Raw genomic sequence first — 112,925 nt, 5'->3', positions numbered from 1 at the left:
CCACATGAACATCCCTTTGAAGATTCTTCCCATTAGCGCTCCTTGCATTGGATCAATATGTATATATCTGAAACGCAAGTCCCCCCTTTCTTAAACAAAAGAGGCCCCCATTTTCACCATGTGGTGAACGTAGGGGCCTCCGGTTAACCAGTAAGCCAATTCATTTAATTCCAATAAAGTTTATAGGTTTAATATATTTACTTTTTCAAAAAATGTCAATCATTTTCTGAAAGTTCTTTCTTTTTACCCATATTTTATGTAAAGATAATTCGCTATTTAATTTAGATTAGACAGGATACAGAATGGTGCAGCATTCATTCACCAACAGGAATCACTGTGGGCAGGTCACTTCTTCAACAATCGATTCCCCCTCACTCTGATCACGATCTGACCACTTCCACTTTTCCTGCAATCGGATTCTCCCATCAGATAGGAACTCAGGTGTGGAAAAGCATTGCCCGCCTCTGATCTCCTGCTGAACATTTACATGGTTATACCTAAACTGGATGCAGCCATTTTCCTGTACAATCCCGATCATGGTCCCTTTTAGGATGTCCCCTCCGCTATAGGTGGCGAAAAGAATATTCCCTTCTTGATGATAGTCAAAAATGGTTTTTGAAGAAACCTCTCCGTTTGCTGTATTATCAGTCGATACAAAAGTACGTCCATCGTAATTAATCATAAATAAAGGCTCCTTTTTGTTTGTCCTCTTGACCTGTGTACTGCCAGACCCAAATAATTTTTGCTCTCCTAATCAATCAATATTTATATCGATATAAAATTGTTTAATCAACGTTCATTTCCTTACAAGCCCATCTATCCCCTCTAGCATTGTGTTAAAATTTGGTTATATAAACTAGAAAGAGGTTTGTACATGAATAAAATGATGTTTTACTTTTGGATAGTGGGTATCGCCATTATTGCTTTTTTTACAGGGGAAATTGCTACGGTCATGATGCTCTACCTAATCTTGATTGCCCTACATGCCATCCATTCAACACTTAAAGATTTTTATGATGATTGGAAAAGTAAGCAGTAAATGATGTTCGAATGTTTGATTTCTTTTCTCTTATTTGTTGCTCATGTGAATTTAATTCCTCAATTTTTCACTATGAAGTTAGCAAATACATATAAGAATAAAGCTTAACTAGTTGGATGGGTAACTTTTTTAAAGTTACTCATTTCTTGAAAATATCAAACTATCTCATACATAGCCAAGATTAATATATTGGTAAATTGGTAAGCGACCCCGATGGTTCACTCACTCTTCACCTTCAAAGTTCAAATAGGTTACGTCTTCTTTTTTAACCACCGTAAATACTTCGTTATCCTTTGCATATAACACGGTATCGCCATAACTATACTCTCCGTGATTAAAGGAAATGCCGAATTTATTATTGCTTGGGTAGCCATATATGTAACAAACGACTTCCCCTTCTTTCATGAACACGATTTGATTCATGCCCTCGTTGACCGTTTCCTTAATTCTATCCCACTTATATCCGACCGTATCATACACATCTTCTTTTGTATAATACGCGGGAAATGAATAGACTTTATCCCATTCAAATGGAGTAAACTCCGTCAAATTCACAGGTTCGTCCGGTATCTCCATCGTCAGGATCTTATCTTCGAGCAGCTTTGCATTCGTATCCCAAATCTCCTTTTTAAAGGGATTCGCCCATATGAAGACAATGAGAATCGTCAAGAACACCGAAGCTATCATATACCTTTTCTTATTATTCATATAACCTCCTCCTTAAATTGTTTTTTAAAAGTAATCCGGGATTTCAAAAGGATCTCTATCATTTTCTTTTGAGTAGTACATACATATGCTATCCTTATATTTTTGCTTAGCAGGTGGCAACTCAATAAATTTCAACTTGTTATAGAATTCCATTCCGATATCGCTATACAGGAAAAAATCCGTACACTTTTCATTTCGCTCTAACTCCTGTATGACTTGTTGAATCAGGGCAGACGCATAGCCTCTTTTCCTTAGGGTAAAGGGGGTGGCAATTGATCCAATTCCTCTACTGGTGCTACCTTCTAATGAAGGTAGTTCGTATACGATAAGAGAACTTATTACCTCTTTTGTTTCTGGATTTTCTAAAATGTACCATGTGCCCTTCTTATACTTACTAGATTGGTTACACATCGTTATATATTCGTCAGAAGGCATGTTTTCTCCCCAAACATCGTACCCCATCAGATACACTGACTCCATATCCTCACTTGTTGCTTTTCTGATCTTCAGCATATACCGACTCCCTGTTTTTACTTGGTCCCTACCGGATTTTCATGTAAAATGACTCAAAGGAGGTTACGGATATGGAACTACATTTGCCTAAACGCATCCATAAGTTTTATTGGTCTTTGTTCCCTATAATACTTGCTATAATTGGCTATCATAATATCTTTAAGAATTGGGAACTTCCACTCTATGGCTTCAATGATCTTGAAGATTTTGAAAGACTCTTATTTGTATGTGGTTTAAGCATGTGTGAAAGTGCTTTATTGACAGTATTTCTTTGGTGGGGCATAAAAATTTTGAAGAAGATTTTCCTATCCTAGAGTCATAGATTCCCCGTCATTATTTCTTCCTTTTCTTCAAAATATTGTGCTTTGGAAGGGGTGAATATGGTCAGACAAAGGGCCCCGGCCAGTACAATTCCTAATAGGCAAAAGCCGATACAAACCATTTGCAACGAAAACCAGTCGGCCATTAACCCGAGTAACAACGTCAAAACAATTTGTACGATGCCTTGAACCATTTCTGCCATGCTGCCAAATCTCCCCATAATCGCAACCGGTACATTGTTTTGGAAAAAGGTGGCGTATCCCGCGTTCGCAAATGACATCACAAAGCCTAAAAACACGAAAGCTGACGTCGCCGTTATAAAGTCCACGGATGCATAAAATAACAGGTATCCGATTGTTGATAGGAACAATCCCCCTCCTACAAAGTATCGAAGCGACAGTTTCTTGGAAACCGCAGCCGCAACGGCCGCACCTCCCAATGCCCCAGCACCCGTGAGACTTGTAATGAAGCCATATTCCTTATCCGTCAATTCCAAGTGCTGTTTAATGAAGGTGACTTCTTGTGAATCCAAGGCATAACCGATGAGCACGGCCCCTTGAAACAAGATGTATACTGTTATGAAGAACTTGGCTCCCTTCGTGAATTCCATGACTGCTTTCCAATCGTACAGGAGCGTTTTCAAGGAAACGGGGGCCCTTCCTACATCACCTAAATCTTCGTCCACATCCGGAAGAAAATAGATGAAACCTGCACAAACGAAAAATGTAATCGCATTGATCACAATACATAAATCGGTCCCTACCGACATAATGAGGATTCCTGAAATGGCGGGTCCCAATAAGAACGCACCTGAACTGGTCAAACTCATGATGGAGTTAAAACGTTTTCGCTGTTCAAGAGGAACGAGCTTCGTTATGTAGACCGATGAACTTGGGCCAAAAAAGGCGCCCACAATATTGATTAATAGTAGCACCGCATAGATAGACCATAATGACCCGATAAAAGGTATCAAGAATATCAAGATCCCTCTTACGACATCAATGGACATCATCAACCGGCGTTTATTGACCCGATCAATGACACTCCCCGACCAGGTATTCGTGATCAATGTCGCTAATGGCCTGATCATATACAGTCCAGCCACCGCTGCCGCTGAACCGGTCAAGTTCAAGATGGAAACATTAAGGGCAATTAAGTAAATCCAGTTTCCTAGATACGAAACCCCTATTCCTGATAGTAATAGTATGGGGTTCTTCCAACTCTTCATTCACTCACCCCTTTACTATCGAAGAATTGTTATCCAGTGACTCTATAAAAGTATGTAGCGTTCGTGAATATAATTCAGGTTGGTCTCTATGTACCAAATGTCCCGCGAATGGAATGATGGAAACGTGGATATCCGAATTCAATTGCTTATAGGTTACGGCCACTGAAATTTCGTTTTTCTCTGCTTCGCCGACCATACACAAAGCCGGCACAGGAAGATGGGAAACATCACCCGTTTCGGCGAACGGATAAAAATCGTCTCCTTGAAAAGAGCGGAGTAACGCTTTCCAGTCATTGTTTCCATGCATTCCATCCAAAATCGAAACCACTTCTTCATTTTCAAATAGTTGTTCGTGGTGCTCTGCTTCCTGTTTCGAAAGCTCCTTCCAATTATCCGGCTCAATGGGGAAAATTCCGGAGAAGGTTAAGGATGACACTTGCTCGGGATATTTCTTAGCAAACAATAAAGCGGCTATGCCGCCAAGGGAAACTCCGGCAATATGGCACTTTTCAATCCGCAATGCCTTCAATGTGTCATGGATGTCGTCTGCGCAATGACTAAAATAATGATCAATCGGACCCTCCGATTGACCATGCCCCCTTAAATCAGGACGAATCACTTTGAAATTCCTCTCTGAAAAATAATCGCTTTGTTCCTCATACTCCGTTAATCCCGTCATACCGCCTGAATGAATCAATACAAGCGGGAACCCTTCTCCTGAAATACTTGTATGTAAAATCATCCCCATCTCTCCAATCATTCTATAAGTTTTCATTTATTATACTATTAATCATACATATTTTTACATAATATTCAGATAAAAGGGGTTGTGCAGCAACCCACTATAATCACGCCTCCCAAAGCCCTTAATCAATAAAGCCAAGAGTTTTGCACTATGTTTTTTGTATTTAATCTTTTGTTGTTCCTTTCTTCTTTTTACGGTTTCGATAAATGGCTAGAGTAGAAATGGTAACTATATAGATAATAAAAAGAAAGAAAAGAACCACTTCCTCTACCTCCATGACAAGAAAAGGATTAAACGTGTCTATAATGGAAGTGGGCACATCAAAGCCTATGAGCATATCTATTCCTAACGAAAACAAAATCAAGCATACAAATATCAAAATAGAGATTCCTAATACTTTCAAGCCTTAACACGCTCCCCATAGATTTTGGTCCCACCGATTTATCAGTTCACTTTCAATCCTTCATCCTTCCCTTTCCTATTCTTGATAAAAGCAATGAGCAGAAGGAAAAGAGGAATAACCAACTGAAAGGGAAGATGGATATACAAAGGAGCAACCTCTAGTCCTTTATATACATGTTCTGAAAAGTTGCTGGCAATTAATATCGATAGTAGTAAGACGATGAACCCCATTGGATAAACCAATACAGAAGATTCTTTGATCTGGAACAAATTAGTGGTACCTTCCACAGATGCATAGAAAAAAACACCTAGCTTAAAGAAGCCTGCAAAAACAGAGGATAGCATAAAAGTAACATCCAATCTTTCTAAAAACCCAGCTAGCTCTATGGTCTGGATAGTAGAAAGAAGGGGAAACTGCGTGCGTGAAAGTAGACTCACACCGAGTACACTGATATTTATTGTCATGATCAGTGCCAGAATCACGCCACTTAACCCTAGTCCGTATAATCCTGTTTTCATCACCTTTTCGGGCTTGTTCAAAAAGGGAAAAATCATGGTGAATACAATAATTTCACCGAATGGAAAGTATAGAGTAGTAAAAGCGGTTTTTAGGACTGGCCTTAATCCTTCTTCCAATACAGGTTGCAAGTTAGAAATATGCATACTTCCAGAAATACTAATTAGTATGAAGCCGCTGATGCCGAGAAAAGCGATAATAATAAAAATCAATTCTCCAGTTCGGGCCAGGACCTCGATCCCTTTTCTAATTGTATACACGACGACTATGATCATCAGTGCATTCATAATAAATAATGGACTTTCTGGAAAGAAGACCGTGATCAAAAGTTCCCCAAAATCCCTCAGGACTCTAGCCGAAATATAAATAAAGTAAAGGATGTAAAGGAAAGCCAATATTTTCCCTACAAAGCTACCTAGTATTTTTTGCAGATATTCGGTCAAATGAATATCTGGATAGTACGAAAAAAGAGCATAATATATCAAAAATAAGCATAACCCGCCTGACAGTCCAATTAGTATAGCCAGCCAAGCATTCTGTTTCGCTTCAACCGCGAGGGGGACCAATATCGCACTGCCAAGTTCAAACAAGACAATAAGCACGAACAGCTGATGTGTACTGATCTTTGCCTTTTCCAATAAAATTCACATCCCATTTTAGACTTTACATATCTGAAAGATATGAATTTTTTCTTAACCCACTCCGCCTGATAAAAGCTTCTACCTCAACCTTTACGGTCAATTTCGGGAAGTAAGCTTCATTCCACTCACTTTTCATACCTTCCCATTGCTTTGGGTCGGACCGATGAACCACTTCGCCAAATCCGAAAATATCCGTTTTATTTAGTTGAGTCTTCTTAACTGTCTTTTCTAGCTCCTTTTTGATTTCTTTTCTCACTACTTTTTCCAATTCCAAAATTATAGAAGGATCATTTAGATTGATGGGTGTCCTTAATTCGCGAATATCTCCTTCCGCCCGGATTCGTACCGTAATGACAGGGAGGTCCTTCTTCGTGTCAGCAGTGACTTTAACTTTTTGACGGATAACATTATAGACAAGGCTATTTTTATTCCCTCTCCAATCCAGTTCAACATCGGTTTCTTTAATTCTGTCCAGTATCCAAACAACACCTCGGGAGGTTTCACCCTGATACCAATCAATTAACTTCCCGTCTCTAAAAATGGCTAGCCCGTGCGCTTCCAGTGTTGTATCGAGCTCCGACTTTTGAACATTCGTCATATCTTTGCCCTGTTTGACCTTCCCTTTCATTCGAAAGCCGCTGAGGACCGGTTCCCTTCCATCGGCAGTAAGTACAGAAATGAATTCCTGAATGGAAACCTCCAAATGCTCTCCTTTTGTTAATTCAGTAATTTTTAATGTGCCGTTCACTTTCTCTGCAGGAATTTTATCTATGGCCGTCAACGTTTTAAGCAAATCCCCCGCTTTTGTATCATGGGCAATCACAAGTTTTAATGTGGCTCTGATTTCTGGATCCCTTTCAAAAGCATCTAAAATGGTTGAAATTCCTTCTTCCTTTGCCAGTTCTTCACTGATGACTAGTAGATTTGCATGAGCATGATAGAGCCTACGAGAGACTTTCGATGTTGCGTTGAAATGAGCCTCCAGCGTACTATGCCCCTTAGCACTGTATACGGAAACAGCAGGACTTTGTCCGCCCCCACCGCCCTGGAGCCCTCCTGCTACGTTACCTGGATTGATTATTTGTATCGTCTTGGTATAGGTTCCATCATCATTCTTATCAATCGCCATAGCAGAAATGATGGCTAGGTCGTTTAACTCCTTCTGGTTCCAACACCCTGATAGGAAAATGGGGATTATCATCATCATATAAAGAAAAATCGATTTATGGTTCATTGCGACCACCTTTTCTTACGGTAGAATTCACCATGTTGCGAGGTCCTGGGGGCTTAGGTTTCTGAGTTTCACCTTGTCCAGTATTAGTAGATTCGCTCATTAATCTTGGTTTCTTTTTGTAAGCCCAAAGTGGCCTACGGAAAATCGTATCTCCGACTTCATCCTTTATGAATGGGGCCAACGGAGACATATAAGGGACACCGAATGAGCGCAGGCTGCATAAGTGAACAATTAGGACGATAAAGGCAAGGGTGATTCCATAGAAACCGAATACCGCGGCACTTAACATGTATACAAATCTGATCATACGTGCAGATATAGCCACTTCATACGAAGGTGTTGCGAAGCTGGCAATGGCTGTTATTGAAACGACAATGACCATTGCCGGTGAGACTATGCCTGCCTGTACAGCTGCCTGCCCAATGACAAGCGCCCCTACGATAGAGATAGTCGAACCTATCGCTTTAGGCATGCGTAGGCCTGCTTCTCTTAAAATTTCAAAGGTTATTTCCATGATGAGCGCTTCGAGAAATGCCGGAAATGGGACCGATTCACGTTGTGCCGCAATGATTATGACCAACTTTGTTGGAAGCATCTCCTGATGGGAGGTGGTAGCAGCGATATAGACTGCTGGTCCTACAAGAGAAATAAAGAAGATGGCGATACGTAAAAAGCGAATCGCCGTAGAAATGTCAAACCGTTCATAATAATCTTCAACAGATTGAAAAAAATCATTAAATAAGGCGGGAACAAGCAATACGAAGGGCGTCCCATTAACAAATATGGCAATTTTCCCTTCAAGTAGATTACCTGCAATCTTATCTGGCCGGTCTGTATGGTTGATGGTCGGAAACGTCGTTTTTGTCTCATCTTCAATTAACTGTTCGATATATCCAGATTCAAGAATGCCATCGATGTTAATCCTTTTTAATCGGGTACGCACTTCTTCAATGATTTCCTTTTTTGCAATACCATTTATGTACAATAACGATACATCCGTTTTCGTTGTTTTACCTATCTTCATGGACTCACTCCACAAATCTGGAGTATTAATTATTCTACGAACCATTGCTATATTAGTCTCAATGGATTCCGTAAAGGACTCTTTTGAACCACGAATAGCAATACTTGTAGTCGATTCCTGAATGGAACGTCTCTCTCCACCCTGCGTGCTGGCACTGAGAGCTTCCCTTACCCCATCTATAAAAATGATGGTGTTGCCTGACATCAAGTCCGTGAATAAAGAATCCCAATCAACAACTTCTTTAATCTCTCCAAGAGCAATAACCTCTTCGCCAATAAACTGTAAAGCCTCTTTAGGAATGGACTTTTCGTGTAACACAGGATTATTAAGAATGGACTCTATTAAGAAATCATGTAAAGTTTGAGTGTCAATTAAACCTTTAATATATACAATGGCAATTTTCACCTTGAAGTTTTTTTCAGATAATGATCGAATCACGATATCCGAACTGTTCCCCGTTTTCTTCTTCAAAACTTCAAGATTCGCTTTCAATGTCATCTCCAAATAGTCTTTTAATTTAGCACTAGAAGGATCTTGACCGTTATTCTTTTCATCATTTCCCGAATCAGGCTTTCCTTTTATAAATGAAAACATGGCACCGACCTTCCTTTTCTTTTCCTATTCTGTTCGTGAATGTACCCATTTATGCAAGGCTCTCCCCGGTAAGAAGGACAAACTTTTGTCTCCCGCTACCCATGGAAATTCAACCCTATTTACTATTTATGAAATAAAAAAGCACCTCAAAACCGCTAGGTTTTGAGGTGCTTTTAGGTATACCGTATCAAATTAAAATCTTCAATATAAGGTTTGGATTAATAAGTTGTCCAACCGCCATCAGCTGTAACGACTTGTCCATTGATGAAGCTAGCATCTTCGGATCCTAAGAAGATAGCCAATTTAGCAATTTCTTCTGCTTGGCCGACACGCGGGTTAAGGGCCATTCCCAACCCTTGACGAGCTACACCCACTTCAGAAACGCTAGTCATCGATGAAGTGATGTTCGTCAAGACAGCACCTGGTGCGATGCCATTGCAACGAATGTTTTTGTCAGCGAACATGAATGCCGTGTTTTTAGTTAAACCGACCACCGCATGTTTAGAAGCTGTGTAAGCTGCACCTGCACGTCCGCCATGAAGGCCGCCCGCAGAAATGTTATTCACGATGACACCATGTCCTTGCTCTAGGAATAGTTTCGTCGCGATGCGCATGGATTTCATGACAGCTGTCGTGTTTACAGCAAAGATCATATCCCAACGGTCATCTGAAATTTCGTTGACAGGCTCCATGCCGTCCATGATGCCAGCATTATTCACTAAAATATCCAGTTTACCGTATGTTTTTACCGTTTCATCGAATAAGCGCTCTAAATCTTCAGCCTTCGTTACATTCGTATCGATAGCGAATGCCGTTCCGCCTTCAGCCACGATCGCTTCAGCAACAGCTTTAGCACCTTCTAAGTTCATATCCGAAACCACTACTTTCGCCCCTTCAGTTGCATAACCTTCCGCAATGGCTTTCCCCATACCTGATGCTGCACCCGTGACGATTGCTACTTTATCTTTTAATTTCATTATATACTCCCCCTTACACACCATTTTATTGAACACTTGTTCAATAAAAATTATAATGAAAAGAATGAATATGTACAATCGACAAAAATGGTAGAATGTGTTCATAAATAGACAGATTTAGGATGATGTGTCCGTTAAAGGAGAAATACAATGAAAAAAGATTTACGGGTGATCAAAACAAAGAAGAATTTGCAAACGGCCTTATTGACCTTGCTTGAGGAAAAACCACTGGAAAAAATCTCGATTGCGGAACTTTGCCGGGTAGCAAACGTGAACCGGGGCACGTTTTACTTACATTTTCAAGATGTACCGGAGTTATTTGAAATATACTTTGAAGAAATCACGATTGATTTGAAGAAAGCCTATTATGAGCCCTTTCATTTAACAAACAATCATATTGCGAATTTAGAACCACATATGGTCCGTATCTTTCATCATGTAAAGACGTTCGATACCTTTTATTCCATTGTTTTCAACAGAAAGGCGCCACTGATGTATTACTATACGTTATTTGACATCATCCGCGTTTATTTAAAGGATTCCATCGAGGAAAACATCCTCCATCCAGATGACTTTCATTCGGATTATACGGCAAGTTATCAGGCCAACGCCATCTTGGGGATGGTCATCGAATGGGTATCCAGGGGATTCAAGGAAACGCCTGAATATTTAAGCGAACAATTACTTCGTATGAACAAGAATAATCGATAAATGGACGAATTACCTGTAACTTTACGAGATGATTTCACACAATAGAAAACCCAGTAACCATGAATTCAGTTACTGGGTTTCTTTTGCTAAAAACAAGATTTGCCGTTGCTGAAATTATCCTATTCGAACTGGATTTGAATCGAAACGACTTCGGAGCGTGTACCAATCCGGATAGGCGGACCCCAAAAACCAAAACCGGACGTTACAATCGAATGCATCTGTCCCTTTTGCAAGTAGCCCCGATCATTTTCATAAATGGCATCAGTAATGAGGTTGCCTGGGAAGACCTGCCCGCCATGGGTATGACCTGACAGCATCAAGTCAACGCCTGCCTGCTGTGCTTTATCAAGTTCATATGGTTGATGGTCCAGTAATATAGTAGGTCTTGTAAGGTTCACACCATTCATCAGTGAGTCTAATGGTCGCCTGTCGTGATCGATTCGGTCTTTGCGCCCGACGAGCGTGAATTGCCCTTGAACGTCTACGATCTCATCATAGAGGATAGTGATTCCGCCCTGTTCCAAAGCTTCGATTAGTTCCTTTATCGTACCATCATGCCTATCGTGATTTCCAAGCGATGCATAGACTCCGTACGGGGCATGGAGCTTGGATAATGTCTGATCGATTTTTTGATCAAGGAAAGGCTGAATATCATCATCGAAGAGATCGCCTGGCAACAGGATGATATCTGGTTGGAGCGCGTTCATTTCCTTAACCAAACGCTCCGCGTGATTTTTACCTGACAGCAGACCAAAGTGTGTATCTGCCGCCATCGCAATATGAAGGCTATCAAGAGTAGAGGAGCCTTTTTCCATCTTGATATCATAGTTGCGAACAACGGGGCTGTATGCGTTATATGTCCCGTATACTAGAAAAAAAACAACCAAGCCTATCGTGACGATGCCCGCCCATTTATGTGTTATGTGCCTTGGTAGCCGAGTTAGGCGCAAGAGGATTACCGTAATATGGGCAAGGGGAACGAGCAGTAACAGCAAATAAAAGCATGCCATCCAATAAGCACCCACAATATTTATGAAGGTGAGCCCAGACATGCGGCCGACAATAAGCGAACTGGCTGCCAGCACGAGGACGAGGCTATAAAGTATCTTGAAACGCCGGCTTGATGATTCCGGGCGGAGCCAGCGATATCCCCGCCATCCGATATAATAGACAAGACCGCCATAAAGCAGCAAGGCGATGATCAGAATGAGGATGAGCATATGTATTCTCCTAACGTTTTATTTTTCAATCTCCTTTTTATACTTTTTTACCTCTGCAAATGAGCTACCGCTTACATTATAATTGTAAGAATCATACACCAAATGGCTATAAAATTCCTTTTAAATGTTTTTAACTAGATTGCGAGAAGCGTACGCTTGGTGAGATGAAATCTCATTATTAAAGATTTAAAGTAGAAAACCCATACCAATTGTCATGGGTTTTCTATAGTACTTATTTAGATGACCCTCAAGTTATAGTCAATCTTTGACTTCTTCAAGGTGTTTAAGATGATTAACTCCCCATTCATTAACGGGCTCAAGCGTTTTACCATATTCAGTGAGTGAATACTCTACTTTCGGTGGGACTTGTGGGTACACAACCCTTTTGATTATATCTTGGTCCTCAAGCTTTAATATGGACAGCTTTAAAAGAAGCAGGATTAGGGGCATCTTTACAACATTATAATCCACTAATTCATGACGAAGTGAAAGGAGAATGGAATATACCAACCAACTGGAAATTAATTACCCAAATGCCGTTTGGTAATCCGATTTCTCTACCGGGTGAAAAGGTATTTAGGCTAGTGACTTACCCCTATGTCATAAATTATAAACAGGAAACAACAAATGATTATGAGTTTTTCAAAATCAACCAAGAACTTTAACACAGCCTATATTATTTATAAAATTTGAAGCGATCTTCAACTGGTTTAATTTTAAGCTAAAGCTGTGGTAGATACATAAAGGGTACCTCGCTTAAAGTAACGGGTTCTCTTTTTTGATAATCATTGATAAGTTTCGGTGGGAAATTTTGGATATTTAATGTATGGTATTAGTATTCACCAAGCGAATGATAATTTAAAGTGGGAATGAAAGGGGATTAAAAGTATGTTACTAAAAAACATTTTGAATTTTTACAATTTATTGTTGTCTTTAGGAGCTTTTTATATGGGTGTGTCAATGCTTTTAGGAAGAGGAGTTTTCGAAACATTCCCACCTGAGTGGATAGGTAAATTGCCATTTAATAGTTGGGCGAGCCTAGCTTCATTTGGAATGATTATTTTTGGAATGGGAAATGCCTTTGCTTCCATTTGGGGATTTATAAAGAAAGAAAAAATAATATTTATAATGACCTTAACTATGGGTGCTTTGCTTTTCTTCTGTACGATTATATCAACTAGGTTGGTGGGAGAATGGTACTTACCAACAGGACAATTTCTGATATTAAGCATCATCCAAACATTACTTGGATTAGTTGGCTTCGTTATTTCTTACTTCACTAACAGAGCTTTGGTCGAAGAATAAATCAATGTCTTTATTAAAGGTTTTTATGTGCTTTTTTAAATCAAACAATAACTTTAACATAGCCATAATATAAAAGGGAAATCTGTAAATATAAAAGTCTGATACGATTTGACAGCGTATCAGACTTTCACTTGCGACTTCACTCCAACGGAATCTCAATCACTTGGTCGTAAAAGGTCGTGATGGAATATCCCTCAATTTCTATCCCGATGGGGACAAAAGGTTCCTTTTCATCATCCGTTGATAGCTCAATCTGATGATCGGTCGAGAAGAATCTCGGTTGCTCCCATTCATTTATCCGGTGGAAATTCTCACTCGCTTTATATGTTTGCCCCTCTTTATCTCTGTAGTAGCCATCCCTGATATCGCCTGATGACCCTTGCCCATCTTTATCATAGAAATGATAATGGAGCGTTTCGTATTTCCGCTTGGGTTGAAGTTCTTCGGTCATCACGACTTCAGTAGGCTTTCCGACCTTTATTGAATCGATGGAAATGTCATTCCCTAGATATTCAATTGTTTGTGGAAGTTCTTTTGAAGGGTCAATTGCGAACCGGGCTGAATCTTCAACAAAAAAAGAAGCGGGACCCATATGAACGCGGATTTCCTTTGGATGATCGAAATAGAGGGATTCAAAAGTAGCATCCGTTGATTCCCAGCCATCTATGCTCCCACCCCCACCACCGCTACCCATTACTGGATAAACAAACGCTCCGTTACTTTCAATACTGGCCATTTGAAGGTACTCCATGTTTTTCTCATCATTATCGTTCCGATAGCGATAGGATAAGATTGTCGCCGTCGGGGCGATCGTCACTTTATCAACTATAACCGGATTTTCTTCGATCTTCGTTCCCTTTTTAATCTTATACACAAGGGCCGGGTGTTTCTTCACAGGAATGTCAAACTGCCATTTTCCTTCAAAGAAGTCCCCACTTCCATTAGGAATGCCTTGAGAAACTTCTCCGTCTGGTGAATTTATCATCTTCTCCAGCTTAGTAAGCTCCACTTGAATCGTTCCTTCGTCAGCGGACATCGGTAACGCGCCAAGCTCGCCTTTATACACATAATCCTTTTCCGAATAGAGGGCCAAACTACTATTGATGGGTGAAAACGTAGAATCATCTTCCTTGTCCCAATCTCGATCTTGATTAGCGATTTTCATCCCTTCAGTGAAATTGATGCCATATTTGTTCTCCTTCTTTCTATCTTCCACTTCATAATAAATCAGCGTCTGGATGTCATCGGCCACCACATTCGTAATGGTCACCTTCACCCCATTACTTTCAGCCACAAGGTTCAACTTCTCTCCAAGCCCCTGCTCGATATAGCTTTCCACCTGCTCAGTTTGCTTGTTGGTTGAATCCTTCCACCAATCCATCACACTTCCAAAGCCATTCGTTGCTACCGCCGTCCCCATGAATATTAGTAAGAATAACGCGGCGGCCATCCCCATCATCACCCGAAGTCGATGGTTGGGTATAAACGTGCGCCTGCCTTTTTGCGTGGTGGAAACCCTAGTGCGAACCCTAGTCATGAAATCCTCCGGAACTATTATGCTATCATTTCCTGACTCAAGGCTCGCAATCACCTGTTTCAACCCGTTCATTTCCTTTCGGCAGCCTTCACATTCCTGTATGTGTTCTTCCATCTCTTTTGTTCTCATCTCATCTAGAACGCCTTCCAGATAATCCAGTAAATCGGCTTGTACATCTTTACACTTCATCTGCGTCACCGCCTTCGATTATTTTTCTCAGCATCAAAAGTCCTCTATATATTCTGGATTTAACGGTCCCGACCGGCAGTTTAAAAATGGCTGCTATTTCCTTTTGTGAATAGCCTTGAAGGTACCGTAACATGATCATTTCCCGATACTTTTCATCCAGGCAGTCCAGGTCATCCAACATTTCCAACTCATCCTGAAAGTGAGAAGCCGCCCCCATATCTTGTGAGAATTCCATTTCACTAGGCTTCCTTTTCCGATAAATGGCCCGGCACTCATTGATGAATATCGAAGTGACCCATGATTCAAACGATCGGTCTTCCTTCAACTGACCGATTTTGGCATGCACCTTCATGATCGTATTGTGAAAAACATCCTCTACATCCTGATGGTTCTTCAGATACGACCACCCCAGTTTATAAAACTTCGATTGTCTAGTAGTAAACCAATCTATCACAGCGTTCATATCTTGCTTCTTTATTTTCGCCAATACCTTATTCTCCGAAATCGATGTGATCACAAATGCTAGTCTCTCCTTTCCAATTTCCCCTTTTATAAGTAGAGCATCTAAATATGGATAAAGTTCCCTCGTTCATAAATTCTTTTCAACCTTACCTCCATTTTATAGTAAAATAGTTCAATAATAAGGAAATAAGTAGGAGGTAAAGAGATGTTTATACATAAGATTGATGAAGAAGTTTCTTTGAGGATGCTAGAAATGAAGGATGCGAAGAAAATTCTCCAGCTAACGGACCTATCAAGAAATTATTTACGAGAATGGCTGCCATGGTTGGATAGGACAACCAAGATTGAGGATACACAAGCCTATATTCAACACTGCTTGAACGGGTTTGCTCATAATGCGAGCATGACAACGGTCATTTTATATCAGGGGGAAATTGCCGGTGTAGCCGGATACAACCAGATCAATTGGGCAAACAAAACAGCCTATATCGGATATTGGCTGGGAGAAGAATTTCAAGGGAATGGAGTGATGACCAAAGTGGCCAAGGCATTGACCGACTATGCTTTCAACGAGTTGCACCTGAACAAAGTGGAAATCAGGGCGGCGGCCGCGAATAAAAAGAGCAGAAGCATTCCCGAACGATTGGGGTACGTGAATGAAGGCTGTATCAGACAAGCCGAATGGTTATATGACCATTATGTGGACCATATCGTGTATGGGATGTTGGCTGAAGAGTGGGAGAAGAAGAGGGTGTAAATCACGTTATATCAGGAGGGGAAAATGGTGAATAGTACGAGTGAGAAACGACACATGAAGAAAATCAGGACTTTTATTTACCTGTCGGTGGCCTTGCTTTTTTCGATGATTTTTATTTTGGTTAGTATGTTCCTTTTATATTTTCCTATGGTAAGTCTATTAGATTTTGCCTATTTCCCACCAAAACTCGCTCTTGGATCTTTCTTGGCAGCGCTTGTATTTTCTATTTTGGCCATAAAAAATCCCTTTGGTAAGATTTTGATAGCCGTGAACGTAGTTTTCGTGCTCTTCATGATTTTTCAGGGAGTATAGTGGAGAAAAGCCTTCAATCGGCTTTCTTCCACTTTCTTTAATGACCTGGAAAAACAGCTGGAAATGGGAGAAAGGAGTGTATTCTCGTTCTCAATAACGCATCACCCTTTAAACCCTTGTCATATAACAGGGGCAGACAGGGAATCGAAGCATTTTTTTGTTTGTCGTCCCCTATATAGAAGGAAAAAACAGCGATGATATTTGTAACCGTTTTCCTGTTAATCCGTTGGGAATTATATGTTTAACCGCCCTCCACGATGGCTAAAGTATTAGTAGATTACTATTTTGGAGGAGGAGATTTTTTTGAATATCTATGAACAGCAAAAAAACGGACAACCGGGACAAACACAGTCCAAACAGCCTGGAATTGAATCAGAGATGAATCCACTTCCGATTCAACCAACGGACTATGTAGGAAGCGGTAAATTAAAAGATCAAGTCGCCTTGATTACAGGTGGAGATAGCGGGATCGGACGTGCGGTCGCCATCGCGTATGCAAAAGAAGGTGCCCATGTGGTCGTAAACTATTTGAACGAACATAGCGATGCAGAGGAAACGAAGAAACTGATTGAAGCGGAAGGCGTGCGATGCCTACTACTTCCTGCTGATGTTTCCGTGGAATCGAATTGTAAGGAATTAGTTCAAAAAACATTGGACGAATTCGGTAAACTAGATATCCTGGTCAATAACGCAGCCGTACAATATCCGACCGAGAAAATCGAAGATATTACGGGCGAGCAATGGGACAAAACGTTCCGCACCAATATCTATTCCGTATTTTACATGAGCAAATATGCGGTTCCACATATGAAACAAGGCAATTCGGTCATCAACACGACATCCATCAACCCTTATAGAGGACACGCGACATTGATGGATTACACTGCGACAAAAGGTGCAATCGTCGGATTCACTCGAAGCCTCGCACAGAATGTGGCAAGTAAAGGAATCCGTGTCAACATGGTAGCGCCAGGCCCAATCTGGACTCCACTTATTCCAGCGACATTCGATGAAAAATCCGTAGCTGAATTCGGCACCGAGGCACCACTCGGCCGCCCAGGTCAACCAGCCGACCACGCCGGAGCCTACGTTTTACTCGCATCGAATGAAGGTGCCTACATTACAGGACAATGCATTCATATCAACGGTGGAATTACGATGTCATCTTAATCCACCAAGATTTAAAAACGACCGGGGCACAAAGCCTTCGGTCGTTTTTTCAAGGAGCACTTTTAATTAACTATTTTTTTCTCGATTTCATGAATATAAGCATTCAAAATACCAATTTGCTCCTCTAATTTTTTCTTATGCTGAAACAAAATTTCTTTAGTGTTTATATCTTCATGTTCTAATTGTATGGATGACATGCTGACTCGTATCTCTTCAATCGACATGCCTAGATTTCGGAAACATCTTATTAAATTAAGGATTTCTATGTCTTTATCATCGAATGTACGATGGCCTTGTTTATTTCTTTTAATAGGAGGAAGTACGTTTATCTTTTCATAATATCGAATAGTGCTTGAAGGAACCTGAGCTAACCGGCTAGCTTCTTGAATGGAATACAAAATGCTTCCTCCTTGACTTAAAGTATGGTTTAACCTTTAAGGTAAATACTATCAAACAAAAAGGAGAATGTATAATGAAAAATATCTTAGTAGTAGTCACTAATGTTTCTAAATATCCAAATCAGGAACGTGCAACAGGATTATGGTTGGGAGAAGCCGTTCACTTCGTGGACGAGGTGGAAAAAGAAGGCTATAAAATCGATTACGTTAGTCCTAAAGGTGGGTTTACACCGATTGATCCACACAGCTTGGAAGCCGATCAAATGACTGAATTGGATTGGAACTATTATTCAAACAATGAATTCTTAACGAAACTAGGCACTACTTTATCGGCAGATGAGATTAATCCTAAAGATTATGATGCCATTTATTATACAGGTGGGCACGGGGTAATGTGGGATTTCCCTGAAGATGAAAAGTTACAAAGTATCGCTAGTGCAATCCATGAGAATGGCGGAATCGTCTCAGCTGTATGCCATGGTTCTGTAGGCTTATTAAATATTAAAAATGCAGAAGGTAACTATTTAATTGCTGAGAAAAAGGTTGCAGGCTTTGCAAATACGGAAGAAATCGCACTTGGACTAGACAAAGCGGTTCCATTCTTAACAGAAGATGAGCTTGTCAATAGAGGAGCCAATTACGTGAAGGGCGATGACTGGGCAGCATTTGCTGTAGCTGATAATCGCGTTGTCACTGGACAAAATCCAGCATCAGGCGCGGCCGTTGCGAAAAAGGTCATAGAACTATTAAAATCCGCACAATAATAGTAGGGTATTCGAATCCAACTGCATCACATCCCTGTGTCAGCCACTATTCTGACAACTGACATAGATGTATTCGCATTTTCTATAAAAGAAGAAGTAACCAGATGGAACATGGTTGCTTCTTCTTTTTTTATTAGATAAAGAGATTGCTTGTTCAAGGTTGTTTGTCCGAATCAAATTACATTTACCTTCTAAATAAATCCTTCGTTTTTAAGAGCTTGAACGCCTTTTAAGTAGTTCTCCTTCGGGCGGGATACATGCTATTTTGTTTGATCTCAACTCAGCCCTACTATTAAAGCACACACACTACTCTGCATTTTAACAAACATGACTTTTTTCGAAAATCTCCGAGATATAATGGTTGTGTTTATAGTATGATAAATATGGTTATTTTTGTATGTTTAGTTAAATTATATAAAATACGACCAAAATGAAGGCTAATGCTCGCCTTTGGTATTTACACAAGAAATGGACAAGTAGTACCTTATTTACCTAATTCGGTATTCACCTACACACTGTACTAGTCGAAAAACTGAAACAAAGAAAACAGCTCGGCTGATTTTATGCATGTTTATGCATCTATACTTTTTATTTTTGTTCTTAATAACGACCATAAATTTAATACGTTCGTTATTTTTACTATATTAATATAATAAAAGGTGCATTTTCAGTGATTATTACGCATTATGAGGGGTTTTCGGCGATATCGGACTCATCAACAAAGTTTAGGTCTCTTTTGTTGATGAGTTTTTTGCTATTTTTCGATAAACCTTCTTCATATCGGCCCATTTCGATGGTTTATCGGTCAAGTTGCAGCATTTATCGGTCAATATCCGTGGTTTATCGGTCAAATCCCACTATTTATCGGTCAAACGCCGCCACTACCAAAGCTCCATCAACACAGAAAAACCCCCGGATGCAGGTGCACCCGGGGGTAGGTCGTCATTTAGTTTTAACAATTTGCGACATGATTTCGTACGAACGAACACGTGCTTCGTGATCGTAAATATGTGAGCAGACCATGATCTCGTCCACTTGCGTTTCATCAAGAAATGCTTGTAGTTCATGGCTGATTTTAGTGGAATCACCAACGAATGTGTACTCCAACATCTGATTGACGGCGGCTTTTTCGTATGGACTCCAGTACGTATCCAGGTTCTCGACAGGCGGTTTCAACAGTTCCTGCCCTCCCCTGATCACGTTTAGGAAGAACAATTTCAGGGAAGTCGCCAAGCGTTCGGCTTCCTCATTCGTATCGGCTGCCACTACATTCACGCAGGCGATTGCATAGGGTTCCTTTAACTGTTCAGATGGTTGGAAGGAATCTTTATAGAGCTTTAGCGCGTCCTTTAAATACGATGGAGCAAAGTGGCTCGCAAACGCATATGGCAAGCCCATCATGCCGGCAAGTCTTGCACTGAATAGACTCGATCCGAGTATCCATAGAGGGACATTCGTGCCTTCTCCAGGAAACGCCCGGACTGGACCGGATTTATTCGTGCTTAAATAGTTTTGCAACTCGACTATATTGGAAGGAAAGTCTTCCCCGGAGCCACCGACATTCCGTCGTAGGGCCCGTGCTGTTATTTGATCCGTTCCTGGTGCTCGTCCCAAGCCTAAATCAATTCTGCCCGGGTAGAGCGATTCCAGCGTCCCGAATTGTTCAGCGACCACTAGCGGTACATGGTTCGGTAGCATGATTCCTCCAGAACCGACTCTGATTTTGGTTGTACCGCCGGCGATATAACCGATTAATAGCGAAGTGGCCGAACTTGCGACACCTGGGCTATTATGGTGCTCTGCCAACCAATATCGTTCGTAGCCAAAGTCCTCTACTTTTCTAGCCAGAGCGAGTCCATTGTGAAAGGAATCCGCAGGCACTTTTCCTTGTAAAACCGTCACTAAATCCAAAACGGATAAAGAAAGGTCTTGAAGTTGTTTATTCGTGTTTTTCATGTGTGTTATCCCTTCTTCCAACAATTTCATTTCAACATATCTAAATATGTAGATATGATATGGTAAAAAAATAGGCAGAGTTTCCGCGAAATTCTACCTATAACTCTTTTTTGATGAACTCCCCTAATTCCTTGATGACTTGCTCATTACGGCGATAATAGGTCCACTTACCAATCCGTTTGGATTCCAAGAGCCCTGCCTTTTGCATCATATCAAGGTAACTGGAGATGACCGATTGTGCGAGACCCGATTTTTCCTGGATACTCCCGACGCACACGCCATCATTGAACTGTCCATCATGTTGTTGATGAATAAAGTTTTCTTCAGGATTTTTTAACCACTGTAAGATTAACTGTCTTTTTTCATTAGATAATGCTTTAAAAATGAGTAAATGATCCATGGGTTCATTATATCTATTTAAGTAGATATGTCAATCAGGCGGATTGGCCCACTTTTTTGCCCGCTTATCGATCTCTTGTATATACTTGTTCTTTCCTTCTATGTATTCAGCCATCTCATTCGGGAACACCTTCGCTAACCTTTTCTTGAGTTGGCTGTACTTATGCGCTTCTTCTGGATGGGCAATCATATAATCCCTGAATCGTACGTGACGGATAATTTCTTCATTGCCGCGTTGAAAGACATGAACATGATGAGTCCTCTTGTCCCCACCTTTCACGAAAAAACGTCGATGGGCGATTCCATACTCACCCATGGCTTCATACCCGATCCTATCCATATCCGCATTATACTCATCCACTCGATTCAACCACTTCACTTCAACCACCATATCGATGACCGGTTTGGCATGAATTGTAGGGATGGCTGTACTCCCAATATGATGGATGTTCAAAATATCGTTCACAAAGATCTTTAGTAACTTTTCGCATTCATCCTGAAACATGTGCGGCCACTTCTCCTGATGAGAGACAACCTCCACTTTCCTCATACGAACCACCTTCTTCTTACACGATTTCTCTTAAACGATTTATTACCGCACTCACCTCTTTCGCTCCGCTTCATTCATTCACACTAGCACTATACTCTTATGTTATATATTCTTGACCGACCGATAAAAACCCTTTCTATTATCCAATATAAGGAATTAGCCGAGTACCATCCTCCCCACTTCTTGATCATACACACAAACTGATGTGGTTCTTTTTACCATTTTCGTGATATAGTTTAGTAATCATAATCGATCGACTGGGGGAGTCATTGTGGCAAAAAATACATCCGAGAAAGTAGTGTGGTGGCGCTTTTCCTTACTGTTCATCCTATTTTCTTCACTGTGGTTCTTTCTTTTCTATTGGATCAACAGGCAGATACATGATACGGGAGATGTCCTGTTTTACGGAACGCCCGCTAGTTCCTATTGGGTATATTTCATATGTGCAGTCGTATATGGCCTCACCACGTGGGGAATCTATTTTACGATTAAACAAGGGATCCATGAAAAATCCTTTCAGTCATTCAAAAAGGGCGCTCAATTTATGATGACATTAGCAGGATTGCCCCTCCTCATTTCTTTGCCCTTTCTTTATTTAGGCGTGACACATGCCCTCGTAGTAAGTGACGAAAAGATTCAGTTTTCATCGTTCTGGAGTTTGAAAGAAACCGAGTATTCCTGGGAAAAAGATGTACAAGGCGTTGCCATCGACTATTCCATTACCACCACCACGAAGATTCCCCACAAACGTCATTTTAATGGTAGGTATATCCTCCATTTTAAAGATGGGAAGAAAATCGATATGTGGGAAGGCATTTTGGAAGGAAATCTTCCTACGATCAAGAAGATAGATGAAATGATTCAAAAGAAGCAAATCCCTTTTGCGGTTCAACGAAAGCCATCTGCAGAAGAAATAGACGAATTCTTTAACAATAAAGACACTGAATTCATCAATGACCTTTATTCAAGGTGAAATTTTACATATTTTAAAAAGCCCGAATTGATTAATGGGAGTCAATTCGGGCTCACACTAGGTAAGTTTCCGCGTCAGTAGCCACCTTCATGCAAATCTTTAACAGAAGCTTAAATAAACGATTCCTCTAAAAAGGAATCGTCCGGCCTTCTCTTATTGACAAATGATCGTCACTTATAATCACGTGACCAATTAATAACGGGATCCTGAATACTCGGTTCATAATAAATTCCTGTGTACTCCTTCTCCTTGCCCGTGATTCTATTGGTCCGTGTCACAGTGTATTCTCCTTTATCGTAATTCTTCGTCCGATAAAATTTACGCACCTTAAATCCTTTATCTGGACCAATCAGTGTACTTTCCCCTCCGTACTCCCTCGGCTCATTTAAGCTTTCGGCCACAACACTTTCAATATCTAGAGGTGCTCCCTCAATCTTTACATCCGTATGATACACCCCATTCATTTTCTTCTTCACTTCTCCTGACGGCACGGATGCCACTTCAACCGTCTTATCCGTATGTTCCGAAAAGGATTTCGTGACGTTATATGTATACAAAACATGCATGGGACTGCTCTTCACCTTTTTTGCTAGCGGAGGAGTCACGGATATCATAATAACAATGGCTACAAGCAGGGTCAGTACAATAATAATTTTTCTTTTCCTTTTCATAATTTCTCCTTCTTTAAACGCTCTGATTTATTAGGACCCACTACCAAAGTAGCAACCACTAAAACCACAAGAAAAAGTATACACCCCAAGCTCGTGTTATTTTCTGTAAAAAACGCATTCGGGACAAGCTGTGCACCTATCAGGATATTCAAGATATAGGTCGATAAAAACCCGGCGTAAGCGATGCAACGCAAATAGGATCCATATAACACCCTTTTTTGTATCGTTTCGTTATGTTTTCTAAGCAGTAATAACTGTTGAAGCTGCATGGCAAATCCGCATGTGAATGCGATGACCAAAATCCCGGTGATAAGATAATCCATCCCCTCACTCATGATGTACCTCCCCCTACTTCGTTTTCTTTGCTCCCTTTCTTATCACTATTATCTGCCCATAGCCACATCATAAAGGTATAAAATGTAACGTAAAACAATGAATCAAATAAGTTTTCCATCCAATGGAATTCATGCTCCTCTTTAAAATCCCAATATACCTTCATAGCAAAAATGCCAATAAAGAACAGGGTGAATTTCAAGTAAGCATGTTTTCTTATATAAGCCATCCAATTCTCCTATCCATCACAATCTGTGACCCCATTATATACGATTCGAACATGAAAAAGTTTCTAAATAAGGATTAAAATTGAATGATAACACAAAAAAAAGACCGCCTAACCGGCAGTCCCTTCATCATTTTACATCCGTAAATCCGTATTCTTCAAAAATCTTCATGGCCTCTTCCGTTTGGAGATAATCATAGAATAACTGGGCTTCTTTTGGATGTGAACTATCCTTGATCACACCTGCTGGATAGATGATCGGGTCATGTAAATCTTCCCCAGCCGTTGTGACGATATCCACTTTCGATGAAGTCAGCGCATCCGTTTTATACACCATGCCTGCATCGACATTCTCCGTTTCCACATATGTAAGCACTTGGCGAACATCTTTGGCATAGATTACGTTCTTTTCAACCTCTTCCCAAAGGCCACTGTTTTTCAGCGTTTGCAACGCATACTGACCTGCGGGAACGGATTCAGGAGTACCAATTGATAGTTTCGTAGCTTTCGTAACATCTTCCAACGTCTTGATCCCTTTATCCGATTCCTTTGAAACCACCAACACAAGCTCATTGCCGACTAGGTCGGTGCCTTGTTTTTCATCGATAAGCCCCTCATCGACTAACGCATCGAATTTATCTTCTGCCGCTGAGAAAAACAGGTCGACAGGCGCTCCTTTGGAAATTTGTTGTTGTAGTGCTCCTGACGCTCCGAAATTATAGTTCACATTCACTTCCGGCGTTTCTTTTTCAAAACTTGCTTTAATGTCGTTCAAGGCATCCTGCAAACTTGCAGCTGCCGAAATGGTCAAATCGACTTGCTTCGTTGCTTCCTTTTTTTTCGTTTCGGAGTTTTCATCCGATGAACATCCAGCCCCGATTACCATGACAAATAAAATCGAGATGATAAGATATAATTTCTTCAAAACCGATCTCCCTTTCTATCTAGTTATAATTAGATATATCTAGTTATAACTTATTATAATAAGAAAAAGGATGAAATGTAATACTTACTTTTCCCCTCTTGGAATTTATTTATGTAAGCCACTAGGATACAATAAAGTTGGAGGGATGCACATCATGTCGAAAGAGCTATCCTATACGATTGAAGAAGTATCACAATTATTAAAGGTATCCAAACTAACGATCTATGATTTGGTTAAAAAAGGCGAGCTCCCTGTCTTCCGGGTCGGCAGGCAGATGAGAATGGATGCAAAAGATTTGGACGACTACATTCAGGGTCATAAGTCCCCATCCACCCCAATTCCGGTTACCGAAAATCCAAAAGCGCAATCGAAGGAATCGCATAACCTTGTCATAAGCGGACAGGATATGGTGCTAGATATTCTTGGTCAATATATCGAAAAGGATTCACCTTATAAAACGCTACGGTCCTACACCGGCAGTTTGAACGGTCTGATCTCGATGTACAACGGCGAAGCGGATATCGCCAGCATGCATATGTTTGACGGAGATACAGGAGAATATAACCTGCCTTACATAAAGAAAATTTTGGTTGGATATCCCTATATGTTAATCAACCTTGTTTCAAGGAAAGCAGGTTTTTACGTCCAAAAGGGCAACCCGCTCCATCTCCACACATGGTCTGACTTGAATCAGGACTTGACGATCATCAATCGGGAAAGAGGGTCCGGCGCCCGTATCCTGCTTGATGAGCAGCTTAGACTCCATCAGATATCCGCTCAAAGCCTTAAGGGCTATGAACACGAAGAAACCAATCATCTGAGTGTAGCCTCGGCTGTCTCGGCAGGGTTGGCGGATGTTGGGATTGGTATCGAAAAGGCGGCCAAAATCGTCGGGGTGGACTTCGTTCCAATAATAACCGAACGGTACGATTTGGTCATTCTAAAGACGCCGAAAAATGACCAGCTCTTAACGGTTGTTAAGGAGATATTAACATCGAAACCCTTTCAGTCCGAAATCAACGCATTGGGTGATTACGACATATCCAGGACGGGTTCGGTCATTTGTGAAACATTTTAAACGGGGAGGACTCTTTGAGGAGCCTTCCCGTTTGGCATGCCTTCAAATCATTAATAATTTTTCCTCTGTAAAAGCAGGCTTGATGACGAAGGATAGTGAATATAGTAGGAAACACTATTTCTTTTATAGGAGGCTTTGAACGTGAATGTTCTAGGAAAATACAAAGAATTCCCCGATGCTCTTCAGGCATTGACTAAATTAGATCAAGATTTACAAAAGGAGGGATACAGCTTATTCGATCAGTTATCCCTATTCTTACAAGATGATGATTATTCCTACGATGTCACGCCCTATGATGTCATCCCATTCGCAAGCATTGGGGCTGATGGGATTCACTATGGATTCCTCACCGATTTTGGCAGGGTGCAACAATTAGACGAGGCCTTCATCGTTTGCGTGAGCCCCATGAATTTCGGAAATCACGTAAAAATCATAGCTAGAAATCTTGCAGAATTCATAGATGTAATTCTGACCTTGAATGATGCCTCGGTGATCGAAAACCTATTAGGTTATTCAAACATAGAAGAATATCAGGAATTTTTGGATTGGATCACTAAAGAAGCAACCGCGGATCCGGAGTTTTCAGCGCAAAGTGCCTACGTTTGCAACAGGATCCAACAAGAACTCAACCGTAAACCCCTTGATGATTTATACGAATATGTCGAAGTCACTGTACGTGAGCAAAGAAAAAAAGTGGCCTCCCTCCCTACTTTTGATACATTAGGGGTTGTAAGCGATGACCGTCCTAATCAGGAGACGTTTTCCATGAACAGAGATTCAACGATCAATCTAAAAGACTTGGGGAAATTTTTTGATAGAAGTGATGAGGCAACCAAATTAGCAACCATCCGAAACTTGCAATACTTCTACCTCATACAAGAAGACGATGAATTGAAAGAATGTGTGAAAACCGAAATGCTGAAGATGGGTTTGACGGATGAAGTGAACAGGATGGACATGACATGATAAGTGAGGCGTTCCCCAGGTGTTAATAACGGATGAACTATATGGAATCTGCTTCTACCTTATCAGAAACTATTAAAACGATGAACGAAAGCGCTAAACGAAAAGCCAAAAAAGGAATGTACGTGAAGATCATTTCAAACTGACCATCGTCTCCCCCTCTGATTCAAATCAATAGAAAAAGCATGTTTTGAAACCGATCAAAACATGCCCTTCTATCATTTATTGTTCTTTCAAAATAGGCTGCCTACCTGTTAGCCCATGAAAAAACTCTGGATGGAAACCAAGAAAACAAAGAAAGCAATCCCGATGCTCAGGTGTCCCTTAAAGCCTTTTTTGTCTTTTTGAAGTTCGGCTATCCCTGTCACCAATATCAGAGCGCCTAAGAAAAACATATAATATGGCATTAAATCGGTTTCAGTTTTTAGACTATAAGTGGCTAGACTAATAACCATGGCTGCTAAGATGATTTTTACTACTTTCAAGGAATTAATTCCTCCTATTTATGTATGATTTCTTAATCATACCATTTATCATCTTTTCATTTATGAGGACATTGAACGTTTCTTTAGTTTACTGACGTGCTGGGGCCAAATAAAAAAGGCTGCCGCAGCAACCTTCTCCAAAATACTAGCCTCTATTTACATTCAGCCATTCTTCATTATTCCATTCAGCAGGCATGCCGCCTAAACGCGGGAATTTGATTGTCGCGTCATTCGATTGGACAAAAGCTAGTAATTTAATGTCCTCCAGTAAAAATCGCCAAGCGTTTGTTTGAACGATATCCAACAATCGATAAGCAACTTCCGGTTCCTTATTTGCGAATAAGTCGTAATTCTTAAACACCAAGACCATCCCTCTTCCTTCTGGGGCCATATCTGATAAACAGTCATGAAAGGCATCCAAATTCTTTCCGTAATAATCCGGAAAGTGGAGTATCGATGCCAAGTCATTATGGTAACTTTCCAAATCCCACTTTGAACAATCCATTACATGGATTTCGAATCCTTCACGAGAAATATCTGAAATACATGCATCCAATAATTCTGTCCTCTGAAATAGCTTAACAGCACCATTTAAAAGGAGACTTTTCCAAAGTTCCACGGTCATCACCTCGCTAAAGAATCAATAAAATTAAAAGAACAAACGAATGGGTGGTGGATAGCCTGCTTCGGGTAAAAAATAAGCAACGAACGTGAAAAAAGTGATCAATACAGAAAAGAATAGGATGCATAGCGAGATGGCACCATATGATTTTTTCGCTAGTAAATAGGCGCTGATCAATAAACTGACAAACCCAATCACCAAGCCAGTAGCAGCACCTATATAGACATGCAGGTTAGAAAGAACTCCGGTGAAAAAGCCGATGAAAAATATGGATTCAAGTATGATGGCTAGCGCCAGTATAACTCTTAATTTCCGCTCTGGTATTTCCGTAGTTTTTATTTTAACCGCTCCCTTCCCTTGGCCATTCCGCCTATTCCCTCCGAAGGAATAACCAATCATTTCAAAACCACTTCCTAAATGTAACCACAATTGTATAATATAGAGAAGACATAAAATTCCACTTGAGGGGAGGGCACATTATGGTTGGCACAATAACCGTTGTCATGATATTCTCTATTCCTATTATCGCGATCGTGACAAACCATTTTCAGGAACAAGCGAAAATTAAGCATAAAATGCTTAAAGACGAAATAGAACTCGAAAAACTCAAACACGAAAACTATCTGATAGAAACAGAGAAGTTGAGGATTGAACTCGATCAAATGAAGCTTCATTCTCCTGCCGATGAATCCAAAACTCTCTAATCTTTTTCCGCTTAGAAACAGAGATCAACATGGACGTTCATTTCTTCCACCACGATACACTTCAACCTCCGCTTTTCATGAAACGGTCCCATTACTTTTGATAATAAATACCACTTCTATAGGCACAAGGAAGGTCATATCTTAGTTAAAAACCACTAGGGAAAATTCACCCTATAAAAAATGAATTATTTTACAAACTTTTAAGGCTTTTGTAGTTATATTATAGTAGAATTATCACGAGGTGGGAAAGCATCATGAGCAAATCAAATTATAAAAAAGTATTTATTTCTCTTTTATGTCTAACTGTGGTTTTGGGCTTGTCCGGATTGGCTATTAAACTGTTGAAAAATAAGCATACAGTTTCCGCTTATTCCATAGATGAAAATTATCCGGATGCGGATATTCAAACGGATGTTAACGATTATACAAAAGGTGGATTTTCAGTAAGCAGGCCGATATTCCATCAAGAGTCAATCGATGAGCAGCTAGAATCCTATATTCATAAAGAAATAAAGGAGTATCAAAAGAAATGGAAGGCTGTCGATGGAGAAGCTTCTTCTGAGTTGAACATCACTTATGAAATCCTTCATTTCAGCAAACAGACCATCACGATTTCCTTCGATAAATATCAACAAATTGCAGGTAAAAAACAATCGGAATATAACATTTTCACATATGATATTCCCTCTCAAGAAATCCTCTCTTTAGATGACATTTTTTATTCTGATACTGATTATTTATCGGTCTTATCCGACATTGCCTTTGAAGAGTTAAGTGATAAGAAAGACAAAACACTTACCGATGACATGATCAAGAAAATGACAGATCCGAAAATGGACAATTTTGATTCATTTTCCGTATTGAAAAATACGCTGGTTTTCTATATGAAACCGAAAAAAGACGGAGATTCATCCACCATACAATCCATCGCTATCAAAAAAGAGTTATTCAAAGATAGCTTGCTAGATACATATCAAAACAAGGACATGAATCAAGATCGCGTGAAGGAAAGGCAACCCAAGCATATTGTCGCCAAGCTTCCTCCAAAGAATGATTGGATCGATCCATCCCAAAAGGTGATTGCCCTCACATTCGATGACGGACCTCACCCTGACAATACGACGGCCATCCTGAAGTCCTTGAACAAACATCAAGCACATGCGACCTTCTTCGTATTAGGAAGCCGTGTCGAGCACTATCCAGAGGTCTTGCAAAAAATGATTGCACAAGGTAATGAAATCGGGAACCATTCCTGGGATCATCCGCAACTGACACGCCTAAACAAGAAAAAGATCAAGAGTCAAATTAACAAAACACAACTTGCCGTCCTAAAAGCCAGCGGTTACGAGCCATCCCTTATCCGTCCGCCATATGGTGCAATAAACGATAAGGTCCGCAAACATATAGGCGATATGGATGTCGCACTCTGGGAAATAGACCCGGAAGACTGGAAGCTCCGGAACAAGAAGAAAGTGGTCCGCAAAGTCATGAACAAAGCGGAAGACGGGAAGATCATCCTCATGCACGACATTTACAAAACCAGCGCCCAAGCGGCTGACGAAATCATCAAACAGCTGGACCAGCAAGGCTACCAACTCGTTACCGTGTCCGAACTTGAAAAAGTGAAACAAGACCGTAAACGATATGGAATCAAAGTAAAAGAATAAATGTGAAGAGCCTGTTTTGTCATCAAAACAGGCTCTTTTCTGTAAAAAGGGGCTAAACCGAAAGTACTTCATACGATACTCGAACAAAACCGCTTTATGTAGAATTCAACAAAGCCTGGGACACGCCGATCCCAAGACCACAATGATCTATAGATATATGATATTTTTCTACAACAACCAAAATTGAGCAGCTTGAGAAAGAATAGATTTTCACAGTATAGGCGCCTTTGCTGTCTCTAATATTTTTAAGGCTACCTTAACCCGTACCTTGGCCTTCTCTAAAAAAATACCTATAGAAGAAACACTCTTTTCTAAGTGTCCAATCTATAGGTATCCGTTTAGGTAAGCTAGATTCTCTTTTTACTTTTGATAAGTAGGTTTATTTATAGCGATTAAAACCCAAAAAACCATAATAATAGGGATAAAGAATAGGTTTACATTAATTCTTTCATGTACCACTAGAGAAAATACATCATTAATGATTAAACTGATTAAACTTAATAGAACACATATAAGTAATGAATGTGTAGCTAATTTTAATTTTTTCACCCTCGAAAATTCAGGTACGTTAAACATAAAAGTTCACCCCTTAGTTTCGATCATTTTACCAGTATCCTAGAGTTTTACAGGCACTTTTAACCTTAGGTCGATTGTTTCCCCATTTATGGCAAGCTTTATTGGCACCCAACTTGTACATATCTTGAACAATAGTAGTTGCTATTGTCATACCAACAATTGTTCCAAAAATAACTTTAAGCGTTTTTTTAAGTGCAGTTGGTGGAGCAGCATGGCGCCCCTTGGCCTCAGCTGTAAGTTCCTCAATTTGTATTATATCATCTTGTTTAAGAATTTCTTTTTCAAGAAACTTTGACTCATTTGTAATCCCATTTAACTCTTCAACAGAAATATCTGCTAGTGCTAGTTTAAGATTATCAATTTCAGTGCTAGATAATCCATTACTTTTAGCATAATCTAAGTCTAATAATATTTTATTATCCTCTTCTGCTATCCCATTTTGGATAATCTCTAAAACTGATAGGATTTTTCCCTTTTCAACTTCTGTTGGTAATTCATCAGCATATGCAGAGCTCTTTGTTTTAATAGATATCGGTGAAAGTACGATACCAAAAAGTAATACTAGTGAAATAACATAATACCCCTGTCAAATATAGAGGCATAAAATACTAATATATTAAAACAACTTATTACCCATATATATTTCCTATACTAAAAAAGGCACTTAATCAATTGATTGAAATTTTTATGTAATTCCGTATTTCAGCGAATTTTCATCTCCTTTGTAGGTAAATCAGGCCGGTTATTCCCCGTATAGATCCTTCCGGTCGCAGCCGTGTAGAATGAATAGGCTATCTGTGTGTGTCCGTTCATCTTTCACATAATAACTTCTCTCAGGACTTTTTGTACTTTCTTTGGTTTCACCCTTATCAAATTTTATCCGGTGGAAAAAAAGGTGTCTTTCCATTTTGAAACAAAAAAAACTGTAGGCACACTCGATTTTAATCGAGTGTGCCTACAGTTTAAGGCCTGTGATTATATCTCACAGGCCCGCTTTTCTATATGATCAACCAAGATCCACATTGTGGTAAACTTGTTGAACGTCTTCTAAGTCCTCTAATGCATCAATCATTTTTTCGAATTGCTCTTGTGCATCAGCAGGAAGTGTTAGGTCATTTTGTGCAAGCATGGTAAGCTCGGCAACCGTGAAATCCGTGATGCCTACATCTTTGAATGCTCGTTGTACAGCATGGAATTGATCAGGTTCCGCATACACGATAACCGAATCTTCTTCATCGATGATATCACGAACATCAACGTCCGCTTCCATCAATAATTCTAGTACTTCTTCGGAATTCTTTCCTTCTATCCCGAAAACGGCCGTGGCATCGAACATATAGGCAACAGATCCGCTGACCCCCATGTTTCCTCCATTTTTACCGAAAGCGGCACGTACATCAGAAGCTGTACGGTTAACGTTGTTTGTCAGCGCGTCCACAATCACCATTGATCCATTAGGTCCGAAGCCTTCATAGCGAAGTTCATCATAGTTCTCTTCAGAACCGCCTTTTGCCTTCTCGATTGCACGGTCAATGATCGCTCTTGGTACATTGTACGTTTTCGCACGTTCCAATACGACACGTAAAGCCTGATTCGATTCCGGATCAGGTTCACCTTGTTTGGCTACCACATAGATTTCACGTCCGAATTTTGCATAAATACGGCTAGTATTCGCATCTTTGGACGCTTTTTTTTCCTTGATATTATTCCACTTACGACCCATTATATTCCACTCTCTTTCATCATTGGATAAACAAAAATCGATTGATATGGTAAATTCCATTACCATTTTTCCATAGATTCACGAGTAAATCTACAAATTATATTCTAGTAAAAATATCACATACCGTCACTCGCTTATATTATACATCAATTGCATTAATTTGAAAAAGTCCTACACACTATGAATTTTCCACTAAAAAAAGTATCAGGTCTGCCTTCTGTTTCTTATCCCTACAGTAATCATGGCCAGAATCAGGAAGACCATCCCTATACTCACGCCAATAAGCATGGGGTATTCCGAAATACTCCTTAACGCTAACCCCAAAAAAATGCTGGAACTGAATAAGAGCAAACAAATCGAGGTATAGTTTTTCAAAAGAATCGCCCCTTTTCCACTATTATACAATAAGACAAACCGGCAGAAGACGTAGTATAGTAAAAAAAAGAAAGTCGAGGTGCGTCATGACGGAAATTATTATCGGAATACCTGGAGTGTGGAAGAACCGCACGGAATTGATTCAGGCGGTGGCTACGCAAAGCGATGGACACCAGTTGGCTGGACAAGTATTGCATAACCAAGAAAAAGGCATATCGTTTCATGTTGAAGTGTATGATTATGAACCACATTTGAAAGAGGCTTTCTCTTATGCCAGTAAAGGGGCATTTCCTGAAAGTCTGTTGACCGAAATCGATCATCATACCTTCACGGTCTATATCATTGCCGAAGTATCTGACTTCGAGGCCGTCATAAACCTGATAGATGCTGGGTCTGCCTTGCTTAAAGCGGGTGGCATGGCTGTGAAAATCGAAACGGCGGGCATGGCTCATACGAAGGAAGCCTGGCAAACTTTACAGAAGAACCCGGATATCATCCCGGTTTATGCCCACTTTGTCACCATCATTGGTGAGGAAGACCACTATGGTTCGTTCGGAATGAAGGCATTCGGCCTTCCCGATGTCGTCACGCCAAACACGATGAGCCCAAAAGATGCGGTGACGTTACTGAGCACCTTCAACTTTTATAACCTTGGGGAAAGACCTACCTTCACAAATGGCCAGGATTTCCGGATAAAATCGGATGCCCCCACCTTTACATTGACTAGCCGTCAAGACTTCAGGTACGAGGAAGACCATCCTTTTTACAACCCGTATGGATTGTGGAGTTTAGAAAAATAACGGGTTATGCCATATAATGATCAGGAAGCCACTTATACAGAATAGGTGGCTTTTTCATAAATCCTTCTCCATGTTCCTTCAAGGTGTTTACCGACAGCTCCCCTTTACCGGTTTTCTAATTGTGCCGTGAAATGACGAACGTGTTCACCCATTTCCTTATAGCGTGTCCAATGAAGATAATGATGGCCTTCTAAGACCACGAGTTCATTTAATGGGTTCTCCCCCAATTGTGATCGATAAAACGTCTCGTTCGTTTTACCATCTTCGGTTACCTTATCTCTTTTGGCAGCAAAGATCAGGAGCGGCATGTTTGAAGGGAAGGACATCTCCTTCGTCTTGTTCACATTCTCCTCTATCGCATTTGCTTCATCGACAATATTTCGGTTGTACACTTTCCAAGCCGCAATCGTTTTGGTCATGTCTAGATTTTCTTCTGAATATATACCCTCATCCGCAATCGGCAGGACATTTTCCGCGCTCACGTAAGAGGCTATTCGTGCCAATCCAGTGGGTGCAACATACTTCAGATAGGCAGGCATGCTAGGAGCAGGCTCCTCAAAATACTCCAATGCCTTCGGTAACGTGAAATCCACTCCGATAATGGCCTTGATCTCGTTTGGATATTCATGGGCATAGTACATGCTATAGATTCCGGATAGGGAGTGGGGCATCAATATGTATGGACCTTCTATCTTTGATTTTTTCAGGGCCGTTCGTATTTCCTCCACGACATTTTCCACGGTCCTCTCCTTATCTGTCAGCTCACTCCAACCATAGCCAAATGGCTCCACTACGACGATTTTATTATCCTTTGCCATCTCGTCAATCAATGGTTCGTAATCCAAGACAGGCGCCGCCGTTCCTAAACCGCTTAATAGAACAATCGTATGCTCCCCCTCTCCTTTGGTATACACATGCATCTCCTTTCCATCCACTTCCACCATTTGCCCCCATGCCGGGTGTTTCTTCTGCTCATAGGCCTTCATGACCGTATGGAAAGCGACCCAAGCCAAGGATATGGCCACAACAAATAATAGGATTGACCGTATGACCCTGAGCGTCCTATTTCTCTTTTTCATGTTCATCCCCTTTCCCTTCTATATAAATGACGCTCCAGGTTCGGAAAAGGATACAGGATAATTTGTTAAGTTATGGATGTTATCGCCACACAGGGTAAATTCCGGCTCAATTTCCTCATGAATCATAGTCGTTCTGGTTATAGTAAAAAAGAATATAACGGAGGAGGTTTTATGCATGGAACGTTCTGAGGAATTTGTTGAGAAGATCAAGGAACAGCAAAAAAAAGAAGCGGATAATAAACGCCGTCAAGGGAATGGCCACCCAGAGAAAAGGTTGCCGAACAAACAGCATTGATCAAAGAGCCAAAAAAGAGCTAGAAGAGGTCATACAAGGACCTCCACTAGCTCTTTTTCCTGTTTCAATATTGCTGATATCCGCCGCCTTGGCCCATGCCGCCATGCATCGGGTATGGATGGAAGGCTCCTCCATGTCCGCCCATGCCACCTGGCATCTGCATGGGAAAGCTATTCTGTCCGCCATAACCGTGGTGCATCGGAAATCCTCCTGGAAAGCCCATTCCCGGATGACCACCCATGCCACCAAACATCGGATACCCAACTGGTTGACCAAATCCTCCTGGAACACCATATCCTCCAACTCCCGGGAATCCCCCGAAGTTTCCATATCCGCCAAAGTTCTGTCTTGTGTAGTACATCTCTGTCACTCCTCATCTAGGTTACAGTCTAGAATATGATGAATAGACAGAAGCGTGCTCAAAAATTCCAGGCGTCATATTGTCTTTAATAACAGTTTCTTCAACAGCGGGGTAAAGTGCTCTGGCAATTCAGATACAGTGGGAACCATCAGCCTTTCTTTGCCATAGATGTTTTTCATCGTCAGTTCTTCGCTTTCCTCGATGCTTCCATCCGCTAGAAACATGCCAATGACATCGATTCCCTTTTTACGCGCTTCGGATACGGCAAGATGCGTATCGACGATCCCATTCTGGTCGTAATGTGCAGCAGCCGGTTCGCCATCGGAGAAGACGAGCAGAAAGCGATTCTTCTCCCGCCTTCTTTCCAATTCCTTAGTGGCGACGCGGATGCTGTAACCGTCCCGATTATCTTCCTCAGGTTCAAGCTGCATGATCTTCGCGCCGGCATTCTGGTAAAGAGAATCGGAATGGGAGTGAATCACGTGAAAATAGTTCGGTTGGTACCCTTCTTTCACATCATTGGCGTCTTCCCAAAATCCGACGATTGAATGGGGGATTTTCAATTTCTTCAGCACTTCATGAAAGAGGACAATGCCACGCTTCGTTTCATCCATTTTATTGTGCATCGAGGCCGAGCAATCGACAAGAAGTGTGAACACGGCATCGATTTCCTTGGACTCCTGGTTCTTTTTATAAAAGACCCGCGGGTTTTCATCCAGCACGAGCGGCAGCAACTTCTTGGATAACCTTCCGAACGCCAAATCTCTTCTTGGTGCATTCTTCTTATTTTCAAGCGTCTTTTCGATGGTGCTGGAAAGCTTCCGCTTGAAAGGTTCGATGTCAGCCACGAACTCTCGATACCGTTTTTCCTCATCGATCGTTGACGCCCTCGCCTCTTTGGTTATCATGACGGCATCTTTATTATCCTCGCCAAACGGATAATCACCGCTTTTCCCGGGTTTCGTTTGCTTTTTCTCGAGTGTCTCCTGTTGCTTGTAGTCCTTTTCTTTACTTTCACCGGAAGAGCCTTGAATCGAGGCCAACGCCTGGTCAGCATCTTCCGCTTCCCGTGCACCGCCGCCTAGCATGCTCGTTTTCGTCCCCTGCTCCAGTTCAAACTGAAGGAAGGTGGAAGGATTTTCGCCATTCTTATTCTCCCGGTGCCATGTCGAGAACTTTTCATCGATGAACTCGCTATTCTCTTCATCCACATCTTCTGTGTCATCATTCGCTAACTCGTCGTTTCGCGTCAGTTCATCGAAAAGCGTGTTGGCCGTATACTGTTCCACATTCGCGACCGGGAAGATGAAATACTCATTCATGCTATCTTGATACTCTTCATTCAAACGGAAGACGATTTGTTCGCAAATTCTTGTGATATCACTCGTTTTCCTTGCTTCAAACACCATATAAATCAACGGTTTGATTTTTTCCAATGCCTCCACCTGGCGTTCGTTGGCTCGTGGAAAAATCGGATCCGGACGATTGGAATGAAGCAGTAAATAAATCAGGCAGAACAGCTCATCAAGTGCAAAGCTCCTCGTTACGTTCGCAGCCGATTGCGTTTCAAAGTATTGCGTAAGATACGCCTCGCGTATAGAAAACCACTTCTTTGTTCCCGGGCGCTCTTTTTTGATCAATTCCTCAAGTCGTACATCTTCGAATAGGGTAAACAGCTCTGCCGAAAACTTTGGAAGCCCGCTTTCCTCGATGACTTCCCGATAGGACTGTAAATCCTTCACGCTTGAATGATGAAGGGTCCCAATCGTCCTGAGAAGTACATCCGTCTTCAATCCTGCAGCCTTTACCTCTTGGTTGCCGTTTTCCCAAAAATGGCTCGCCGTGACTTTACTGTTTACAGAATCAAGGAAAGATCCATAGTTGTATTCAAATTCCAGTTCAGGAATACCGGATAAAACCGTCGATAAATCCTGAAGCTGCAAAAAAAGCGCCGTATCAATAATTGAATCGTTGAATCGAATATACTTCATGCGGCATTCTCCTAGTTAGAATAATGTGTCGGCCAAGTTCTTCACAAATTCCCGTTCCCGTTCCTCATCAAGCTTATCCACGATTGAACGAAGAATCGCCCGCTTAGGTGGGATCAGTACACTTAGATCACACGCATCAAGCAGTGCCCGTATCGATGCTGCATCCTCAGCCACTTTCCCTTGATTCACGGCATGAATCAAATCACCCGATAGCTTGACGAACAGCTCAATGGTCCGTGCATCCTTCAGTTTCGTATTGGTTTCGATCAATTGCTTAAGCTGCTCTCCTTCAATATAGGGAACCTCAATCACGATGAACCGGTTTTTCAGCGCTTCATTCAACGGCACTGTACCGACATAGCCTTCATTGATGGCCGCAATCACATTGAAGTCCTCTTTTGCCGTGACGATTTCATTCGTAAATGGATTCGTGATCGTCCTTCTATAATCAAGCACCCCATTGATCAACGGCAACGTTTCAGGCTTCGCCATGTTGATTTCATCAATATAGAGGAAAGTTCCGTGATTCATCGCATTTGTCACGGGTCCCGGAACGAATTCAATCTCCTGTTTGCCCTCGTTATAGGATAAAGTCTTGAAGCCCAACAAGCTCTCAGCATCCAAATCGACCGAACAGTTGACGCTGAACATCGGCTGGTTGAATAAATGGGATAACGTCTCCGCAAACTTCGTCTTCCCTGCCCCTGTGGGACCTTTTAACAAAATGTTTTTCCCCATGCTCAACGCTGAAATCGCATCGACCATCAAATCCATCTCGGGTGGCAAATATCCACCTTTGGAAATCAGCTCCTGAAATTGAACAGGTTTTTTCTTATTCATATGTAAAATATTCGCTATTTTTTCTGGCAACGTATTCATCACGATCTCACTCCACTCCTTTTTCCTCATTCTAAAGTTCTTTTCCAGTAAAGACAAACATCTGCATTTAATCAAAAAGGAGCCGTCAAAAAAGACAGCTCCTTTCATTCATAATCGTATCATTTCTAGCCTTACATTCTAATTCGTTACCGGTTGCCCTTTTATCAGGCTTACGATATAGCCGATTATCCCACCAACGATGGCAGGAATGACCCAACCTACCCCTACACTGAATAATGGCAGGTAGTCAGTCAAAAATTCAGTAACCGGGTTCTTTGGTATCCCGAAAGCAATGAGTCCATCATAAATCCCGAAAATCAAGGTAAGGAAAAGACTTCCCAAATACACTTCCGATCTCCCTTTGAAAAGGGGATGTAAAAATGTCAACGCGATGATGACGATGGCAACTGGATAGAGCGCCGTCAATACCGGCACCGTATACTCGATTAAGTTGCTTAGGCCGACATTGGCCACCGCTGCACTGAATGCAGAAAAAATGACCACATAAATTTTATAGGATACAGATGGCCACAACTTGTTAAAGTAAGTAGAACATGCCGTAATCAGGCCGATGCTCGTCGTTAAACAAGCGGCAATCACAATCAGGCCTAATAACACGGCACCTCCAGAACCGAAAAAGTGGTTCGATACTTGGGCAAGAACGTCTCCGCCATTCCCTAACTGGCCAAGCAATTCCACACTAGTTGCCCCTACATATGTTAATGACGTATAAACGATCATTAACAGGAAGGCGGCAATCAAACCGGCTTTAGTACAGAACTTCAGAATTTCCTTCTTGGAAGTGATGCCCCTATCCTTGATGGTGTTGATCACAATGATACCAAAAGCAAAGGATGCCAGGGTATCCATTGTTAAATAGCCCTCTTTGAATCCTTTAAAGAATGAATTGCCAGAATAGTCTGCTATAGGAGCTTGAATGTTCCCCATTGGGTTTATGATCGCCACAATGATCAGGATGGCAATGAAAATTAATAATAATGGAGTTAATATTTTTCCGACAATATCCAAAACTTTTGAGGGATTAATAGATAAGAGACAAGCAACGCCAAAGTAGATGATGGTGAAGACCAACAAAGGTAAAAAACCGACTCCATCTGGAAGGAATGGCTTAATTCCTATTTCATAAGATACGCTTCCAGTTCGCGGAAGAGCGAATAATGGTCCAAGTGATAGATAAAGAACGATTGTGAAAATCAAACCGAACATAGGATGCGCCCGGCTTACCAGTGACTGCACATCATTTTTACCTGAAATACCAAATGCCAGGATTCCGATAAAAGGCAATCCAACTCCGGTAAGGATGAATCCAAGGTTAGCCGACCATAAGTTGGTCCCAGAGGATTGACCAAGCATGGCAGGAAAAATCAAATTACCTGCCCCAAAAAACAAAGCAAATAGCATTAAACCTGTAACCAATGTAAAAGAAAGTGGTGCTTTCTGTGACATTACGAAACCTCCAATGTTCTAATTCTCCTAATCATTAGATAAGAGAAGTGCCTGCGATTCAAAGTACACGATTCGTACAAACCCACAACACAACACTCCTAACTATAAAATGCAGTGGTACGTTTGTCAAAAACTATTTTAGTAATTATTCCGAAAAATCATTTTAGTGTTTCTTATTATCTAAATAAAAATAGTTTCATGCATGATAGTAGGTCTTTCGACACAAAGAAAAAGAACTCTGTAGCCTAAAATAACGTTATTTCAGTAGCCGATAATGTTTTTGTTTGGTTAACCAGAGCTGGCCTGATAAACGCAAAAGCAGGGCCATCCATTTGGGATGGCCCTGCTCATTCGTTCTTCCTATCTTATATGGAATTCAACGCTTCAGCAATTGGAGTTTCCCCTGCAATCAAATCAAAGGAACGGTTATAGGTATGTTCCTCGGTTAAGGCAGCCACAATTGTCTTGGCCACATCCTCCCGCGGGATCGTGCCCCTTTCCAGTTTCTCGGCAGCCGTCACCTGGCCTGTTCCCGGTTCGTTCACGAGACCGCCCGGCCGGATGATTGTATACGTTAAATCACTATGCAACAGTGCTCGATCGGCATAGTGCTTGGCCACATAATACGGTTTAATGGCTTCGCTCCAGTTTTCCCGGTTGTTTGCCTGAAAAGCGCTGACCATGATAAACCGCTTCACCTGTAAATTTTCGGCCGCTTCGATTGTCTTGACTGCGCCGTCAAGATCTACCAATAAGGTTTGATCAGCCCCTGTGTTGCCCCCGGAACCTGCTGCAAACACGATGGCGTCGCACCCTTTCGCCGCTTCTGAAATCTCTTCCACCGTTCCCGTCAAGCTGACGATTACTGATTCGACTCCGATTTCTTCAAATGATTTCTTCTGTTCCTCTTTTCGAATCATGGCCCGTACACTATGTTCACTTTCTTTCAATAACGTAACTACCTTTTTCCCGATCTGCCCATTTGCTCCAACTACGAATACTTTCATATAAAATCAGCCCCCATACTGGATAATTGGTTTTCTCATCCAATTATTTCATGAACGGTGCGCAACAGCAAACAATCAGCATAACGCAAGGATGAAAATGGAATTTCCTTGCAATGTGCTTGAGATATTTTATAATAAAGGGAATTCGATAAGGAGGTGTAATGATGGCAATGAAACGTGTTTTGCCACCTTCTGCAGCGTCTCATGCAAAGCCTGATAGTGGAGGCGATACTTTGCATGGGGTGGAAATAAAATAAACGAACATCGCCCATCTTTTATCATTTCTATCTAAACAGGCTTTGCCCCTTATTTCATTCGCAACAAAAAATAAGGAGCTGGCAGAAATGACGTATGTAAAAGCAACAGCCGTTTTACCCGAGGCATTGATTCAGGAAATTCAAAAGTATGTGCAAGGGGAAACCATCTATATTCCCAAACCTGATCAAACGCATAATGGGGAACACGTTCTGGATCCCGGAAATTGATCGATGAGCGAAATGCCTCGATTAAATATGCCTTTAAAACCGGGACCGCTATCCATCAATTAGCAGAAGAACATTTTCTCTCAACGGAAACCATTAAAAAAATCATTTATTCCAAATAGAGCTTGTCTCGCAGCACTGATGAAAGAGATCAGTGCTATTTCTATGCCAAATTTGTTTCCTAAACATTTTCCACCTTTCATTCAAAAAGCCGATTCTGTAAAATGAAAGCAACAGGAACATGAACAGGAGTGGGGAAATGGAACCCTTTATCAAAAGTGAACAATATAACTTCATCAAATTACAAACGCAGATACTGATAAATGGACACGCAACGGCCAACGATAAAGATGTCGTTCATACAGTCAAGTCCGTTGCAAAAGAAAGAGTGCTGAAATTATTCAATGAACTGGACGACAAGCACAAGCAACTTTTGGACCCCATCGACACCATCAAGGATCCTGCCCATGCTGAAGCCTTTCTCTTGGAACTCAAACCCTATGTCATCCCTTTTAAAGAAGTAACGGAACAAACGGTCAAGAAGTTATTTCCTAAGGCGAAGAAATTAAAGGCCCCCAAAATGGAAACCATCGATTTAAGAGGGATTTCTTACTTGGGATGGGACGATACTGGCTCAGGAAAGAAATTCATCATCGCCCCCCGGCATAATAAGCTGGTTGGACTGCATGGGACATTCAAACCTTCCCATAAAAAAGGAATCTGCGCGATATGCAGCCGTTTTGAGGAAGTCGGGATGTTCATGTCTGAAACAAAAGGGACCGTTCAGGGCACATTCATTAAAAAAGGGAACTATATTTGTAACGATAGTATGAAATGCAACCAGAATATCACCACATTGGATAAATTGGATGACTTCATTTCTCGGATCAAATAAAGGAATAAAGGCAACCCTTCGGTATGAAGGATTGCCTTTTGAATGTGCCTCTTGTTTTACGAACCCCTTGTATATTTCAGAGGGATCAATTCGCTGATTTTCGTTTTAACCGTTTCCCCATCCACCTCTATGATCACAAAACAATCCTCTGCATAATCCGAGATCAGTTCCCGGCACATCCCACAAGGACTGACCACCTTTAACTCTCTATTGATTTCATCGGAATAGGGATGCTTCACAGCCACGATCGTATCAAACTCTTTTTCCCCTTCCGATATCGCCTTTCCAATCGCAACGGCTTCAGCACACACCGTGATACGGCCGACATATGCTTCCATATGTACCGCAGCTACAATTTTACCCGACTTTGTCTTCAACGCTGCCCCTACATGGTGCTTATCTTCCTCGTACAGCGCTTTGATCTTTTCCCTTGCAGCCTCGATTACTGGATAATCGGATTCTTGTAAAGGATAGGTCATCATACAGCATTCCCCTTTTCTAAAAAACGACTAGCTCTAGACACACCTGACTTATCAATCTACACCGAACTTGGCAGTTACGGCTAACAAACGATGCGGTCCATAGAAATTATTTAAGTGAAAGGCTTATTCGTTTTTAATTCAAATCATTTATTGTCAATTCCTTGCCTGGAGTAAAACTGACGTACTCATAATTTTCTTCTCCGTTCACCATACTTCGATATCCCACCTCGGTAGTATAATAATCGATCGATTCGTCATTCAATAACTCCTGTATAATCTTGCACTGCTGCACCATCTGTTCTTTTGTTAAATCGCCTTTTTCAATTTCCAGCATAATGTGAATCGGCTTTGGCGTTTTCATCTGTGGTGTCCATTCCTCGGCAACTTTGTTGTATACTTCCACATCCGTATCCACAGAATCGACTTGCGGGATTTTTTCCTGGAGGAGCGCTAGAATATACTGTTCTGCCTCCGCATTTAGCTTTTTGGATGCATCTTTCTCTATCTTGGATTCATGGATTGTATCACTATAAACTTCATACGGTTCGATACCGGAGACATAGAAGCGATAGGTGGTTTCAACTGCTGCCGAATCCTTTACCACTACATTAAACTCATACGTTTCATCGGTCCATCCATACCCTACCGACCGCTTGATTTCGTAGTCCATGTCGGGATAAGTTTGTTCTAAAAACTCTTCCAGACTCTCCTTTGCTTTGTATTTACCAGTTTTATTTCCGCTCATTTGCATATAAGCGAACACTATGGCGGCAATTAATGAAATGGCAATCACGCTGTATATCATTTTCTTTTTCATAATTAACGCTCCTCTCTTATTTTAAGAATGCAAAAGCCGATGATGATTCCGACAAAAGTTAACAGCAGGTGGACAATTAAGGAAGTCAGTGCTATCAGAAGAGCTTCCGAAAAACTTTGAGCATAAAACTCGCCGAACCAATCCGTCATATATAACAGGCAATTCCATATAAAATTCGGTATACCCGCAAGCAGGATGGCAATGAGGACTGATCGGTAAAACAGATACGTGACCGCACCTAAAATGGCGTAGGTCAGAATAAAGCCACTATTGTCATTCATAATGGTCGTACTCATTGCCAATATAAAGGCAATGGCTACAAAGAAAATCTGTATTGTCGTCAATTTCAAGGTTATATTCCGCATCATTTTTTTAGAAGCACCGCCGGGTATTACTTCCGCGGGCAATGGAATCTGTGATTGTTCTGCTATCTGCCGACATTCTTGGCAACTTTGCAAATGCTCCTCAACAAACCGTTGAGTTTTCAGTTGTAATAATTCCTCTTCGTATAAAGGTAGTAAATCTTGTGTCACCGAACATCTTGTGTTCATAAAGTCTCCTCCATTGTTTTTTGAATCCTCAATTTCAGACGGTGAAAGGATACTCGCGCATAATTTTCAGATTTACCGATTAATGCGCCAATATCTGCAAAACTCAGCTCTCCGTATATACGCAGTAGTACAATCTCTCTCGCTGAATCCTCCAACTTTGAAATATGATACAAAAGATTTTTCGTATCCTCCTTAATTTCTGCTAGCTCTTCTAATGAATGGATTTCGGTTTCGGGCACCATGGAAAGTTTTTTCATTAAGTCAAGCTGATATTTGTTTTTGCGGTAATACTTTTTCAATAGATTATTTGCAATCGAAAATATCCAAGTTGATAAGGTGGAATCGCCATTATATGATGCGATGTTTTTACACGCCTCATAAAAGGTGTCGTGGCAAAGATCTTGAGCAGTTGCCTGATTTCCTGTCTTGGCATAGAAAAACGCATAAATTTTTGGTTGGATTTCTTCGTATTCTTCTTCAAGCTTCTTCATAACGCCCTCTCTCTCTTGCCTTTCCTAGTATTAATACCTCGGTTACATGTTTCGTTACAACTTTTTTAAAAATCACCATATTTTAGGTTCATTTTGTAATTTTACTATATAGTTAAGCGAAAAATAGTTAACAGCCTTATAGATGAGTAGACTAAATGACCTTATAAAACCTGTACGTACATTAAGATTAAAGAAAAAAACCTAAAAAAAAGAAGTGCTAGAAACAGCACTTCTTACAGTTTATCGACAAAAGAACATCGCCTGTTTATTTAAAAGTTCCTTAAAGTAATCCAATCCATACTCTTTTGCCCGTGAAACATACTCAATCGTTTCTTTACGCTTCGGATATATAGAATGATCATGCAAAGTGGATTGGAACGGAAGGTACGAGACTCCTGCGGGAAATGCGCGTCTAGGAGAGACACCGCAGGCGAAGCCGAGGAGGCTCCCCGACCGCCCGCGGAAAGCGAGTGCCTGAAGTGGAAATCAACGTCCAGATTGTACAAACCACATATAAACAAACACATTTTTCATCAAGTGTGGCTACAGTCTAAAAGAAGTGCTAGAAACCGCACTTCTTACGCCAATACCGTGGCACCCATCAAGTAGCTGTTCACTTCCCTCGCTACTTCACGGCCTTCATTGATGGCCCAGACGATCAGGCTTTGCCCTCTTCTCGAATCTCCGGCAGCAAAAACGCCTTCGACATTCGTTCTATAGTCACCATAGGCGGCATCGATCTTTTGATTGACCGTATCCACTCCGAATTGAGTGAGGAGCGGTTGCTCTGTTCCTTCGAATCCGATGGCAATGAAGACGAATTGGGCCGGCCATACTTTCTCCGTGCCCGGAATTTCTTTAAAGAGATAGATGCCATCTTCCCCTTTAATTTTTTCCATTTGGATCGTATGCAGTTCCTTTACGTTGCCTTGTTCATCAGCCACGATCTTTTTCGTTTTTATCGAGTATTGACGTGGATCGGAGCCAAATTTCGCTTCCGCTTCTTCGTACGCATACTCAAGTGAAAATACGTTTGGATAGGCTGGCCACATGTTATCCGACGTACGAGCAGTCGGCAGGATTGGGTGTTTCCCGAATTGCACGACACTGTTACATCCTTGGCGAAGGGCCGTCGCAACGCAATCGGCGCCTGTATCGCCGCCACCGATGACGATGACATCCTTGCCCTTCGTATTTAAAAACTTGCCATCTTCGAAGTTGGAGTCCAATAAGCTTTTCGTCGCCGTTGTTAAGTAATCCATCGCTAGGTGAATGCCTTTTGCTTCACGGCCTTCGATATCCAGTTCGCGTTGCTTCTGGGCACCTGTGCAGAGGATGACGGCATCGTATTGGTTTTGCAGTTCCTCTTTTGTGATGTCCTTCCCGACTTCCGTATTCAGGACGAAATCGATGCCTTCTTGATTCAATAAAGTGATCCGGCGTGCGACGACATCTTTCTCCAGCTTCATGTTCGGGATTCCATATGTCAATAAACCGCCGGCACGGTCAGAACGCTCATACACCGTTACCGAATGGCCTGCTTGGTTTAACTGATCGGCACTTGCCAATCCGGCAGGACCGGAACCGATGATGGCAATTTTCTTCCCGGTCCGCTGTTGTGGAATGCGCGGTGTGATCCAGCCATTTTCGAAGCCCTTGTCAATGATGGAGCGTTCGATGCTTTTGATGGCAACGGCCGGGTCGTTAATCGCTACCGTACACGACCCTTCGCAAGGAGCCGGGCAGACACGGCCCGTGAACTCAGGGAAGTTATTCGTCTTCATTAAACGCTCCAACGCTTCCTTCCATCTGCCACGGTACACTAAATCATTCCACTCCGGAATCAGATTGTTAATCGGACAACCCGTTGTGACCCGGTTCAATTCCATGCCCACATGACAGAAAGGGGTGGCACAGTCCATGCACCGTGCTCCCTGCCTGCTTAGTTTTTCGTCCGAGAAAGAAGTGGAGTATTCTCTCCAGTCCCTTAACCTTGTTAGAGGATTCCGTTCACTTGGCTTTTCACGCGGATATTCCATAAATCCTGTTGCTTTTCCCATTTGACTCTCCCCTTCCTTACAGCATCACAGCTTGTTTGGTGGATTTTTTACCTTGGATCGCATTGGCCTGAAACGCACTCATGAAGGCTTCTTCTTTCGTTAGACCAGCTTGCTTATGTTCCTCGATGCTATTCATCATCCGCTTGTAATCCTTCGGAATGACTTTAACGAACCTTTTCACAAGATCGTTCCAGTTCTCCAGCACATAGGAGGCTTTCGCACTCTCTGTATAATGCAGGTGGTTCGAAATCAATTCTTTTACTTCATTAATATCTTTTATGTCGTCAAGCGTTTCGAATTCGATCATTTCTGGGTTACACAAGGCTTTGAATGCTTCCACTTCGTCTGCAAGTACATAGGCAATACCGCCTGACATACCGGCTGCAAAGTTTTTCCCGACATCCCCCAGAATCACGACACGACCGCCTGTCATATACTCGCAACCATGGTCGCCAATTCCCTCGACGACGACATGTACACCGCTATTCCGGACCGCAAAACGCTCACCGGCACGTCCGTTGATGTATGCTTCCCCGCTTGTGGCACCATATAGGGCAATATTCCCGGCAATCACATTATCGCCCGCTTCCATCTGATTTCCAGGTGGAGATGTGACGACCAATTTCCCTCCGGATAATCCTTTACCGATATAGTCATTGACATCACCTGTCAAATACATCGACATCCCCTTCGGTATGAAGGCACCGAAGCTTTGACCGGCTGATCCCGTGAAGCGAAGGGTGATCGTATCTTCCGGCAGTCCTTCCTCACCATATCGTTTGGAAACTTCACTACCGACGATCGTTCCAACCACGCGATTCACGTTTGTGATTGGGAAACTTGCGTCCACTTGAGTTTGGTCCTCAAGGGCAGGCTGTACAGCAGGGAGGATTTCCCTGACATCCAAGGATTCTTCAATTTTATGATTTTGCGGATGCTGGAACGTACGGATTCCTTCCGGTTGGAAAAGAAGGGTCGATAAGTCCAGGTGTTTCGTTTTCCAATGAGCCTTGGCCCGCTCGCTCACCTGTAGAACATCCGTACGGCCAACCATTTCGTCAACCGTTTTGAACCCTAATTCAGCCATCGTTTCACGAACTTCCTCTGCAATGAAACGCATGAAATTCACGACATGATCCGGATCTCCGGCAAATTTGCTCCGTAGCTCAGGGTTTTGTGTAGCTACACCTACTGGACATGTATCCAAGTGGCACGCGCGCATCATCACACAACCAAGTACGACTAGTGGAGCGGTTGCGAAACCGAACTCTTCGGCACCAAGGATCGCCGCCATGACCACGTCACGGCCAGTCATCAGCTTTCCGTCCGTTTCAAGGACGACTCGACTACGTAGACCGTTCAGCATCAAGGTCTGATGGGCTTCGGCAAGGCCTAGCTCCCACGGAAGACCAGTATGCTTGATGCTCGTTTTAGGCGAGGCACCCGTTCCACCGTCATACCCGCTGATGACGATCACATCGGCTGCCCCTTTGGCGACACCCGCAGCAATCGTACCGACTCCCGCTTTCGATACCAGCTTGACGCTGATCCTTGCCTCGCGATTGGCATTTTTCAAGTCATGGATCAATTGCGCCAAATCTTCAATCGAATAAATATCATGATGGGGCGGTGGTGAAATCAGGCCGACACCTGGCGTGGATCCACGAACTTCCGCCACCCAAGGGTATACCTTATTCCCAGGCAATTGCCCGCCTTCACCCGGTTTCGCTCCTTGTGCCATCTTAATTTGAAGCTCATCGGCATTCACGAGATAATGGCTTTTCACACCAAAACGACCGGATGCAATCTGCTTGATTCCACTGCGGCGGCTATCACCGTTTTCATCGATTTCATACCGATTCGGATGTTCCCCGCCTTCTCCACTATTACTTTTTCCGCCTAAACGGTTCATCGCAATCGCCAAGGTTTCATGGGCTTCCTGACTTAACGACCCAAATGACATGGCCCCTGTTTTGAAGCGGCGCACGATGGATTCCACGGATTCCACTTCATCTATGGAGATACTTTGGTTCTTTTGATGGAATGAGAATAAATTCCGCAAGAATCCAAGTCTCTCTTCATTCGCCAACTGGGAATATTGCTTAAATAGGCTGTAATCACCTTTTCGGCACGCCCATTGCAACGTATGAATCGTTTTCGGGTTGAACGCATGATGCTGACCATTTGCCCGATATTGAAAATCACTGCCCGCTTCAAGCGTCTGGTTGGAAAGATCGACGACAGCCCGTTGGTGACGGATCAATGCTTCTTCTGCAATGGTCTCTAACTCGATCCCGCTAAGCTGTGAAGCCGTACCGCTGAAATAGCGTTCAATCACATTCGCACTAATTCCGACCGCTTCGAAAATTTGGGCACCACGGTAACTTTGGACCGTGGAAATTCCCATCTTCGACATGATCTTGACGATGCCTTCCGTCACGGCTTTCACATATTTGCTGACCGTTTTCTCGTAACTGATCGTTAAACTGCCGTCTGCGACTGCCTGCTTATACGTTTCAAAAGCAAGATACGGATAAATGGCATCCACCCCATATCCAATCAAAGCCGCAAAGTGATGGACCTCCCTTGCCTCTCCGGTTTCGACGATGATGCTGACCTTCGTCCGGTTCCCATGACGAATAAGCTCTTGGTGAAGGGCACTGGCCGCCAATAATGGAGGAATCGCAGCACGGTCTTCGCTCATGTTCTTATCGGATAAAATCAGGAGGCTGACGCCTTCCGTTATCGCTTGTTCCGCTTCCCGGCATATTCGATTTAATTCAAGTTCCAAATCTTCAGAAAATAAAGTCTCGATGACCCTACTTTTGAATTCCGGGTAGTTATTTTCTTTAAGCTGATTCATATGGCCTGGCGTCAATATCGGTGTATCCAATTGAATGCGATGGCTATTCTTTTCATTCGGATTCAGTAAGTCGCCTTCTGCCCCTAGAAACGTCATCGTTGACGTAACGATTTGTTCACGAAGCGAATCGATTGGTGGGTTGGTCACCTGGGCAAAGGATTGCTTGAAGTAATTGAAAAGCGATTGCGGACCATCGGCCAATACCGCCAACGGAATATCGTTCCCCATCGAGCCAAGTGGGTCTTTTCCTTCCTTAATGACCGGCAACAAGTATTTTTGTACGTCTTCATACGTATAGCCGAACGCTTTCTGACGGAAAACCAAATCGGATAGAGGTTCCTCATCGACCGGCTGAACTTCGTCCGTCAACTGCACAATCTGTTCGTCCAGCCACTTTTGATACGGTTGTTCGTTCGCCATTTCGGATTTGATTTCTTCATCCGAGATGATGCGGCCTTCCTCTAAATCAAGTAAAAGCATCCTGCCTGGGCTTAAACGCTCTTTATATAATACATTTTCCGGCTCGACTTCGATTACCCCGACTTCAGAGGAGAAAATGATGTAGTCATCTTTGGTCACATAATAACGGGCAGGTCTTAATCCGTTACGGTCTAGGATCGCCCCGATTTGTTTCCCATTCGTGAACGAAATCGCCGTCGGACCATCCCAAGGCTCCATCAACATGCTGTGGTATTCGTAAAAGGCTTTCTTTTCCTTGGTCATATGCGGATTTTCCGTCCATGGTTCAGGAATCAGCATCATCGCTGCATGCGCCGGCTTGCGGCCTGCCAGGACGAAGAATTCAAGGGCGTTATCCAAAATGGATGAGTCGCTTCCATCCGTATCCAAGATAGGAAGGACCTTTTGTAAATCATCACCGAAAGCTTCCGAGACGAACTGCTGTTCACGCGCTTTCATCCAGTTAACATTGCCCCGAAGCGTATTGATCTCCCCATTATGGATCAAGTAGCGGTTTGGATGGGCCCGTTCCCAGCTAGGGAAGGTGTTGGTACTAAAGCGGGAATGCACTAAAGCGAAAGCGGACAAAAAATCTTCATGCTGCAAATCAAGATAAAATGCATCGACTTGTTCCGGTGTCAGCAATCCCTTGTAAACGATCGTCGCGCTGGAAAGACTCGCAAAATAAAAACGGTTTCCACGTTCCCTTGCCCAGTTTTCAGCCTGTTTCCTGATGATGAATAATTTGCGTTCGAAAGCCAAGTCTTCTGTAACGTCATCACTTGCCCCGATGAACACCTGTCGGATCGTCGGGCATGTTTCTTTGCCGACGTCCCCTAATTTACCTGCATCCACAGGAACCGTTCTCCAGCCTAGAAGCGTTTGACCCTCTTGTTCGATTAATGAATTCAGACGCGCTTCAATCTCATTTCGTTCAGCATCATCGTTGGAAAAAAAGAGCATGCCCACACCATAGCGTCCTTTTGCCGGCAAATTCATTTCCGGGCAAGTCAGCTTGAAATACTTATCAGGAATTTGCACCATCAATCCTGCTCCATCCCCTGTTAGAGGATCGCTCCCTTGTCCACCGCGGTGGTCTAATTGGCACAGCATCTGCAGTCCTTGCTTGACGATATCATGTGTAGCTAGCCCCTTTAAATGAGCGTATAAACCGATCCCACATGCATCATGTTCAAATTCCGGACGGTAAAGACCTTGTGCTTTTGGTAATTGATTGTATGTCATACGTTTTCCCCCCTCTTATTTCTTACACCGTTATGTCACTTACATATTATTCTAGGTTTTCAAATCAATATAAACAATATATAATTAAGCCAAAATCTATCTCACTTTGAGATAGGTGGAAGGAGATGAGTAAATGGAACTACGTCAATTGCGTTATTTCGTCGAGGTTGCGGAGAGGGAACACGTCTCTGAAGCCGCCGAACACCTACATATTGCCCAATCGGCCATCAGCCGCCAGATTGCTAGACTGGAAGAAGAACTCGGCGTCACGTTATTCGAAAAAATCGGCCGGAACATCCAATTAACGCCCATCGGAAAAATATTTTTAGTTCATGCCAAAACGGCGATAAAATCCATCGAATATGCCAAATATCAAATCGAGGAATTCCTGGATCCGGAACATGGGATGATCAAAATCGGGTTCCCGACAAGCCTCTCCACCTATTTGTTGCCGACTGTCATTTCCGCTTTTAAAGATGAACAGCCGAACATCTCATTTCATTTGAAACAAGGTTCCTACTCCTACTTAATGGATGCCGTGAAAAACCGTGAAATCGGTTTGGCCTTCCTAGGGCCGGTCCCTACGAAAGATCCTGATATCGACGGCCATATCTTATTCACCGAAAACGTGTCCGCCCTACTTCCCATCACCCATCCGCTGGCTGAAAGAAAGAGCCTGCGCCTAAGCGACCTGCGGAATGATCCTTTTGTGCTGTTCCCCAAAGGTTACGTCTTGAACACCCTTGCCATCGAGGCTTGTAAGCAGGCCGGCTTCACGCCGAACATCGCTTCGGAAGGGGAAGACATGGATTCCATAAAAGGGCTTGTGTCCGCTGGAATCGGGGTCAGCCTCCTGCCTGATAGCACCTTCTATGAAATCGTTCCGAGGATGACCGTCAAAATTCCCATTGAAACGCCTTCAGTCAAACGGACAGTCGGTATCATCTCTCCAAGGAATCGAGAACTTGCCCCATCAGAAAAGGTATTTTACGAGTTTGTTAAAAAATTCTTTGCAAGGTTGGAGCAATACCAATGATATATTCTCAATAATGGGATAACTTCCGAAATGCCCACCTCTTGAATACTGTATCGAGACAATATGTTCAGGAGGTATTAACATGACACCCACACATTCACATCTTGCTTGGCATGAAACACTTGAGCTTCATGAATTGGTAGCTTCACAGTCCAATGCCCTTATGAAATTAAAAAAAGCCTATCCAGAAATAAAAGACCCGGTTTTAAAAACACACTACAAACACATGATCCATTCGCTTACGCAAAACATCATGGAGTTGTTGCAGTTTTATCCGTTAACGCCTGATGCCAATCGGGAAGAGGACGATCGTATGGGAGAAATAATGCAGGGGGATGAAATAAGAGATGATGCATCGGCAATGGCTGCCGGGGATTTACTCGGGCTGGCCAAATCCTCCATCAAAAATTATGCGACTGCCATAACTGAAACGGCCACCCCTTCACTACGGAAGGTCTTTAAAAAGCAATTAAATGGGGCCATCGATAATCACGCAAGAATTTTCAACTATCTATATGAAAGAGATCTCTATCCAGCTTATGATTTCAACCAGCTTCTCCAAAACGACGTGAAGACGGCCAAAAAAGCTTTGTCCCAATTATGAACGAAAAAAGGTAAGTGGAAATCGATCGCCTCCACTTACCTTTTTATTTTCCCTAAACACTAGATAAGATAAATATGTAATATAACCCTTTATATGGTAGAATGATAAGCCGGAGGGGATTAAACCATGAGATTGTTTAAAATGATTTTCTTTTGTATCGGCCTTTCTCTATTCTTAAGTGCCTGTGCTTCAGAAAATGAGGAAACCGTAACTAAAGAACAAACCGAAAATACGACAGAGAACAAAACGGAAGAAAAAAAACAGCCTGACGAAAAAACCGAAGAGAATACGAAATCCGTCAAGCTAGACATACCGAATCAAGAAAGCTATAAAAAGCTTTCCGCACTACTTTCAAATCAGAATGATCCCAGTCTTGATCCTGAAGACTATCATAAAGTCATGACAGAACAAAAAGATATCAGGACCTTCATTGACAAAATGGATAAGATTGAAGTGAAAAAGAATAATGACGCAGCGGAACTACTAGATTACTCCATGGCCACCTTAGAAGAAACCACATATTTTTTTGAATTATTCAAGGACGAAAACAACAAATTTAGTGTATTTTTCTTTGAAGATGGGCAAGTCATGTTAGTGAAGACGGACTTATCGAACAAGTCAAAGGAAGATCAGGAAAAAACCTATATTTCGATTGCGAAGCACCCTGAACTGTTACAGGAATTGAAAGATTCTCTTTCTATTAATTTCTAGTTTATCGTGTACATAATGAAAGCCTATCAAAACTATTTTGATAGGCTTTTTTGTCGTCATCCTATTAGAGGTTCAAGAAAAAAACGGCATGTCCCTTGTTAGTTATTTCAAACAAGGGGACATGCCGTTTCAGTTAACATTTTACTTTTTATATTTCTTCACAGTCACTTTCGTAGCTTTGCCTGTATTGCCCGCTTTATCTTTTGCTGTGACGGACAAGGTCGAACCTGCTTTTTTCTTGCTGATTTTCACGGTGAATTTCCCTTTTTTATCAGCTTTGGCCGATCCGATCTTCTTATCTTTGTACTTGACCGTAACCGTCGATCCCGCTTCCGCTTTACCGGTTACTTTTTTTGATTTGTCCGTTACTTTGTCGACTTTTGGTGCACTTGGTGCCGTTTTGTCCAACACAGTCACTTTCGCTGCTTTACTTTCCCGTTTCGCCGCGTCAGTAGCTGTTATGGAAAGTTTTGTCCCTGCTTTTTGTTTGCTGATTTTTACTTTGTAATTCCCTTTGCTGTCTGCGTTGACTTTACCGATTACTTTTTTGGCGCTATTCTTGATGGAAATCGCGATTCCCGCCGTTGCTTTTCCCGTTACAAACGTATCTTTGTCACTTACTGCCTTCACAGTAGGTGCTTTAGGAGTTTCCCCCTTCTTGACAAACAGCTTGATTGAAGAGACAGCGACTTTAGAAGAATCCGAAATCACGACGTTTAGGCGTTGATCGGCCTTTTGAACTGGAATTGCAACACTGAACGTGCCTTTGGCTGAAGTCACCGCTGTTCCGATTGTTTTGCTTCCGTTTTTCACTTCCACTTTTGAACCTGCTTTTGCCGTTCCTGTCAGCTTCGTTTGATTATCAAGGATCGGGTTCACTGCAGCTTTCAGGTCCACTTTACTAAGTGCACTAAAGCCATTCAGCCTTCCAAATCCTGAAACATAATCCCTGTCGACGGCTGGTGCTATCGGCTCTCCTTCATCTGTATAATCCTGATCCATTCCTTCATTGTCTTCTTCCTTGAAGGCAATGTAATCGGATGTTTCATGAAGGATGGTGCGTATTTCATTTATTTTCAATCCTGGATTACCGGATAGTAATAATGCGGCAACTGCTGCGACATGTGGTGTTGCCATCGATGTCCCATCCATTAACGTGACATTTCCGTTTGGCATAAGACTTGGGATCCCTGTTCCAGGTGCCACCAAATCAAGTGTCGGGCCAAAGTTGGAATAATCCGAAACGATATCATAGGCATTGGTTGCCCCGACGGATATTACATATTTAGAAGAAGCCGGATAAGAAAGCATGCTGGCTTCATTCCCGCTTGCGGCCACGATCACGACACCTTTGGATGCTGCGTAATTCAGGGCGTACTCGATGGTCCGGCTATAAGACCCGCCCAAACTTAAGTTAATGACCTTTGCTCCCTTGTCTGCCGCATAAATGATTCCCGCTGCAATTTTTTCCGTGTCCCCTGCTCCTGAAGAATCAAGGACCTTGACCGGAAGGATTTTGGCCAATGGATTGATTCCCTCCATGGAATATCCATTATTCGACTGGGCTGCGATGATGCCTGAAACATGTGTACCATGTCCATTATCATCGATTGCGTCCACTTTCTGATCGATGAAGTTCTTGCCTTGTCCCATATTGACTTTGTCTTTTAGATCCGCGAGCGTATTATCGACGCCTGTATCGATTACCGCAACCAATATCTCTTTCAGATTGCGACTTTTTATAAGTTTCTGCAATTCGTCATTATGAATGTCAGCGCCTTTTTTACTCACTTCACGCCCTTCATTGTTCAAGGACCATTGATACGGTGATTGAATATCATTCGAAAGGGCTTTATACGTTTTAACCGGCTCGATATACTCTACATCCGAGAGGTTTTCAACCTGTGTAAGGGCCGTTGCGCTCATCTTGCCCGTTCCCTTTAACTCCACCACATATGTATCATCGAGGATGACATCTTGTTTTTTGAAGGTCGAGAACGTTCCATAGCTTTGTACCTTGGTTTTAACCGAAGTCAATTTTTTACCCGGTTTCATCTTGACGATATACTTGCTCGTGATGCTTTTGGAAGCCGGTAGCTTATAACCCGCTTTGCTTGCGATATCGACAACGCGCTCGCCTGCAAGGTTATTGATGCCGATCTTATCCGCAATGCCGTTCATTTCTTTTTTCAGTGAAGCTGGGACGGCATCGACCGTCACATCGAACAATTCTTTAATCGCTTGTTGCTGTTTATTTGAAATGACTGCCGTACTGCTTTCCCCATTTTCATTAAGGTCCGCAATAAGAGGTTGAAGGATTACTAGATTGTTGTATACATTGTCTCTTTTGCTCTTGCTGCCGGCCATATCAAGGACCAAGAATGGTGCAGCCTTATAATACAAGGAAGATAGGGCGCGTCCTTCCTCTGACTTGGAAAGAACTCCATCTCTGAACTTGCGAATTTCACTCAATAGGTTTTTACCCGTGGATTTTCCTACAGCGCTTAATTCCACTGGGCATGAATCCATTCCAAGTTCGTCCGATGTTGCGGAAGGAGGCAATTTAACGGATTGTGCATGTATTTTGTAAGCCGTCTTATTCTCCGCTTCCGGTAATGATAGGCCCTCTTCATCCACTTCACCGAAATACTCTATTTTCACATAATAGCTTCCTTCCCAACCGAACGGGAAGTCGATGACGGCCTTTTCTTCAGGGCCACTAGTTGCCCGGTAGTTATCATACGTTTCATCTTTCTCTGCTTTTTCTAAAGTAGGATAGACTGAAATATTAAGATAATCGTCCGATTCTACATCGAACTCAACATGGGAAAACTGATTAGTATCATCTTTCGTTGGGGTGATCTGGAGCCAATGGGTCTCAGGCTTGTCAAAAGTGCCTTCAACCGTTTCCCCACTTTTAATGGAAGCTGCTTGTATGATTTTTGATGAATCTGTCGCAGCCTGGGATCTTTGTGGAATCAACATGCCAAAAACAAGTGAAAATATAAGTACAAATATTGTAAATCGACTTACCTTTTTAACGTTCAATAGTTACCCTCCTAAAATTACTAAAAATGCTTTACTATACCAAATTATCACACTGTTAAATATTATCAACCATTTTTTTGGCAATAACTTGAGAATGGTAGACTCCAAGGAATAAACAGGCATTTTGCACTAATACGTATCTTTGAATCTAGCTATTCTGCTTTTTATAAGAACAGGGTTTTCCTACTATTTCTTCCCTATTCACTTAGGATTCCGCCCATATCCCCCACATGTGTCCGAATCTCGAATCTTGCTTCTTCCACTTTCTTCATCTGCGTTTTGGGAAGCCTTATTCTTAGGTACATAATCAACCATCATTAGCAAAAAAAAAAGAATCTTCAGCGAAGATCCCTTTTTTTCCGATTCAATTAAAACGCTCGATTATTGACCGATTCATTCTATCTCTCTATTACAGGTTAGCTCTCGAAAGTTAGAAGAGTTACGTATTCTTCACCGATAAATGCATGACAAACTGTTCGCCAATCGGACCGATTTTTCTCTTACCTGTATCAGTAAAACCTACTTTTGCATACAGTCGCTGAGCAGGAACATTTTTATGATTAACAACTAAAACGATTTCATCACAGTAAGGAAATTCAGTTTTAACAAAATCACTTAGTAAGAGCATCGCTTGTTTAGCATAACCTTTTCCTTGCTTTGCATGGTTAACAGATAATGCAGTTAAGAGCATCGCTTTCGGATTATCCGAGTACGCCTTAACTCGTTCCGTTGAATGTAATAGAAAGAAGCCTACAGGCTCATCCTCACATAAAATAACAATACGATGTTGTCCTTCTTTCACCTCTAAAATCTTGCTTGGTAATGCTGTGAACTGCCCTTGTTCTTCAGGAAGTTCAAAGGAATGTAATACGTCCAAATATTCATTCGAAAAATGTTTTAACTCCACGTCATGACCGTTTTCCATGGTTATGGTTGCTCCTTGGTTTTTCATTACATATTACCATAAAAATACATATCACAATATGGTCCTAATATTTATAAATCGACGAATGTCCCTTTCCAGGGCAACACAAAAAAAGAGCTGCCCCGGCCAATATGCGGGGCAGCTCTTTTGATTGTTAGTTTGCGACGATGTTGACTAATTTGCCAGGTACGGCAATGACTTTACGGATCGTTTTGCCATCGATCTGTTCTTTGATGGCGTCTTCGCCCATCGCGATTTCTTCGAGTTTTTCTTTCGTCGTATCAGTCGGCACCATAAGTTTGGCTTTGACTTTTCCGTTGATTTGAATGACGATCTCCACTTCGTTATCGACGAGCTTCGCTTCGTCGAACGCAGGCCATGTTCCGTAAGCGATACTTTCAGAATGACCCAGCTTAGACCAAAGTTCTTCTGAGATATGTGGTGCAGCCGGTGCTAGCAATTTCACGAAGCCTTCGATATATTCTTTCGGAAGTGCTTCCGCTTTGTAGGCATCGTTGATGAATACCATCAGCTGTGAAATCGCCGTATTGAATTTCAATTCTTCATAGTTCTCGGTCACTTTTTTGACAGTTTGGTGATACACTTTTTCAAGCTTGCCACTGTCATCCGTTTCGACCAATTTATCGGTCATCGTACCGTCTTCATTGACAAGTAAGCGCCAGACGCGATCCAGGAATCGGCGTGAACCGTCCAATCCGTTTGTCGACCAGGCAATGGATGCATCCAATGGCCCCATGAACATTTCGTACATGCGAAGCGTATCCGCACCATGGCTTTCCACGATGTCATCAGGGTTCACGACATTCCCTTTTGATTTACTCATTTTTTCATTGTTCTCGCCAAGGATCATCCCTTGGTTGAATAAGTTTTGGAACGGTTCTTTCGTTGGTACGACACCGATGTCATACAAGAATTTATGCCAGAAGCGCGCGTACAATAAGTGAAGCACGGCATGCTCGGCACCACCGATATAAATGTCGACCGGCATCCATTCTTTCAATTTTTCCGGATCGGCAAGAGCTTCCGTATTGTCCGGATCGATATAACGAAGGAAGTACCAGCTACTACCTGCCCATTGTGGCATGGTATTCGTCTCACGACGGCCTTTACGTCCGTTTTCGTCAACTACATTCACCCAATCCGTGATGTTCGCAAGTGGTGATTCACCCGTTCCTGAAGGCTTGATGTCCGTTGCCTTAGGTAGAAGTAATGGAAGCTCTTCTTCCTTAAGTGCTGACATGGTGCCATCTTCCCAATGGATGATTGGAATTGGCTCACCCCAGTAACGTTGGCGGCTGAACAACCAGTCGCGAAGGCGGTACGTGATTTTTTTCGTACCGATCGCTTTTTCTTCCAACCATTTAATCATGGCCGTGATGCCTTCTTCTTTATTCATTCCATCCAGGAATCCGGAGTTCACATGAAGTCCGTCGCCCGTATAGGCTTCTTTCGTCACATCTCCACCAGCTACGACTTCTTTGATTGGCAAGTCGAATTTGACTGCGAATTCATAATCACGTTCATCATGAGCAGGAACCGCCATGATTGCACCCGTTCCATAGCTGATCAATACATAATCAGCAATCCAGATCGGCATCTTTTCGCCATTGACCGGATTGATTGCATAAGCACCCGTGAACACGCCTGATTTATCTTTTGCAAGGTCCGTTCTTTCCAGGTCACTTTTATGTTTCACTTCGTCTAAATAAGCGTCAACGGCAGCACGTTGTTCAGATGTCGTGATCTTATCCACGAAAGGATGCTCTGGAGCAAGAACCGCATAGCTTGCACCGAATAATGTATCCGGACGCGTCGTGAACACCGTGAATGATTCATCGAATCCATCGATCGTGAACGTGACTTCAGCCCCTTCAGAACGGCCGATCCAGTTACGTTGCATATCCTTGATGTTTTCTGGCCAATCCACATCATCCAAATCGTCGATCAGACGGTCGGCATAAGCTGTGATGCGCAACATCCACTGCTTCATTGGACGGCGTTCGACCGGATGTCCGCCACGTTCACTTTTCCCATCGATTACTTCTTCATTCGCTAAAACCGTACCAAGTGCCGGGCACCAGTTCACAGCGACTTCATCGATATAGGCAAGGCCTTTTTCGTATAATTTCAAGAAAATCCATTGTGTCCATTTATAATATTCCGGGTCCGTCGTATTGATTTCACGATCCCAGTCATAAGAGAAACCAAGCGCCTTGATTTGGCGACGGAACGTGTTGATGTTGTGTTCCGTGAATTCAGCCGGGTCATTCCCGGTATCGATTGCGTACTGCTCTGCTGGAAGACCGAATGCATCCCAGCCAATTGGATGGAGCACATTGTACCCTTGTGCCCGTTTCATCCGTGCCAGAATATCACTCGCCGTGTATCCTTCCGGATGTCCAACGTGAAGACCCGCTCCAGATGGATAGGGGAACATATCCAGCGCGTAGAATTTACGTTTGCCGCTATCTTCTCCCGTTTTAAACGTTTTGTTCGCTTCCCAATATTGCTGCCATTTCGTTTCTATGCTTCTATGTTCAAAACTCATTAGACTTCCTCCTATTTTCCGTATAAAAAAACAATAAAAAACCCCTCATCCCAAATTGGGACGAGAGGATTATGTATATCTTCCCGCGGTACCACCCACATTGGCGACAACAAACAATCGCCCAGCTTAAAAGTTCCGTAACGTGGATTGGACGCCAGGCATTACTATCGCTTCACACCTGTGACTCCAAGACGAGTTCACAATCAATCCAGGTTGACTTGCACCATCCGTCAACTCTCTAAACTGGTTCTAATTGCTACTACTTCTCTTCATAGTCTTTATAAGAATATTTGATTTTATTTCATTCTAGTCAATTTTACCGATAATTGCAATAGCCGGTCACCAACATTATCTCCAGGTTTTTCATTATATATGCATCACCATTCAAAATCGTGCACATTGGAAAAGGGAGCTATGCTTCCATAGCCCCCACATACACCTTTAATGACGCAATAAAATCATATCATTCTTTATATCATTCAATTGCTGTTGCATCCTTTGAAGCATATCCCGTTGCTGGGCATCCGCACTTCCATACATTTTGTCCAAATTTGTCAAAGCCTCTTCGATATAAAGCTGTGACTTCTGGAATTCCTCATCACTGTAATGGCCCAGCCTTGATGCTTCGTTATATTCATAATCTGCAAATCGGAGAGCCCCTTCGCATTGCTCCAATAACTGACCAACGGATTGTCTAGTTGCCATTTCAAACCCTCTCCTTCACGTTCGTTTGGATGACATTACATCATCACAATTAGTTTGAACTAAGAACGGGAGGATTATCATTTTTTTTCACTTATCCCAGAACTTTACCCCTTGATGGGAAATGAACTGCTCCAGCCACTCCGCGAAACCCATATGAAGCGGCTTGCTTTCATCGAAATCATCGATATGACCTTTTACCATGATATAATCCTGCTTGCCTTTGGCCACGTCATTTCCATGGATCACAATATTATCTTGATAAATGCAGGCCACCTTATAACAGCCTTCATAATCTTCTTCATACGTGTAATTTATGATATCCTCAAGGCTGTATAAATCATTTTCGCCCCCGGATTCAACATGATCGAACAGGCGGCACCCATTCGTTATCTTCAAAAATGCTTTATATTCATCTGGCAGCAGCAAACCGGTCTTTTCCTCAAAAGCGAGGATTTGTTCGTCCGAGGCAGGAGAATTGAAGGTACACGTTGCATTGAACACAGTCCCATCATCATTGACTTCTAGCACCTGGTTATTTTCTGCTAATTTCTTTTTCATTTGATTTATGACTTCTTCTACTTGAACGGTCATATTCATCAGCTCCCGACTCAATTTAGATAAACGAACACACCTGTTTAACTATCTAAAATTAACCTTCAAGATACATTATACGCTTCTTTTTTAAGAAAAAGACCTATTCTCCGGAATGTTGTATAATATAGGTTGCGCTTTATTACACGTAGGAGGTTGCTGATATGGATCAAGCAAACCCGTTTATATATGCAACGGATAACAAACGATATCATACTTGGAATTACCATTTACGCCATCACTTTGGCCATAAAGTTTTCAAAGTTGCGCTTGACGGCGGTTTCGACTGTCCGAACCGTGATGGCACAGTCGCACATGGCGGCTGCACCTTCTGCAGTGCCGCAGGATCGGGGGATTTTGCAGGCGATCGCGTCGAACCGCTTGATGTCCAATTTAAGAAAGTCAGTGAAAAAATGCACCACAAATGGAAAGACGGCAAGTATATGGCCTATTTCCAAGCGTTCACGAACACGCACGCCCCTGTCGCAGAGCTTCGTGAAAAGTACGAAAGCGTCCTCACTCAGGATGGAGTGGTCGGGCTTTCCATCGCGACACGCCCGGACTGCCTGCCTGATGATGTAGTCGACTATCTAGCCGAACTGAATCAACGTACCTATCTTTGGGTCGAGCTTGGCCTGCAGACGGTCCATGATGAAACGGGGAACTTGATCAACCGGGCCCACGACTATGCTTGCTACAAGGAAGGCGTCGATAAACTGCGTAAACACGGGATCCGAGTCTGTACCCACATCATCAATGGCTTGCCTAACGAAGATTATGCAATGATGATGGAGACCGCACGTGAAGTCGCTAAACTGGATGTCCAGGGAATCAAGATCCACCTGCTTCACCTTTTGAAAGGAACGCCGATGGTCAAGCAATATGAAAAAGGGATGCTTGAATTTCTTGAACGGGACGATTATGTAAATCTCGTATGCGATCAGTTGGAAGTCATTCCCCCAGAAATGATCGTCCACCGCATTACCGGCGATGGCCCCATAGACTTGATGATCGGGCCGATGTGGAGCGTCAATAAATGGGATGTCCTGAACGCCATCGATGCCGAACTGAAACGCCGCAATAGCTGGCAGGGAAAACATTATCAATCAGAGGAGGTCCCATCACCATGAAGCTGAATCGCGTTTTGGATTTTGCGAAGCTACTTCTTGAGAGAGCCGTTCAACAAGGGGACATCACCGTTGATGGAACGATGGGCAACGGCCATGATACCGTCTTTCTCGCCCAATTGGTCGGCGAAACCGGTCATGTCTATAGTTTTGACATTCAAGAGCAAGCCATTCACACTACCGCGAATAAATTGGAAACGGAACATTTACAAAAGCGTTGCACCCTTGTCCACGATGGACATGAACAGCTTGATACGTATATCACCGGGGAACATGCGGGAAAGATCACCGGGGCCATCTACAACCTTGGCTATCTACCTGGAGGCGATAAATCGATCATCACGCAAGCCGATACGACAATCGCTTCTCTTGAAAAACTGTTCGACATGATGGCGCCAGAGGGCATCATCGTCCTCGTCATCTATCACGGCCATCCAGGAGGAGAAACGGAACGGGATGCGTTGATGCACTATGTACAGAACCTGTCTCAACAAAAAGCCCATGTCCTGAAATACGACTTCATCAACCAAGTTCATTCTCCTCCGTTCCTCATTGCGATAGAAAAAAGGTAGAACTCCCACCACCGTTCAATAAACGGTGGTGTTTTTGTAATTTCGACCGATTTTTTCGAACTTTTAAACTTTTACCCATTATAATGAGGAAAAAATGGATAAGTGGGTGTAGAAACATGGAACAATTATCGACTTCGTTACTGGCAGGGCAGATTTATTGACTGAGAAAATCAAACGAGATACAAGTGAATCATTTGGCCAATTCGTCACTAGCCTGACTGCATTGACCGAAGATAGAACACGATGGAAGAATTGAAGCCGTTCGAACATGTCTTTGACAAGTTCCTCCAAAACAAAAAGCTGCTGAAGTTTCTCAGCAGCTTTTTTCTTATTTAAACGACATAGCCCAATATCTTCAACCGGTTTTCAACGAAACTCAGTGCATATTGAAATACGTCATCCCGCTCCGGTTCATTGAAAATTTCATGATATAGTTTCGGCCATTCCTTGTATTGCTTTTCGCTGGCCAAGTTATAGTTGAACCACTCCCGGACCGCCTTTTTGTTGACGACCTTGTCATCTCCGCCCTGCATCATCAGTAAAGGCACGTCCTGAAACTCTGGAATCTCTTCAAAAGCATCCTTCATTGCCTGTACAAGCTCCCGATACCAGCGAACGGAAACTCTGGTAATGTACAATGTATCGTTCGTATCCGATTCACGGATTTCCGAATTCCTCGTCGCCATTTGGGGAGTTAACCCTGAATCTACCCGGAATTTTGGCATCACGATATTCATGCCGTGTGAAATGGCGGTTAAGTATTTGGGAGGATGCGTCATCAGGCCGAGGCATGGCGATGATAAAATGACCCCCGCGATGTCCCATTCTTCCTCCTGAAGCAGGCGGATCGCAATCAACCCACCCATGCTATGTCCTAATAAAAAGACAGGAAGGGAATAATCGTATGCATCTTCAATCCAGCTTTTTACTTCTTCTAAATATTCGTCAAAGGAATCGATATGCCCCCGGAAGGCGCGTGTCGTCATTCCCTGCCCGGGTAGGTCGCCCATGACGACATGGTATCCGGCTGAAAGCCACATTTGTGTTAACCACTTGTAACGGCCATGATGCTCCATTGCCCCATGAATAATGACGATGACGCCTTTTGCATCTCCGTCCGTCTCCCATTTCCACATTCGAAATCCCCCTTTCACTTTTCTCTAGTTGTAAACGTTCCATGCAGAATGAAAAATAATCTATATGGTAAATTATAACCACATTTTCGGTTTTCGACAAAAACGAAACCTAATTAATTGTGCTCAATCAAATAGTAGCCAAGGCTATTTTGATACGGTATATTAAAATAATACAGCAAAATTATCCACTTCGGAAAGGAAATGATGAAAATTGATTATTTATCCATTCAAAGGCATGGAACCAGAAATTTCCGAAAGCGCCTATCTTGCTAAAAATGCCGTCGTGACAGGCGATGTCAAAATCGGTGATGAATCAACGATCTGGTTCAATACCGTCATTCGCGGCGATGTGGCACCCACCATCATCGGGAAAAGAGTAAGCGTGCAAGATAACAGCGTACTTCATCAAAGTCCCAATAACCCACTGATAATCGAAGATGAAGTGACCATTGGCCACCAAGTCATTCTACATAGCTGCAAAATTCGAAAGAGAGCCCTCATCGGCATGGGTTCGATCATCCTTGATGGAGCGGAAATCGGTGAAGGTGCCTTCATCGGTGCAGGGAGCCTTGTCCCCCAAGGAAAGGTTATCCCGCCGAACACCTTAGCCTTTGGAAGGCCGGCCAAAGTCGTTCGTGAAATTAATGAGGAAGATCGCCAGGATATGGATCGCATTGTCCGGGAATATGCTGAAAAAGGACAACTCTATAAACAGGCTGACCGAATAAAGTAACACCAATCGTATGATTACAAAAAAACGCTTAGCTAAAAATAGGATTCCTTGAATTATTCCCTAGGAAGCCATATTTAATCCTATTTTTGCCCATCAAAAAAGGTGCCTTGCATTAAAGCAAGGCACCTTTTCTCATATGATTTACGCTTTAGCTTGTGTTTTTAAAGCTTCTGCTTTATCCGTACGCTCCCAAGGCAAATCAACATCTGTACGGCCGAAGTGACCATATGCAGCTGTTTGCTTGTAGATTGGGCGACGTAGGTCAAGCATCTTGATGATACCAGCTGGACGTAGGTCGAAATTCGCCTCTACCAATTCCACTAGCACCTCTTCACTTACTGTTCCCGTTCCAAATGTATCGATTGAGATGGATACAGGCTTAGCCACGCCGATTGCGTAGGCCAATTGCACTTCCGCTTTGTCAGCCAGGCCAGCAGCTACGATGTTCTTCGCAACGTAACGAGCGGCATATGCAGCAGAACGGTCCACTTTTGTTGCATCTTTACCAGAGAAAGCACCGCCGCCGTGACGAGCGTATCCGCCGTACGTATCAACGATGATTTTACGGCCAGTAAGACCAGCATCCCCTTGAGGTCCGCCGATTACAAAACGGCCAGTCGGGTTGATGAAGTATTTTGTATCTTCATTGATTAAGTCAGCCGGTACGACCGCATTAATCACATGTTCTTTTAAGTCGGCTTGAATTTGTTCAAGTGTCACTTCAGGATCATGTTGTGTGGAGATGACGATTGTGTCTACACGTACAGGTAGGTTATTTTCATCATATTCAACCGTTACTTGCGTTTTTCCATCAGGACGTAAATAACTTAGCGTGCCATCTTTACGAACTTGAGAAAGACGGAATGATAGCTTATGAGCCAATGAAATGGGAAGTGGCATAAGCTCTTCCGTTTCATTGCACGCGAATCCGAACATAAGACCTTGGTCCCCTGCACCGATAGCATCGATTTCCTCATCGGACATCGTACCTTCACGTGCTTCCAATGCTTTATCAACACCCGCTGCAATATCAGCAGACTGCTCATCGATCGAGCTTAGCACGGCACAAGTCTCGGCATCGAAACCATATTTCGCACGAGTGTACCCGATACCTGCAATCGTATCGCGGACAATGCGTGAGATATCCACGTAAGCCGATGTTGTAATTTCTCCAGCAACAAGTACAAGACCTGTCGTTACACTTGTTTCACACGCAACGCGCGCATTTGCATCCTTAGCTAGGATTGCATCTAAAATGGAATCTGAAATCTGATCACAAATTTTATCCGGATGGCCTTCTGTCACAGATTCAGAAGTAAATAGACGTTTCTTTGACATCTTATTTCCTCCTTGGAAGTTAGTATGTTGTAGGCATGAGCCTGATCTTTTACGGAACTCGTTTCCCTTATTAGTTTCAATCATAGACACAGAATTAATGAATAAAAACACAAAAACCTTCCCTGGCAAATGAGGAAAGGTTTAAAAATTCTATCATCTATCCTTTCACTCTTATCGTTCAAGGGTTTTTTACCTTGCTCAGGTTAGCACCATCACCACTATTCCTTGAAGGTTCATCGCTTTATTTTCGGCGATTGACCTTGGAGTCAAGTTCAATATGGCAGGTTGCTGGGTTTCAAAGGGCCTGTCCCTCCACCAACTCGGGATAAGAGAATCCGTACAATTTAAGATACTATCGTATTTAGTCGGAATTTGTCAATGTTTTTCTAAAAAGAACATTTTTCCCCAATGAAAAATAAAAAAACTTTTTATCTGGCACAGCCGGACTATAAATAGTATCCTTAAAGAGTGTAAACTAAGAAGATAAGACCATTGACTTACAATGGATAAATCGGACAAAATGAACATACCATCCGACCCCCATATTCATCCCTTTTTCAGATACATAAATGGTTGTTCACTTCTTTTCTTCCTATTATAAATGAAAAGGTACACTAATCCTAAAACGGGACTTCACAAAGACTTGTGGCAGCAATCGTTTTTCACATCCTAGATTCACTTCATCCAGATCGTCTCCCGATTCAACCAGATTCAAAAACATCCATCCAGGATGACTCACTGCAAGTATATGCCCGCACTATACATAAGGTTACACTCGAAGTGAGATAATTGATTAATGTGACTATTCCATTTTCATTCACAAAAAAAGTTAAATAGTATAGACTATTTAATCCAATGTGTTATACTAATTGTATTATAAAAACTTAAACAAAGGAAGGTATCTCATATATGAATTCTGTTGACGTTAATGAGTTACACCAATTATTAGCAGGAAATAATGTGCAAACTCAACTCTCAGTTCCTCAATTAGTTGAAAAAGTATTAAGCAGAAATGAAGGCGTTTTAACTTCAACCGGCGCAGTAAAAGCTGAAACGGGCAAATACACGGGCCGTTCACCTAAAGATAAATATATTGTGGAAGAAGCTTCTGTAAAGGACAAAATTGACTGGGGCCCAGTGAACCAACCCATTTCCGAGGAAGTATTCAATAAACTATATAGTAAAGTTGTGGACTACTTAAAGACAAAAGAAGAAGTCTTTGTCTTCAAAGGTTTTGCTGGAGCAGACGAATCATCACGCCTTCCTATCCGAGTGGTTAATGAATATGCTTGGCACAACCTTTTCGCTCATACATTGTTCATCCGTCCGAATGAGGAAGAACTAAGAGGGCACGAAGCAGAATTCACCATCCTTTCCGCACCTAATTTCAAAGCGGATCCAGCAGTTGATGGAACGCAATCCGAAACGTTCATCATGGTATCATTCGAACGCCGTACTATCCTAATCGGTGGAACTGAATACGCAGGTGAAATGAAGAAATCGATTTTCTCAATCATGAACTACCTACTTCCGGAAGAAGAAATCCTTCCAATGCATTGTTCGGCAAACGTAGGTCGTGAAGGCGATGTCGCTTTATTCTTCGGATTGTCCGGTACTGGTAAAACGACTTTATCTGCCGACACGAACCGTAAACTGATCGGTGATGACGAACACGGCTGGTCTTCTAACGGTGTATTCAACATCGAAGGCGGATGCTATGCAAAAACCATCAACCTTTCACGTGAAAAAGAACCACAGATCTTCGACGCCATCCGTTTCGGCGCCGTATTGGAAAATGTCGTGGTAGATCCCGAAACACGCGTGGCGGATTACGATGACAGCTCATTAACGGAAAACACCCGTGCTGCATACCAAATGCAAGCGATCGATAACATCGTGAATCCAAGTATTGCGGGACACCCGAATACAATCATTTTCTTAACGGCTGATGCTTCTGGCGTACTGCCTCCAATCAGCAAACTTTCTAAAGAACAAGCCATGTTCCACTTCTTGAGCGGATACACAAGCAAATTGGCAGGTACAGAAAGAGGCGTGACGTCTCCTGAAGCAACATTCTCTACATGCTTCGGTTCACCTTTCCTACCACTTCCTGCTACACGCTATGCTGAAATGCTTGGAGAAAAAATCGACGAGCATGACGCAAAAGTATACCTGGTTAACACAGGATGGACTGGCGGAGCTTATGGAACTGGAAGCCGTATGAAGCTTGCTTATACTCGTGCCATGATCCAAGCAGCACTTGAAGGTGAATTAGCCAACATTGAAACCGTTCAAGATGATATCTTCGGCTTGAACATTCCGGTTCATGTTCCTGGTGTTCCTGATGAAGTGCTTCAACCAATCAAAACATGGGCAGACCCTGCTGCATACACAAAATCAGCAAAAGACCTTGCCGCTCAATTCCGTGCAAACTTTAAGAAATTCGGTAGCGTACCAAACGAAATCGAAGAACTTGGCGGGCCGATTGCATAATAAAGATAGGAAAAAGGACCAAGCGAAAATCGCTTGGTCCTTTTCTTTATCATCAAAGCAAGAATGCATAGTCCCTGGATATCCTCCTCTTCCCCACATTAGCTTTCTACGCGCACACCCCTTGGCTATCCCCATCCCCTTCCTCCTATTTCATGTGACAAGCCGCATTGCAACAGAAAAAACCCGAACGACTAAAACACCGTGGGAGTGGTGTTCATCGTTCGGGCTCTTCATCGTGTTCCTAAATCTTGAAATGGCTTACTTCCTTCTGTAGGTTTTCGGCCAGGATTGCTAGTGATTGGGCGCCTGTCGTAATCTGTTCATTCGCCGCTAGCTGCTCTTCTGTGGCTGCACTTGTATCATGTGCCCGTTCAGCAGCGCTCACCGCAATTTCCTTTACGGAAGTGGCCCCTGCTGCCACCTCTTCGGTCATGGCTTGAATGTCTTCGATAGCATTGGATGCCGACTCTATCCGTTTTCCCACTTCACCGACTGCCACTTTGATCTGGTCGAACACCTGCAAGGAATTCTCCGATGCAATGAGTCCATCTTCGGCTTTCTTGGTTCCCATCTTGATGGATTCCACCCCTTTTTTGGTCGCATCTTGAATCATGCTGACCATGTTTGCAATCTCTGAAGCGGACAATTTCGATTGCTCAGCCAGTTTCCGGACTTCATCTGCCACGACCGCAAAACCCTTTCCATGATCCCCGGCACGGGCAGCCTCGATCGCGGCATTCAATGCCAGTAAATTGGTTTGGTCGGAAATGTCCGTAATCAAGGCTGTCACTCTTTGAATATCACTTGAATGGCTCGTCATCATTTCCATGATTTTCGCCGAGTCCTGAATGGTGGAATTGATATGATTCATTTCCTTTGTCACCGCATTCATGCTGGATGATCCCTCACGAACTAGCGAATTCACCGTTTCAGCAGATTGAAGCATGTCGACATTGCTTTCCGTAACTCTCCCGACGGCTGCAGCCATTTCATTCATGGAATCCACCGAATTTTCAATAATGACCACCTGCTGATTCGTTCCTTGCATATTATCCTCTGCCGTTTTAGCAACCATCTCCGAAGAGGCAAGGCTTTCCTCGGAACTGGCCGACATTTGCTCCGCTTGAACGGCTAACTGGCTCGAAGAATCCCTCATACTCGAGACTATCGACTTCAGTTCATTAACCATTTTGTTGAATGCACCGGCCATTTCCCCAATCTCATCCTTGTTCCTGACCTGTATGCTTTCCACCTGGAGATTCCCTCCAGCAACCTCACCAATAGCCGCAGTGAGCTTGCGGACCGGGCGGGTAATGCTGCGACTCAGGACAGTCGGCATTACGATACTAAGTATGAAGCCTCCGATGATGACCAACGTGATGAAGCTCAGCATATCCTTCACCAAAGCATCAATCTCTTTCCTTTTCTCTTGCATATAAACCTTCTGGTTGTCACTTAACTGTATGGCTTTTTCGATGATTATTTCTTCTAGTACACTGGTCTCTTTCGCAATGACCAAAGCTTCCTGTGTTTTCTCTTTCTGGACATTATTGATTATTTGTTCTGAAAGTTCTGTATACTTCTGTTTTGCTTTATATGCCTCTTCCAGTAAAACCCGATCTTCTTTCTTTTCCATCGTCTTTTCTAACTCTTTATAGGCACCTTCAAACCTATCATACTTCTCGGACCGGCCTTCTAAATACTTGGCATCTCCATAGATCATATATCCCCGAATATCGTTGGAGTAATCTTGCTGATTGATGATCAGGTCATCCACAAGTTGAGTCTTTTTCACGCGATTATCCAATAAAAACGTATATTGTTTATTAAGATCATCGATAATCAACAAATATACAGTTCCAATGGCCAATAAAAATACAAGTAAAGATAAAAAACTACCCCATAATTTTTTTGATACAGTTAATTTCATATAGCATCCCCCAAGTCGGTTTTCTATCTTCTTTGACCATCATATAAGAGTATAAAGTCCTATATCCATTTTACCATATTCTACATAATATTTTGTCACTTCAAGGAAAAAAAAACCTAATGCTCGTTAAAGAGTCATTAGGTTTCCTCGTCTTATCCATATCTCTTTTTCTTTTTAGACATAACAAAACCCCACCTCTACTATTCGTAACGGGTGGGGTTTCTATAGGGCTTCCACATCGGCTAGATCCATCTACAAGAACACGTCCTTTTCAATTTAAATGGCTAATTTGCTGTATTCGTCTAACTGATCCTCGGTTAAATGTTTGATGAAATGGTGAAAGTTAATCGACTCGATTCCATATCTTTCGCAAATCATTAAATAGGTTTCATACGCTTTAGTATACATATTCATTTTACTTTTCCTCCTCTGTTATATAACAAATTATTTATTGTATTAATAATATATAACAGGGTGGATCATTCTGTCAATATTTTTTCAGAAATTTTAAAAAACAAAAAAAGACCACCGAATAGGTGATCTCTAAATTCCATGACCTCTTTTACCAAAAAACGTACCTTCTCTTTTCAAATAAAGCAGGATGGTACAGAAAATGACTACTTCTGATAAAGGAATCGACAGCCATGCCGCATTGGTTCCGAATAGGAAAGGAAGGGTTACCAGGAATATGAGCATGAAGAGAAATTCCCGGCCAATCGTGATCCAGGCTGCCATCTTGACTTGCCCGACCGATTGAAAATAGGTCATCATGACGAAGTTGACCCCCATCAGAATATACCCGCCAAAGAAAATCCGAATGCCGATTGTCGCAAGTTCCTTCACGTCTTGTGAAAAGTCCCCGAATAAAGCAACTATATACGGTGCCGTCACTTGTCCGAGTAAGGTAATGAATACCCCCGCACCGATGGCCGTAAAAATGGCGATGCGAACCGTCTCGCGTTTTCGCTTCTCATCTTTTGCTCCATGGTAATAGCTAACGAGCGGTTGGATGGCCGACCCGATGCCAAGAAACATCAATAGCATCACACTGTGGGCATAATTGACGATGGAAAAGGCGGACAATCCGTCCGTTCCCGCCAACCGGGAAAACACATTGTTATGCGCAATCGTAAAGACGGATACACCGAGTTCAGATAAAAAGCTGGGAAAACCGATGGACATGGTCAAAAGGAAAAGCCGCTTATCAAAACGGAACTTGACCAGACGAAGGGTATTTTTCTTCGTGAAGAAATGGGCGGAAAGCACGACGATTCCAAGCGCCGACGCGGTGATTGTCCCAAACGCGATTTCACGCACCCCTAAATCGAACACATACAAAATGATATAGTTCAATACGAAATTCGAAACAGCCGTCACGATCAATGCCGTCATGGCCAGTGTCGGATTTCCATTATTCCGGATAAAAATACTCAAGGCATTTTCTAAGGTGAAAACAAAACCGAGCATCAAGAAAACGTTCATATAATCCGTCGCAAAGGGAGCGGTCGCTTCATTTGCCCCTAATGCGAAAACGAGCTGATTGTGAAACATATAGGCAATCAAACCAATGACGATGGTGAAGCCTGTAATTAGAACGATGGAATGCGTAAAAATGAAGCGGGAACGCACATAATCCTTCGCTCCCATGCTTTGGGAGTATAGCGTTGCACCGCCGACACCAATCCAGATCGACATGGCGACAAAAATGGTATAAATGGGCCCAGCAATATTTACCCCTGCAAGGGCAACGGACCCAAGTTTGTTACCGACCATGACGCCATCGACGACAAAGTTCAATGCCATCAAGATCATTCCGATCATGGAAGGAATCAAATAGCGTAAGAAGATCTTTCCTGTCGATTCTATTTCCAGAAGACTTTTCTGTTGTTGTTCTCTCATTGCCATGTTCCCATCTCCTATTGCTTAACCTTACTTGGAAATTCCGCTCCAAAATACGGTCCATAATGCGTCAAATTTATCTTCCAACCGCTTAGGGTCATCGGAGTATACAAGTTCGACCAAGATGGCCACGATCACACCTGTGTAGGCCAATGTTAGCGTCCGGGCATTTCCCGAACGAATCGCCCCTTCTGCTATCCATGAATCGAATAACTTTTCTAACAGTGCTTCCTGTTGATTCTCGAGATCCGCCGCTTCCTGCTGCACCTCTTTATACAAATGGGTAGGCGGAAAGAACTCCATCCTGAGCCAGAACTTTAAATTCTCATTTTCCTGAAACATCCTTCTCATCTCATCCAAGAATCCATATAGCATCCTTTCCGGATCTTGTTTTTGCTTAAAATACGCCTCATAGAAGGATAGCTCCATCTCCTTGGCATCTGTAAGGACGGCTAAAAATAAATCATCCTTTCCTTTAAAATGAGAATAAATCGATTGTTTTTTAATTCCCACATCATCAGCTATTTGAGAAAGCGACGTGCCCTCATATCCGTTAACCGCAAAATGTTTGAGTGCCGCTTTTTTAATTTCTTCACTTTTCATTACCTTCACCCTTCATCAACCAATATTTTACCCGCACTGGTACGCTCATTATCCTAACGAACGTTCGTCAGGCAATTATCACACAGAAATTCCATTCTGTAAACAGGGAAAAGCAGCCGCAGATCATTCCACGGCCACTGGTATGTATACTTGCATTTAAATCACATGGAAATAGTTTAAGATATTCTTGCCGATCAATAAGACGGTGACGCAAATGAATAATAGCCTAACATAGGAAGATCCCTTTTTAATCGCGAAGTTCGTCCCGACTAAAGCCCCGGCCACCATGGCGATTCCCATCGGAATTCCGTAAGCAAAATTGACCGTGCCCATCGATAGGAAAACAACGAGTGCTGCAATATTACTGCCAAAGTTCAAAATCTTGGCATTGCCAGCCGCTTGAACAAAATCAAATCCTATGATCAAAAAGGCAAACAATAAAAAAGAACCCGTCCCTGGTCCAAGAAAACCATCGTAAAAACCAATTGCAAAAATGACCACTAACATCAGGATGAGCTTATTCCGGGTCAATCCCTTATACAAGGTTTCTTTACCCCAATCCTTTTTGACGATCGTGTAAATCGCGACAATCACTAATATCAACAGAATCAACGGCTTCAATATGTCAGGCGAAACAAAGTGAACGACATAGGCCCCCAATATCGACCCGATTATGGTCAGCGGCAAAAACTTGATGACAAATTTGAAGTTCACTTTCCCTGCCCGAATAAATGAAATCGTACTCGTCAAGGAACCCATCGAGCTCGAAAACTTATTCGTCGCTAAAGCCGCAGATGGTGAAATTCCCGTAAACAATAAAGCAGGTATGGAAATAAGACCGCCCCCGCCCACAACAGAATCAATGAACGCAGCGATGAAACCCGCTATCACCAAAAACAGCAACGTATAAAGATTAATATCCTCCATCTACATTCCTTCTTTCAACAGCAATATCTCATCCATTATACTCCGGTGTCCCGGATTTTTTATAAATATCAAACAATTCTTCATAAAATTTCGGTTTGATCTTATAACGTGGGCGAATCAACGGCCCACGACCGGTCTGCACGCTGTGAATGTTGAATTATCCGCGTGAATGTCGAATTAATCGCACGAACGTCGAATTATGTGCCACCAATGGCGGAATGCTGGATAGTTCGGTCGAATTCCGTCCGTTCTCTACCACATAAAAAAGCGCATGCTAGATTCGCATGCGCTTCATGTATTCAATTCGTTGAATTCAGTGAGATCAATTGATATGTAATGTTGGTTTTTTCATTCATCCATTCGACTTTGCGGATGACGGCCGTTCCACTTGAATCGGATTGAATCGTTTTACGGACATCAATCGGGATGTCGATTGGATATATTCGGTACCCGGCTTTCGTCAGGCTGAACACATTTTCTTCTTCACGAATTTCGTTTCCCTTTGTCACGATCATGGTGTTGAGTTCCATAGGCATGCCCATGTATATCTCCTCCTCTGGTCAATATACTTCATTCTACCATTATTCGGTTTTACTTTTCATCCAAGTTGTTAAATCTTCGACCACTTTTCGATTGACCGCAGGCGGGAAAAAATGCGTGAATTGTGGGAAATACCAACTTTCGACAGGCTTATCGTGGGCCTTCAACCTTTTTTCCAGTCGATAGGCGTGTTCCACCGATACATTATCATCCCTTTCCCCATGAATGATCAGAACCGGAACATTCAATTCCTCGATGGCAAACAACGGCGTCCTGTATTCATATTGCTCCGGGCATTTCTTAGGACTACCACCGATGACCCTCTTCATCATCCGCCGCATATCGACTCGTTCGACATACGTCATGAACATATCCGACACTCCACCCCATGTGACAAGGGACGCAGCCGTCTGACAATGGATCGCCGTCCATAGTGCCATGATGCCACCCCGGGAAAAGCCGAGGATATGAATATGCTCCTTATTCACCCGTGGATGCTGCTCCAACAGGTTAAAGCCTGCTATCGCATCGAACCGATCTTCTCCGGCAAAATCCTCGTCCCCCTCGCCGCCTTGGTTGCCCCTATAAAACGGGGCAAAGACGATGAACCCTTCTGCCGCATACTGGATGATACGTCCAGGCCTTACCTTGCCGACGTTTTTAATGCCACCCCGTAAATAAAGGAAAGCATCGTGAATGTCCCCATCCACCGGCTCAGCCAGTAATCCCTTTACCTTCAAACCTTGAGACATGTATGTGACTAAAAAAAGGTGAATGCCAGGATGTGGTGAAGGGAACCGTTGCTTTGAAATCATCCTTCCGTTCTCCATGTTCCGCTCCCCCTTTCTGTTTCCCTTATTGTAAAACATTCAATCGATTTTATCCCCTGTTAGGCATTCACCATTTTCCCACTCGTTCATACGATAAGATAGGCAAAATTCCTATATATCAAGGAGGAAGGTAAATTGAAGAAATGGTGTAAAGCGGGTGTCCTATTTTTACTTGTATGCATGCTAGTCATTCCCCTTGGGGCATGTGGTTCAAAGAAAGAAGAAACGACGAAGGTCCGTGTGGCCGAAGTGACACGCTCGCTTTTCTATACGCCGCAATATGTCGCGATTGAAAAAGGTTTTTTTGAAGAAGAAGGCCTAAAAATCGATTTAAAAACGACTGCTGGCGGCGATAAGACGATGACCACTCTACTGTCTGATGGTGCGGACATTGCACTCGTCGGATCGGAAACATCCATCTATGTCCAGGCGCAAGGGTCCAGTGACCCGGTCATTAACTTTGCCCAGCTAACGCAAACGGATGGGACCTTCCTTGTTTCACGTGAAAAGATTGAAAATTTTGAATGGGATATGTTGAAAGACTCCACCTTCCTCGGACAGCGTAAAGGCGGAATGCCGCAAATGGCGGGGGAATTTGTCTTGAAAAAACACAATATCGACCCGCAAAAAGATCTGACGCTCATTCAGAATATTGATTTTGCGAACATCGCGACCGCATTCGCATCCAGTAACAAAATGCATACTTCAAGGCGCCTCGCTATCAGGAAGTTCCTCCGTATTTTCATGTAAACATTCCCGAAGAGCTAAATTGAACGTAATCTGGACTTCATTTTTTCCAAAAACCACTTTATCCACAACCCTGGAAAGCATAGCCTTTTTCAAATCATTGTCCGCCTGCTCGAATTCGACCTCCCACTGGTCAGCTAGATCGACATGCCTTGATGAGGCTTCCTTTTCGATATTTGCTTTCAATCCTGTCATACGTGCCGTACTTTCAGCTATCTTTTTCTCTACACTTCCCATGGCACCCGACAGTTGGTCCGGGGTAAATGCACTATCTCCCCCCAATGATTTGATGATTTCACCATGTAGCTTAGCCAATTGCTTCGTCAGAACCTGATGTTCCTTCTCCAGCTGCTTTAGGTTCCGCTCAAGCTGGGCTAGATGTGATGCCTTGTGAGAGGAGAGAGCGAAGTAGGAGCCTATATCCAGTTGAGACAGAACGGCCTTCACCCTTTTCATCACGATGGCATCGTATTTTCTGCCTTCCCACGTACTGCTTACATGTTCGCCATTCATCCTGCCTTTATTAAGCGGGCACCTATAGCGATACATAACTTTGGCGGAGTGATCCTCCTTCCCCTTACTTTTGCGGTACAAGTAGTTGCCACTCAACTTTGCCCCACAATACTGGCAATAGGCCAACCCCGAAAGCATCAGCTTCCCTGCCAACGGGATGCCTTCCTTGTCTTGCCGGTTTAATTTACTGCTCCTTGCACTCCTGATCCGCTCCGCTTCCTTGAATACTTCATCCGGAATAATTCGTAACTTCTCATTATATGGCTGTGTATTTCCGTCTTCCCCATTAAAGCCTTTATAGCGTTTGTTCCCGATATAAATCGGGTTGGCCAAGATGCGCTGAATGGTACTTACCCCATATATGTTCCCGTCCCTATTTCGATAGCCTTTGTTGTTCAAGTAATCAACAATTTTTCGATACCCCATGTGTCGGTCCACGTATAAACGGAAAACCAGCTTTATCATGGCGGACTCTTCCTCATCCACCGCCAACTCTTTCAGGTGTCTGTCTTTGTTCTTCCAATGCACCCGGTCTGTTTCAAGGATTCTATAACCAATCGGGGCGGCCCCACCTTGAAAATAGCCTTGCTCACTTAGCTGCTTTTTAGCTTCCCGTACCCTCATAGAAGTTTTCTGGCTTTCCCCGTCGGATTGCCAGAAACTGATATAGTTCAACAGCTTGTCGATATGTGTTTCCGTGTTCCGCTTTCCTTCTTGCGTGGACCAGACCTCTACGGCATTCTGATTCAGGAAATTGACGATTAAAGGCGTTTCATCCTCCCGCCTCCCTAATCGGTCAAACATGAACACCAAAAGAACATCCAATTCCTTGTCCAGGGCCCCTTGTTTAATCGTATTCAGGGCATCCCTTTCGTCCGCTTTCTTCGACCAGCCCGAAACCCCTTTTTCTATTAATTCCTGAGTGATGCGCCAATCCGGCCTATTTTTCACGAATTCTTGGCATGCGTTTTTTTGAATGGGAATATCATCATCCGTAGCCATCTGCTTCATGGTGGATACTCGATACAGGCACCAAACCCGTTTCATTTGCACACCCCTTTTTCCCTGTTTCATTCGGTTAAAATAAAACCCTCATTAAAACGGTGCCTCAAAACCATATCCCCCTAAAAAACGCTTTAAGCCCTTTTCTCGCCACCTCGTTCCTCGCCTCACTCTTAGCGAACTTCAAAGTCACCTTCACCTTATAATCGGAGATCTCCAACAAATAATCGTATTCTTCATCTGTTCTGTGCTGGTATTCCGTTGTGTCCCATACAATCAGTTTCCCTTTCCCTCCATTTGCTTCCTCTGTCATCGCCATCACCCCGTTGCCATGGATTCCTATAATCTATGGCCGTCACGATGATAGTATTAATAGTCTTCTAATCACTACCCGTAGAATACTGGGGCAGAATGAGATACATAAGGATAGAAAAAAGCCAGTACCCGAAAGTACTGGCTGACCAATTATGATGGTTGTTTAATCTTTGCTTTAGACGGAACAAACAGGGTTAACACGAACGCGATAATCGCTAGGATGGTCATGAAATAATAGGCATCACTCGAACCCAAGATCGAAGCTAGTGCGCGGATGGATTCACCTGTAGCATTTGGTGTATCCCCCAACAATGTGTCCGCATGCTTTGTCGTTTGTGCCGTAAACACGGTAACGACAATAGCCGTTCCAATTGCCCCTGCAATTTGGCGAACCGTATTATTCACGGCTGTACCATGTGTCACTAGTGTTTTCGGTAAGGCATTCAAACCAGCCGTGTTTAATGGCATCGTAATAAAGCTCAATCCTATGCGAAGGAAAATGGTCCGCACCATCAAAAAGACGAAGGTCGTCGATTCGGTTAAATCTGTAACCACCCACATGGACGGAATGATGAAAATCAACCCGATGATGAATACCGGTTTCGCGCCTAAGCGGTCAAACAATTTCCCCGTGACCGGAGACATCAAGGCGTTGATGATAGCACCCGGCAATAATAATAAACCGGCGTCAAATGCAGTGAATCCTCGACCATTTTGTAAATAGATCGGCAATAGGATCATATCCGCATACATCATCATCGTAACGAAGATGTTAATGATGGAAGTTAGCGTAAATACTTTATTCTTAAAAACCGATAAGTTAAGGAACGGATCAGATGATTTTATTTGTCTCATACAGAAAATCGCTATCGTCACGATCCCTACAAGTATGGTCATTATGACAACCTTATCATCCCACCCATGGCTCCCGGCATTACTGAAGCCATATAGAATAAGACCAAATCCGATGGTTGATAAAATAACACTTGCTACATCCAACTTCACTTTTTCCGTTTCCGAAACATTGATTAAATATTTCACCGCTAATAATATGACGATCACGACAAATGGAATGATCCCGATGAATAACCAGCGCCATGAATAATATTCAATAACGAAACCGGCCAATGTCGGTGCAATGGCTGGAGCGAATATGATCGCCAGTCCCATCAACCCCATCATGCTTCCCCTTTTTTCTGGAGGGAAAATAAACATGACGACGCTCATTAGCAATGGCATAATAATTCCTGCCCCAATGGCCTGAATCATACGTCCCATCAGTAAAATAGCGAAATTCGGTGCTACCGCGCACAAAATAGAGCCAATTAATAAAAACAGCATCGAACTTATAAATAATTGGCGTGTAGAAAAACGTTTCATTAAATAGGCCGTAATCGGGATTAACACCCCATTCACCAACATAAACCCAGTGGATATCCACTGCACGGTTGTAGCAGATACAGAAAATACCTCCATTAAGTTACTTAGTGCAACGTTTAAAAGGGTTTGATTTAAAGTGGATAAAAAACACCCTAAAATCAACACGGTTAATAATACCTTTTTATTGATTGGTTCCGACATATTACCCCTCACTTCATTTGCTTTTTTAACACCTTGTCAATAAAATAGATAGTACCATTCATTTTTTTGGATGCCTATTCACAATTTGTTATGAAGTGTTAATTAAACAACAGATTTTTAAAAAATATTGAAGAAGTTCGAGATAATAGATGAAGGAGGTTTACGTTGTCGACACAAAAAAAGCAGGATCCCCGTGCCCTTCGCTCTAAGCGAATGATTAAAAAGGCCGTCACAGATATACTGATGGAAAACCCTGATATATCGAAGCTTACCGTACAAAAGATATCGGACCGCGCAGAGCTGAATCGTGCAACTTTTTATTTACACTTTGTCGATATTAATGATTTATTAAAACAGTTGGTCTATGATATTTTCGACGACTTATCGTCGGAATTGTCACCCATCCTGCAAATTGATAATTTGAATCATGAAGAGCAATTAATTACGTTTTTGGATTACTTTTATAAACACCGAAAGCTTTTTGCCGTGCTTTTTGCCCACCCGGGGTTCAAGAAAAAATTGCATATGATCTTAAAGGACTCCATTGCCATAAAACGTGTAAGGGACCGGACAAAGGAAGTAGCATTATCCATGGATATTCTCGCCTCCTCCATCTTGGGTGTCATCATGTGGTGGCTTAAAGATGGCGTTCATTTCAGTTCCGAATACATTGCCAACCAGATTATTGAACTTTATCGATAATCGAGTAGCAAACCAAATAATTAAAATGCTCTTTTTTTACATTTAATATGCATTCTTTTCATTAAAAGGTGTAAAATAAATATCGACCGGATTTATCAAACAATACAGTCCCATATTTCGTCTTTATTCACGTTCTCCATTACTTTCCTTCTATAAGAAATTCGGGCGGAAAATCCAATTGGATAAACTTTTTCTGAGAGTGTTTTTAAGATATAATGGAGATAATGTATAAGGTAGGTCATGTTTCATTGGTTTTACCTATTGGTATTGGGTTTATGCTCATAACCAAAGCAGCGATATAATTTACGTTCACTACTTCACATCATCTATATTTTAACGATATAGTATTATTGGCTATTTTAATCTATTAAAAAAAGCAATACAGTATGATATGCTTATAATAAAGACAGGAATGATGTGTGACCAGGTCACGCCTTGGCTTATTGTGACGCCTAAGCAGGACCACCTACATCCTTTCTGCAAATTTTAGGGTATAAGGATGGTAATGATGAGCAACGGAGAAATCAAAACAGACGTCATCTTAATTGGTGCCGGGATCATGAGCGCGACTTTGGGGACAATGCTTAAAGAACTAGTACCGGAATGGGAAATCAAGGTGTTCGAAAAGCTTGAAAGCGCGGGGGAAGAAAGCTCTAACGAGTGGAATAATGCGGGGACAGGTCATGCAGCACTGTGTGAACTTAATTACACAACTGAAAAACCAGATGGTTCTATTGATATTAGCAAGGCCCTTAAAATTAACGAACAATTTCAACTTTCAACTCAGTTTTGGTCTTATCTTGTAAAGAACAAGCTGATAAATAATCCACAAGACTTCATCACGTCATTGCCACATATGAGCATGGTTCAAGGGGAAGAAAATATTGCGTTCTTAAAGAAACGTTTTAAAGCGCTATCTGAAAGCCCTCTATTCCAAGGGATGGAATTTTCTGAAGACCCTGCAAAATTAAAGGAATGGATTCCACTTATCATGGAAAACCGTCCATCGAATGACCGCATTGCGGCCACTAAAATCGACTCTGGAACAGATGTTAACTTTGGTGCCTTGTCGCGTATGTTATTTGACCACTTAGAAAATAAAAATGTAGATATTAAATATAAACATTCTGTTGATAACATTAAACGGGCTAACGACGGTTCTTGGGAATTGAAAGTTCGTAACGCCAAGGGTAATGTTGAACGCCATAATGCTAAATTCGTCTTCATCGGCGGCGGGGGCGGAAGCTTGCACTTACTGCAAAAATCCGGTATCCCTGAAGGGAAGCATATTGGTGGATTCCCTGTCAGCGGGATCTTCATGGTATGTAATAATCCAGAAATCATCGAGCAACATCATGCCAAAGTATACGGAAAAGCTAAAGTTGGTGCTCCACCAATGTCTGTTCCGCATCTTGACACACGATTCATCGATAATAAAAAATCATTGCTATTCGGACCGTTTGCCGGCTTCTCACCGAAGTTCCTGAAAACAGGTTCCATGTTTGATTTAATCACTTCCGTCAAACCGAATAATGTCTTGACGATGTTATCAGCTGGCGCAAAAGAATTGCCTTTGACTAAATATCTGGTTCAGCAACTTATGTTATCGAAAGAACAACGCGTTGAAGAATTACGTGAGTTCATCCCTAACGCTAAAGTTGAAGATTGGGATTTGGTCGTAGCTGGACAACGTGTTCAAGTTATCAAAGATACGGATAAAGGAAAAGGAACGCTTCAATTTGGTACGGAAGTCATTACAGGGGCTGACGGTTCGATTGCCGCATTATTGGGTGCATCACCAGGTGCTTCAACAGCCGTTCATGTTATGCTTCAAATCATCGACAAATGCTTCCCTGAACAGAAGCAAGAATGGGAACCGAAACTTAAAGAAATGATTCCGTCTTACGGCATTTCCTTGAAAGATAACCCAGACGTTCTTGAAGAAGTTCATGCTTCTACAGCAGAGGTACTTGGTTTACACAAAAAAAAAGAAAAAGCCTATAATTAATATTCGATAACCTTCAATCTGAAAAGGATTGAAGGTTTTTTTATTCATTTTAACTCAAAACTCTCCCCCTCTATTTATTCCGCCAAACTGGAAATCATGACATAGACCATAAAAATAGATTCACTAATCTTCCCATACCATGATCCTCAAAAAAGTATGTATCTTGTTATCCATTGCCTTCGCATCCGGTACAGGTGATTTCGTCCAATTGTTCGAACCGACTGCCAGTGTGTTCGAGAAAGAAGGCAAGGGCCATATTGTCGCTTCCTTTGGTGCAGAGTCCGGTCATCTTCCCTATACCACCTTTATGGCCAAGGAAAGTTATCTGAAGGACGATAAAGAGACCGTAGAGAAATTTACTCGAGCCTTGAAGAAGGCACAGGATTGGGTGCAGGAAAATGATGCAGCAGAAGTCGCCAAAGTGATCCAACCATTCTTCGATGATATCGACGTTGAGACGATGGAGACCGTTATCGACCGTTACAAGGAGCAAGGTTCCTTTGCACCGGATCCGATTCTGGATGAAGAAGAATGGAATAACTTGCAGGATATCATGGACGAAGCCGGTGAATTGCCTACACGCATCAGCCATGATGAGCTTGTCAATACGGACTTTGCAAAAGAAGTCACCAAATAAGGTACAGAGTAAGGAGGATGTCTCATGGGATTTTTGACGATCGAAGACATTCACCACACGTATTTTTCAAATCAGGCGGCCCAAACCGCACTTGGGGGCATTTCTCTCGATATTGAAAAAGGTGAATTCGTCTCTTTTCTTGGCCCGAGCGGTTGCGGGAAAACGACCCTGCTTTCCATCATCGCCGGACTGTTTCCACCCACTTCTGGGAAAATCCTGCTCGAAAACGAACCGCTTGGGACGGATCATGATTTTCCGATTGGCTATATGCTTCAACAGGATTACCTCTTTCCATGGAAGACGATAGATGAAAATGTTACGTTGGGGTTACGTCTATTGAAGAAAAATGAAGGATTAGAACGGGTCAAAGCGTTGAAGTTATTGAATGAGGTGGGGTTGGCCGGATCTGAAAAGTCGTATCCACGCGAACTCTCTGGTGGAATGAGGCAACGTGCCGCCCTGGCCCGGACTCTCGCCGTTGACCCGAAGATCCTGCTTCTTGATGAACCATTTTCTGCCCTGGATTATCAAACGAAACTGAAACTCGAGGACCTTGTATCGGAAACACTGAAATCATTCGGAAAGACTGCTGTCCTTGTGACCCATGATATCGGTGAAGCGATTGCGATGAGTGACCGGATCTATCTGTTCGCTGCGAAACCGGGTAAAATTCATAAGACATTCGATGTGCCCATGGAACTGCGTGAACTGACACCATTCCATGCCCGTAACCATCCAGAGTACACCGCGTTATTCCAAACAATTTGGAAGGAGCTTGAAAGTCTTGAATATTGAACAGCTTCATGGCCAATATAAAGCCTCGTTGAAAAAAGAAAAAAAGCTGGTCCGTGTTTATCAGCTCCTCATTTTCATCGTCTTTTTCAGTGGGTGGGAGTTGTTTTCACGGATGAAATGGATCGATCCGCTCATCTTCAGTTCCCCTTCGAAAGTCTGGCAGTTATTTTTAACGAAAGTGGCTGATGGTTCCCTGCTCTCCCATTCGGGCGTGACGCTATTCGAAACCGTACTCGGCTTTCTTATCGGAACACTGCTTGGGACGGTGCTCGCTTCCGTACTTTGGTGGTCTCCTAGACTATCCAATATCCTTGATCCCTATCTCGTCATTTTAAATGCGATGCCAAAAGTGGCCCTTGGTCCCATCATCATCGTCGCATTCGGTCCCGGCTTCCCTTCGATTATTTCCATGGGAGCGATCATTTCCATCATCATCACCACGATTGTCGTCTATACCGCATTTCGGGAAGTCGACCCAAACTACCTGAAAGTCCTTCAAACATTTGGTGCCACACGGTTACAGTCGTTCCGGGAAGCCATATTACCCGCTTCCTTTCCAACCATCATCTCCACCTTGAAAGTGAACGTGGGACTCTCATGGGTGGGAGTCATCGTCGGAGAATTCCTAGTTTCCGCAAAAGGGCTCGGCTACCTAATCATCTATGGATTCCAAGTCTTCAATTTCACCCTCGTGATGCTTGCCTTGATGATCATCGCTGTCTTCGCAACTATCATGTACCAGCTTGTCGAACTGCTTGAACGAAAATTGATCAAGGACTGACCTAGCTGCTGATCGTACATCGGCAGTTTTTTTGTAGTTATTCCTTTTCATGATAGGCAAAACAGCATGTGCCTTGTAAGGGGCCATGCTGTTTTACAATCAATAATTAGTTTTCCTGTTTTTTTGTACGTACTTTTTAACAAGCTTCATTTTCCCATTTTTAGATAATGAATATTTTTTCACGTCCCAAGTATCCGTATATTTTTCAGCATTCGGTTCTTTACCTGGATCCCAATTTTTCTTCATTCTTTCTATTGCCACTTCTATCGTATTAGCAGAAAGGAACTTCGTGTCTAATCCTGCTCCACTTGTATATCCTTTTTTCAAAAAGACTTTACCATTAGAATGGACGCCTACGATGGTCGTTCTCGCACCGCCGCCAGCGATTTCCGTATAATACAGAAACGTATCCTTCTCTTTTGTTTCTGTATATTGCATATATCCAAATGTGCTCGATAAATATTTCAAGCTCCACACTTTCTTTTTCCCTTTTTTAATAAAAGGCGTATAGTTCCATTCATCTCTTTCTTCTAATCCCACGCTCAACCCATTTTTTAGCTTTTTGGAAAATTCACCTGTTCCACTATCATTCATATGTACGGGATAGACCTTCGCCTTTGCTTTTGCTGAGGTATGCGTTAACGGAAAGACCAGACTAAACATGAACAGGACAATCAATAGTAATGTACCTTTTTTCCTCAATTCACTCACCCCATAACTAGGTATTTATATCCATTACTATTTTACCACCTATTGCCGTAAAAAAACAGCCTGCTGACTGTCTCTTTGTCATCCTTTCATCATGTCTTTAAGCCGTTTCAGGCTAAGCGGCAGGATTTCGTCTTTCATGATAAAACTGTACTCCTTCCCTGGGACGTCCGGCAGCTTAGCCAAAAGGAGCGGTCCGTCCGTCTCCAGATAATCCTTTTTGCTTTCCAGACCACCTAGCTCGGCGAAATAGATGGATTTAATGAACGGTTTTATGGGATCATGGACCTTGTATTGCCCTAAAAAAATCAACTCGTTCACCAATCCGCCTGTTTCTTCATACACTTCACGCTTGGCTGCCCCTTCAATCGTTTCTCCATCCTCCCGCTTGCCACCTGGAAATTCCAACCCGCGCTTCCGGTGTTTCGTCAATACCCACTTGCCACTGTATCGGCATATGACAAATACATGATAGGCATCCCCGAAAGCCTCATCATGTGAAAACTCGACCATATATCCATTTTCGTCTATAAAGCTTTTCATATTTCCCACAACCAATCCTTATTTCACCCATTTCTCTCCATTTGAGTTATACTTATTATAAGATAAAAAAATGAGAATGTAGCAAAAAAGATGACCTCTAATATTCGAGGCCATCATCTGTCCGCTTTGCCTGCAGAATACCCATGCTTTCTATATGCCGCTTGCCTTCTTCTGTTCCTAGCATATAGATCATTTCATAAATCTTTTGAAGCGTGACATCCTGTTCATCGTTTTCACGGTCATAATGATATTGTAAATACGGTACGTGGGCACGATAAAAATTATCTTCCCCTACTGAATAATTGTAATCGAACAATTCCCGAAGCTGGATGATTTCATTATCCGTTGCCTCGATTTCAAAATTCCATGGAGAACTTTCCCGGTCCTGCGTGATTTGCCCGTTTGGGATGTATACGTAATACTTTTTCCTTGTTTCTTCCATTCGTCATCATCCTTTCCCTAACTCCTACGCTTATTTTCTCACCAGATTCCACCTTCATACGATGGAAAAATTTGTTTGCACAAATGGGAAAGATGTTAAATAATAGATTAAAGTATCTTTCAAAGGGTAAAACATATAATAAGCCCAAGCATCCTACAGATTTTTATATGCATCATGAGGTTTTTTTGATAACCTACATATAAAGAGATAACGGATTTTCAAGAAATGTGAGGTGAAAGTTATGAAGTTGATTGAAGAATTGTACAACATGTACCGTAATAAATTGACTGGTGATGAAGAAGACATTGATATGCTAACCTTTGCTGTCCTGGAACAATTGGACCGCAAGGAAATTTTCGAATTGCTTCAAGAGATGGATGACCAAGAACTAACCGATCTTATGGGCCTTTACATTATTGAAACGTTAAAAGGAAAATTCGCACAAAATAGTTTAAATGATACGAAACCTACTCACTTTTCACCAAGGAATATACATTAATTACATACCATATTAGGCGTCCCGCATCTTGGGACGCCTTTCTTTTTGTTGTCTGTTAAAAGGGTTACCCTTATTTATTGCCGAAGTTCGCTAAAAATTGTCATACAACGGCTTGTACTTCCTCTAATTTTTCCGGTTTTAATAGGCTAATCATCTTAGGGATAAACTCTTGATTTAGGGGAAACTAGATAGTATATTACCTCATTTTAAAAAAGCATTAGAAAGGAACAATCCAGAATGAGCGGGGATGTTTATGAACACGGAAAAAAACACGGCATTACTTATAATTGATCTTCAGATAGGATCATTTTCGAAGGAAAAACTGATATATAAAGGAGATGAATTATTAAACAATATTCAATTTCTCATTTCAAAAGCCCGTATTGAGCAGATCCCCATTTTTTTCACGAAACACAATGGTAAAGCGGGGACCCTTAATCAGAAAGGAAATCGTGGATGGGAAGTTCATCCGTCAATCCCTCTTTTTAAAGAGGACGTTATCATTGAAAAAGATTTTCCTGATTCCTTCCAACAAACGGATCTTCAGCAACAATTAGTAAACAAAAAAATCAGTCGAATTATTATAACAGGGATTCAATCGGAAGTTTGTGTAGATGCTACTTGTCGTCGTGCATATAGCCTAGGTTATGAAGTGATTCTTGCAGAGGATGGTCATAGCACATACGACTCTAACATTTTAAACGCTTCTCAAATTATCAATCACCATAACGATATACATGCTCAATGGTTTGCAAATGTACAAAAAACGAAAGATATTTTCTTGTAGGTATTTCACAGTCAGCAATTTGAGTAAAGAAAATGTGAATAAAAGCTTTACAAAAAAAATCAGTTCATTTAATACTTTGTCTAAGCTTGGATATTAGGTTTTTGTATGCCTTCCTTTTTTATTTCTGAAGGAAGGCATACAAAAACAAGAGTTCTTATAAAAAAAACGTTATACCTGTACATTGCTCAGGTCTTCGGTAAGGACCATTATGTGAACATATTGGTCCTTTTTTGATGTTATTTCGATTCTTTTTTTAGATATACATAGCAGAGAACAACTAAAGCTGGAACTATACTAGGAAGGAAACGGACGACAAAGTGAAGAGGCATAAATGTTGTTACATCAACGTTTATGCCTCTTCACTTTTTTCAATTCGGGCTCCCCCCTTTTTGGACAGCCCCTTTTTTTGATAACCTTCATTATTGAAACAAATAGAGCTGAAAAAGTGTTATATAACGATTAAAATGTCTATTTAGATAATTTGCTATCATTTTGATTGTAGATTCTCTCTTAAAAAAATTCGATCATTTCGATTCAACATATCTTCATCGTCATTAACACTCTAGACTCACTTGTCGTATAACCATTTTTCGTGAAAAACATCTCCGGTTTTCCTTCGCCTCTCTCAGTCGATAAATAGGCCGAATCAACTTTTTTCTCTGCTAAGATTTCCGTCAAATAGTTTAACAAGTTTGTGCCAATAGCTGTTTGTTGAATGCTACCACACACACAAATCTCGTTTATATAGTAGCTCTTGTTATCAGCCCATTGCCCTTCATTTCCAACTAAAAATCCAATTAATTGTTCCTCGGAATTATAATAACCGATTCCTATGTATCCAGGAGTCCTGCTTATGTCCAACAAGCGTTTGTAAGAAGTCTTCACACTCCAAGGTTCATTCCAAAGATTGGAACTAAAAACGCTGGTGAACAGTTTTGCTGCTTCCTCTAAATCCGTATCTGTTAATAACCGAATATTACGTTCCATCGAAGACCCTCCTAATTTCCTCAGTCTCCCTACTTCAACTTATCTTCTTCTAGATCCCAGGCTCCTTTCAATTTCTTTATGCCCACTTGTATCTCTTCTTCTGATACCCCTGCGAACCCTATTAAGACAGTGGTGGTCGGAGGTTGCTTTGTATAAAACAGTGAAGCGGGATAGATTTTCACGCCATGCATTTTTGCTCTCTCAATAAGCTCTCCTTCATTAAACCGTGAGTCCACGTCAAGCAAGATATGCAGTCCTGAGTCTCCTCCCCGAATCTTCACATGTCTTCCTAATTCGTTTTGGATGGTCTCTAATACCATCTCTCTCTTTTTTTGATACAGCTTTCTCATTCTGTTGATGTGTTTTTGCCATTCACCCCTTTTGATAAATTCAGCAAGCGTAAACTGAATGTGACAGGATACCGTTTGTTTATACAAGGAAGTGATTTCGGTACCTTTTTCTAATAGAGGTGCAGGAAGAACCATATAGCTGATGCGCAACGAGGGGAGAAGGGATTTAGAGAAAGTGCCCATATAAATGACCCGGTTATGCTGGTCAATCCCTTGCAAAGAAGGAATCGGCTGTCCGCTGTATCTATACTCCCCCTCATAATCGTCCTCAATGATATAAGATTGATTATCCGCTGCCCATTTAAGGAGCTGCCTTCTTCTGTTGATCGTCATGGTGGTGCCGAGTGGAAATTGATGAGAAGGCGTTACATACACAAGAGATGGATTTTTATTTCGGATTCCCTGCATACAGATTCCCTCTTCATCCACTGGCATAGGGAGAATCTTCATAGAATTGATTTCAAAGATCCTCCTCGCTCTCGGAAAGCCCGGATCCTCATACCCTATGGAAATGTCCCGCCCAAAGACTTGGCATAAGATCTGTAACAGTATAGGATTACCCGCCCCTAAAATGACCTGTTCAGGTTGACAATGAACATCGCGTGAATGATATAAGTATTCGGCAATAAGCTCTCTCAACACAGGTTCCCACAATATATTCCCTGGCCGATAAAGCTGTTGACCATATTGATCTAAGCTACTGACCATACTTCTTCGCCAAGAAGAAAAAGGAAAGTGGGTTGAATCCACATGGCCATAATGAAAGTCAATCCATTGTTCATTCTCTTTTATTTTGGGCTTAATGGAAGAGTCGTTTGCCATATGTACAAAATCGGATTCACTATAATCCACATACCAGCCGCTTCTCGGCTTGCTCACAATGTACCCTTCAGCCGCAAGCTGATCATAGGTACGCTCGACTGTCGTGTGGCTGATTGAAAGCTGAGACGCGAGCACCCTTTTGGAAGGAAGTTTCATCCCTTTTTGAAGATGCCCTTCCTGCATCTCTTTCTTGAAAAGCTGATAGAGCTGTTGATAAAGGGGCGTATCGTGGTTTCGATTTAAAAAAAATGTGATATCCACTTCGATGATCCCTCCTAACTGGCATTGTTTTATTTAAAGAAACTGGCTGTTTATTAAGAACCATTTTCTGTTTATATTCATTGTAATCCATTAAAAGGAATAAGACGCAGATAAAAAAGGATGTTGGAGAAATATGATTGGGAGTGATTGTAATGAAGAAAACATCAAATGGTTGGATGAACGGTTTTATTGGCGTAATGATTTTTAGCGGCTCACTGCCTGCGACTCGCTTAGCTGTAGCGGATTTCGATCCAGTGTTCCTTACCTTGTGCCGCGCGGCGATAGCAGGTGTATTGGCAGGAGCCCTTCTTCTTCTCTTCCGGCAGTCACGTCCTGAAAGAACGGATATCGTCCCTCTTATGATCGTAGCGGTTGGTGTCGTGGGTGGTTTCCCACTGCTGACTGCCTTGGCCCTGCAATCTGTCACATCGGCACATGCTATCATCTTCATTGGTCTACTTCCGCTCTCGACGGCTATATTTGGGGTGATTCGGGGTGGGGAACGCCCACGTCCCTCCTTCTGGATATTTTCTGCTGCTGGTAGCTTCCTGGTTGCAGGGTATGCCCTCATCCAAGATGGGGAAGCTTCCCCAATCGGCGACGTTTACATGGTGGCCTCGATCATCATATGTGGTCTCGGTTATGCTGAAGGCGCTCGACTCTCACGGAAGCTAGGGGACTGGCAGGTGATCTGTTGGGCTCTCGTTCTATCCCTTCCCCTAATGCTTCCATTTTCCGTCTATCTATCCCCGGATTCGTGGGACGACATTGGTGGACCTTCACTATTGAGCCTTGCTTATGTATCTTTATTCAGCATGCTCATCGGCTTCATCTTCTGGTACCGTGGTCTCGCTCAGGGTGGTATAGCGGCGGTTGGGCAGCTGCAGCTCCTTCAACCATTTTTCGGGCTGTTGCTTGCAGCTGTCTTTCTGCATGAGGAGGTTGGTCCCACACTCATAGCTGTGAATATAGCTGTGGTGCTTTGTGTGGCAGCGACCCGGCGTGTAGCAAGAGCACCACGAATGAAAGCCGAGACAGAAGACATGAAAAGTGATTTGACGAAATAGTCTAGAAACAAAAAAAGGCCCTACCGAAGTAGAACCCATCTCATTCTAAGCTTAGTTTCCTAAATAAGCACGTAGCATCCAAGCATGTTTGTTCAAGCTTTTCTTCATGCTAGTCAGCATATCGGCTGTTACTGGATCTTCCTCTTCAGCGGCTTCGATGATTTCTAGGAATTCCGTAGAAAGTTTTTCGAAATCGGTGATGACGCTTTGTACCATATCTTCTGTATTTTCTTTACCTGTCGCTTCTTCAAGAGTCGTCAATTCTAAATATTCTTTAAGCGTAGCGACCGGTTTTTCTCCGATGGCTAAAAGTCGTTCAGCTAGCTCGTCCATGTCTGTGCCGATTTCTGTGTATAATTCTTCTAGTTTTTGGTGAAGTTCAAAGAAGTGGGGTCCATTTACGAACCAGTGGAAATTGTGGATTTTTGTATAAAGGACATTGAAGTTTGCAATTTCTTTGTTTACTAATTTACCTAATTTTTTCTGAGTCATAATATCTACCTCCGTTAGTTGGTTATACCTATATAGTTCCCTCTCCACAAAAATTGAAACCTTTATCGCTTCAATTCTTATGCTAAAATGAATATATAATTTGTCCCAAAGGAGCTGTCAATATGTTTACGGTTTTGGTGATATCCATCATAGTCATCTTGATTGTACTGGGGCTATCCGTCCTGACGATTGGTAAAGGCTATAGCTACAAGCATACTGTCGATCCAATTGACCCGCTGCCAAAAAACGAAGAAGAGGAAAAAGACCAAGATAAATAAAAAAAATCCTGTCTTGGAAAAGACAGGATTTTTTTAGAGCTTAACCGAATACTTTATGAAGGTCCGCTTTATCTTGTGATAACCAGAAATTCATCAATTTCTTGGCTCCTTCAAGATCATGCAATTTTGCTTGGCCGCATTGCTTTTCATTAGCAGCTGGAATTTCCGTGATTTGCAGGGCATCCTTGAACGTATCTTCCAATACGTCGATGATTTCCGTCACGGTCGGCTCACCACTCACAACCAGGTAATATCCTGTTTGGCAACCCATTGGCGAAATGTCGATGATATCAAAATGATCGTACTGCTCGGAATGCTTACGGATGTTGAACGCGAGCAAATGTTCCAAAGTGTGGATCGTATCCGGCTTCATCGCTTGCTTGTTCGGCTGGCAGAAACGGATATCAAATTTATTAACAACACCATCTGTTCCGACCTTATGGACACCGCAATGTCTTACATAGGGGGCTTTAACAGCATTATGATCTAATTCAAAGCTTTCAACTGAAGGCATTTTATTCACTCCTTAATTGTATGTCTCTTCTATTTTACCTTGAAACACAATATATTTCACCCTTTTAAATTTATGGCAATTGGCTGAACAGGCCTAAAATCCTTTCTCACATCCTTTATTAACCTTCTAGAAAACAAAAGAAATATGGTATAATAAACGATAGTGAATTTATTTGAAAAGAGATGAAAGTGCTTGCTGAAAAAAATGATCATGGGCATCATACGTTTTTATCAGATTGTGGTTTCTCCATTAAAACCGCCAACATGCCGTTTTTACCCTACCTGTTCTCATTACGGTTTAGAGGCCGTGAACCGTTTCGGTCCGATCAAAGGAAGCTGGCTAGCCATCATCAGGATTCTTAAATGCCATCCGTTCCATCCAGGTGGTATTGACCTTGTTCCAGAAAAAAAGAAAAAACAGTAATAAGAAGGAACGCGTCAAAAAAACCTTGCTTTTCGGAACGATTTTATGTATTATACTATAGTCAAATCGTAATCATTTCGTTTTCAAAACCATACATTTTAAATCGTAATCAATACGAATTATTCAAAAAGGAGAATTTTTTCATGAAAAGAAAATTATTACTTTCTCTTTCACTCATTGCAGCATTGGCCCTTACAGGTTGCGGCAAGTCTGAAGGAAAGCAGAAGGAAGATAAAGATGTGCTGGATATATACACAACCGTTTATCCTCTGGAATATTTCACGGAAACCATTGGGGGCGAATTTGTGAACGTTGAGACGGTTTATCCTCCGGGTACAGATGAGCATACCTTCGATCCCTCCCAAAAGGATATTGTAGGCATGGCGAACTCAGACCTATTTTTCTATATTGGATATAATTTAGAGGGCTTTGTCACAAAAGCTGAACCGATCTTAAAGGGTGAAGGCGTAACTACGGTCGCTGTAGGTGAAACCGTTTCAGTAGATGAACATGATGAGGAACACGATCATGAACATGGAGAACCCGATGACGATGGCCATGATCATAGCAGCGTCAACCCACATCTATGGCTAGACCCCATCTATTCCATTCAGATGGCCGAAACCGTGAAAGACGAGTTAACGAAGCAGATGCCGGAACAGGAAAGCTACTTCACATTGCGTTTTAACGAGCTTTCAGATAAATTGAAGGCACTCGACAAGCAGTTCGCGAAAACAATCAAGGCCGGCCGTACGAATAAAGTGATTGTTTCCCATTCTGCTTATGGGTATTGGGAAGAACGCTACGGCCTTGAACAAATCGGGGTAACCGGACTTACATCGTCAAATGAACCGTCGCAAAAACAGCTGGCTAGCATCGTCTCCATGGCTAAAGATGAAGACCTTCATTACGTCATCTTCGAACAGAATATCAGTTCCAAGCTGACCGAAATCATCCAGAAGGAAATGGGGGCGGAAGCACTCGAGTTCCACAATCTTTCCGTTCTGACAGATAAAGACATCGAAGCCGGTGAGGATTACTTCAGCCTCATGGAAAATAACATCAAGACCCTACAAACGGCATTACACTAAACATATCAGGAGGCGAACCCACATGGTTCGCCTCTTTTCCATTTTTAATCCAGTGTAAATGCCCTTCCTTTGTTCAAAGCTATAGATGTACCATTAAAGGAGGAGGAATTCATATGGCTCAGGATGTAAAATGTGCTGTTGACAGCTGTACGTTTTGGAAGCACGGCAATCGTTGTTCCGCTGATATGATTAAAATCGAGCACTATTCCGAAGAACGTGCTCACACAAGCCATCAAACTGGATGCCGCACCTTCAAACCCGCTGAGGATTTGTAAGTTCATAAGAAACCGGACTCAAAGATTGGATTTGAGTCCGGTTTTTTTCACTCGATATATTTCTCGCGTATTCTTTCCATCTTCTCCATCAAGTCTTTTCCGATGACGGGCTCGAATTCAGGATAGATGCTTGTCATTTCTTTCATCCACAGCTTTCTCTCTTTATCGGATAAGGTATAGACTTCAATCGTGGATTTCTCTTCAATGGCTTGTAGCTGGGTTTGGTTCATTTCCTTCGCCTTGTCCCAAAGCCAAGATGTTGTATCATCCATCGCCCGCGTGATTTGCTGTTGGATATCCGGAGGAAGGTCTTCCCAAAAGGATTGATTCATCATGACGACATACCCTAAATAGCCATGGTCACTTATGGTTAAATATTTTTGCACGTCATATAGCTTCTTGGAATAGATATTGGAGATCGTATTTTCCTGGCTATCCGTCTTCTTGATTTCCAGACTTTTGAATGTGTCATTAAACTCCAACTTGGAGGTTGACGCGCCAAAGTGTTCGAATTGACTCTCCAGCACAGGACTTGGCATGATCCGGAAGTTTTTCCCGGACAAGTCTTCAGGACGGCGGATGGGCTCATTGCTTGTCATTTGTTTAAAGTTATTGGACCAAAAGGCAAGACCCTCGATATTTACCTCAGCTAAATGATTCAGAAGTTCTTCTCCCACTTCCCCATTCAGCGCTTCTTTGAGGGCAGCATCCGTGGGAAAGATATAAGGAAGGTCCAAAAGCATCCATTTTTCCGATATGTTCGTAATTTTAGAAGTGGTCGGTGCAATCATCTGCACCTTATTTTCTTGTAATGCCTCTATTTCTTCGCGATCACTATACAACGATTGATTCGGATACACCTCAATTTTGACACGGTGATCGGTATATTCGTCCACAAGGGCCGCAAACCGGCTTGCCGCCAAACCCTTGGGTGTATTCTCAGCCACCACATGACTGAACTTAATCACGATTTGATCCTCCATTCCAACCTGTTCCTCGTCTATGGGCAAATCGAACCCAAAGCTTGTAAAGAACGATTGAAAGGCGATATAAACCGCAACCAATACCCCTATTCCGATTAACACCAGGTATCCCCCGTAAGCACGCATAGTGACATCTCCTTACCGAACGCTTCACATTATACGTTCATTCTATCACAGCTTTTTCACCGTTGTATGACAACCTAGGAAATTGGGCGAAAATAACCGAAGATTCTGGTAGTATTAAGGAGAGATCTAATGGAGGAAAACAAATGGATAAATCCTTTCATATGCCGATTCAATTAAAGATCACCCTGCTATCCTTTATAATCGTGGCCTTTTCCATCCTCATTGGTGGGATCATCATTTTTGGAAATATCGTCTCCATCAGGGAAGAGGAAACCGGTGCCCGTTCGATGATCACGGCCCATACGATTGCGGAACTTCCCGAAGTACAAAAGATGGTCCTGGAACCGGAAGGCTGGACCGAACTGAATCCCATCATTGAAAATTTAAGAAAAATTCATCAGGCCGATTATATCGTTGTCCTGAATGAAAAACATATGCGGTACTCCCATCCGGTTTACAGCCAACTGGGGACCTTATCGAAAAGCAATGATGAGCGTGCCGCTTTTGCAGAACATGAATATATCTCGAAAGCCGTAGGGGAACTTGGCGTTTCCGTTCGTGCCTTCGTTCCCATCCTAAATGAAGAAAACAAACAGATAGGTGTCGTCCTTGTCGGGAACATCCTGCCGACGATCCCGGAAGTCATCACTGACTTAAAGACGGAAATCCTGCTTCTTCTCTTTTTGACGCTTCTGTTTGGTGTATGCGGCTCATGGCTACTGGCCAGGCGCATTAAAAAGGAAACCTTCCAGCTTGAGCCACACCAGATTTCCCAGATGCTCGTTGAAAGGACGGCCGCCTTCAATGCCATGCATGAAGGGGTCATCGCCATTGACACTAATCAGATCATTACGATATTCAATGAAAAGGCCAAACAGATGCTGAACATAAGCGGTTCCGTGATCGGCAAAAAAATCACGGATGTGGTGGATGATACCCGCCTCCCAGAAGTTTTGGAACGGACAACTCCCATCGTCAATCAGGAAATTTCCGTCCAACAAAAAAACATCCTGAGCAACCGGGTACCGATCAAGATAGACGATAAGACCGTCGGCGCCGTGGCCATTTTCCAAGACCGGACGGATGTGACGAAGCTTGCCGAGGAACTGACAAGCGTAAAGGCATTCGTGGAAGCTCTGCGTGTACAAAATCATGAACATATGAACAAGCTACATACGATCGCCGGATTGATACAACTAGGAAATTTAGACGATGCTCTACAGTATATTTTTCAGATCACCGAGGAACAGGAGGAATTGACCAGGTTCTTAACGAAGCACATACACGATGATAATTTAGTGGGGCTGCTTTTGAGTAAGGTTTCCATAGGCAGGGAGCTTGGCATCGAGCTTACCATGGATAAGCATACGAAGCTGGACCGCTTTCCACCTGACATGGATTATCATGATTTTGTCTTGATCGTCGGAAATCTGATAGAGAATTCTTTTGCGGCACTCAAATATTCGACCGAAGAATCCAAGCAGGTCTATCTGTCCATCTATCAAGATGAACGGCATTGTCAAATCCTGCTGGAAGACAATGGACCGGGCATTCCCGAACCTATACATAAGGATATTTTCGAGTATGGTTTCACGACAAAAGGTTCCGAGGGATCGGGAATAGGACTTTATCTAATCAATCAAATTGTAAAAAAGGCGCATGGCGAAATGAGTTTTACGACGCGGCCTAACGAAGGGACCAGCTTTTTTCTTTCCTTTCCCATGCAGGATATAGAGGAGATCAAATGACCAATCAAATATGTGTACTTTTAATTGAAGATGACCCAATGGTCCAGGAGGTAAATAAACAATTTATCGAGCGCCTTTCCGCCTTTACCGTGGTGGATACGGCTAATAATGGACTGGAAGGTCTTGAAAAAATCAAGAAGCTAAAACCGGATCTTGTCATTTTGGACATCTTCATGCCGAACTTGAATGGCGTGGATACGCTTTATCAAATAAGGAAAGACCAACTTGATGTCGACGTCATCATCATCTCGGCGGCCAATGATCAGAAAACCATCCGGAAAATGATTCAGAATGGAGCCTTTGATTATTTAATCAAACCCTTTAAATTCGAAAGGCTGCAACACACACTTGAGCAATATTATGCCTTTCGCATGGAAGTGGAGCCAGATCATTCTATCTCTCAAACCCAACTGGATCGCCTTCTCTTCCAAAACAAATCGTCTCCTAAGCAGACATTGAAAAAAGATGTCCCCAAAGGGTTGAACGGATCCACTCTGGAACAGGTCACGAAATTCATCAAAACCCAACCTGGCTCTCTATCCGCAGAGGACGTCGCCGATGGAATCGGCATTGCGCGGGTGACGGCCCGACGCTATCTCGAGTACTTACATGATGAAGAAATCCTTCAGCTTGATGTCCAGTATGGCAATATTGGCCGCCCTGTCAATCGATACCGCCTTAACAAAGAATAGCCCATATGAAAAGGGACCGATTCATACCATGAAGACGGTTCCTTTCATGCTTCCTTCGTCCGGTCATAGATTCCCCATTTTCTTTTCAAAAGAAACAACTCGCACTCCGCTAATGCAGTGATTTCCTTAATGACAAAATCCGGCATCCCCCTTCTTAACAAAACCTCTGCAATAAGGTACGGCTTTTTCATATTCTTCCCCCCTCCCTTTCTCTAAAATGCTTTCGCTTTCTTACATTATACAAAATAATCCATAAAAGGAAAAATAGACAAAGCCCCATTTTTGGGTAAATGGGGCTTTTTTTGAATATAAATATTTTAATAAGGATTAATCATTCAATCGATAAACATTCCAAGTTTGCTATAAACTTTAATAGGGTGAGTGAAAATTCTTTAGCTTTGATGTTTTAATAAAAATGAGGAGGAAGGTAAAACCAGTTACGATTGTAATAGAGGCGCCGAATCGGAAACCGATCCAGTTCTCTCCTTTATCCATAGCAAAAAAAGCTGCCCCATGACAGCTTCATCTACTCACTATAATCTCCCCTATTGCATCGGGTTTACATTACTTATAAACGGCCCTAAAGCTTGTCAGTTCATCCAATCGCTTCTCACGGATGCCAAAACCGATTCCCGGTTTGTCCGGAACCTTAATGACACCATTTTTCACGATGACTTCCGGTTCGATGATGTCACTCTCCCAATAGCGGGACGAAGAGGAGATATCTCCTGGAATCGTGAATCCTTTTAACGTGGCCAGTGCAAGGTTATGGGCACGTGATATGCCGAACTCGATCATGCCACCACACCAAAGGGGAATATCCTGCTCCACACAAAGATCATGGATTTTGACCGCTTGGGACCAACCTCCGACCTTCGCCATTTTGATCGTGATCACTCCGCAGCTCTTTAGCATCAGCGCACTTTTCGCATCATGGTAGGAATTGATGCTTTCATCAAGGCAGATCGGTGTCCTCAGCTGCTTTTGCAAAATGGCATGTTCGACGATATCATCATGCCCAAGAGGCTGCTCGATCATCATAAGCTGAAAGTCATCCAGCTTTTGCAGGTGCGGGACATCCGAAAGCGAGTAGGCCGAATTCGCATCCACCATCAAGGGGATATCTGGATAGGCCCTCCGGATTTGCGTCAGGTATTCCGTATCATTTGCTGGATTGATCTTGATTTTATAGCGTCGATAGCCGACCGCCAAGCCTTCCTCTATTTGTCGGAGTGCATCCTCTATATGATCCGAGGCAACGACGACCCCAGCATCCACTTCGGTTCGTTCCCCCCCGAATAGCTTTCCGAGATAGATGCCCTCTTGCTTGGCATACAAATCCCAGATTGCCTGTTCCAAGGCCGACTTTGCCATGGCATTCCTTCTGATACCGCTCCAAAGGCCCGCAAGCTGATTGGGATGCGTCAAATCGAATGCCAAAGTCTTAGGAATCAGGAAGTCCTCCAACATATGAAAACAGGTTTTCACCGTTTCCTCGGTGTACCATGGACTCGAAAACGGCACTGCCTCCCCGTATCCAATAATCCCATCTTGATCTCGTGCTTCGACAACGATGACTTCCCGTTCCGTCACGGTTTCCAGATGGGTCGTGAATGGCCGCTTTAAAGGTGCCTTCACGAGCCTTAAAGTGATGGATGTCAACTTCATTTCTGATCCCCCCATCGCTTCTTCAGTTCCCTCCGCAGCAGCTTACTTGCACCATTGCGTGGCAGTTCTTCAAGAAATAATACGTTGCGGGGAATTTTATAAGCAGCTAGCCCCTCTCGGCAATGGGCCAACAGCTCAGCTTCGCTAACTTCCATGCCTTTATGCCTGACAACGAAAGCAAGCGGCACCTGCCCCCATTTTTCATGATCGATACCGGTGACACCCGCCTCAAAAACGGCTGGGTGCGTACTTAGAACGTTCTCAATCTCGGCTGGATAGACATTCTCCCCTCCAGAAATGATTAAGTCCGAACGCCGGTCAAGCACGTATAAAAACCCTTCTTCATCAAGGTAACCCAGATCCCCCGTGTAAAGCCAGCCCCCTGAAATCGCTTGCTCTGTCGCATCCAAACGATTGAGGTAGCCTTTCGTTACATTCGGACCCGATACAACAATCTCACCCGGTACACCCGGTCCGCATATCTTGCCGTCCTTCTCTATCCTTAGTTGGGAAGGGAACAAGGCCTTACCGGCAGACCCAACCTTTGTCATCGCATTTTCCGGGGCAAGTGTCACGATTTGCGAAGCTGTTTCCGTCATACCGTAGGACTGATAAACAGGGATTCCTTTTTCCCTGCAGGCTTCGAGCATATGTACAGGTGCAGGGCCTCCGCCTAGCAGTACACAGCGAAATGTTTCCGGATAACGCGCAGCCCCAAGATCATGCAGCATTCTATTCAACATCGCCGTCACAACCGATATCATCGTCACACCATTATTCAAGATGGCCCGGTTTGCCTCATGTTCATCGAATTTCTCGACCAACACGACTTTCATACCATAGATTACACTTTTCACCAGAATCGATAACCCGCTTATATGAAAAATCGGGACTGCACAATACCAGCTGTCCTCTTCCCTCAAGCCAAGGTTCAATACGGAGCCAATCGCGCTCCACCAGTGATTGCCGAACGATTGGATGACGCCTTTTGGATGGCCCGTCGTACCCGATGTATACATGATCGTCGCAGTATCTTCAAGATAGAAGTCATCGCGTATATCAGCGGTTCCTTGGGCAGGTAACTCTTCTTTTAAAAGAACCTCTACATCCGGAAGCAACGATTGGATCCCGGAAAGCTTTTCGATAAACCCTTCTTCTGAAATCAGCCTCATTGACTCGCTGTCCTTGATTTGCCAAGATAATTCCCTGACCGTCAGCTTATTATTGAGCACCACGATTTTCGCGCCCAAATAAAAGAGGGCATGAATCATGACGACGCTATCAATATGATTCCGAAGTAAAACCGCGCATGGTTCACCAGCCTTTATCCCACTAGCTGCCAATTTCCCCGCCATTTTTTCCGTCAACCTATGTAATTCAAGAAACGTATACGTGCTCCCTTCAAACTCGATCGCCGGACGGTCAGGTGATAAATGAGCACGGTTTTTCAGCCAATTCGGCAATTTCTCTTCAGTCATCCAAAGGCCCTCTCCTTTTCTTTTATATATAGAAAACAGCTCGACGAATAATTCCGCCAAGCTGTCCACTAATCAAACCACTCATTTTCTTACTTTTTTCATTAAGGGAAACGAGGGAATTGCCCGAAGTCTGGATCACGTTTTTCTTTGAACGCGTCGCGACCTTCTTTTGCTTCATCTGTTGTGTAATATAAAAGAGTTGCGTCTCCAGCAAGTTGTTGAAGTCCAGCAAGTCCATCTGTATCGGCGTTCATCGCTGCTTTTAAGAAACGAAGTGCTGTTGGGCTCTTCTCAAGCATTTCCTCACACCATTTAACAGTTTCAGCTTCTAATTGATCTAGAGGCACAACTGTGTTGACTAAGCCCATTTCCAATGCTTCTTGTGCATTGTATTGACGGCATAGGTACCAGATTTCACGCGCTTTCTTATGTCCAACGATGCGAGCTAGGTAACCTGAACCGTAACCGGCATCGAAGCTTCCCACATTCGGACCAGTTTGACCGAAGACCGCATTGTCAGCAGCGATTGTTAAGTCACAAACGACATTCAATACATTACCGCCGCCAATTGCCCAACCTGCAACCATCGCTACGACCGGTTTTGGAATCACACGGATCAAGCGTTGTAAATCAAGTACGTTCAGGCGTGGGATATTATCTTCCCCAACATATCCGCCATTCCCGCGTACCTTTTGGTCTCCACCTGAACAGAAGGCTTTTCCGCCTACACCTGTCAAAATGATAACACCGATGCTTGCATCATCACGCGCTCTTGCAAAAGCATCAATCATTTCTGCAGTCGTCTTTGGAGTGAATGCATTATGTACATGCGGACGGTTAATCGATACTTTCGCAATGCCATTATATTTTTCGTATAAAATTTCGTCATATTCACGAATTGTTTCCCATTGAATTGTCATCGTATTTCCTCCTTAATTTCGCTTTAAAAACCCATTTATTATTTTACCAAACTTTTGCCCATCTTCCACATGAATTGCATGCCCGACGTCATTAATTTTTTTCCATTCGACATTTTCCAATCGACTTTGCATCATTTCAGCGATATGGCAGAATTTTTCATCCAAATCACCCGTCACAAGCAACACGGGAAAATCCAGGGTCTCAAGATTTTCCCAATAGGATGGTTGGCTTCCTGTCCCCATGCCGAGCAAGCTGTTCGACAGCCCGATCGGTGTATTTGCGAGCCGTTGCTGTCGAATGGCAGTTTGTATATCTGTGGACAACCTTTTTTGGGTTTCAAACAACGGGATGTTTTCCCACTGTTCGACAAACGCTTCCATGCCGTGTTCAAGGATTCGCTTGGCAAGCTTCGCATCGTTGCCCCTGCGGTGTTCTCGCTCCTCTTCTGTCCTTAGACCCGGAGAGGAGCTTTCCAGCATCAATGTATGAACATACTCTGGATACAAGCAAGAGAACGCCAATGCTAATCTGCCACCCATCGAGTAACCAAGGATATGGGCTTTTCGCAGCTTCAATGTCTCTAGAATAAGCTTCAAATCCTTTGCTACTTGCTCCATCCCATACCGCTGGAAATCATCAGGCGCCATCGTTTCCCCATGGCCGATGATATCAACCATGATCAAAGAATAGCGGTCCTGCAACATGGGAACAAGAAAGTCCCATGTATCCCGGTTCCCGGTGAACCCATGTAGACATACTATAGGTTCACCATTTCCCGCTATTTCAACAGCATATGTGACATCTCCACTGACAATTTTCATGAAATTTCCCCATCAAGCACCCGATTTATTTCCTGGGAAACAAAACTCCACAAATTTCGATGGGTTTGCATATTGGATTCCCGCTCTGTAGGCACTTCAATGATTTTCAATCCAGGTATTTCAAAGGAATCCGTGAACACTTGTTTTAATTCATCCCAATTCCGCACCTTGTTATATTTCCCTCCATAAAGCAAAGCAGCATGGGAGAAATCAAGTCCGTGCGGCGTTCCGAATAACGTTTCGAAATGTTCCTTTTCTTTCGCCTGTGGAAGGAAGGAGAAGATCCCTCCGCCATCATTGTTGATCAACAGGACCGTGATGTTCTGCTTTTGCAGTTTGGCTGCAAGCAATCCGTTCATATCATGGAAAAAGCTTAAATCACCTATGGCCAGCACCGTATTTTCGGTAACCGTGCTCACCCCGATTGCCGTGGAAACGACACCATCAATTCCGTTTGCCCCACGGTTCGCCATCGTCTTGATGCTTTTCTCGTTGTTTAAAAAGAACGTATCCAAATCCCGGATAGGCATACTGTTCCCGACGAATATGGTCGAACCTACCGGCATCATGTCCTGGAGTAAGGAAAAGAGCTTTCCTTCACTCAACTCCGATTCATCCTGGATGGAAGATAAGGCATTCTTCGTCGCTCCATTGATGGATTGCCACAAACCAAGCCAGTCTCTGTCTGTTGCTTCAGGTAATTTTTCACCGATGCGATGACAAAAGTCGACTTCATCACAATAGATCATGCTCGTGGCCAATCCAGCCGGTTCACGCCATCCTGCACCACCATCGATGACCAATGTCAAAGCCTGCTTCTGTTTTTTCAAGAATAAAAGCAGGGGCTTCGAAACTGGCATCGAGCCGAATCGAAGCACGACATCCGGTTGGAATGCAGCCTTGGCAGCTTCATCACGCAAAAATGTATCATAAGCCTCAATGATGGCGTCTTTGTCGTGTGTGCCGCTCCGTAACTGAGAAAGCGGGTCAGCCAGTATCGGGAACCCAAGCTTGTCTGCTAATGTGATGATGGCATCCTTCATCTCTGGGTTCCTAAGTTCCCCACACACGATGATGCCTTGTTTTGCTTTTGACAAAGTAGAGGTCAATCCGTCTAATTGTGCGGCCGTTAGTGAGCGTATCCCACTATCGATCATCACAGTCGGCGTTTCCTTACTTTGCCTATATTCCTTGGCTTGTTTTAAATCTGGAATGAGTGGCTCACGTAAAGGGAAGTTCAAGTGGACAGGTCCTGAAGGTTCCATGGATGCCGTCGCTACCGCTCTCGCCCCAATGGTCCTCGCATACCGGATCATTTCATCACTGCTCTCCGGAAGCGCCATCTCGACAAACCACTTCACTTGCTTTCCATATAAATTGATTTGGTCGATGGCCTGTGGAGCTCCGACATCTCGCAGTTCATGGGGGCGATCAGCTGTCAGGACAACTAGGGGCACCCTTGAATAGAAAGCCTCAATGACGGCAGGATGAAAGTTCGCCGCAGCCGTTCCGGACGTACAAAGAAGTCCGACTGGTTCTTTTAATGCCTTAGCCAATCCAAGAGCAAAAAAAGACGCCGAACGCTCATCGACATTAATATGTACCTGAATATCAGGATGTTCCACCATCAATAAAGCAAGAGGTGTAGAACGTGAACCAGGGCTCACGACCACATGCTTCATTCGATTTTGTGCCAGCTCATCGACAAATGAAGCAGCATAGGCTGTCAATGCATCTCGGTCATTCATTCATTTTTCCTCCTAAAGCACTTAACATCGGGTTGAATTTAATCCCCGTTTCCTGGAATTCACTTTCCGGTGTTGAATCTTCTACCACGCCACATCCTGCAAAAAGCGATGCCTCATTGTCCTGTAATAGTGCGGAACGGATTCCAACCGCGAATTCACCGTTCCCCTTCGAATCCACCCAGCCGAGTGGTCCCGCATAAAAGCCTCGTTCCAGACCTTCTATTTCCCGAATGCGTGTGACAGCTTTCTCTTTTGGAAGCCCACCCAATGCCGGCGTTGGATGGAGGTTCTCGACACACTCGAAAATAGTCGTATCCGCTTTACACGTTCCTTTCACCGGTGTAAACAAATGCTGTATATGACGGTTCTTCATCAACTTCGGTCCTGATGGAATGATGACCTCATCACATACGGCTTCAAAAGCGTTGGTAATCATCGAAACGACGTACTTGTGCTCTTGTAGATTCTTTTGATCCAAAAGAAGTTCATTACCTAGACGAGTATCCTCTTCTTCGCTTTTCCCCCGGCCCATTGATCCGGCAAGACAAGTTGAAAAGACTTCATTTCCCTGCTTTTTGATTAATCGCTCAGGAGTGGCCCCGACAAAACAGTCACCGCCTGCCTCTAAACAGAAAATATAGCTCATCGGCTGCTCGGCAAGCAGTTGCTCTAGAACCTGTTTCGAATCGATGGAGCGTTCAAACACAAGGCGCAATTCCCTTGCCAGAACGATCTTATCAAGATCCGTCGTCTTAATTTCCTCAACGGCCCGCGCAACGGTCTTCTTCCATGCCTCAGGTTCGACTTCCTTCTGCTCAACAAAGACATTGGCCGGTATTTCACCATCATCCAAGTTTTCGGTAAGGAATGCTTCCCTTTCGTTTATCATATCTATGAAGAGTTTTTCTGAATCATCCGGCGAACAAAGTAGGTTTGTCGTTAAGTAGGCCTCCCCCTCCACCATCGATAGCATGAAGGCAGGTATATAGAACAGATTGTCCCCAAATTGATTCCATAGGAACGAACTGTTGGTTTCATAATCAAAAGAAAAGCCCCCAAATAGCAAAGGGCCGGTCGCATCCACATCGGTCACTCCTGTTGTAACAGCAGTATTCTGCAGCTTGATCCAGCTCATTTCAACTTCTCTATAACGGTCGGCATTTGGTGCCGCCTGGATTTTCTTAACGTTGCCTAAACCAGTAATGGTTATATCTTTTGCGGGATCCTGCCAAAAGAAGCGTTCACCCTTATACCGTTCTCTTCCAGCTTGATAAAATGAAAGGGGGTTGTTGCACTCTATTTTCTTAATATGACTGAATAGAACTTGTTCATTCAAGTTCTTCGCCTTTTGTATGGCCATAGCCAGTCCCTGAAACCGTTCAGTTTCTTTCGAGATAGCCAAAAATATCCCCCCAAATCGTACATTTTAAAAGCTTTTTAACCTATTTAAAGATACACCTCCGTTTAACCTCATGTCAATAAAACCACCCTCGAACCGACAAATCATGCCTGCTTTTTTCCTTATTATATGATTCTTAGATAATGATGTAGCATCTCCTTCAATTTGGAAGTCCCGGCTCATCAAATCCCTTTGACACGCTCGAACACTTTTCCTACATTTTATAGGATATCCTTTTGTGAACAAATTCAATCTTTGTTATAATTTTAAGGTACTGATCATGATTTTGAGGAGAGAAATAATGCACACAGAATACGACGAGCTTCCCCTTAAACGAACCTGGAAAATCTGGTGGGAGTTAATTCGTCCACATACACTTACCGCAGCTTTTGTTCCCGTCCTGCTTGGAACCGTCCTTGCCTTGTTAGAGGATGGCGTAAATTGGTTATTGTTTGCGGCCATGATGATCGCAAGCATCCTTATTCAAGCTGCAACGAACTTATTTAATGAATACTATGATTTCAAAAGGGGCCTTGATACCGAAGAATCAGTCGGCATCGGTGGCGGTATCGTCCGTCATGGCATGACCCCGAAACTGATCATGACCTTGGCCCTTAGCATGTATGGAATCTCTCTTTTACTAGGAATCTATATTTGCGCCGCTTCATCTTGGTGGATTGCCGCTGTCGGTCTTGTTTGCATGCTGGTCGGCTACCTTTATACCGGAGGTCCGCTACCGATATCATACACACCATTCGGGGAACTTTTTTCCGGTCTATTCATGGGCTTCTTGATCATCTTGATCGCCTACTTCATCCAGACCGGTACAGTTTCTTCCTTGGCCATCCTGATTGCCGTACCAAGCGGTGTTCTTGTCGGGTTGATCAATCTATCGAATAACCTTCGGGACCATGACGGCGATAAGGCCCATGGCCGCAAAACGATGCCTGTCGTTATGGGAAGGAAAAATGCACTAACTTTCATGTCCGTCATGTTTGCATTCTGTTATGTGTGGGTTGTCGGACTGATTCTCTTGGGAGACGTAACACCTTGGATCCTGCTTTCTTTCCTAAGCATTCCGAAGGCCCTGACTGCCATCAAAGGCTTTGCAGGTAAAACGGAAGCCATCACAATGGTGCCAGCGATGAAAGCAACGGCACAAACGAATACGTTCTTCGGTTTACTGATGTTCATCGGTTTACTCATCCATTATTTCATTCAATAAACGCAAAGCTTTAAACCCCGTGCATGGTGCATGGGGTTTTTTCGTTGTTTCCCACCCCGCTGATTCGGGTACTTACTAATAACTACACAAAAAACAACGATGAAACCATAATCGTACTTATAAAAGGAGAGGAAACCAATGGCGACTGAAAAACAAATCCTGAAATTAAAAGAAGAACTGTTAAGTGAAAAAGAACAGCTTCAACAAAGAATCAAGAATGATGAGACTGTAACCAAACAGTCACAAACCGATTTCTCCGGAGAAATCTCTTCCTATGATAATCACCCCGCCGACTTAGGCACCGAGCTTTTCGACAAGGAAAGATATCAAGCCATCAATGAGCACGCGGAAGAGGAAATCGGAAAAATCGATCTTGCCCTAGAAGCCATTAAAGAAGGAACATACGGTGTTTGTAAGGAATGCGGCAAAGATATCCCATATGAACGGCTTGAAGTGGTTCCTTCCACCTTATATTGTATCGAGCATACACCAGAACAAAAAGTCCATGACGACGTGACCGATGAATATAGGCCAGCCGAGGAAGATATCCTGATCCCTTCTAAGGGAGATAACTTTGAGAACAGGCGCCATTCAGATACAGATGACGAAAATACGGTCAAAGAAGACAGTTTCGGTGAAGTCGCCCAATTCGGAACATCAGACACTCCGGCAGACTATCAGCATAATCGCACAAGCTATAACGAACTTTATGATACAGAAGACGATACCGAGACATTCCCTGAAGACTATGAAGGATATGCTGCCAATGATATAGAAGGGAAAAATCGTCAAGTCGTATCCAACGAGAACAAAGAAGAATACGAAGACATGCTCGATGACCGGAAGATTGATTCTAAAATGGGCGATATCCCTTACAAGAAGAAAGACAGCTATATAGATGAAAAATAAAAAAGTGCCAGACCTTGTACAGAACTTTGTACGGGGTCAGCACTTTTTTATTGCTATCCTTATAAGGCTTAAAAGAATTCTTTTTCTACTTGATACTCTCTTTACTATCTTCTTGCCCTCCAACGACATTCTCCATATAATTTTTACCCCAATTATACATCGAATCAAGAATCGGCATCAGGCTTTCTCCTTGTTCTGTCAGAGAGTATTCCACTTTGGGAGGTACGATTGGATAGACCTCGCGATGAACAATAAGATCTTCTTCCAGCTCTCGAAGCTGGTTAACCAGCATTCTTTGAGTGATGCCTGGCATAAGTGCCTTCAATTCACCAAAACGCTTGGTCCCCTGCTTGCCTAAGTGCCATAAAATAAGCATCTTCCATTTGCCCCCTATAACAGATAGGGTCAATTCCTTCTCACAATTGAATGTTTTATTCTCTAGCCTTGTCATCTGAATTACCTCCATATTTATAATCCCAAATCCCATAGTATACTTTTTAACACTATGTATAATAAAAGTGCGTACTAACAAAAATATTATACTTAGTATATGATACATTGTATAGCCAAGATGATTTTCTTGCTGTGCATTGAATGAACGTGAGAGGTACATACTTACTGTGCAACATACTAAAACATACTAGTGGGAGTGAAGGATAATGGAATTACAATTGGCATTGGACTTAGTAAACATTCAAGAAGGAATTGAATTGGTTAAACAGGTGGAAGAATATATAGATATCGTAGAAATCGGTACACCGGTCGTTATTAATGAAGGCCTTCGGGCTGTTAAAGAAATGAAAGAAGCTTTCCCTTCTTTAAAAGTATTAGCTGACCTTAAAATTATGGATGCAGCCGGTTACGAAGTGATGAAGGCATCTGAAGCTGGCGCTGATATCATCACGATTCTTGGTGCAGCTGAAGATATGTCCATCAAAGGGGCTGTAGAAGAAGCTAAAAAACAAGGCAAAAAAATCCTTGTTGATATGATCGCTGTGAAAGATCTTGAAACTCGTGCGAAAGAATTGGATGCATTTGGCGTCGACTATATCTGTGTGCACACTGGCTACGACCTTCAAGCTGTTGGAAAAAACTCTTTTGAAGACCTTCAAACGATTAAACGCGTTGTAAAGAATGCAAAAACGGCTATTGCAGGCGGCATAAAATTAGATACACTTCCGGAAGTCATTAAAGTACACCCTGACCTTATCATTGTTGGCGGAGGCATCACTGGACAAGATGATATTAAAGGGACAGCTGCCCAAATACAAGAATTAATTAAACAAGGCTAATATTTAACATGCAGACTTCACAATATATGGCTAAAATCATACAAGAGCTAAGTCGTTCAGTAGACTTAATAGCTGACGAAGAAGCTGAACAACTGGTTAATCGGATTCTTGAAGCAAAGAAAGTTTTTGTAGCAGGTGCAGGAAGATCCGGGCTGATGGGTAAATCCTTTGCCATGCGAATGATGCATATGGGGATAGGTGCATATGTATTAGGTGAAACCGTCACCCCCACCTTCGAAAAAGATGACCTTTTAATCCTTGGAACCGGTTCGGGAGAAACAAAAAGTTTGATTTCCATAGCGGAGAAAGCAACGAATATCGGTGGAACCATTGCGACCGTAACAATTTCCCCCGAATCGACCATTGGAAAATTGGCGGATTTCGCAATAAAGCTGCCTGGTTCACCTAAAGACCAGTCGGAAGGTGATTACCAAACAATCCAACCGATGGGCTCTCTATTTGAGCAAACTCTCTTACTTTTTTTCGATAGCGTCATTTTAAGGATAATGGATAAAAAGGGATTGGATACGAATAAAATGTATGGCCGACACGCAAATCTCGAGTAAAAAGTGAAATATAAAAAGACCGCAAGAAATTCTTCTGAATTTACTTGCGGTCTTTTTTTTGTAAAAGGATTACAGGCTCCTATATATTCTATAAATTAAGATACCGTCCAGTGACGGAAGACATATTATATGCCCATAATAAAAGGTCTCTTCCTTTATAGAGGGAAACATCAAACTTATAGAAAAAAGACTCCTACGATGTAGCTGACCACCCTATATAGGTTTGATTAGCTTCTTAAGTGTACTCATCTTTTGGGAGTTACTCTATCCATTTAGAGTAATCAATCCTATATTTTTAAGTTCTCCATTACAAATGGTACAGGTCGGGTATCAACTAGCTGTAAGTGGTGTACTTTTGGAAAATTTGGCATTCGCACTTAAGAATTTTTTCGTAGGATTCATTCTAGCTGCTTTCGTAGGGATAGGCGTCTGACTAATTACTGGATGGTACAAATTTCGGAGCTTCTCAGCTTCAAACTTTCCTTACGGTCGCTCTTCCAGGTTCTTTACCCCAAATTGTATCTGGATTACGTCTAGGAATCGGGCAGTCCTTAGTTGGTGTAATTGCTGCTGAAATGTTTGTTTCACTGGGGGGAATAGGCTATTTTGTTGCACAGCCTTCAGCGAACTTAACATTGATAGAGTATTAGTAGGAATAGGAGTGATCATTATGGTAGGAATGCACATTACGCAATCGGTTAAATAGATAGAATTAGCTTTATTAAACATCGGATTGATTAAATACATCTATAATAAGTAAATAGACTGCATCAACCTTGTCGCATCTCTTCAAGAAAAACAGTCATAAAAAAAGAAGCATACATAAGTATGCTTCTTTTTATGACCCGTACGGGAATCGAACCCGTGTTACCGCCGTGAAAGGGCGGTGTCTTAACCGCTTGACCAACGGGCCGAATGGCGGAGAAGGAGGGATTTGAACCCTCGCGCCGCTCGCGCGACCTACACCCTTAGCAGGGGCGCCTCTTCAGCCTCTTGAGTACTTCCCCATGGCTCCGCAGGTAGGACTCGAACCTACGACCGTTCGGTTAACAGCCGAATGCTCTACCACTGAGCTACTGCGGAACAATAAAATATGGTGGGCCTAAATGGACTCGAACCATCGACCTCACGCTTATCAGGCGTGCGCTCTAACCAGCTGAGCTATAGGCCCATATTGGAGCGGGTGAAGGGAATCGAACCCTCATCATCAGCTTGGAAGGCTGAGGTTTTACCACTAAACTACACCCGCGAAATGGGGCGACTGATGGGAATCGAACCCACGAATGCCTGAACCACAATCAGGTGCGTTAACCACTTCGCCACAATCGCCGTAATATGAAATTGTAATGGTGGCTCAGGACGGAATCGAACCGCCGACACAAGGATTTTCAGTCCTTTGCTCTACCGACTGAGCTACTGAGCCTAAAAAATGGCGGTCCCGACGGGAATCGAACCCGCGATCTCCTGCGTGACAGGCAGGCATGTTAACCGCTACACCACGGGACCTAATGATTGCGGGGACAGGATTTGAACCTGCGACCTTCGGGTTATGAGCCCGACGAGCTACCGGACTGCTCCACCCCGCGACGGTAATAATGAATCATTTTGCATCAAGTTTTCATGAATACTGTTTTTTTACTTCCTAATATGTAAGGTTGCTTTAAAACAACTTGTTGCTTTTTAAAAAAAATGGAGGAGGTAGAGGGATTCGAACCCCCGCGGGATTTGACTCCCCTGTCGGTTTTCAAGACCGATCCCTTCAGCCGAACTTGGGTATACCTCCGTGGCTAAGAAAAAAAATTCTATGGTGGACCTTGTAGGACTCGAACCTACGACCGGACGGTTATGAGCCGTCTGCTCTAACCAGCTGAGCTAAAGGTCCTTATATTTATTGGTAGCGGCGGAGGGGATCGAACCCCCGACCTCACGGGTATGAACCGTACGCTCTAGCCAGCTGAGCTACACCGCCAAAATAATATAAGTTTTCTTTTTTGAAAAAATGGTGGAGCCTAGCGGGATCGAACCGCTGACCTCCTGCGTGCAAGGCAGGCGCTCTCCCAGCTGAGCTAAGGCCCCATTTCATTAAAAATCACATGGTCGGGAAGACAGGATTCGAACCTGCGACCCCTTGGTCCCAAACCAAGTGCTCTACCAAGCTGAGCTACTTCCCGCAAAAAAAACATGGTGCGCCCGGCGGGAGTCGAACCTACAACCTTCTGATTCGTAGTCAGATGCTCTATCCAATTGAGCTACGGGCGCATATTAAGATGGTGCCGAGGACCGGAATCGAACCGGTACGGTAGTCACCTACCGCAGGATTTTAAGTCCTGTGCGTCTGCCAGTTCCGCCACCCCGGCACATACGAAAAGTGGAGCGGAAGACGGGATTCGAACCCGCGACCCCAACCTTGGCAAGGTTGTATTCTACCACTGAACTACTTCCGCATGAATGATGCGGGTGAAGGGACTTGAACCCCCACGCCTTGCGGCGCCAGATCCTAAGTCTGGTGCGTCTGCCAATTCCGCCACACCCGCATGAAAAAGTGATGAGCCATGAAGGATTCGAACCTTCGACCCTCTGATTAAAAGTCAGATGCTCTACCAACTGAGCTAATGGCTCATGCTTGTCTTACTATGAAAATGGTGCCGGCAAGAGGACTTGAACCCCCAACCTACTGATTACAAGTCAGTTGCTCTACCAGTTGAGCTACACCGGCAGGTGTAAAAAATAATGGTGGAGGATGACGGGATCGAACCGCCGACCCTCTGCTTGTAAGGCAGATGCTCTCCCAGCTGAGCTAATCCTCCATATTTATATGCTTGGCGGCGTCCTACTCTCACAGGGGGAAACCCCCAACTACCATCGGCGCTGAAGAGCTTAACTGCCGTGTTCGGAATGGGAACGGGTGTGACCTCTTCGCTATCGCCACCAAACATTGTTAACTTTTTTTAGGACATTTACTATTATAGCATGTCTCTGAAAAAAAGCAAGAAGAAATTTTCATTCCTTCAAAACTAGATAATATATTAGAAGGTGTTCATTTTTTAAAAGCGTTGGTTAAGTCCTCGATCTATTAGTATCAGTCAGCTCCACATGTCACCACGCTTCCACCTCTGACCTATCAACCTGATCATCTTTCAGGGATCTTACTAGCTTGCGCCATGGGAAATCTCATCTTGAGGGGGGCTTCATGC

Annotated in this window: 112 protein-coding genes, 21 tRNA genes, 2 rRNA genes, 4 pseudogenes, 1 riboswitch and 1 other annotated feature; of the genes and pseudogenes, 44 read left to right on the top strand and 95 right to left on the bottom strand. The window is 42.8% G+C overall.

Features of this window, described 5'->3' with window-relative positions; translation table 11 throughout:
• Positions 1-331: 331 nt before the first annotated feature.
• Entirely contained in the window at positions 332-682 is a 351-nt protein-coding gene (locus tag ACIQXQ_RS10555) for an avidin-fold protein (protein ID WP_402873986.1), read from the bottom strand.
• Positions 683-874: 192 nt separating this feature from the next.
• Between ACIQXQ_RS10555 and ACIQXQ_RS10550 the strand changes: the two genes are divergently transcribed.
• A complete protein-coding gene (locus tag ACIQXQ_RS10550) occupies positions 875-1,039 on the top strand; it encodes a hypothetical protein (RefSeq protein ID WP_402873984.1) in 165 nt (54 codons plus the stop codon).
• Positions 1,040-1,261: 222 nt separating this feature from the next.
• On the opposite strand, the gene ACIQXQ_RS10545 is transcribed toward ACIQXQ_RS10550, so the two are convergent.
• A complete protein-coding gene (locus ACIQXQ_RS10545) occupies positions 1,262-1,747 on the bottom strand; it encodes a hypothetical protein (protein WP_402957230.1) in 486 nt (161 codons plus the stop codon).
• A 24-nt stretch (positions 1,748-1,771) separates the two neighbouring features.
• On the bottom strand, positions 1,772-2,260 hold the full coding sequence (locus ACIQXQ_RS10540; RefSeq protein WP_402957228.1) for a GNAT family N-acetyltransferase: 489 nt from the start codon (positions 2,258-2,260) through the stop codon (positions 1,772-1,774).
• Positions 2,261-2,331: 71 nt separating this feature from the next.
• On the opposite strand from ACIQXQ_RS10540, the gene ACIQXQ_RS10535 reads away from it, so the two are divergent.
• Positions 2,332-2,574, top strand: a complete 243-nt coding sequence (locus ACIQXQ_RS10535; protein ID WP_402957226.1) for a hypothetical protein — start codon at positions 2,332-2,334, stop codon at positions 2,572-2,574.
• A 2-nt stretch (positions 2,575-2,576) separates the two neighbouring features.
• On the opposite strand, the gene ACIQXQ_RS10530 is transcribed toward ACIQXQ_RS10535, so the two are convergent.
• The 7 genes from ACIQXQ_RS10530 to ACIQXQ_RS10500 all read right to left on the bottom strand — a co-directional run bounded on the left by ACIQXQ_RS10530 (position 2,577) and on the right by ACIQXQ_RS10500 (position 9,943).
• On the bottom strand, positions 2,577-3,809 hold the full coding sequence (locus tag ACIQXQ_RS10530) for an MFS transporter (protein ID WP_402957224.1): 1,233 nt from the start codon (positions 3,807-3,809) through the stop codon (positions 2,577-2,579).
• A gap of 4 nt (positions 3,810-3,813) precedes the next feature.
• On the bottom strand, positions 3,814-4,551 hold the full coding sequence (locus ACIQXQ_RS10525; protein ID WP_402957222.1) for an alpha/beta fold hydrolase: 738 nt from the start codon (positions 4,549-4,551) through the stop codon (positions 3,814-3,816).
• 166 nt (positions 4,552-4,717) lie between these two features.
• Positions 4,718-4,957 carry a YczF family membrane protein gene (locus ACIQXQ_RS10520; RefSeq protein WP_402957220.1) on the bottom strand — a complete coding sequence of 80 codons (240 nt, stop codon included), beginning with the start codon at positions 4,955-4,957 and terminating at the stop codon, positions 4,718-4,720.
• Between the two features lie 41 nt (positions 4,958-4,998).
• Complete coding sequence (locus ACIQXQ_RS10515; RefSeq protein WP_402957217.1) at positions 4,999-6,111, bottom strand: GerAB/ArcD/ProY family transporter; 1,113 nt, start codon at positions 6,109-6,111, stop codon at positions 4,999-5,001.
• A gap of 25 nt (positions 6,112-6,136) precedes the next feature.
• Positions 6,137-7,348 (bottom strand): Ger(x)C family spore germination protein, encoded by a 1,212-nt coding sequence (locus tag ACIQXQ_RS10510; protein WP_402957214.1) that lies wholly within the window; start codon positions 7,346-7,348, stop codon positions 6,137-6,139.
• Positions 7,338-8,966 (bottom strand): spore germination protein, encoded by a 1,629-nt coding sequence (locus tag ACIQXQ_RS10505; RefSeq protein ID WP_402957212.1) that lies wholly within the window; start codon positions 8,964-8,966, stop codon positions 7,338-7,340. The genes ACIQXQ_RS10510 and ACIQXQ_RS10505 overlap by 11 nt, the downstream gene beginning before the upstream one ends.
• A gap of 218 nt (positions 8,967-9,184) precedes the next feature.
• Positions 9,185-9,943: an SDR family oxidoreductase gene (locus tag ACIQXQ_RS10500; RefSeq protein WP_402957210.1), complete on the bottom strand. Its 759-nt coding sequence runs from the start codon at positions 9,941-9,943 to the stop codon at positions 9,185-9,187.
• A gap of 150 nt (positions 9,944-10,093) precedes the next feature.
• On the opposite strand from ACIQXQ_RS10500, the gene ACIQXQ_RS10495 reads away from it, so the two are divergent.
• Positions 10,094-10,654: a TetR/AcrR family transcriptional regulator gene (locus ACIQXQ_RS10495; RefSeq protein WP_402957207.1), complete on the top strand. Its 561-nt coding sequence runs from the start codon at positions 10,094-10,096 to the stop codon at positions 10,652-10,654.
• Between the two features lie 119 nt (positions 10,655-10,773).
• Here ACIQXQ_RS10495 and ACIQXQ_RS10490 read toward each other — a convergent pair whose 3' ends face one another.
• Both ACIQXQ_RS10490 and ACIQXQ_RS10485 read right to left on the bottom strand, forming a co-directional pair.
• Positions 10,774-11,874, bottom strand: a complete 1,101-nt coding sequence (locus ACIQXQ_RS10490; RefSeq protein ID WP_402957204.1) for a metallophosphoesterase — start codon at positions 11,872-11,874, stop codon at positions 10,774-10,776.
• Positions 11,875-12,132: 258 nt separating this feature from the next.
• Positions 12,133-12,324: a winged helix-turn-helix transcriptional regulator gene (locus ACIQXQ_RS10485; RefSeq protein ID WP_402957665.1), complete on the bottom strand. Its 192-nt coding sequence runs from the start codon at positions 12,322-12,324 to the stop codon at positions 12,133-12,135.
• On the opposite strand from ACIQXQ_RS10485, the pseudogene ACIQXQ_RS10480 reads away from it, so the two are divergent.
• Positions 12,279-12,539, top strand: a pseudogene (locus ACIQXQ_RS10480) (hypothetical protein); the annotation flags it as partial. The gene ACIQXQ_RS10485 and the pseudogene ACIQXQ_RS10480 sit on opposite strands and share 46 nt — an antisense overlap.
• A 223-nt stretch (positions 12,540-12,762) precedes the next feature.
• Complete coding sequence (locus ACIQXQ_RS10475) at positions 12,763-13,179, top strand: hypothetical protein (protein ID WP_402957202.1); 417 nt, start codon at positions 12,763-12,765, stop codon at positions 13,177-13,179.
• A 139-nt stretch (positions 13,180-13,318) separates the two neighbouring features.
• Here ACIQXQ_RS10475 and ACIQXQ_RS10470 read toward each other — a convergent pair whose 3' ends face one another.
• Positions 13,319-14,905, bottom strand: coding sequence for a DUF4179 domain-containing protein (locus ACIQXQ_RS10470; protein ID WP_402957200.1), 1,587 nt, complete (start codon positions 14,903-14,905; stop codon positions 13,319-13,321).
• On the bottom strand, positions 14,895-15,422 hold the full coding sequence (locus tag ACIQXQ_RS10465; protein ID WP_402957198.1) for an RNA polymerase sigma factor: 528 nt from the start codon (positions 15,420-15,422) through the stop codon (positions 14,895-14,897). Before ACIQXQ_RS10465 ends, ACIQXQ_RS10470 begins: the two co-directional genes overlap by 11 nt.
• A 150-nt stretch (positions 15,423-15,572) precedes the next feature.
• Between ACIQXQ_RS10465 and ACIQXQ_RS10460 the strand changes: the two genes are divergently transcribed.
• Both ACIQXQ_RS10460 and ACIQXQ_RS10455 read left to right on the top strand, forming a co-directional pair.
• Positions 15,573-16,124 (top strand): GNAT family N-acetyltransferase, encoded by a 552-nt coding sequence (locus ACIQXQ_RS10460; protein WP_402957196.1) that lies wholly within the window; start codon positions 15,573-15,575, stop codon positions 16,122-16,124.
• Positions 16,125-16,739: 615 nt separating this feature from the next.
• Entirely contained in the window at positions 16,740-17,606 is an 867-nt protein-coding gene (locus tag ACIQXQ_RS10455; protein ID WP_402957193.1) for an SDR family oxidoreductase, read from the top strand.
• A gap of 62 nt (positions 17,607-17,668) precedes the next feature.
• Here the strand turns inward: ACIQXQ_RS10455 and ACIQXQ_RS10450 are convergent, their stop codons facing one another.
• Positions 17,669-18,004, bottom strand: coding sequence for a MerR family transcriptional regulator (locus ACIQXQ_RS10450; protein WP_402957192.1), 336 nt, complete (start codon positions 18,002-18,004; stop codon positions 17,669-17,671).
• Between the two features lie 74 nt (positions 18,005-18,078).
• Between ACIQXQ_RS10450 and ACIQXQ_RS10445 the strand changes: the two genes are divergently transcribed.
• Complete coding sequence (locus ACIQXQ_RS10445) at positions 18,079-18,768, top strand: type 1 glutamine amidotransferase domain-containing protein (protein WP_402957190.1); 690 nt, start codon at positions 18,079-18,081, stop codon at positions 18,766-18,768.
• Between the two features lie 942 nt (positions 18,769-19,710).
• Here ACIQXQ_RS10445 and ACIQXQ_RS10440 read toward each other — a convergent pair.
• From ACIQXQ_RS10440 to ACIQXQ_RS10430, 3 genes are all read right to left on the bottom strand, one after another.
• Positions 19,711-20,724 carry an LLM class flavin-dependent oxidoreductase gene (locus ACIQXQ_RS10440; protein ID WP_402957188.1) on the bottom strand — a complete coding sequence of 338 codons (1,014 nt, stop codon included), beginning with the start codon at positions 20,722-20,724 and terminating at the stop codon, positions 19,711-19,713.
• A 97-nt stretch (positions 20,725-20,821) separates the two neighbouring features.
• Positions 20,822-21,124, bottom strand: coding sequence for an ArsR/SmtB family transcription factor (locus ACIQXQ_RS10435; protein ID WP_402874996.1), 303 nt, complete (start codon positions 21,122-21,124; stop codon positions 20,822-20,824).
• A 30-nt stretch (positions 21,125-21,154) separates the two neighbouring features.
• Positions 21,155-21,673 (bottom strand): GrpB family protein, encoded by a 519-nt coding sequence (locus ACIQXQ_RS10430; RefSeq protein ID WP_402957186.1) that lies wholly within the window; start codon positions 21,671-21,673, stop codon positions 21,155-21,157.
• 271 nt (positions 21,674-21,944) lie between these two features.
• Here ACIQXQ_RS10430 and ACIQXQ_RS10425 point away from each other — a divergent pair, with 271 nt between their 5' ends.
• The gene (locus tag ACIQXQ_RS10425) at positions 21,945-22,646 is read left to right on the top strand and encodes a hypothetical protein (RefSeq protein WP_402957184.1); all 702 of its coding nucleotides are present in this window, start codon (positions 21,945-21,947) and stop codon (positions 22,644-22,646) included.
• Between the two features lie 170 nt (positions 22,647-22,816).
• Here ACIQXQ_RS10425 and ACIQXQ_RS10420 read toward each other — a convergent pair whose 3' ends face one another.
• From ACIQXQ_RS10420 to modA, 4 genes are all read right to left on the bottom strand, one after another.
• The gene (locus ACIQXQ_RS10420; protein WP_402875005.1) at positions 22,817-23,317 is read right to left on the bottom strand and encodes a hypothetical protein; all 501 of its coding nucleotides are present in this window, start codon (positions 23,315-23,317) and stop codon (positions 22,817-22,819) included.
• Positions 23,314-23,652, bottom strand: coding sequence for a hypothetical protein (locus ACIQXQ_RS10415; protein ID WP_402957182.1), 339 nt, complete (start codon positions 23,650-23,652; stop codon positions 23,314-23,316). The genes ACIQXQ_RS10420 and ACIQXQ_RS10415 overlap by 4 nt, the downstream gene beginning before the upstream one ends.
• Positions 23,649-23,879, bottom strand: coding sequence for a hypothetical protein (locus tag ACIQXQ_RS10410; RefSeq protein WP_402957180.1), 231 nt, complete (start codon positions 23,877-23,879; stop codon positions 23,649-23,651). Before ACIQXQ_RS10410 ends, ACIQXQ_RS10415 begins: the two co-directional genes overlap by 4 nt.
• 127 nt (positions 23,880-24,006) lie before the next feature.
• Positions 24,007-24,801, bottom strand: a complete 795-nt coding sequence (gene modA / locus ACIQXQ_RS10405) for a molybdate ABC transporter substrate-binding protein (RefSeq protein WP_402957178.1) — start codon at positions 24,799-24,801, stop codon at positions 24,007-24,009.
• Positions 24,802-24,955: 154 nt separating this feature from the next.
• Here modA and ACIQXQ_RS10400 point away from each other — a divergent pair, with 154 nt between their 5' ends.
• Positions 24,956-25,879 (top strand): substrate-binding domain-containing protein, encoded by a 924-nt coding sequence (locus ACIQXQ_RS10400; RefSeq protein ID WP_402957176.1) that lies wholly within the window; start codon positions 24,956-24,958, stop codon positions 25,877-25,879.
• 141 nt (positions 25,880-26,020) lie between these two features.
• Positions 26,021-26,845 carry a hypothetical protein gene (locus ACIQXQ_RS10395; protein WP_402957173.1) on the top strand — a complete coding sequence of 275 codons (825 nt, stop codon included), beginning with the start codon at positions 26,021-26,023 and terminating at the stop codon, positions 26,843-26,845.
• 251 nt (positions 26,846-27,096) lie between these two features.
• On the opposite strand, the gene ACIQXQ_RS10390 is transcribed toward ACIQXQ_RS10395, so the two are convergent.
• The 3 genes from ACIQXQ_RS10390 to ACIQXQ_RS10380 all read right to left on the bottom strand — a co-directional run bounded on the left by ACIQXQ_RS10390 (position 27,097) and on the right by ACIQXQ_RS10380 (position 28,348).
• Positions 27,097-27,327, bottom strand: a complete 231-nt coding sequence (locus tag ACIQXQ_RS10390; protein ID WP_402957169.1) for a DUF3953 domain-containing protein — start codon at positions 27,325-27,327, stop codon at positions 27,097-27,099.
• Between the two features lie 145 nt (positions 27,328-27,472).
• The gene (locus tag ACIQXQ_RS10385) at positions 27,473-27,946 is read right to left on the bottom strand and encodes a barstar family protein (protein ID WP_402875024.1); all 474 of its coding nucleotides are present in this window, start codon (positions 27,944-27,946) and stop codon (positions 27,473-27,475) included.
• A 30-nt stretch (positions 27,947-27,976) separates the two neighbouring features.
• Entirely contained in the window at positions 27,977-28,348 is a 372-nt protein-coding gene (locus ACIQXQ_RS10380) for a hypothetical protein (RefSeq protein ID WP_402957158.1), read from the bottom strand.
• Between the two features lie 80 nt (positions 28,349-28,428).
• On the opposite strand from ACIQXQ_RS10380, the gene ACIQXQ_RS10375 reads away from it, so the two are divergent.
• Both ACIQXQ_RS10375 and ACIQXQ_RS10370 read left to right on the top strand, forming a co-directional pair.
• Positions 28,429-28,653, top strand: coding sequence for a hypothetical protein (locus ACIQXQ_RS10375; RefSeq protein WP_402875029.1), 225 nt, complete (start codon positions 28,429-28,431; stop codon positions 28,651-28,653).
• A gap of 254 nt (positions 28,654-28,907) precedes the next feature.
• Positions 28,908-30,320, top strand: a complete 1,413-nt coding sequence (locus tag ACIQXQ_RS10370) for a polysaccharide deacetylase family protein (RefSeq protein ID WP_402957156.1) — start codon at positions 28,908-28,910, stop codon at positions 30,318-30,320.
• A gap of 1,582 nt (positions 30,321-31,902) precedes the next feature.
• On the opposite strand, the gene ACIQXQ_RS10365 is transcribed toward ACIQXQ_RS10370, so the two are convergent.
• The gene (locus ACIQXQ_RS10365; RefSeq protein WP_402957663.1) at positions 31,903-32,619 is read right to left on the bottom strand and encodes a YebC/PmpR family DNA-binding transcriptional regulator; all 717 of its coding nucleotides are present in this window, start codon (positions 32,617-32,619) and stop codon (positions 31,903-31,905) included.
• Positions 32,620-33,080: 461 nt separating this feature from the next.
• Here ACIQXQ_RS10365 and ACIQXQ_RS10360 point away from each other — a divergent pair, with 461 nt between their 5' ends.
• Positions 33,081-33,794 carry an endopeptidase gene (locus ACIQXQ_RS10360; protein WP_402957141.1) on the top strand — a complete coding sequence of 238 codons (714 nt, stop codon included), beginning with the start codon at positions 33,081-33,083 and terminating at the stop codon, positions 33,792-33,794.
• Between the two features lie 104 nt (positions 33,795-33,898).
• Here the strand turns inward: ACIQXQ_RS10360 and ACIQXQ_RS10355 are convergent, their stop codons facing one another.
• Positions 33,899-34,873 (bottom strand): alpha/beta fold hydrolase, encoded by a 975-nt coding sequence (locus ACIQXQ_RS10355; RefSeq protein WP_402957137.1) that lies wholly within the window; start codon positions 34,871-34,873, stop codon positions 33,899-33,901.
• A 175-nt stretch (positions 34,874-35,048) separates the two neighbouring features.
• Between ACIQXQ_RS10355 and ACIQXQ_RS10350 the strand changes: the two genes are divergently transcribed.
• Positions 35,049-35,168, top strand: a complete 120-nt coding sequence (locus tag ACIQXQ_RS10350; RefSeq protein WP_402875037.1) for a DUF4023 domain-containing protein — start codon at positions 35,049-35,051, stop codon at positions 35,166-35,168.
• 64 nt (positions 35,169-35,232) lie between these two features.
• On the opposite strand, the gene ACIQXQ_RS10345 is transcribed toward ACIQXQ_RS10350, so the two are convergent.
• The 5 genes from ACIQXQ_RS10345 to ACIQXQ_RS10325 form a co-directional block, all read right to left on the bottom strand.
• Positions 35,233-35,529 (bottom strand): spore coat protein, encoded by a 297-nt coding sequence (locus ACIQXQ_RS10345; protein ID WP_402957133.1) that lies wholly within the window; start codon positions 35,527-35,529, stop codon positions 35,233-35,235.
• Positions 35,530-35,603: 74 nt separating this feature from the next.
• Positions 35,604-37,520 carry a vWA domain-containing protein gene (locus ACIQXQ_RS10340; protein WP_402957124.1) on the bottom strand — a complete coding sequence of 639 codons (1,917 nt, stop codon included), beginning with the start codon at positions 37,518-37,520 and terminating at the stop codon, positions 35,604-35,606.
• Positions 37,521-37,535: 15 nt separating this feature from the next.
• Entirely contained in the window at positions 37,536-38,399 is an 864-nt protein-coding gene (locus ACIQXQ_RS10335) for an ATP-binding protein (RefSeq protein WP_402957122.1), read from the bottom strand.
• A gap of 138 nt (positions 38,400-38,537) precedes the next feature.
• A complete protein-coding gene (gene brnQ / locus ACIQXQ_RS10330) occupies positions 38,538-39,866 on the bottom strand; it encodes a branched-chain amino acid transport system II carrier protein (protein WP_402957109.1) in 1,329 nt (442 codons plus the stop codon).
• 365 nt (positions 39,867-40,231) lie between these two features.
• Positions 40,232-40,873, bottom strand: coding sequence for an SDR family oxidoreductase (locus ACIQXQ_RS10325; protein ID WP_402957083.1), 642 nt, complete (start codon positions 40,871-40,873; stop codon positions 40,232-40,234).
• A 344-nt stretch (positions 40,874-41,217) separates the two neighbouring features.
• Between ACIQXQ_RS10325 and ACIQXQ_RS10320 the strand changes: the two are divergent.
• Both ACIQXQ_RS10320 and ACIQXQ_RS10315 read left to right on the top strand, forming a co-directional pair.
• Positions 41,218-41,477: pseudogene (locus ACIQXQ_RS10320) on the top strand (CD3324 family protein).
• 137 nt (positions 41,478-41,614) lie between these two features.
• Positions 41,615-42,250, top strand: coding sequence for a FusB/FusC family EF-G-binding protein (locus ACIQXQ_RS10315; protein WP_402957079.1), 636 nt, complete (start codon positions 41,615-41,617; stop codon positions 42,248-42,250).
• A gap of 56 nt (positions 42,251-42,306) precedes the next feature.
• Here the strand turns inward: ACIQXQ_RS10315 and ACIQXQ_RS10310 are convergent, their stop codons facing one another.
• From ACIQXQ_RS10310 to gltB, 6 genes are all read right to left on the bottom strand, one after another.
• Entirely contained in the window at positions 42,307-42,732 is a 426-nt protein-coding gene (locus ACIQXQ_RS10310) for a cytidine deaminase (RefSeq protein WP_402875060.1), read from the bottom strand.
• A gap of 133 nt (positions 42,733-42,865) precedes the next feature.
• Positions 42,866-43,549, bottom strand: a complete 684-nt coding sequence (locus ACIQXQ_RS10305) for a YfjL-like protein (RefSeq protein ID WP_402957074.1) — start codon at positions 43,547-43,549, stop codon at positions 42,866-42,868.
• Between the two features lie 2 nt (positions 43,550-43,551).
• Positions 43,552-44,100 (bottom strand): zf-HC2 domain-containing protein, encoded by a 549-nt coding sequence (locus ACIQXQ_RS10300; protein WP_402957070.1) that lies wholly within the window; start codon positions 44,098-44,100, stop codon positions 43,552-43,554.
• Entirely contained in the window at positions 44,097-44,591 is a 495-nt protein-coding gene (locus ACIQXQ_RS10295; protein WP_402957065.1) for an RNA polymerase sigma factor, read from the bottom strand. The genes ACIQXQ_RS10300 and ACIQXQ_RS10295 overlap by 4 nt, the downstream gene beginning before the upstream one ends.
• A 578-nt stretch (positions 44,592-45,169) precedes the next feature.
• The gene (gltD, locus tag ACIQXQ_RS10290; protein WP_402957063.1) at positions 45,170-46,651 is read right to left on the bottom strand and encodes a glutamate synthase small subunit; all 1,482 of its coding nucleotides are present in this window, start codon (positions 46,649-46,651) and stop codon (positions 45,170-45,172) included.
• Between the two features lie 16 nt (positions 46,652-46,667).
• Positions 46,668-51,218: a glutamate synthase large subunit gene (gltB, locus tag ACIQXQ_RS10285; protein ID WP_402957061.1), complete on the bottom strand. Its 4,551-nt coding sequence runs from the start codon at positions 51,216-51,218 to the stop codon at positions 46,668-46,670.
• A 133-nt stretch (positions 51,219-51,351) separates the two neighbouring features.
• Here gltB and gltC point away from each other — a divergent pair, with 133 nt between their 5' ends.
• The 3 genes from gltC to ACIQXQ_RS10270 all read left to right on the top strand — a co-directional run bounded on the left by gltC (position 51,352) and on the right by ACIQXQ_RS10270 (position 53,569).
• Entirely contained in the window at positions 51,352-52,254 is a 903-nt protein-coding gene (gltC, locus tag ACIQXQ_RS10280) for a glutamate biosynthesis transcriptional regulator GltC (RefSeq protein ID WP_402957059.1), read from the top strand.
• An 82-nt stretch (positions 52,255-52,336) separates the two neighbouring features.
• A complete protein-coding gene (locus ACIQXQ_RS10275) occupies positions 52,337-52,858 on the top strand; it encodes a spore coat protein (RefSeq protein WP_402957057.1) in 522 nt (173 codons plus the stop codon).
• A gap of 126 nt (positions 52,859-52,984) precedes the next feature.
• Entirely contained in the window at positions 52,985-53,569 is a 585-nt protein-coding gene (locus ACIQXQ_RS10270) for a hypothetical protein (protein ID WP_402957055.1), read from the top strand.
• A 141-nt stretch (positions 53,570-53,710) separates the two neighbouring features.
• Here ACIQXQ_RS10270 and ACIQXQ_RS10265 read toward each other — a convergent pair whose 3' ends face one another.
• The 5 genes from ACIQXQ_RS10265 to ACIQXQ_RS10245 all read right to left on the bottom strand — a co-directional run bounded on the left by ACIQXQ_RS10265 (position 53,711) and on the right by ACIQXQ_RS10245 (position 61,407).
• On the bottom strand, positions 53,711-56,617 hold the full coding sequence (locus ACIQXQ_RS10265) for a S8 family peptidase (RefSeq protein WP_402957052.1): 2,907 nt from the start codon (positions 56,615-56,617) through the stop codon (positions 53,711-53,713).
• 439 nt (positions 56,618-57,056) lie between these two features.
• Positions 57,057-57,542 carry a GNAT family N-acetyltransferase gene (locus ACIQXQ_RS10260; protein ID WP_402957050.1) on the bottom strand — a complete coding sequence of 162 codons (486 nt, stop codon included), beginning with the start codon at positions 57,540-57,542 and terminating at the stop codon, positions 57,057-57,059.
• 154 nt (positions 57,543-57,696) lie between these two features.
• Positions 57,697-60,111, bottom strand: a complete 2,415-nt coding sequence (gene leuS / locus ACIQXQ_RS10255) for a leucine--tRNA ligase (protein ID WP_402957047.1) — start codon at positions 60,109-60,111, stop codon at positions 57,697-57,699.
• A gap of 53 nt (positions 60,112-60,164) precedes the next feature.
• Positions 60,165-60,393, bottom strand: a binding site (T-box leader).
• Positions 60,394-60,552: 159 nt separating this feature from the next.
• Positions 60,553-60,816: a DUF2524 family protein gene (locus ACIQXQ_RS10250; RefSeq protein WP_402875099.1), complete on the bottom strand. Its 264-nt coding sequence runs from the start codon at positions 60,814-60,816 to the stop codon at positions 60,553-60,555.
• 87 nt (positions 60,817-60,903) lie between these two features.
• Positions 60,904-61,407, bottom strand: a complete 504-nt coding sequence (locus ACIQXQ_RS10245; RefSeq protein ID WP_402875102.1) for an SMI1/KNR4 family protein — start codon at positions 61,405-61,407, stop codon at positions 60,904-60,906.
• A gap of 164 nt (positions 61,408-61,571) precedes the next feature.
• On the opposite strand from ACIQXQ_RS10245, the gene mnmL reads away from it, so the two are divergent.
• Both mnmL and mnmM read left to right on the top strand, forming a co-directional pair.
• Positions 61,572-62,537 carry a tRNA modification radical SAM protein MnmL/YtqA gene (mnmL, locus tag ACIQXQ_RS10240; RefSeq protein WP_402957045.1) on the top strand — a complete coding sequence of 322 codons (966 nt, stop codon included), beginning with the start codon at positions 61,572-61,574 and terminating at the stop codon, positions 62,535-62,537.
• The gene (gene mnmM / locus ACIQXQ_RS10235) at positions 62,534-63,106 is read left to right on the top strand and encodes a tRNA 5-(aminomethyl)-2-thiouridylate-methyltransferase MnmM (protein WP_402957043.1); all 573 of its coding nucleotides are present in this window, start codon (positions 62,534-62,536) and stop codon (positions 63,104-63,106) included. Before mnmL ends, mnmM begins: the two co-directional genes overlap by 4 nt.
• A gap of 78 nt (positions 63,107-63,184) precedes the next feature.
• On the opposite strand, the gene ACIQXQ_RS10230 is transcribed toward mnmM, so the two are convergent.
• Together ACIQXQ_RS10230 and ACIQXQ_RS10225 are read right to left on the bottom strand one after the other, a co-directional pair.
• Positions 63,185-63,397, bottom strand: a complete 213-nt coding sequence (locus ACIQXQ_RS10230) for a hypothetical protein (RefSeq protein ID WP_402957041.1) — start codon at positions 63,395-63,397, stop codon at positions 63,185-63,187.
• Between the two features lie 41 nt (positions 63,398-63,438).
• Positions 63,439-64,242 (bottom strand): alpha/beta hydrolase, encoded by an 804-nt coding sequence (locus ACIQXQ_RS10225; protein WP_402957039.1) that lies wholly within the window; start codon positions 64,240-64,242, stop codon positions 63,439-63,441.
• A 214-nt stretch (positions 64,243-64,456) separates the two neighbouring features.
• Between ACIQXQ_RS10225 and ACIQXQ_RS10220 the strand changes: the two genes are divergently transcribed.
• Positions 64,457-64,975, top strand: coding sequence for a gamma carbonic anhydrase (locus ACIQXQ_RS10220; RefSeq protein WP_402957661.1), 519 nt, complete (start codon positions 64,457-64,459; stop codon positions 64,973-64,975).
• Between the two features lie 141 nt (positions 64,976-65,116).
• Here ACIQXQ_RS10220 and metK read toward each other — a convergent pair whose 3' ends face one another.
• Entirely contained in the window at positions 65,117-66,313 is a 1,197-nt protein-coding gene (gene metK / locus ACIQXQ_RS10215; RefSeq protein WP_402875116.1) for a methionine adenosyltransferase, read from the bottom strand.
• Positions 66,314-66,481: 168 nt separating this feature from the next.
• Positions 66,482-66,645: riboswitch (SAM riboswitch) on the bottom strand.
• Between the two features lie 577 nt (positions 66,646-67,222).
• Between metK and pckA the strand changes: the two genes are divergently transcribed.
• Positions 67,223-68,806 (top strand): phosphoenolpyruvate carboxykinase (ATP), encoded by a 1,584-nt coding sequence (pckA, locus tag ACIQXQ_RS10210; RefSeq protein ID WP_402875118.1) that lies wholly within the window; start codon positions 67,223-67,225, stop codon positions 68,804-68,806.
• Between the two features lie 241 nt (positions 68,807-69,047).
• Here pckA and ACIQXQ_RS10205 read toward each other — a convergent pair whose 3' ends face one another.
• The 7 genes from ACIQXQ_RS10205 to ACIQXQ_RS10175 all read right to left on the bottom strand — a co-directional run bounded on the left by ACIQXQ_RS10205 (position 69,048) and on the right by ACIQXQ_RS10175 (position 75,535).
• Positions 69,048-70,736 carry a methyl-accepting chemotaxis protein gene (locus ACIQXQ_RS10205; protein ID WP_402957037.1) on the bottom strand — a complete coding sequence of 563 codons (1,689 nt, stop codon included), beginning with the start codon at positions 70,734-70,736 and terminating at the stop codon, positions 69,048-69,050.
• Positions 70,737-71,012: 276 nt separating this feature from the next.
• Positions 71,013-71,150, bottom strand: coding sequence for a hypothetical protein (locus tag ACIQXQ_RS10200; RefSeq protein ID WP_402957035.1), 138 nt, complete (start codon positions 71,148-71,150; stop codon positions 71,013-71,015).
• Between the two features lie 129 nt (positions 71,151-71,279).
• Positions 71,280-72,641, bottom strand: coding sequence for an MATE family efflux transporter (locus ACIQXQ_RS10195; RefSeq protein ID WP_402957033.1), 1,362 nt, complete (start codon positions 72,639-72,641; stop codon positions 71,280-71,282).
• 24 nt (positions 72,642-72,665) lie between these two features.
• Positions 72,666-73,238, bottom strand: coding sequence for a TetR/AcrR family transcriptional regulator (locus ACIQXQ_RS10190; RefSeq protein ID WP_402957031.1), 573 nt, complete (start codon positions 73,236-73,238; stop codon positions 72,666-72,668).
• A 156-nt stretch (positions 73,239-73,394) separates the two neighbouring features.
• The gene (locus ACIQXQ_RS10185; RefSeq protein ID WP_402875132.1) at positions 73,395-74,165 is read right to left on the bottom strand and encodes a TSUP family transporter; all 771 of its coding nucleotides are present in this window, start codon (positions 74,163-74,165) and stop codon (positions 73,395-73,397) included.
• A 299-nt stretch (positions 74,166-74,464) separates the two neighbouring features.
• Positions 74,465-74,707, bottom strand: a complete 243-nt coding sequence (locus tag ACIQXQ_RS10180) for a DUF2584 domain-containing protein (protein ID WP_402875134.1) — start codon at positions 74,705-74,707, stop codon at positions 74,465-74,467.
• A 39-nt stretch (positions 74,708-74,746) separates the two neighbouring features.
• Positions 74,747-75,535 (bottom strand): alpha/beta hydrolase family protein, encoded by a 789-nt coding sequence (locus tag ACIQXQ_RS10175; protein WP_402957029.1) that lies wholly within the window; start codon positions 75,533-75,535, stop codon positions 74,747-74,749.
• A gap of 180 nt (positions 75,536-75,715) precedes the next feature.
• Between ACIQXQ_RS10175 and ACIQXQ_RS10170 the strand changes: the two are divergent.
• A pseudogene (locus ACIQXQ_RS10170) lies at positions 75,716-76,222 on the top strand (ABC transporter substrate-binding protein); the annotation flags it as partial.
• An 18-nt stretch (positions 76,223-76,240) separates the two neighbouring features.
• On the opposite strand, the gene ACIQXQ_RS10165 reads toward ACIQXQ_RS10170, so the two are convergent.
• The 3 genes from ACIQXQ_RS10165 to ACIQXQ_RS10155 all read right to left on the bottom strand — a co-directional run bounded on the left by ACIQXQ_RS10165 (position 76,241) and on the right by ACIQXQ_RS10155 (position 79,693).
• Complete coding sequence (locus ACIQXQ_RS10165; protein WP_402957027.1) at positions 76,241-77,842, bottom strand: recombinase family protein; 1,602 nt, start codon at positions 77,840-77,842, stop codon at positions 76,241-76,243.
• A gap of 61 nt (positions 77,843-77,903) precedes the next feature.
• Positions 77,904-78,110 (bottom strand): hypothetical protein, encoded by a 207-nt coding sequence (locus tag ACIQXQ_RS10160; RefSeq protein WP_402875142.1) that lies wholly within the window; start codon positions 78,108-78,110, stop codon positions 77,904-77,906.
• A gap of 152 nt (positions 78,111-78,262) precedes the next feature.
• The gene (locus tag ACIQXQ_RS10155) at positions 78,263-79,693 is read right to left on the bottom strand and encodes a DHA2 family efflux MFS transporter permease subunit (protein WP_402957025.1); all 1,431 of its coding nucleotides are present in this window, start codon (positions 79,691-79,693) and stop codon (positions 78,263-78,265) included.
• Between the two features lie 165 nt (positions 79,694-79,858).
• Between ACIQXQ_RS10155 and ACIQXQ_RS10150 the strand changes: the two genes are divergently transcribed.
• The 5 genes and pseudogenes from ACIQXQ_RS10150 (at position 79,859) to ACIQXQ_RS10130 (ending at position 84,616) form a co-directional block, all read left to right on the top strand.
• Positions 79,859-80,395: a TetR/AcrR family transcriptional regulator gene (locus ACIQXQ_RS10150; protein ID WP_402957024.1), complete on the top strand. Its 537-nt coding sequence runs from the start codon at positions 79,859-79,861 to the stop codon at positions 80,393-80,395.
• 508 nt (positions 80,396-80,903) lie between these two features.
• Positions 80,904-82,403, top strand: a complete 1,500-nt coding sequence (locus tag ACIQXQ_RS10145) for a malate:quinone oxidoreductase (protein ID WP_402875147.1) — start codon at positions 80,904-80,906, stop codon at positions 82,401-82,403.
• Between the two features lie 175 nt (positions 82,404-82,578).
• Positions 82,579-83,040: pseudogene (locus ACIQXQ_RS10140) on the top strand (ABC transporter substrate-binding protein); the annotation flags it as partial.
• 24 nt (positions 83,041-83,064) lie between these two features.
• Positions 83,065-83,835, top strand: a complete 771-nt coding sequence (locus ACIQXQ_RS10135; protein ID WP_402957022.1) for an ABC transporter ATP-binding protein — start codon at positions 83,065-83,067, stop codon at positions 83,833-83,835.
• Complete coding sequence (locus ACIQXQ_RS10130; RefSeq protein ID WP_402875150.1) at positions 83,825-84,616, top strand: ABC transporter permease; 792 nt, start codon at positions 83,825-83,827, stop codon at positions 84,614-84,616. Before ACIQXQ_RS10135 ends, ACIQXQ_RS10130 begins: the two co-directional genes overlap by 11 nt.
• A gap of 99 nt (positions 84,617-84,715) precedes the next feature.
• Here the strand turns inward: ACIQXQ_RS10130 and ACIQXQ_RS10125 are convergent, their stop codons facing one another.
• The 3 genes from ACIQXQ_RS10125 to ACIQXQ_RS10115 all read right to left on the bottom strand — a co-directional run bounded on the left by ACIQXQ_RS10125 (position 84,716) and on the right by ACIQXQ_RS10115 (position 86,309).
• A complete protein-coding gene (locus ACIQXQ_RS10125) occupies positions 84,716-85,318 on the bottom strand; it encodes a hypothetical protein (RefSeq protein ID WP_402957020.1) in 603 nt (200 codons plus the stop codon).
• 87 nt (positions 85,319-85,405) lie between these two features.
• Positions 85,406-85,867 (bottom strand): RNA deprotection pyrophosphohydrolase, encoded by a 462-nt coding sequence (gene ytkD / locus ACIQXQ_RS10120; protein ID WP_402957018.1) that lies wholly within the window; start codon positions 85,865-85,867, stop codon positions 85,406-85,408.
• Positions 85,868-85,964: 97 nt separating this feature from the next.
• Positions 85,965-86,309 carry a hydrolase gene (locus tag ACIQXQ_RS10115; protein ID WP_402875159.1) on the bottom strand — a complete coding sequence of 115 codons (345 nt, stop codon included), beginning with the start codon at positions 86,307-86,309 and terminating at the stop codon, positions 85,965-85,967.
• Between the two features lie 241 nt (positions 86,310-86,550).
• Here ACIQXQ_RS10115 and ACIQXQ_RS10110 point away from each other — a divergent pair, with 241 nt between their 5' ends.
• Together ACIQXQ_RS10110 and ACIQXQ_RS10105 are read left to right on the top strand one after the other, a co-directional pair.
• Complete coding sequence (locus ACIQXQ_RS10110; protein ID WP_402875161.1) at positions 86,551-86,808, top strand: DUF6154 family protein; 258 nt, start codon at positions 86,551-86,553, stop codon at positions 86,806-86,808.
• A gap of 253 nt (positions 86,809-87,061) precedes the next feature.
• Positions 87,062-87,595 carry an isochorismatase family protein gene (locus tag ACIQXQ_RS10105; protein ID WP_402957016.1) on the top strand — a complete coding sequence of 178 codons (534 nt, stop codon included), beginning with the start codon at positions 87,062-87,064 and terminating at the stop codon, positions 87,593-87,595.
• Positions 87,596-88,129: 534 nt separating this feature from the next.
• Here ACIQXQ_RS10105 and ACIQXQ_RS10100 read toward each other — a convergent pair.
• Positions 88,130-88,582 carry a GNAT family N-acetyltransferase gene (locus tag ACIQXQ_RS10100; protein ID WP_402957014.1) on the bottom strand — a complete coding sequence of 151 codons (453 nt, stop codon included), beginning with the start codon at positions 88,580-88,582 and terminating at the stop codon, positions 88,130-88,132.
• A 29-nt stretch (positions 88,583-88,611) separates the two neighbouring features.
• Positions 88,612-90,015: a MocR-like pyridoxine biosynthesis transcription factor PdxR gene (pdxR, locus tag ACIQXQ_RS10095; RefSeq protein ID WP_402957012.1), complete on the bottom strand. Its 1,404-nt coding sequence runs from the start codon at positions 90,013-90,015 to the stop codon at positions 88,612-88,614.
• 152 nt (positions 90,016-90,167) lie between these two features.
• Here pdxR and ACIQXQ_RS10090 point away from each other — a divergent pair, with 152 nt between their 5' ends.
• Positions 90,168-91,082, top strand: a complete 915-nt coding sequence (locus tag ACIQXQ_RS10090) for a DMT family transporter (protein ID WP_402957010.1) — start codon at positions 90,168-90,170, stop codon at positions 91,080-91,082.
• A 51-nt stretch (positions 91,083-91,133) separates the two neighbouring features.
• Here the strand turns inward: ACIQXQ_RS10090 and ACIQXQ_RS10085 are convergent, their stop codons facing one another.
• Entirely contained in the window at positions 91,134-91,574 is a 441-nt protein-coding gene (locus ACIQXQ_RS10085; protein WP_402875179.1) for a Dps family protein, read from the bottom strand.
• 122 nt (positions 91,575-91,696) lie between these two features.
• Between ACIQXQ_RS10085 and ytzI the strand changes: the two genes are divergently transcribed.
• A complete protein-coding gene (gene ytzI, locus ACIQXQ_RS10080; protein ID WP_402875181.1) occupies positions 91,697-91,852 on the top strand; it encodes a YtzI protein in 156 nt (51 codons plus the stop codon).
• Positions 91,853-91,892: 40 nt separating this feature from the next.
• Here the strand turns inward: ytzI and ACIQXQ_RS10075 are convergent, their stop codons facing one another.
• Positions 91,893-92,366 (bottom strand): S-ribosylhomocysteine lyase, encoded by a 474-nt coding sequence (locus ACIQXQ_RS10075; protein WP_402957008.1) that lies wholly within the window; start codon positions 92,364-92,366, stop codon positions 91,893-91,895.
• 204 nt (positions 92,367-92,570) lie between these two features.
• Here ACIQXQ_RS10075 and yidD point away from each other — a divergent pair, with 204 nt between their 5' ends.
• The 3 genes from yidD to ACIQXQ_RS10060 all read left to right on the top strand — a co-directional run bounded on the left by yidD (position 92,571) and on the right by ACIQXQ_RS10060 (position 94,155).
• Entirely contained in the window at positions 92,571-92,789 is a 219-nt protein-coding gene (gene yidD / locus ACIQXQ_RS10070) for a membrane protein insertion efficiency factor YidD (protein WP_402875252.1), read from the top strand.
• 143 nt (positions 92,790-92,932) lie between these two features.
• A complete protein-coding gene (locus tag ACIQXQ_RS10065; RefSeq protein ID WP_402957006.1) occupies positions 92,933-93,880 on the top strand; it encodes a metal ABC transporter solute-binding protein, Zn/Mn family in 948 nt (315 codons plus the stop codon).
• 113 nt (positions 93,881-93,993) lie between these two features.
• Positions 93,994-94,155 (top strand): DUF1540 domain-containing protein, encoded by a 162-nt coding sequence (locus tag ACIQXQ_RS10060; RefSeq protein WP_402875188.1) that lies wholly within the window; start codon positions 93,994-93,996, stop codon positions 94,153-94,155.
• A 47-nt stretch (positions 94,156-94,202) separates the two neighbouring features.
• Here the strand turns inward: ACIQXQ_RS10060 and ACIQXQ_RS10055 are convergent, their stop codons facing one another.
• Positions 94,203-95,264 (bottom strand): DctP family TRAP transporter solute-binding subunit, encoded by a 1,062-nt coding sequence (locus ACIQXQ_RS10055; protein ID WP_402875191.1) that lies wholly within the window; start codon positions 95,262-95,264, stop codon positions 94,203-94,205.
• Positions 95,265-95,407: 143 nt separating this feature from the next.
• Here ACIQXQ_RS10055 and ACIQXQ_RS10050 point away from each other — a divergent pair, with 143 nt between their 5' ends.
• The gene (locus ACIQXQ_RS10050; protein ID WP_402957004.1) at positions 95,408-97,012 is read left to right on the top strand and encodes an ATP-binding protein; all 1,605 of its coding nucleotides are present in this window, start codon (positions 95,408-95,410) and stop codon (positions 97,010-97,012) included.
• Positions 97,009-97,704 (top strand): response regulator, encoded by a 696-nt coding sequence (locus ACIQXQ_RS10045; RefSeq protein ID WP_402957002.1) that lies wholly within the window; start codon positions 97,009-97,011, stop codon positions 97,702-97,704. Before ACIQXQ_RS10050 ends, ACIQXQ_RS10045 begins: the two co-directional genes overlap by 4 nt.
• Before the next feature lie 44 nt (positions 97,705-97,748).
• Here ACIQXQ_RS10045 and ACIQXQ_RS10040 read toward each other — a convergent pair whose 3' ends face one another.
• The 7 genes from ACIQXQ_RS10040 to ACIQXQ_RS10010 form a co-directional block, all read right to left on the bottom strand.
• The gene (locus ACIQXQ_RS10040; RefSeq protein WP_402875202.1) at positions 97,749-97,895 is read right to left on the bottom strand and encodes a hypothetical protein; all 147 of its coding nucleotides are present in this window, start codon (positions 97,893-97,895) and stop codon (positions 97,749-97,751) included.
• A 373-nt stretch (positions 97,896-98,268) separates the two neighbouring features.
• Entirely contained in the window at positions 98,269-99,372 is a 1,104-nt protein-coding gene (menC, locus tag ACIQXQ_RS10035) for an o-succinylbenzoate synthase (RefSeq protein ID WP_402957000.1), read from the bottom strand.
• Positions 99,369-100,850 (bottom strand): o-succinylbenzoate--CoA ligase, encoded by a 1,482-nt coding sequence (locus tag ACIQXQ_RS10030; protein ID WP_402956998.1) that lies wholly within the window; start codon positions 100,848-100,850, stop codon positions 99,369-99,371. The genes menC and ACIQXQ_RS10030 overlap by 4 nt, the downstream gene beginning before the upstream one ends.
• Positions 100,851-100,951: 101 nt before the next feature.
• Positions 100,952-101,770, bottom strand: coding sequence for a 1,4-dihydroxy-2-naphthoyl-CoA synthase (menB, locus tag ACIQXQ_RS10025; protein WP_402875214.1), 819 nt, complete (start codon positions 101,768-101,770; stop codon positions 100,952-100,954).
• Between the two features lie 12 nt (positions 101,771-101,782).
• Positions 101,783-102,592, bottom strand: a complete 810-nt coding sequence (gene menH / locus ACIQXQ_RS10020) for a 2-succinyl-6-hydroxy-2,4-cyclohexadiene-1-carboxylate synthase (protein WP_402956996.1) — start codon at positions 102,590-102,592, stop codon at positions 101,783-101,785.
• On the bottom strand, positions 102,589-104,340 hold the full coding sequence (gene menD / locus ACIQXQ_RS10015; RefSeq protein ID WP_402956994.1) for a 2-succinyl-5-enolpyruvyl-6-hydroxy-3-cyclohexene-1-carboxylic-acid synthase: 1,752 nt from the start codon (positions 104,338-104,340) through the stop codon (positions 102,589-102,591). The genes menH and menD overlap by 4 nt, the downstream gene beginning before the upstream one ends.
• Positions 104,333-105,742 (bottom strand): isochorismate synthase, encoded by a 1,410-nt coding sequence (locus tag ACIQXQ_RS10010; RefSeq protein WP_402956992.1) that lies wholly within the window; start codon positions 105,740-105,742, stop codon positions 104,333-104,335. Before ACIQXQ_RS10010 ends, menD begins: the two co-directional genes overlap by 8 nt.
• A 298-nt stretch (positions 105,743-106,040) precedes the next feature.
• Between ACIQXQ_RS10010 and ACIQXQ_RS10005 the strand changes: the two genes are divergently transcribed.
• Positions 106,041-106,964: a 1,4-dihydroxy-2-naphthoate polyprenyltransferase gene (locus tag ACIQXQ_RS10005; protein WP_402875228.1), complete on the top strand. Its 924-nt coding sequence runs from the start codon at positions 106,041-106,043 to the stop codon at positions 106,962-106,964.
• A gap of 138 nt (positions 106,965-107,102) precedes the next feature.
• The gene (locus ACIQXQ_RS10000) at positions 107,103-107,873 is read left to right on the top strand and encodes a TraR/DksA C4-type zinc finger protein (protein WP_402956990.1); all 771 of its coding nucleotides are present in this window, start codon (positions 107,103-107,105) and stop codon (positions 107,871-107,873) included.
• Between the two features lie 85 nt (positions 107,874-107,958).
• On the opposite strand, the gene hxlR is transcribed toward ACIQXQ_RS10000, so the two are convergent.
• Complete coding sequence (gene hxlR, locus ACIQXQ_RS09995; protein WP_402875234.1) at positions 107,959-108,324, bottom strand: transcriptional activator HxlR; 366 nt, start codon at positions 108,322-108,324, stop codon at positions 107,959-107,961.
• Positions 108,325-108,532: 208 nt separating this feature from the next.
• On the opposite strand from hxlR, the gene hxlA reads away from it, so the two are divergent.
• From hxlA to ACIQXQ_RS09980, 3 genes are all read left to right on the top strand, one after another.
• On the top strand, positions 108,533-109,165 hold the full coding sequence (gene hxlA / locus ACIQXQ_RS09990) for a 3-hexulose-6-phosphate synthase (protein ID WP_402956988.1): 633 nt from the start codon (positions 108,533-108,535) through the stop codon (positions 109,163-109,165).
• Between the two features lie 8 nt (positions 109,166-109,173).
• A complete protein-coding gene (gene hxlB, locus ACIQXQ_RS09985; RefSeq protein ID WP_402956985.1) occupies positions 109,174-109,731 on the top strand; it encodes a 6-phospho-3-hexuloisomerase in 558 nt (185 codons plus the stop codon).
• A gap of 440 nt (positions 109,732-110,171) precedes the next feature.
• The gene (locus ACIQXQ_RS09980) at positions 110,172-110,381 is read left to right on the top strand and encodes an ABC transporter permease subunit (protein WP_402957659.1); all 210 of its coding nucleotides are present in this window, start codon (positions 110,172-110,174) and stop codon (positions 110,379-110,381) included.
• 191 nt (positions 110,382-110,572) lie between these two features.
• Here ACIQXQ_RS09980 and ACIQXQ_RS09975 read toward each other — a convergent pair.
• The 23 genes from ACIQXQ_RS09975 to ACIQXQ_RS09865 all read right to left on the bottom strand — a co-directional run.
• Positions 110,573-110,644, bottom strand: a tRNA-Glu gene (locus tag ACIQXQ_RS09975).
• Between the two features lie 3 nt (positions 110,645-110,647).
• Positions 110,648-110,738 (bottom strand) — tRNA-Ser (locus ACIQXQ_RS09970).
• Position 110,739: 1 nt separating this feature from the next.
• Positions 110,740-110,814, bottom strand: a tRNA-Asn gene (locus ACIQXQ_RS09965).
• Between the two features lie 11 nt (positions 110,815-110,825).
• Positions 110,826-110,902 (bottom strand) — tRNA-Ile (locus tag ACIQXQ_RS09960).
• Positions 110,903-110,906: 4 nt separating this feature from the next.
• Positions 110,907-110,980 (bottom strand) — tRNA-Gly (locus ACIQXQ_RS09955).
• Between the two features lie 4 nt (positions 110,981-110,984).
• Positions 110,985-111,060 (bottom strand) — tRNA-His (locus ACIQXQ_RS09950).
• An 18-nt stretch (positions 111,061-111,078) separates the two neighbouring features.
• Positions 111,079-111,154, bottom strand: a tRNA-Phe gene (locus ACIQXQ_RS09945).
• A 7-nt stretch (positions 111,155-111,161) separates the two neighbouring features.
• Positions 111,162-111,237 (bottom strand) — tRNA-Asp (locus ACIQXQ_RS09940).
• A gap of 6 nt (positions 111,238-111,243) precedes the next feature.
• Positions 111,244-111,317: transfer RNA gene (locus ACIQXQ_RS09935), tRNA-Met, on the bottom strand.
• A 104-nt stretch (positions 111,318-111,421) separates the two neighbouring features.
• Positions 111,422-111,514 (bottom strand) — tRNA-Ser (locus ACIQXQ_RS09930).
• A 22-nt stretch (positions 111,515-111,536) separates the two neighbouring features.
• A tRNA-Ile gene (locus ACIQXQ_RS09925) sits at positions 111,537-111,613 on the bottom strand.
• A gap of 10 nt (positions 111,614-111,623) precedes the next feature.
• Positions 111,624-111,700: transfer RNA gene (locus ACIQXQ_RS09920), tRNA-Met, on the bottom strand.
• 31 nt (positions 111,701-111,731) lie between these two features.
• Positions 111,732-111,807, bottom strand: a tRNA-Ala gene (locus ACIQXQ_RS09915).
• Between the two features lie 18 nt (positions 111,808-111,825).
• A tRNA-Pro gene (locus ACIQXQ_RS09910) sits at positions 111,826-111,902 on the bottom strand.
• Between the two features lie 11 nt (positions 111,903-111,913).
• Positions 111,914-111,990, bottom strand: a tRNA-Arg gene (locus ACIQXQ_RS09905).
• 9 nt (positions 111,991-111,999) lie between these two features.
• Positions 112,000-112,088: transfer RNA gene (locus tag ACIQXQ_RS09900), tRNA-Leu, on the bottom strand.
• Positions 112,089-112,100: 12 nt separating this feature from the next.
• Positions 112,101-112,175, bottom strand: a tRNA-Gly gene (locus ACIQXQ_RS09895).
• An 8-nt stretch (positions 112,176-112,183) separates the two neighbouring features.
• Positions 112,184-112,265 (bottom strand) — tRNA-Leu (locus ACIQXQ_RS09890).
• 12 nt (positions 112,266-112,277) lie between these two features.
• Positions 112,278-112,350, bottom strand: a tRNA-Lys gene (locus ACIQXQ_RS09885).
• 21 nt (positions 112,351-112,371) lie between these two features.
• Positions 112,372-112,447: transfer RNA gene (locus tag ACIQXQ_RS09880), tRNA-Thr, on the bottom strand.
• Between the two features lie 15 nt (positions 112,448-112,462).
• Positions 112,463-112,538, bottom strand: a tRNA-Val gene (locus ACIQXQ_RS09875).
• A 10-nt stretch (positions 112,539-112,548) separates the two neighbouring features.
• A 5S ribosomal RNA gene (gene rrf / locus ACIQXQ_RS09870) occupies positions 112,549-112,664 on the bottom strand.
• Positions 112,665-112,784: 120 nt separating this feature from the next.
• Positions 112,785-112,925, bottom strand: a 23S ribosomal RNA gene (locus tag ACIQXQ_RS09865); the annotation flags it as partial.

This window comes from Peribacillus sp. NPDC097198, assembly GCF_044762055.1.
In the GTDB taxonomy this organism is placed as follows: domain Bacteria; phylum Bacillota; class Bacilli; order Bacillales; family DSM-1321; genus Peribacillus.
The sequence above is the reverse complement of the archived record's forward strand: the minus strand, read 5'-3'. Positions and strand labels throughout refer to the sequence as shown.

What these genes read in the sequence shown, in the direction of transcription:
- ACIQXQ_RS10355 (WP_402957137.1), bottom strand. Translation starts at nt 34,873, where the DNA reads ATGAAAAAGAGAAATAGGACGCTCAGGGTCATACGGTCAATCCTATTA.
- ACIQXQ_RS10335 (WP_402957122.1), bottom strand. Translation starts at nt 38,399, where the DNA reads ATGAATACGTTGCCAGAAAAAATAGCGAATATTTTACATATGAATAAG.
- ACIQXQ_RS10090 (WP_402957010.1), top strand. Translation starts at nt 90,168, where the DNA reads ATGAAGAAAACATCAAATGGTTGGATGAACGGTTTTATTGGCGTAATG.
- ACIQXQ_RS10180 (WP_402875134.1), bottom strand. Translation starts at nt 74,707, where the DNA reads ATGGGCATGCCTATGGAACTCAACACCATGATCGTGACAAAGGGAAAC.
- menC (WP_402957000.1), bottom strand. Translation starts at nt 99,372, where the DNA reads ATGAAGTTGACATCCATCACTTTAAGGCTCGTGAAGGCACCTTTAAAG.
- ACIQXQ_RS10040 (WP_402875202.1), bottom strand. Translation starts at nt 97,895, where the DNA reads ATGAAAAAGCCGTACCTTATTGCAGAGGTTTTGTTAAGAAGGGGGATG.
- ACIQXQ_RS10485 (WP_402957665.1), bottom strand. Translation starts at nt 12,324, where the DNA reads ATGCCCCTAATCCTGCTTCTTTTAAAGCTGTCCATATTAAAGCTTGAG.
- ACIQXQ_RS10250 (WP_402875099.1), bottom strand. Translation starts at nt 60,816, where the DNA reads ATGGCAACTAGACAATCCGTTGGTCAGTTATTGGAGCAATGCGAAGGG.
- menD (WP_402956994.1), bottom strand. Translation starts at nt 104,340, where the DNA reads ATGAATGACCGAGATGCATTGACAGCCTATGCTGCTTCATTTGTCGAT.
- leuS (WP_402957047.1), bottom strand. Translation starts at nt 60,111, where the DNA reads ATGAGTTTTGAACATAGAAGCATAGAAACGAAATGGCAGCAATATTGG.
- ACIQXQ_RS10110 (WP_402875161.1), top strand. Translation starts at nt 86,551, where the DNA reads ATGAAGTTGATTGAAGAATTGTACAACATGTACCGTAATAAATTGACT.
- ACIQXQ_RS10345 (WP_402957133.1), bottom strand. Translation starts at nt 35,529, where the DNA reads ATGTACTACACAAGACAGAACTTTGGCGGATATGGAAACTTCGGGGGA.
- ACIQXQ_RS10380 (WP_402957158.1), bottom strand. Translation starts at nt 28,348, where the DNA reads ATGATTGGTTATTCCTTCGGAGGGAATAGGCGGAATGGCCAAGGGAAG.
- ACIQXQ_RS10155 (WP_402957025.1), bottom strand. Translation starts at nt 79,693, where the DNA reads ATGTCGGAACCAATCAATAAAAAGGTATTATTAACCGTGTTGATTTTA.
- ACIQXQ_RS10245 (WP_402875102.1), bottom strand. Translation starts at nt 61,407, where the DNA reads ATGACCGTTCAAGTAGAAGAAGTCATAAATCAAATGAAAAAGAAATTA.
- ACIQXQ_RS10475 (WP_402957202.1), top strand. Translation starts at nt 12,763, where the DNA reads ATGTTACTAAAAAACATTTTGAATTTTTACAATTTATTGTTGTCTTTA.
- ACIQXQ_RS10350 (WP_402875037.1), top strand. Translation starts at nt 35,049, where the DNA reads ATGGAACGTTCTGAGGAATTTGTTGAGAAGATCAAGGAACAGCAAAAA.
- ACIQXQ_RS10340 (WP_402957124.1), bottom strand. Translation starts at nt 37,520, where the DNA reads ATGAAGTATATTCGATTCAACGATTCAATTATTGATACGGCGCTTTTT.
- brnQ (WP_402957109.1), bottom strand. Translation starts at nt 39,866, where the DNA reads ATGTCACAGAAAGCACCACTTTCTTTTACATTGGTTACAGGTTTAATG.
- ACIQXQ_RS10260 (WP_402957050.1), bottom strand. Translation starts at nt 57,542, where the DNA reads ATGGAAAACGGTCATGACGTGGAGTTAAAACATTTTTCGAATGAATAT.
- ACIQXQ_RS10365 (WP_402957663.1), bottom strand. Translation starts at nt 32,619, where the DNA reads ATGGGTCGTAAGTGGAATAATATCAAGGAAAAAAAAGCGTCCAAAGAT.
- menH (WP_402956996.1), bottom strand. Translation starts at nt 102,592, where the DNA reads ATGAAAATTGTCAGTGGAGATGTCACATATGCTGTTGAAATAGCGGGA.
- ACIQXQ_RS10085 (WP_402875179.1), bottom strand. Translation starts at nt 91,574, where the DNA reads ATGACTCAGAAAAAATTAGGTAAATTAGTAAACAAAGAAATTGCAAAC.
- ytzI (WP_402875181.1), top strand. Translation starts at nt 91,697, where the DNA reads ATGTTTACGGTTTTGGTGATATCCATCATAGTCATCTTGATTGTACTG.
- ACIQXQ_RS10370 (WP_402957156.1), top strand. Translation starts at nt 28,908, where the DNA reads ATGAGCAAATCAAATTATAAAAAAGTATTTATTTCTCTTTTATGTCTA.
- ACIQXQ_RS10190 (WP_402957031.1), bottom strand. Translation starts at nt 73,238, where the DNA reads ATGAAAAGTGAAGAAATTAAAAAAGCGGCACTCAAACATTTTGCGGTT.
- ACIQXQ_RS10270 (WP_402957055.1), top strand. Translation starts at nt 52,985, where the DNA reads ATGAGATTGTTTAAAATGATTTTCTTTTGTATCGGCCTTTCTCTATTC.
- ACIQXQ_RS10055 (WP_402875191.1), bottom strand. Translation starts at nt 95,264, where the DNA reads ATGCGTGCTTACGGGGGATACCTGGTGTTAATCGGAATAGGGGTATTG.
- ACIQXQ_RS10000 (WP_402956990.1), top strand. Translation starts at nt 107,103, where the DNA reads ATGGCGACTGAAAAACAAATCCTGAAATTAAAAGAAGAACTGTTAAGT.
- metK (WP_402875116.1), bottom strand. Translation starts at nt 66,313, where the DNA reads ATGTCAAAGAAACGTCTATTTACTTCTGAATCTGTGACAGAAGGCCAT.
- ACIQXQ_RS10060 (WP_402875188.1), top strand. Translation starts at nt 93,994, where the DNA reads ATGGCTCAGGATGTAAAATGTGCTGTTGACAGCTGTACGTTTTGGAAG.
- ACIQXQ_RS10535 (WP_402957226.1), top strand. Translation starts at nt 2,332, where the DNA reads ATGGAACTACATTTGCCTAAACGCATCCATAAGTTTTATTGGTCTTTG.
- ACIQXQ_RS10500 (WP_402957210.1), bottom strand. Translation starts at nt 9,943, where the DNA reads ATGAAATTAAAAGATAAAGTAGCAATCGTCACGGGTGCAGCATCAGGT.
- ACIQXQ_RS10530 (WP_402957224.1), bottom strand. Translation starts at nt 3,809, where the DNA reads ATGAAGAGTTGGAAGAACCCCATACTATTACTATCAGGAATAGGGGTT.
- hxlB (WP_402956985.1), top strand. Translation starts at nt 109,174, where the DNA reads ATGCAGACTTCACAATATATGGCTAAAATCATACAAGAGCTAAGTCGT.
- ACIQXQ_RS10525 (WP_402957222.1), bottom strand. Translation starts at nt 4,551, where the DNA reads ATGATTTTACATACAAGTATTTCAGGAGAAGGGTTCCCGCTTGTATTG.
- ACIQXQ_RS10360 (WP_402957141.1), top strand. Translation starts at nt 33,081, where the DNA reads ATGACGGAAATTATTATCGGAATACCTGGAGTGTGGAAGAACCGCACG.
- ACIQXQ_RS10275 (WP_402957057.1), top strand. Translation starts at nt 52,337, where the DNA reads ATGACACCCACACATTCACATCTTGCTTGGCATGAAACACTTGAGCTT.
- ACIQXQ_RS10315 (WP_402957079.1), top strand. Translation starts at nt 41,615, where the DNA reads ATGGAACCCTTTATCAAAAGTGAACAATATAACTTCATCAAATTACAA.
- ACIQXQ_RS10185 (WP_402875132.1), bottom strand. Translation starts at nt 74,165, where the DNA reads ATGGAGGATATTAATCTTTATACGTTGCTGTTTTTGGTGATAGCGGGT.
- ACIQXQ_RS10440 (WP_402957188.1), bottom strand. Translation starts at nt 20,724, where the DNA reads ATGAAAAACACGAATAAACAACTTCAAGACCTTTCTTTATCCGTTTTG.
- ACIQXQ_RS10555 (WP_402873986.1), bottom strand. Translation starts at nt 682, where the DNA reads ATGATTAATTACGATGGACGTACTTTTGTATCGACTGATAATACAGCA.
- ACIQXQ_RS10410 (WP_402957180.1), bottom strand. Translation starts at nt 23,879, where the DNA reads ATGGCTTATATAAGAAAACATGCTTACTTGAAATTCACCCTGTTCTTT.
- pckA (WP_402875118.1), top strand. Translation starts at nt 67,223, where the DNA reads ATGAATTCTGTTGACGTTAATGAGTTACACCAATTATTAGCAGGAAAT.
- ACIQXQ_RS10075 (WP_402957008.1), bottom strand. Translation starts at nt 92,366, where the DNA reads ATGCCTTCAGTTGAAAGCTTTGAATTAGATCATAATGCTGTTAAAGCC.
- ACIQXQ_RS10415 (WP_402957182.1), bottom strand. Translation starts at nt 23,652, where the DNA reads ATGAGTGAGGGGATGGATTATCTTATCACCGGGATTTTGGTCATCGCA.
- gltD (WP_402957063.1), bottom strand. Translation starts at nt 46,651, where the DNA reads ATGGGAAAAGCAACAGGATTTATGGAATATCCGCGTGAAAAGCCAAGT.
- ACIQXQ_RS10200 (WP_402957035.1), bottom strand. Translation starts at nt 71,150, where the DNA reads ATGAATATGTATACTAAAGCGTATGAAACCTATTTAATGATTTGCGAA.
- ACIQXQ_RS10325 (WP_402957083.1), bottom strand. Translation starts at nt 40,873, where the DNA reads ATGAAAGTATTCGTAGTTGGAGCAAATGGGCAGATCGGGAAAAAGGTA.
- ACIQXQ_RS10470 (WP_402957200.1), bottom strand. Translation starts at nt 14,905, where the DNA reads ATGAAGTGTAAAGATGTACAAGCCGATTTACTGGATTATCTGGAAGGC.
- ACIQXQ_RS10050 (WP_402957004.1), top strand. Translation starts at nt 95,408, where the DNA reads ATGGATAAATCCTTTCATATGCCGATTCAATTAAAGATCACCCTGCTA.
- ACIQXQ_RS10175 (WP_402957029.1), bottom strand. Translation starts at nt 75,535, where the DNA reads ATGGAGAACGGAAGGATGATTTCAAAGCAACGGTTCCCTTCACCACAT.
- ACIQXQ_RS10030 (WP_402956998.1), bottom strand. Translation starts at nt 100,850, where the DNA reads ATGACTGAAGAGAAATTGCCGAATTGGCTGAAAAACCGTGCTCATTTA.
- yidD (WP_402875252.1), top strand. Translation starts at nt 92,571, where the DNA reads ATGATCATGGGCATCATACGTTTTTATCAGATTGTGGTTTCTCCATTA.
- hxlA (WP_402956988.1), top strand. Translation starts at nt 108,533, where the DNA reads ATGGAATTACAATTGGCATTGGACTTAGTAAACATTCAAGAAGGAATT.
- ACIQXQ_RS10305 (WP_402957074.1), bottom strand. Translation starts at nt 43,549, where the DNA reads ATGAAAAAGAAAATGATATACAGCGTGATTGCCATTTCATTAATTGCC.
- ACIQXQ_RS10460 (WP_402957196.1), top strand. Translation starts at nt 15,573, where the DNA reads ATGTTTATACATAAGATTGATGAAGAAGTTTCTTTGAGGATGCTAGAA.
- ACIQXQ_RS10550 (WP_402873984.1), top strand. Translation starts at nt 875, where the DNA reads ATGAATAAAATGATGTTTTACTTTTGGATAGTGGGTATCGCCATTATT.
- gltB (WP_402957061.1), bottom strand. Translation starts at nt 51,218, where the DNA reads ATGACATACAATCAATTACCAAAAGCACAAGGTCTTTACCGTCCGGAA.
- ACIQXQ_RS10375 (WP_402875029.1), top strand. Translation starts at nt 28,429, where the DNA reads ATGGTTGGCACAATAACCGTTGTCATGATATTCTCTATTCCTATTATC.
- ACIQXQ_RS10295 (WP_402957065.1), bottom strand. Translation starts at nt 44,591, where the DNA reads ATGAAGAAGCTTGAAGAAGAATACGAAGAAATCCAACCAAAAATTTAT.
- ACIQXQ_RS10165 (WP_402957027.1), bottom strand. Translation starts at nt 77,842, where the DNA reads ATGAAACGGGTTTGGTGCCTGTATCGAGTATCCACCATGAAGCAGATG.
- mnmL (WP_402957045.1), top strand. Translation starts at nt 61,572, where the DNA reads ATGGATCAAGCAAACCCGTTTATATATGCAACGGATAACAAACGATAT.
- ACIQXQ_RS10005 (WP_402875228.1), top strand. Translation starts at nt 106,041, where the DNA reads ATGCACACAGAATACGACGAGCTTCCCCTTAAACGAACCTGGAAAATC.
- ACIQXQ_RS10420 (WP_402875005.1), bottom strand. Translation starts at nt 23,317, where the DNA reads ATGAAAAGGAAAAGAAAAATTATTATTGTACTGACCCTGCTTGTAGCC.
- ACIQXQ_RS10105 (WP_402957016.1), top strand. Translation starts at nt 87,062, where the DNA reads ATGAACACGGAAAAAAACACGGCATTACTTATAATTGATCTTCAGATA.
- ACIQXQ_RS10540 (WP_402957228.1), bottom strand. Translation starts at nt 2,260, where the DNA reads ATGCTGAAGATCAGAAAAGCAACAAGTGAGGATATGGAGTCAGTGTAT.
- ACIQXQ_RS10430 (WP_402957186.1), bottom strand. Translation starts at nt 21,673, where the DNA reads ATGAGGAAAGTGGAGGTTGTCTCTCATCAGGAGAAGTGGCCGCACATG.
- ACIQXQ_RS10400 (WP_402957176.1), top strand. Translation starts at nt 24,956, where the DNA reads ATGTCGAAAGAGCTATCCTATACGATTGAAGAAGTATCACAATTATTA.
- ACIQXQ_RS10310 (WP_402875060.1), bottom strand. Translation starts at nt 42,732, where the DNA reads ATGATGACCTATCCTTTACAAGAATCCGATTATCCAGTAATCGAGGCT.
- ACIQXQ_RS10445 (WP_402957190.1), top strand. Translation starts at nt 18,079, where the DNA reads ATGAAAAATATCTTAGTAGTAGTCACTAATGTTTCTAAATATCCAAAT.
- mnmM (WP_402957043.1), top strand. Translation starts at nt 62,534, where the DNA reads ATGAAGCTGAATCGCGTTTTGGATTTTGCGAAGCTACTTCTTGAGAGA.
- ACIQXQ_RS10195 (WP_402957033.1), bottom strand. Translation starts at nt 72,641, where the DNA reads ATGGCAATGAGAGAACAACAACAGAAAAGTCTTCTGGAAATAGAATCG.
- ACIQXQ_RS10045 (WP_402957002.1), top strand. Translation starts at nt 97,009, where the DNA reads ATGACCAATCAAATATGTGTACTTTTAATTGAAGATGACCCAATGGTC.
- ACIQXQ_RS10435 (WP_402874996.1), bottom strand. Translation starts at nt 21,124, where the DNA reads ATGGATCATTTACTCATTTTTAAAGCATTATCTAATGAAAAAAGACAG.
- hxlR (WP_402875234.1), bottom strand. Translation starts at nt 108,324, where the DNA reads ATGACAAGGCTAGAGAATAAAACATTCAATTGTGAGAAGGAATTGACC.
- ACIQXQ_RS10145 (WP_402875147.1), top strand. Translation starts at nt 80,904, where the DNA reads ATGAGCAACGGAGAAATCAAAACAGACGTCATCTTAATTGGTGCCGGG.
- ACIQXQ_RS10505 (WP_402957212.1), bottom strand. Translation starts at nt 8,966, where the DNA reads ATGTTTTCATTTATAAAAGGAAAGCCTGATTCGGGAAATGATGAAAAG.
- ACIQXQ_RS10100 (WP_402957014.1), bottom strand. Translation starts at nt 88,582, where the DNA reads ATGGAACGTAATATTCGGTTATTAACAGATACGGATTTAGAGGAAGCA.
- ytkD (WP_402957018.1), bottom strand. Translation starts at nt 85,867, where the DNA reads ATGAAAAGCTTTATAGACGAAAATGGATATATGGTCGAGTTTTCACAT.
- ACIQXQ_RS10300 (WP_402957070.1), bottom strand. Translation starts at nt 44,100, where the DNA reads ATGAACACAAGATGTTCGGTGACACAAGATTTACTACCTTTATACGAA.
- menB (WP_402875214.1), bottom strand. Translation starts at nt 101,770, where the DNA reads ATGACAATTCAATGGGAAACAATTCGTGAATATGACGAAATTTTATAC.
- ACIQXQ_RS10205 (WP_402957037.1), bottom strand. Translation starts at nt 70,736, where the DNA reads ATGAAATTAACTGTATCAAAAAAATTATGGGGTAGTTTTTTATCTTTA.
- ACIQXQ_RS10225 (WP_402957039.1), bottom strand. Translation starts at nt 64,242, where the DNA reads ATGTGGAAATGGGAGACGGACGGAGATGCAAAAGGCGTCATCGTCATT.
- ACIQXQ_RS10545 (WP_402957230.1), bottom strand. Translation starts at nt 1,747, where the DNA reads ATGAATAATAAGAAAAGGTATATGATAGCTTCGGTGTTCTTGACGATT.
- ACIQXQ_RS10135 (WP_402957022.1), top strand. Translation starts at nt 83,065, where the DNA reads ATGGGATTTTTGACGATCGAAGACATTCACCACACGTATTTTTCAAAT.
- ACIQXQ_RS10495 (WP_402957207.1), top strand. Translation starts at nt 10,094, where the DNA reads ATGAAAAAAGATTTACGGGTGATCAAAACAAAGAAGAATTTGCAAACG.
- ACIQXQ_RS10115 (WP_402875159.1), bottom strand. Translation starts at nt 86,309, where the DNA reads ATGGAAGAAACAAGGAAAAAGTATTACGTATACATCCCAAACGGGCAA.
- ACIQXQ_RS10065 (WP_402957006.1), top strand. Translation starts at nt 92,933, where the DNA reads ATGAAAAGAAAATTATTACTTTCTCTTTCACTCATTGCAGCATTGGCC.
- gltC (WP_402957059.1), top strand. Translation starts at nt 51,352, where the DNA reads ATGGAACTACGTCAATTGCGTTATTTCGTCGAGGTTGCGGAGAGGGAA.
- ACIQXQ_RS10510 (WP_402957214.1), bottom strand. Translation starts at nt 7,348, where the DNA reads ATGAACCATAAATCGATTTTTCTTTATATGATGATGATAATCCCCATT.
- ACIQXQ_RS10490 (WP_402957204.1), bottom strand. Translation starts at nt 11,874, where the DNA reads ATGCTCATCCTCATTCTGATCATCGCCTTGCTGCTTTATGGCGGTCTT.
- ACIQXQ_RS10160 (WP_402875142.1), bottom strand. Translation starts at nt 78,110, where the DNA reads ATGACAGAGGAAGCAAATGGAGGGAAAGGGAAACTGATTGTATGGGAC.